Origin of the sequence: Shewanella indica (assembly GCF_033842865.1) — a bacterium.
In the GTDB taxonomy this organism is placed as follows: domain Bacteria; phylum Pseudomonadota; class Gammaproteobacteria; order Enterobacterales; family Shewanellaceae; genus Shewanella; species Shewanella indica.
Map to the genome: position 1 here is coordinate 3,815,642 of NZ_JAWXXR010000001.1, position 115,343 is coordinate 3,930,984.

Sequence of the window (115,343 nt, forward strand, 5' to 3'; positions counted from 1 at the left end):
ACGCAACCTATCTCAATGATCCTGTGGCCCTGATAGACGGGGCCTGCGCCCTGGTTCATACCTGTGGTTTCGGTATCAAGAATGATCTGCCGACTGGCATTCGATATGATATTCATCTATTTTTTGCAGCTTCCTGAGTGAATTTACGGGTATACTCGCCCGCATTTGCCGGATATGGTAACAACTTGATGAGCGAACTGAAACAGATCCAGATATACACCGATGGCTCTTGCCTGGGCAACCCCGGCCCCGGCGGCTATGGTGTCGTCATGCGCTATAAACAACATACCAAAGAACTCTCCGGTGGCTTTGCCCTGACAACCAACAACCGCATGGAGTTGCTGGCCCCCATTATCGCGCTGGAAAGCCTGAAAGAGCCTTGTAAAATCGTGCTGACCAGCGACAGCCAATATATGCGCCAGGGGATCACCCAATGGATCCACGGCTGGAAGAAAAAAGGCTGGGTCACTTCCAACAAGACGCCGGTGAAAAATGTCGATCTCTGGCAGCGGCTGGATAAGGCCACGCAACAACACCAGATAGACTGGCGCTGGGTCAAGGGCCACGCCGGACACCCGGAGAACGAGCGTTGCGATGCCCTGGCCCGCGAAGCCGCCGAGGCCAACCCTGCCACAATCGATAAGGGTTATCAGGCCAGCCTCTAAATCCCTTTGTCCGCGACTGCCTTGAGTTTCAAAAATTTGCCGCAAAAGTCGATAAAGGCCTGCGCCAATGGCGTCAGGCTGTGGCTCTTGTGGCGAATAAGGTAAAACGGCCGCTCAAGCGCCAGCCCCTCCACCTCAACCAACGCCAGTTCTCTACGGGCCAGCTCTTTATCCAGTGTCAGCTCGGACAAAACTCCGAGCCCGGCGCCCTGCTTCACCGCCTGTTTGATGGCATCGGGAGTTGGAAAACAGAAACGGGCCTCTGGCTGCAGGTCAAGGCGGTTGGCAGCATCGACAAAGTACTCCCGGGTGCCTGAGCCCTCTTCTCTCAATACCCAGGAGAGCCCCTTGAGCTCGCTTGGCGAGACCTTGCTTCCCGCCAGCGGGTGCGCCGGATGGCAGAATACCTTGAGACAGTCCTGATGCCAGGGTAGCACGACGATTCGACTATCGAGGCAGTAACCTTCAATGAAGCCCAACTCGGCGCGAAACTCGGCCACATCGCGAATAACCTTGCGGGTATTGTCTATCGCCAAGTCGACCTGAGTCTGAAGATGTTGCTGGCTGAATGCCACCGCCGCCTTGGCCAGCAGAAAATTACCTATGGTAGAGCTGGCGCTGACATTCAACATACCGGCCAATTCGTGATTATTCGGGGTAAACGCCTGCTCTATGCGCTCGATGCGCTGCAGTACATCGCTGGCCAGAGGCAGCAGTAGGCTGCCTTGAGAGTTAAGTTGCAAGCGGTTGCCTATACGCTCGAATAAGCGGGTATCGAGCTGCTTTTCAAGTTCCGACAACGCCATAGATGTGGCCGGCGCGGAGAGGTTAACCCGCTCGGCCGCTTTAACTACCTGACCACTGCGAGCCACGGCTTCAAAAATCATCAACTGTTTCAGGGTAATACGCATTAAAATTATTGCTCTTCTTTAGTGTCGCGCTCCAATTGTCTGCCGGAGAATCCCGGCGTCGGCGTGGGTTGCCAACCTGGGATCCGCTGGCGGCGTTTATCCCCCAAGGGGGTTAACGGCGAATCCAGCTTGCGGGCCACCAACAGATACAGAGAGCCGGTACCCGGCAGCCATTTTTGCTGCCAATGATGCCATATTTTCAACGGCGCGGATTCGCTGAGCAGCGAATGGTATAAGAGCCGCTCGTCATGCACCACCTGATACCCCAGGAGCCCGAGCCAATCTTTAATCCTGGCCGGCATAAAGAAATGGCCGCTCCAGGGTAAGGCCTGCTGAAATCTGGGCAGCAACTTGCCAAAAAAGGCACAGCTGAAGGGGTTAATTCCTACTATAAAAAGATAGCCGCCGCTGACCAGCACCCTGTCGGCTTCACGCAAAATCCGGTAAGGGTTTGCCTCAAACTCCAGCACCAGGTTCATCACTACTGCATCTATGCTGGCCGGCGCCAACGGTAGCGAGGCAAAATCGGCAACTATCGAAGCACCTTTATCAGGGAAGAGGGAGAACTGATGCCAGACCGGACAGTTTTTGATCTCGAGTTCGCGGCTTAAGGCACCCAGGCGCAACAGATGATAACCAAACACCCTGGGCCACCAATAGGCCAGTTTGCTTTCCAGTTCACGTTTGATAGTCTCACCGGCGGGCAAACTATCCCAGGAACTGGGTCTGGACTCAGACGAGAGAGGCATAGATACTCCGGTTAAGCCATTCTAGCCTCAGCTTAATAACGAATCCCCTATACAAGCAAGTATGAGGCTCAGTAAAATTGAAACTGATCCCGCCGACTTAAAGGAGCCTTGAGCTTATGTCCAACGTCCATATCACCCATCCCCAGCCTCAGATAACGCCCATAGCCGCCTTCGATGACAACTATATCTGGGCCATAGTGGCGCCCCAAGGTGATAGTTGTTGGGTGGTCGACCCGGGTGATGCCGTGCCGGTATTGGCTTTTTTGGCGCGAAATAACCTGACTTTAGCCGGAGTACTGATAACTCACCACCACAGCGACCATACCGGTGGCATTCCGGCATTGACGGAAACTTTTGACTCGCTCCCGGTTTACGGACCAGCCAATCCGGCCATCAAAGGCATTACCCAGCCACTAACAGAGGAAGGTGAATATCGGCTTGAGCCAGGGCAAGGTAGATTTGCTCTTGAATGCCGGGTATTTAAGGTTCCCGGGCACACGCTGGATCATATCGCTTATTTGATTGACGATGCGCTGTTTTGCGGCGATACCCTATTCTGCGCCGGCTGCGGTCGCCTGTTTGAAGGCAGCGCCGAGCAGATGTACCATTCTTTGAGTCAGTTTGCTGCCCTCGATGACAGCACCAAGGTGTATTGCACCCATGAGTATACTCTGGCCAATCTGCGTTTTGCCAAAGCCGTTGAGCCGGACAACCAGGCACTGGCTGACTACCAACTTGCCGCCGAAGCGCTGCGCGAGCAGCAAGAGCCTACACTCCCCTCCACTATTGGTCGTGAAAAGGCCATCAACCCCTTTATGCGCTGCCAAAAGAACACACTGCAGAGCAGGCTCGAATCCCACAGCGGTCAGCCCTGCCATGATCCCGTGAGCCGCTTTGCAGTTCTCAGGCAATGGAAAGACAATTTCTGAAAACCGGGTTACAATAAGCCGCCTTTTTGTGTCGTTATTATGACAACGCTCAGCCAAGATATATTTATCTAATTGTTTTAAATAATAATACTTGGCTTTCAGTAACGGCGCTTCTTTTTCACCACGGAAACCAAACCAGGGTAAAAGTATCACCCAAGGTACAATCCCGGGCCAAGGGACCAGGCCTATCCCGGGTTTCCGTTTGATGTGCGTTTGCCTGTCTGTTCAGGCCATCATTCGAGGATTGCTGTTTTTGAAGCAAATCAGATTTTTTATATTGGCGGGGAGCCTCTCCCTGCTTGGCGGCTGTCAGCTGCTGTCTCAAGCGCCGGAGTCTACTGCCGAAACGCCGGTTAAGGCCACCCCGGCTCCGATCATTACTCAGGCTCCACAAGTCATCAGCGAGCCGGAAGTTGTTGTCACTGACGTGTGGCAGCGGATCCGCAACCAACTCAATATGTCGGTTCCCGATGAGAAGCTGGTGCGCCAATACCGTCAATGGTACATAGATAATCCAAGACACCTGGAGCAGATCTCCGAACGGGCTGCTCCCTTTATGTATCTGATTGTCGAGCAGATAGAAGAGCGCAAACTGCCGATGGAGCTGGCACTGCTGCCGATAGTGGAAAGTGCCTTCGATCCTTTCGCCTACTCCCATGGTGCCGCCTCAGGATTATGGCAGTTTACCTCGCCCATGGCGCTGCATTTTGGTCTGGAGATCAACTGGTGGTATGACGGACGCCGCGACGTTCCGGCAGCCACAACCGCAGCGCTGAATATGATGGAATACCTCTACGACAAGACCGGCGAGAACTGGCTCTATGCCATAGCTGCATATAACACAGGCGAAGGTCGGGTGTTGAATGCGGTCAAGCGCAACCGCCAAAAGGGACAGCCTACCGACTTCTGGTCGCTGTCGCTGCCCAAGGAAACCGAGCGTTATGTTCCGCAATTGCTGGCACTGGCAGATGTCGTCAAAAATGCCGATAAATATGGTATCCAACTGACACCGATCGCCAACGAACAGAAGTTGGAAGTGGTCGATGTCGGCAGCCAGATAGACTTGGCCCTGGCAGCGCGCCTTGCCGGTATGGAAGTCAATGAACTGCAACAGTTCAACCCAGGCTTCAATCGCTGGGCCACAGCGCCGGAAGGGCCACACAAGCTGGTACTGCCGCTGGACAAAGCCAAAGAGTTTGAAATCGCCCTGGCCAGTACAGCGCCAAGCGAGCGCCTCAACTGGCTCAGATACAAGATCCGCAAGGGTGACTCTCTTGGAGTAATAGCCAAGAAGCATCATACCAGTATCGATGTTATTCGTTCGGTCAACGGCATTAGTGGCAACAATATTGTCGCTGGCAAGCACCTGTTGATCCCGGTCGCCCTCAAGGACGCATCGGCCTACCCGCTCTCCAAGGAGCAACGCCTGGGTCAGAATAAGTCCGGCAAGAGCAAACGCAGCTACCTGGTCAAGTCCGGTGATTCCCTGTGGCAGATAGCCAAGGATAATGGCGTCAGTGTCAACGAGCTGGTGAAATGGAACGGGATCTCGACCAAAACGCCGCTGCGTCCCGGCAAACAACTGACCATCTGGACTAAAGCTTCCGGCAAATCCCAGAGTGCCAACGCCGTAATGCGCACCGTGAAGTATAAGGTTCGCTCCGGTGATTCGTTGGCAAGAATCGCCAGCAAGTTCAATGTCAGTGTGAATGATCTGCTGGAATGGAACCAGCTCAAAGCCAGTAAGTACCTGCAACCCGGACAGATGTTGACCCTATTCGTGGACGTGACCCGGGTCAAGACCTGATAAAAACTCCTACTCAAGCGGCACCCAAGGTGCCGCTTATGATCCTGTTCAAACTTTTGCAAGTTATTATATTACAATCATAATCCATTCGTGCCCTGTCACAAATTTGACACTTCTCTTTGTTGATAATCGTCCGCTGTATTAATCCAGCTTAAACAAACACGATGAACAGAGATTTGCCCATTACCGACATTGAAACACCTGTGACGGAAGATGCCCGCATTCTATCCACCACAGATCTCAAAGGGCGCATCACCCATATCAATCAAGAATTTATTGATCTTTGCGGCTTTTCTCGTGAGGAACTCTTGGGGCATGGTCACAACATAGTGCGCCATCCTCATATGCCCAAGGCGGCGTTTGCCGATCTCTGGCATCAAGTCAAAAATGGCAACAGCTGGATGGGCTTGGTTAAAAATCGCCGCAAAGACGGCGGTCACTACTGGGTCAACGCCTACGTCACCCCGATTCGCCGCAAGGGTAAAATAGTTGAGTATCAATCAGTACGTACCAAGGCGAGCCCTGAGCTTATCGCCAGAGCCGAAAACTGCTACCAGGCCATCAATCAAGGAAAATCGATACTGCCACGCTTTCGAATAGGGCTAACGGCAAAGCTAGCGCTCTGTTGGGGCGCATCACTGCTATCCCTGGTGACCCTGCCCTGGCTAAGCGGTCTCTGGCTACTTGTGCCGGTCAGCGCAGCGGCAACTTTGATGGGCTGGAGTCTTTTCAGGCTCAAACAAAGGTTAAATAATGTCAGTCAACTCAGCCGCGGAGTACAGAATAATCCACTGATGCAGGCTATTTACTGCAACAGCACAGATGAACTCGCCGAGCTGGAATTGAGTTTGAGAATGCAGCAGGCCGAGATATTCGCCATCACAGGACGGATAAAAGACAGCGGTGAGATCCTCGATAACAGTTTAAGTGCCCATCAGGCCGCCGTCGATGCCAACTACCGCGAACTGTCACAGCAAACCGGTGCTCTGAAACAGCAAGGTGATGCCATCAACGAGCTCAGAGGTGCCGTGACCGAGATTGCTGATACATCAGCCGAAACGGCCAACGAGGTGACTGAACTTGAACAAAGCAACCGCCACACTCTAGAAGCTCTGGTCGCCAGCCGCGCCGCCAACAGCGAAGTCACCGCTCTGCTTGCGAAGGTTGAAGCACAGTTGCTGGCATTGGACAAACGCTGCAGTAGTATAAACACTGTGCTGGAAGTGATTGAACAACTTTCTGATCAAACCAATCTGCTGGCGCTCAATGCGGCTATCGAAGCGGCCCGAGCCGGTGAAGCCGGGCGCGGATTTGCCGTAGTGGCCGATGAGGTACGTAACCTTGCAATGCGCTCCTCTGAATCCGCCGGTGAAATACATCAAATTATTGCCGAGCTCAGTCTGCAAAGTCGCCAGACAGTGACCGAGATGGAGCGCAGCCAGCAACTGACCAAAGAAAGTCTGCAACTGGAGCAAAAGTTGGCGCAACGGTTGGACGAAGCCACCAGTGCACTGGGCCGAATTGCCGCCCATAGCCAGCAAATAGCCGTTGCCACCGAGCAGCAAGCCTGTGTGGTAGAACAGTTACACCGCCATTCAGAACAGTTACAACAGGGCGTTGGCTGTTTAACCGATAACAGTGAAGCCGCAAGCCATCACGGAAAGGAACTCACCAGGCAAAGCGAACGTCAAAAAGAGCTCATCGCCCAGTTTTGACAACAAAGCAACGGCGTTATTTTTCCAGGTAGGCGCCATTTGCCAAAGCGTGTAAAAACACCTGTGTTTATCTATGGCATTCCCCTCATGGAAACCGCGCTAAAACATACAACGCGGCTCCCTGAAGGGAATGCCAAAAATTTACCAGTCAAGTGTATCTAAGTACCAAAGTAATATAAGTCAAACCTGGATCAGAGAGCCAATTTCGCCAATTTATCAGCTACAAGTTGGCCGCGCCATCCCAGCAACACCAAGGGAGTGGGTCCCTGTTTACCGTCCCATATCCACTCAAGATATTCATGAATATGGCGCTTGGAGCCAAGCAACTCCATAGGCACACTTTCGGATTCTGCAACCTCGCTCAAGCACTGCTTAATGCTCTTGAAAGCGCTCTTGTACCCTGGTTTGAGCGCCAGCACATCCAAGGGCTCAGGTAGATTACTCATATCCGCCTTGGCCATAACCTTGAGCACGTCTTTGGCGTAGAGACGCTTTTCATGATCCGTCAGCTCTTTCATGGCAAGCACGTCATTGATCCCTCTGGGCTGGCGTTTGGCCAAACCGATAAGGGCATGATCTTTCATGACAAAACCCAGCGCCATATCCTTTGCCAACGCCTTACGCAAACGCCAGGCCGCCAGTACCTTGAGCACAGCCAATTGGGGTGTACTCAACTGAAAGGCGTTCTTGACCCTAAGATAGGCCGTGTCTTCATCCGGCGGATCCAGACGCCCTTCGGTCATGCGTTGACTCTCTTCCAATGCCCACTCAATCCTGCCCTGCTGCTGCAGTTTCTGCTGCAACTGAGGATAGAGTTGGTAAAGATAATAGACATCATTGGCGGCATAGCTGAGCTGCGCCTCTGATAACGGCCTTTTTAGCCAGTCAGTACGGGACTCGCCCTTGTCAAGCTCCACTCCCAGACATTCATGCACCAGCTTGGCATAACCCAGGCCATGACCCAGGCCGGCAATGGCCGCCGCCAATTGGCTGTCAAACAAAGGCTTGGGCTGGCACAAGCCCTGGCGGGCAAACACTTCCAAGTCTTCACTGCAGGAGTGCAACAACTTGGTGATTTTCTCATCGGTCAACAAGGCCCAGAAGCCCGACAGATCCGAGATGGCCAAAGGGTCTATCAGCGCCAGAGTCTTGCCGTCATAGGCCTGAATAAGCCCTAAACAAGCATAATAAGTGCGGGTGCGTACAAATTCGGTATCCAGCACCAGCAGTTCAGCCTCACGGTATTGAGCTACCAACTGTGCCAGGGTGGCGTCATCTTTTACATACAGGTAATCTTGCAACTTCAACTCCCATCCTGCGCGAGTTTCCAGGTCTCGGAAACACAAGAGCCGGCTGGCGCCGGCTCTCTATATTATGCAGATTTGGCCTCATCTCTGAGTTCTCTGCGCAGGATCTTTCCTACATTGGTTTTCGGCAATTCGTCCCTGAATTCTATCAGCTTCGGCACCTTATATCCTGTTAAATGATGGCGACAGTGTTTGATAAGCTCTTTCTCGGTCAAAGATTTGTCTTTTGCAACCACAAAAATCTTCACCAGTTCACCACTGACCTCATGTGGCACACCCACGGCGGCTACTTCAACCACCTTGGGATGCAAGGCCACCACCTCTTCCACTTCATTGGGGAAAACGTTGAAGCCGGAAACCAGGATCATGTCCTTCTTGCGATCGACAATATAGAAAAAGCCTTTTTCATCCATATAGCCGATATCGCCTGTGGCCAGCCAACCATCCTTGTCGATCACCTTGGCCGTTTCTTCCGGACGTTGCCAGTAGCCAAGCATCACCTGAGGCCCTTTGGCAAAAAGTTCGCCCGTCTCCCCCTGAGGCAACACCTGACCATCATCGCTACGCACTTGAATTTGTGTCGAGGGCGCAGGCAAGCCGATAGAGCCGTTGTAACCGGCCAAATCATAAGGGCAGCAAGCAACCAGAGGTGAAGCTTCGGTCAGGCCATAGCCTTCGAGCAAGCGGGTCTTGGTGATGTTCTGCCATTTGTCGGCCACGGCGCGCTGCACCGCCATACCGCCACCAATCGAGAGTTTGAGGCGGGAGAAGTCCAAAGCAGCAAACTCTTCACTGTTGACCAGGGCGTTAAACAAGGTGTTCACCCCAGTGAGAGCAGTGAAAGGTGTTTTCTTGAGTTCGGCCACAAATCCCGGGATATCCCTGGGATTGGTGATCAGTAAGTTGTTGGCGCCTTTATGCAGGAACAGCAAACAGTTCACAGTTAAGGCGAAAATATGATAAAGCGGCAAGGCGGTTACCACAAACTCCTTGCCGTCGTTGAGCAAAGGGGCATAGGCACCGTTGGCCTGCAATACGTTGGCAACTATGTTGCCATGGCTGAGCATGGCCCCCTTGGAAACGCCTGTAGTACCACCGGTATACTGCAAAAAGGCGATATCGTCACTCTTGACCACAGGCTTGACGTATTGCGCCTTTTTACCCGCCCGAAGCGCACGACGCATGGATATGGCGTGTGGCAATGAGTATTTGGGCACCAGGCGCTTAATATACTTCACCACAAAATTAACCAGGGTACCCTTTGGGGTACTCAAAAGATCGCCAAGCCCAGTGATAATCACGTTTTTGACCGGAGTTTGATCGACCACTTGCTCCAGCGTGCTGGCAAAATTGGACACTACCACTATCGCCTTGGCGCCAGAATCGACCAACTGATGCTTGAGTTCTCTCGGGGTATAGAGCGGATTGACATTGACCACAACCATGCCTGCTCGCAACACACCAAACAGAGCGATGGGGTATTGCAGCAGGTTTGGCATCATGATCGCCACCCGATCGCCCTTCTGCAATTTGAGATCATTTTGCAAATAGGCGGCAAAGGCACGACTGCGCTCTTCCAGTTTTCGGTACGTCAGGGTTGCGCCCATATTAACGAAGGCGGGTTGATCGGCGTAAGTATTGACCGCTGATTCCAACATCTCCAGCAAGGAAGCATAGCGGCTGGTATCAATTTCGGCAGGCACGTCGGCAGGCAAACTGTTAATCCAGGGCTGGTCCACAAATCTCTCCTAAAATTCCGTCTTCAGCGGAAACGACTCTCTCTGTCGTTAAAGCCCGCAGCGTCTGCGGGCAAAGCACTGAGTATTTTTATAAAGTTCTTATTAAGGCCTTGGGCCTCGACTCTTGGTAGTTAACTTTCGCGCCGCAAAAATCATACGGGCGTTTAAAATTTTGATCATCATCACATAAAAGCTTTTATTTGCCTAGTCCCCCGGATTGGATTTTCTACCTTGGAGAAATCCGGCCAGAGTTTGCGCTACCTCATCGGCATTCTCCATATGCAGATGGTGATCCCCTTGGAGTTGCACTACTTGCAACTCGCTGTACCAGGCGCGGGCCTGGGGTAAACTCTGCACCAATCCGGGAAATCCTTGCTCACCCGTGATAAGCAAGCTGGGGATGGCTATTCCCTGCATCAGGGATGCTACCTGCTCAAAACAAAGTCGCATCGGCGAGTCGAGCCTTAGCCTTGGGTCGCTGCGCCATCTGGCGCCGTATGCATCAATTTGCATATTGCGCGTCACCAATAATCTGGACCAAGGCTCGGCCAGTCCGGTCAACTGCACTCTGGCTTTGATGGCCGGTTCAATACTGTCATAAACCACTTGGCTACGTTTGCTGCCGAGCATACGCTTATGGGCAGCAAAGCTCTTTCTCAGCCTGGGTTTAGCCTGCTCCACCGCCTCATAGAGAGGAGCAAAGGCTTCAATCAACAGTAACTTATCGACACGCTCAGGAAACGCTGCGGCATAAGCACTGGCGACAATCCCTCCCAGCGAGTGCCCCAACAAAGTGACTGGCGCATCACCGGCCAAGCTGCCCAGCAGCAGCTCAAGATCATACAGATAATCAATCCAGTGCAGCGGATAACGCCCTGGCCTGTGATCCGATAAACCATGTCCCGGCCAGTCGATGGCAAGAATACGATAATCATTCATCAGCTTCTCGGCCAAAGGGGCAAAGCTGTTACTGTTATCCAGCCATCCATGCAATGCCAGTAACAGCGGCTTATCCTCCGCTCCCCAGCATTGTGCCGCCAGCGTGAGGTGCGGCAGCGGGAGCTTCAGTGCTTTTACGGGGGCGGAAGGTTGCCACATAATGCCTCTGTTGTCAGTGTATCAGTTCGCTTTTTTGATAAATTTTAGTGTCATACGGTCACTTTCTCCTATCTTGAGATAAGTGTCCCTGTCCTGCTCACCCAATCGCAATGTCGGCGGTAAGGTCCAAACGCCTTTAGGGTAATCCTTACTGTCCTTGGCATTGGCATTGATCTCACTGCTGGCTTCCAAGGTGAAGCCGACCTTTTCTGCCAGTGCTATCATCTCATCCTGCATCATGTAACCGCTGTCAGGGCCATTACCGGCTTTGCCCCTGTGCTCAACCACTCCAAAGACGCCGCCATCTTTAAGCACATTAAAGGCAGCCTGAAACACGGTTTGCAGTTGCCCCTGACTGGCCCAGTTATGCAGGTTTCTGAACGTCAGTACCGTATCGGCGCTGGCATCTTCTCCCAGTTTTACCTGTGCTGGAGGATCCAAAACCACCTGTTTGATTTTGCCGAGCTCTTTGGGGTGAGCTTGCAGCCATTCAAGATAACGCTTGCCCGCTTTGGCCCGATAACGGCTGCCCGGGGTGTCCTCTTGCGGCTCTGTGTTAAAACCGGCGGCAATATACTGCCCCTTATCCGCCAACATGGGCGCCAGGATTTCTGTGTACCAACCGCCGCCGGGCCAGAGTTCAATCACGGTTTGCTCCGCCGTGATCCCGAAAAAAGCCAGCGTCTGTTCTGGATGACGATATTGGTCGCGCTCGACATTGGCTTCCCGGCGAAAGTCACTGTTAACCGCCTCCAGCAACGCCTGTTCGCCGGCCTGCGCCGCACCGCTGCCAAGCAGCATGCCAGCCACCAGCAAAGCCTTGCCAAGCGGCGTTGCCAGCTTACGATTGAATTGCTTGTATTCCATTTCCCTTCTCCTTTGAATCTGGACTTATGCTGCGGCAACAGACCCGCCGACACGACTTTTTGGCACGCACTGGTGCCAAATAAAATTGGAGTTCAAGCTAACAGTGAGCGGCAGACTTGCCAAGGATCAGTTTGATTTTCCATCTATGCGGCGCCAGCAAAGCAGCAGCGCCAATAAGCCGGAAGCGAACCACAGCAATACCCAGACGAACGCAGGCACCCAGCTGTGCTCGGCCAACAATACCGCATCCCCCCTGTCGTCCAGCCCCAGCAACACGGCAGGGCTGGCGAGCGCATTGAGCATCACCATCAAGGCCACCAGACGCAGGCTACCGCTGAGCAGTCGGTTGCCGCCAAATTTCAACGGCAGCAGAAACAATACACTCAGACTAATGAGAATACTCAGGGTAAGTAAGTCCCGTCCCCACAGCAGTATGGTGAGCAGCACCAAGGCGCCGATAAAGGCAAAACTTACACGGATCCCCCGCGGCCAAGTGGCCAGGTGGTAAAGCAGGCAGCCCCAAAAGGCCGCGCCCAAATAACCACTGAAGCCGATAAGGAGCGGCCAACCGCCCTGACTGAAACAGAAACCGGCGCCATTCGGAAAGAGTTGGATATGGCTGACAATCCCGCCGCTCAACAGCGTTGCCAGCGCATGGGACAACTCATGAAAATAGCTTTCCAGCCATTTGAAAGGCACTGAGACATAGGGCAAATGAGTCAACATCAAAGCCAGCAAGAGTTCCAGCAGAAACTGGCCTCTTCCCGGTAATTGCGCAGAATGGCAAGGTTTTACAAACGCGTTATCGGCGGGGCTATCAGGCGTAGACATCTATGCCCACCATGGCTGAAATAGCGTCACGCTGCGCGGCGTGTTGAGTATGGAGATAGAGGGCGATTGCGTCTGAATGACCGGCAGTTTCCCGCTTCAGTTGCTCTCTTTGCTGGTATTTGTCATTAAGGGCTTGGCTGTCAAACTCGAGCAACTGTCTGGATGGGCTGACAAGGATTTCATTTTGAGTCTCAACGGTTTGCTGGGCACGCTCCGGAGGTCTATTGCCGGCTACCGCCTGCGACAGACTTTGAACTGCACCCGGATGTCCCGTCTGCTTGATCATCATGATACTGCTTTGCTCTCCGTTTGCCCCAAGCCCATGAGGCAGTTAACCCGCCTGAAGCCCTATTCCCTTCCCGGCAGTTTTTTCCAGGCAACTGTATCTCGCAAGTACACAGGCGCCAGCTCATCGACCGAGGTGGCCAGTCCTTGTTGCCAGCCAAGGCTTGCCAAAGCAAGCATAGCACTGGCTTGAGGATATTTCACCGCATCAAGCAAGGTCAAGTTCTCGGCATGTTGTAACAGTGCCGGGTAGGCGTCAAACCCTGTGCCACAGCAATACACCTTATCCGCATTGGCAAAGGGCGAGGTCATTGTCTCAGGGGCGCTCACTTGCTCTATGCCCACCAGTTTGGCCAGGCCGGATTCCTGTTCAAACGCCGCCCAATAGATTTCGCCCATGCGGGCATCTATGGCACAAATCACCTGCTGCGCACCATGTTCGGTTATCGCTTGCTGCGCCATGGCGGCCAAGGTAGAGATACCGATTACAGGTACATCCAGCCCCAGCGCCAGCCCTTGAGTCATAGAGGTGCAGATGCGGATACCGGTGAAACTGCCTGGCCCTCGGCCATAGGCGATAAGGCCGATATCCCGCATCTTGAGCCCGGATTGGCTCAGCAAGTTCTCTATCATAGGCAGCAATCTTTGGCTATGTTCACGGGGAGCATCGACAGATTCGGCAATACTGCCACCTTGCCATGCCAGCGCCGCTGAGCAGAGTTCGGTACAGGTATCCAGAGCCAGAATAACAGGAGAATTGGCAAGTGTAGTCGATGTCATGGTTTAAACCTTGATAAGCGAAGGTATAGCCTTCGGCGAGTTAATAGCGGCGGGATCATACCATCAAATACGCCGAAACCAAGCCCGGATCTGCCCTTGTGATCCTTATCATGGACAATGAGAACAGTTCTCAACTAATATAGAGTCCCCTTTTCGGTTAGCGTCTGTTATGTCCAGCCTCTCTCAGTCTTCCAATGAAACCGCAGTTTCGCGGTTGAAACGTGCCTTTGTCGCCGGTATTTGGGCCACGCTCATCAGCATAGCAATCGGGTTTTCCTTTAAAGTCTGGCTCGCAAGCTGGGTTCCCAAGGCGGATCTGGCTATCTACCACACGGTTATCGATATCATCTCGTTGTCACTGATCCTGATGACAGGCTTTCGCTCGTCTATGGTGGTGTCTTACAGCCAGACCCGCAACGACAGGGATATCATCAATATTTTCCGCTATGTGCTGATCCTTGTAGTGCTGCTGACCTGGGGCATCATACTGCCCTATATCAAGCACAAACTCGCCATAGATGTGGAGTACCTGCAACTGGTGGGCATTATAGTCAGCATGGGGCTCAAGGTGTACTTTACCAACCTGGTTGCCATGTATCGTCTCTATGAAATCAGCAACAAGGTAACCTGGATGGAGCCGCTGTCTTTGGTGCTGGCCTTTGCCATCTGTTACTACGGGCTGAGTATGGCGCCGCTGGGGGCACTCTTTTACGCCACGACGCTATCGTCTCTGATTATCGCGGCCTTTATGTATCTGAGAAGGCGGCGTCAAATCGCCACCGCGCCGCTCGCCAAGGTCAATCTGGAGCCGGCGCTGAAAAGTTTTATGAAGCGCAGTGTCACCGCCTCGCTCGAGGCAGGCTCCAGCATTCTGATGATCTATATTACCGTACTGCTGACCATACGTTATTTCAGCGTCGAAGAGCTGGGGGATTTCCAAGTGGTGGTCAGGCCGGTATTTACCTATATGACCTTGCTGTTTGTATTCCCCATCTACCGCTTCGTATTGCCGGAATTGGCGGTATGTGTTCGCGCCCGGGACAATGAACAGATCCGCGCCATCAAACACTGGCTCTACAAGCTGGCGCTGATTGTCAGCATCAGTTTCTTTGTTGTCATGCTGCTGGGCGGCGAGAGCCTGTTCAGAATGCTGTTTCCGCCCCAGTATCACGGCGCCGTCCCGGTACTGTTGCACTATGCCATTTTCTTCATCTTTCTGATGCTCAACGGTTATCAACTGGCCTATATCAAGGCCGAAGGCTACTTCAATGCCAGTTTGCTGATCCGCCTGGCCGGCATCATTACTCTAATAGGCGCTTTCTTCCTGCTCAGGCAATTGACGGCCAATGTGGTGGCGGTGATCCTCGCTCTCGGCTGCGGTTACTTGATGATGTACCTGATAGGTGCTCTGGTGGAGCGCCATATCCGCCGCAGTAAAGCACAGGCTTCAGCGGCCGTTTCCTAAGGAAGGTTTGCGTGTATCAACCAAGGAAAGCGGCCAGTCTGATTTACTCGTGAGTAAATTGTGCTTGATAGTAGCTTCGGGCTATGGCCGTTGTCACCTTAAGCGGCTAAGGTTAACCCCAAGGAACAGCACGCAATAGCAAAGGATTGGAGGCCAGGGAATGCCAGGCGCCTATGCACACCTCACAATGGTCAACAGCCTCAGACAGCCACTTGAACTCGAGGCTGTTCCCCATATGCCCAAGGCCGCTATTCGCGCTTTACTGAAACACTTCAAGTACTGCGAGCTTGGGGCGGTCAGCCCGGATTATCCCTATCTTGCTCTCAATGATCGCCAACAGGCCAAAAGCTGGGCCGACAAGATGCATTACCATCATAGCGGCGAAATGCTCAAGGCCTGCGTTCGTCATCTGGCATGCAGTGAAGGGGAAGAACGCGACAAGGGCCTGGCCTGGTTGCTGGGCTATTGTGCCCATGTGATCACAGATGTCACTGTCCATCCGGTTATTGAGATGAAGGTAGGCCCCTACGAAGACAACGCCGATGCCCACAGGCATTGTGAAATGCATCAGGATGCATATATTTATCCCAAGCTCAATCTCGGGGCAATAGGTCTGTCCGAACACCTGGACTCCGGCATTGCCGCCTGCTGCGATGCCACAGGCCAGAAGCTGGATCCTGTCATAGAGAAATTGTGGGACAACTGCTTCAGAGATGTTTATATCGAGGAATGGGCCAGTAACCCGCCAGCCATCAATGACTGGCATAAAGGCTTTATCACTGTGGTGGACAAAATTGCCGAGGAAGGCAACAGACTGCTGCCGTTTGCCCGCCACCTGGGCGTCAAGTTCGCCGTCCTCTACCCGGAGCAGGAGCAGATCGAAAAAGCGTATTTAATCCTAGCTACCCCAGAGGGCGAGATGCATTATGACGAGATTTTTCTGCGCGCCAGAGAAAAGGTCAAACACTTTTGGCAACTTATCGCCACTGGTGTGCTTGAGCAAGACAGCGCCTATCTGGAAAGTATCAAAAACTGGAATTTGGACACGGGGCGGAATGCCGCCGGTGAGCTGGCGTTTTGGCAGGAACAGACCTAACAGGAACTAGCACCGACCTACTATTTATAGATAAGGATTCAAGGATGAAATCAATTTTCCATCAAGGCCCAATCGTCTGCCTGCTGCTGGCGCTGCTACCGACACTTGGTGGCTGCGGACTCGGTGACAGGCATGATCAGGAATACCAACAACTGGCACCGGCACTGACCAAGGTAACCAGCGCCGCCGAAGCCACCATACGTTATGAAAATCATCCGGCCAATCTCGACGGCCAAACTTTATTGGCGTTGGCCACAGCCCATGACGCCTCCCTGCTCGAACCATTCAATCAATACCAATTGCACCTGTTTCGTATCGAAGATCATGCCCTCTTGTTGCTGTGCAGCGCAGATGGTGAACAGGCATTGATGGAAGACAGTGGCTGCACCGCCAAGCTCGACAAGCAGCAATGGCAACAAGGCACAAGTCCCTGTGAGACCAGTATTGCACCTGCCAACATCTGCCTGGGTGAACTGTGACCCCCGTCATAGTATCGCGTTTCCTGCAAAGGGTATCCTAGGCGCACTTGGGCGCTTGTGCCCCTTTAACCTCAATAGCTTAGTGCTGGTTACCGAGTCTTGAGACAGTATTTGGCAACCACGCATCCGCCATAGCAGTAAAGGAACTCTCATGTCAGACAGTCATTGCCGTCACGGCAGCTTCACCAAACCTCTTCGTCGTCTTCGCCGTCTTCGCAGCTCAGAAGCCATGCGGGATCTGGTTCGCGAGCAGCAAGTTTCCCTGACAGATCTGGTGCACCCACTGTTCATCGAAGAAGGCATTACAGAGCCTGTGGCCATCAGCACCCTTCCCGGGATCAGCAGATTGCCCGAAAGCATGCTCGCAGCAGAGATCCGTGAACTGAAGGCCCTCGGGGTTCGCTATGTGATGCCCTTTGGTATTTCACACCATAAAGATGCCATCGGCAGCGATACCTGGAACGATGACGGCCTGTTGGCTCGGATGATCCGCACCATCAAGCAGGAAGCACCCGAGATGCTGGTGATCCCGGATATCTGTTTCTGCGAGTACACAGATCACGGCCACTGCGGTGTGGTCGAGCACAATGAAGTCTGTAATGACGCGACTGTGGAAAACCTGGTCAAGCAGTCTGTCTGCGCTGCCCGCGCCGGTGCCGACATGCTGGCTCCTTCGGCCATGATGGACGGCCAAATTCGGGCCATACGTGAGGGCCTGGATGCGGCCGGTTTTGAAAATGTCGCCATTTTGGCCCACTCGGCCAAGTTTGCTTCCTCTTTCTATGGCCCATTCCGGGCGGCGGTAGATTGTGAACTCAGCGGCAATCGTAAAGGTTATCAACTGGATAGCGCCAATGGCCGGCAAGCGCTGTTGGAGGCCCTGCTCGATGAAGAGGAAGGCGCCGATATTCTGATGGTTAAGCCAGGTACGCCTTATCTGGATGTGTTGTCACAATTGAGAGAGCGTACCGAGTTACCTTTGGCGGCTTATCATGTGGGCGGTGAATATGCCGGGATCAAGTTCGCTGCTCTGGCCGGCGCTCTGGACGAAAGGGCCGTGGTTACCGAAAGCTTTGTCGGCTTCAAACGCGCCGGTGCCAGCTTGATTGTCAGCTACTACACCAAGCAATTTGCTTCCTGGCTGGCCGCAGATCGCGGCTAATCGCTAGTACAGAGAGCAAAAAGGCGCCTGAAAGTAGGCGCCTTTTTGCTATCAATTTATTTGTCCCAAAAATTGGATAAACACTATCAATAACAGTATCCAACTGTTTTTAATCAATTTATACATTCAAGAAAAGACAAGGCAGATTGCAAATTGCGGGTTCTGTACATGGGCGGCAAAGAGTTGAGAAATGCCTGACCATAGCTGCGATTGACGATGCGATTATCACAGAGAATTAGCACACCGCGGTCGCTCTCGTCACGAATGAGCCGTCCAACACCCTGCTTGAGTGCTATCACCGCCTGGGGCAAGGCCAACTCCACAAAGGGGTCACCCTGTCGCTTGTTGATCTCTGCGGCTCTGGCGCGATAGAGATTATCGTCCGGAGACACAAAGGGCAGTTTGTCGATTATCACGCAAGAGAGTAACTTGCCGCGCACATCCACACCTTCCCAAAAACTGCCGGTGCCCAGCAGCACGGCATTACCCAGCTGACGAAACTTTTTCAGCAAGGTCTGCTTACCGGCGCTGCCTTGCACCAGGAGTGGATAACGACTGCGACCATGAAGCGCCTGCGCCACCCGTTGGAGCATCCTGTGACTGGTAAACAAAATAAAGGTTCGGCCCTTGGCCGCATTAATCGCCTGCTCACACACCTCAAGCAGGCGCCGAAACTGATAATCCCCTTCAGAGCGCACATCCCCAAGCTCCCTGGGGACACACAAAATTGCCTGGCGCCGATAGTCAAAGGGGCTGTCCAGAATAAGCTCCCTGGCCCCCTTAAGTCCCAATGTCCGGCAAAAATGGCTCAGGCTGCGATTCACCTGTAGCGTTGCCGAGGTAAATAGCCAACGGGTTTGCACCTCAAACAGCGCCTGACACGCCTTGGCAACATCAATAGGCGCCATTCTCAGCGTCGGCAGACGACTGCCCTGCTCTATGCTGTAAGCCGCACTTTGATCTTCACAGTTGAAAAACTGCTGCAGCTGCCCGCAGTAATCGAGCCATTTTTCCAGGCAATCATCCAGTTCATCACTGCGGCCGATATTGGCCAGCATCACCCGCTCCAGCGCCCGAAACTCTTCGAGCAGCTGCCAGCATTGCCTTGCAAGTTCTTTATCGGCCAACAAGGGACGCCAGTCGCTTTGCCCGGAAGCCTGGGTCATCTGCGCCCAATCCGCCAGGCGGGAGCCGCAGCGCCTGGCGAGATCGCTCAGTTGTGAAGTATCCCTGAGTTCCTGTTGATATACCGCTTCCACCCGCTCCAGCACTCGCTGCATGGCCGCGAGCGACAGCTGGCGCCCAAAGTAGGTTACGGCGATATCGGCAAGCAGATGAGCCTCATCGAAAATCACCGCATCGGCATCGGGCAATAACTCGGCAAAGCCGGTATCCTTGAGGATCCTGTCGGCAAAAAACAGATGATGGTTAACCACGATAATCCTGGCTTCCAGGCTTTTCTGTCTGGCCTTGCGGGTAAAGCAGCTGTCATAGAAGGCGCAGCGCTTGCCGGTGCAGCGCTCTTTCGAAGAAGCCACCAGCGCCAGTGCCGGCGACTGCTCGGAAACCGTGGCCAGCGTGCCAAGATCGCCATCTGTGCTGGCCGCGGCCCATTGATTTATCCTGAGCAGATCATCAAGCACTTCCGGGCTGCGGCTCTGGGCACCATCCAACTGCTGCTCCAGCAATAACTGACACAGATAATTGTTGCGCCCTTTGAGCAGCGCCACCCGAACTTGCAGATCCAGCATCTGCAGCAAGGCCGGCAGATCTTTATAAAACAGCTGTTCTTGCAGGTTCTTTGAGCCGGTGGAGACAATCACCTGCTTACCGGAGAGCAGCGCCGGGATCAGATAACCGAAGGTTTTGCCAACCCCGGTGCCGGCTTCGAGCACCAAAGGCACTGCAGCACCGCTTGGGCCATGGAGTAACTGGGCCACTTCGCGGGCCATCTCCAGTTGCGGTTCTCTGGGCTTGAAGCCCCTGATATTGGAGGCCAAAGGGCCGCCCGGGGCGAAGGCCAGTGCCGTTTCGCTGACGAGTCGATTACGCATTGTGCTCCATTTTGCCCTGGGGTATGGCGTGCATTATCGCTATTTGAGTGACGGATACAAGGGACAAACCTTATCGCCAAGCCGCTCTAGTCAACAGAATTGGCATTGATATAGTTAACATAACCACTTAAACCAAACTCTTCAGGCTAAGGATTCGCAAACTTATGCCCAAGCGGGACCGTAAGCCGACGCAGAGCACACATGGGACTTGTTCGCCCCTTCCCTTGATGAATCCTTTTCAAGCAGCAGATATTTTTTGATTTTGGGTGTTGCAAATTCCTGCCAAAGGGATTAGCTTAAAAACACACCAGCCGAATCGGCTCAGAATTGAATGTTTATGCGCTGCTAAATTACAGCGTGAAATCACAGGATTTATTACATGACACAGCTTCGCAACGCTATCCATCATCACCACCACGAGCGGTAGCCTTCGGAGCTGACTGCCGAAGGTTCATTCCTTCTGGCGGTTGATTCATAAGATCTGAAAACCCCTGGAAGGAATTCCGGGGGTTTTTCGTTTCCGGATTTGAGTTTTTTAACCAAGATTGAATTGACCAACAGGAATGACCACTATGACTTCAAATCGACTGCGCATCGCCATCCAGAAATCGGGCCGGCTTTCGAAAGAATCACAACAACTGCTGAAAAACTGCGGCGTAAAATTCACCGTCAACGAACAGCGTCTGATAGCCCACGCCGACAATATGCCACTGGATCTGCTGCGGGTGCGTGATGACGACATTCCCGGCCTGGTCATGGATGGCGTGGTCGATTTGGGGATCATTGGCGAGAATGTGCTGGAAGAGGAGCAGATAGAACGGCAGACACTGGGCAAACCTTCGGCCTGCAACAAACTCAGACAACTGGACTTCGGCGCCTGCCGTTTATCGCTGGCGGTACCCAGTGAGTTCCCTTATCAGGACGCCGCCTCACTGGAAGGCTTGCGAATTGCCACCTCCTACCCCAACCTGCTTCGCCGTTTTATGCAAAATAAAGGCATAAGTTATCGCGACTGTATGCTCAAGGGCTCAGTAGAAGTCGCTCCCCGCGCCGGACTCGCCGACGGGATCTGCGATCTGGTTTCCACCGGCGCTACTCTGGAAGCCAATGGCTTGTACGAGACCGAAGTGATCTTTCGCTCTATGGCCTGTGTCATCCAATCACAGCAAACCCAAACCCCGGCCAAACAGGCCTTGATCGACAAGCTGATGAGCCGGGTCAACGGCGTCATCCGCGCCCGTGAAAGCAAATATATCCTGCTGCACGCTCCCACTGAAACCCTGGAGCAGATTGTTGCCCTGCTGCCCGGCGCGGAGAACCCCACAGTGTTGCCGCTCAACGATGACAGCAACCGGGTCGCCATCCACGCGGTCAGCACCGAAGATCTGTTCTGGGACACAATGGAAGAGCTGACCAAGCTCGGTGCCAGCTCGATTCTGGTAATGCCAATTGAAAAGATGATGGGGTGAAGCATGCAGTATCTGGTATGGGACAAACTGAGCGAAAGCGAGCAGGCCGCCGCGCTCCAGCGCTCCTCCCTGGTGAGCAGCAAAGCGCTTGAGCAGAGCGTCAGCGAGATCATTGAGGCCGTCGCCGCCAAGGGTGACCAAGCCCTCAGGGAGTACAGCGAGCGTTTTGATGATATCCCCCTTGAGAACATCGCCCTCAGTCAGGCGCAGATAAAGGCCGCGGCCCAGGACGTTAGCCCTGAGCTCAAAGACGCCATCAAGACCGCCATGGCCAACATAGATGTGTTCCACAGCGCGCAGCAACCTCAGGCTTTGGATATCAATACCCAGGCCGGAGTGCGCTGTGAGCTCAGAAGTGAGGCCATAGACAGCGTTGGCCTCTACATACCGGGCGGCAGCGCGCCGCTGATCTCCACTGTGTTGATGCTGGCGCTGCCGGCCCGAATCGCAGGTTGTCGCCGCCGAGTCTTGATAAGCCCGGCTCCGATAGACAGCGCCATCATCTACGCCGCCAGCGAATGCGGCATCGAAGAGATTTACCAATCCGGTGGCGCCCAGGCCATTGCCGCGCTGGCATTGGGCACGGAAACCATAGCGCCGGTGGACAAGATATTTGGCCCCGGCAACCGTTATGTCACCGAAGCCAAGCGCCAGTTGTCCCAGGATCACAGGGCGCGAGTCAGTATCGACATGCCGGCGGGGCCATCCGAAGTGCTGGTCATCGCCGATGAGACTGCGAGTCCAGCCTTTGTGGCGGCCGATCTCCTGTCACAGGCCGAGCACGGTCCCGACTCTCAGGTGATACTGCTCTCTAGCTGTGAATCGCTGGCAAAAGCCGTCATCCAAGAGCTGGACAAGCAGCTTGCGGCCCTGCCCCGCGCCGACATTGCCCGCCAGGCATTGGCCGAAAGCCGTATTTTACTGCTGGATTCACTGGATAAGGCTGCAGCCGTTTCCAACCGCTATGGCCCCGAGCACCTTATCATCCAGACCCGTAGCCCAAGAGCGCTGCTGGCACAAATCCGCGCCGCCGGCTCTGTGTTTCTCGGCCCCTACACCCCGGAATCTGTGGGTGATTACGCCAGTGGCACCAACCATGTGCTGCCCACTTACGGCTACAGCCGCTCGGTATCCAGCCTGTCACTGGCGGATTTCTGCCGCCGCTTTACCGTGCAGGAGCTGAGCGCCGAAGGTCTGTGCGCCTTGGGCCCCTCGGTAATGACCCTGGCCCAGGCAGAGCAGCTTGATGCTCACAGCAATGCCGTTGCCCTGCGTCTGGCCTCTCTTGGGGTATCCGGCCCCGAAGGTTCAACAGAGAGTGTTTCATCCCCAAGTGCTTTGTCCGAGAGTACTTCACCATTGCGCGCGCCGTCCGCGAGTATGGAGGAATAAAAACCATGCCTGCAGCCATCAATAGCCCCACAGCGGCTCTCAAGAAGGTTACAGCTGCCGTTACCCGGCAAAGCCGCGAGCTTGCCGCCACTCTGGCTCGCCCCGAGCTTTTGGCACTCGAACCCTATCAAAGCGCCAGGCGCCTTGGCGGCCAAGGGGAAGTTTGGATCAACGCCAACGAGTCTCCCTTCAACCATACGGATATCGACCGGGTTAACCGCTACCCCGAGTGCCAGCCGCCAGAGGTGATAGCCGCCTATGCCGCCTATGCCGGAGTATCAGATTTGCAGCTCATCTGCAGCCGCGGCGCCGATGAAGCGATAGAGTTGCTGATCCGCACCTTTTGCACCCCGGGGGCAGACAGTATCGCTCTGTTTGGCCCCACCTACGGCATGTACGCCATCAGCGCCGCGACCTTCAATGTCGAGGTCAAGGCGCTGTCGTTGGATGACAACTTTCAGTTGCCCAAAGCGTTAACCCAGGCTCAAGGCGCCAAACTGCTGTTTATCTGCAACCCCAACAACCCCACTGGCACCTGGGTAAGCCGGGATGAAATCCTGCGGGTGCTCGAGGCCATGCCAGACACGCTGGTGGTAGTGGATGAAGCCTATATTGAATTCAGCCCCGAGCTGAGCGCCGCCGCTTTGCTCAAGGAGTATCCCAACCTGGTCGTACTGCGCACTCTCTCCAAGGCGTTTGCCCTGGCCGGAGCCCGCTGCGGCTTTATGCTGGCCAATGAAGGCATTATCGAGATGGTAAAACAGGTGCTGGCCCCCTACCCGGTACCTGTCCCTGTGGCACGCTTGGCGGCTTTGGCGTTAAGCCCTGAGGGCATAGCCAGAATGCAGGCCGATGTGGCGCAGCTCAAGACCCAGGGACAAAGAGTGGCTGCGGCGCTGGAAAGACTCGGAGCCCGGGTACTGCCAAGTGGCGGCAACTATCTGCTGGCGTATTTCGCCGATGCCCCCAAGGTGCGTGAGCAGTTGCAGCGCTTTGGCATAGTCGCCCGCAGCTACCGGGATCCGCGTCTTGTTGACGCCATACGTTTCAGTTTCAGCGATGACTCAGATACCGAGCGGTTGCTCGCCGCCCTGAGCCAGGTGCAATAACGATAATAATCAGCCCGGCAGCGGCCGGCACAAGGAAACATCAATGAGCCAGAAAATACTCTTTATCGATCGCGACGGCACCCTTATTGAAGAGCCGCAAACCGACAAACAGGTGGACAGATTGGATAAGCTGGTGTTTGAACCCGGCGTTATTCCGGCGCTGCTCAAACTGCAAAGCGCCGGTTACCGCTTGGTGATGGTCTCCAATCAGGATGGCCTGGGCACCCCCTCCTTCCCGAAAGAGGACTTCGATGCGCCCCACAATCTGATGATGCAGATTTTTTCAAGCCAGGGGGTCAACTTCAGCGAGGTGTTGATTTGCCCTCACTTCAACGATGAAAACTGCAGTTGCCGCAAACCCAAACTCGGGTTGGTAAAAGCGTTTCTGACCCAGGGCCTGGTGGATTTCACCCGCTCGGCAGTTATTGGTGATCGGCAAACCGATATTGCCCTGGCCGAGGCCATGGGCTTGACCGGCTATCGCTATGACAGGGAAAAGCTCAACTGGGACGATATCTGTGATGCCCTCTTGAGCCGGGGTCGCCAGGCAACTGTGGTGCGCACCACCAAAGAGACCGATATTCGGGTTGAGGTAGATCTCGACCGCGCCGGCAACAGCGACATCAATACCGGCATAGGCTTTTTCGATCACATGCTGGATCAGATTGCCACCCACGGCAATTTCAAACTGGCAGTCAAGGTTGACGGCGATCTGGAGATAGATGATCACCACAGTGTGGAAGATACTGCACTGGCGCTGGGCGATGCTTTACGTCAGGCGCTGGGCGATAAACGCGGTATTGCCCGTTTCGGCTTTTCCTTGCCCATGGATGAAGCCCGTGGCGATTGCCTGCTGGATCTCTCCGGCCGTCCCTTCCTCAAGTTCAACGCCGAATTTGAGCGGGAAAAGGTCGGGGAGCTGGCCACAGAGATGGTAGCGCACTTCTTTCGCTCCTTTGCCGACGGCCTGCGCTGCACCCTGCACCTTGGCTGCGAGGGCGACAACGACCACCACAAGGTAGAAGCGCTGTTCAAGGTGCTGGGGCGCACTCTGCGCCAGGCCATCAAGGTTGAAGGTGATGCCTTGCCTTCCAGTAAGGGAGTGTTGTAATGACCCAAGCCGTTGCCAAGACAGTGATAATAGATACCGGCTGCGCCAACTTGAGCTCGGTGAAATATGCCTTCGAGCGTCTCGGCGCCGACGTTTGTATCAGTGATGATGCCGAGGTTATCCGCAGCGCCGAAAGAGTGGTGCTTCCCGGAGTGGGCACAGCCAGAGCCGCCATGGCGGCGCTCACTGAAAAACAGCTAATTCCTGTTATCAAGGCGCTAAAACAGCCGGTGCTGGGAGTGTGTCTCGGTATGCAGCTCATGTGTGACAGCTCGCAGGAAAGTGGCGAGGATGCCGATGAATGTCAGTGTCTTGGGCTGATCCCGGGCACTATACGCCAGATCGACTGTAAGGGGTTGCCCAGTCCGCATATGGGCTGGGATCAACTGAGCCCCGTACTTGATGCAAACGGCCAAGCGCACCCGCTGTTTACCGGTATCGATGAAGGCAGCTACTGCTATTTTGTTCATTCCTTTTGCGCCGCGCCTTCGGCGGCCACCATAGCCGAATGCTGTTACGGCGAGCGTTTCAGCGCCGCCATTGCCAAAGACAACTTTATGGGAGTGCAGTTTCACCCGGAAAAGAGCGCCGCTATCGGCAGCCTTATCCTGGCTAACTTTCTCACTTTGACCCAGGATGATTTTAACGGAGCCGCAGCATGATTATACCGGCAATCGATCTTATAGAAGGTCAGGTAGTGCGCCTGTTTCAGGGCGATTACCAACAGGAAACCCGCTTCAATCTGCAACCTGAGGCTCAACTGCTCGCTTATCAGGCCCAGGGCGCTTCACTCTTGCATCTGGTGGACTTGACCGGCGCCAAAGACCCTGAGCGCTGCCAGAGCAGCCTGATAGCTTCGCTCGCAGCCGCCCTGGATACACCACTGCAAGTGGGCGGCGGCGTACGCAGTCAGCGTCAGCTCGATGAACTATTCAAGGCCGGGGTTTCCCGGGTAGTGATAGGTTCATTGGCGGTGCGTGAGCCCAAACTGGTTGGCGCCTGGCTCGAGCAATACGGCCCGGAGGCCATCTGTCTGGCGCTGGATGTCAATATCAATGCCACGGGCGAGAAAATAGTGGCGGTTCACGGCTGGCAGAGTGGCGGTGGTAAAACCCTGGAATCTCTGGTGGCCCAGTTTGCCCCTTTGGGCCTTAAACATGCCCTGGTCACCGACATCAGCCGTGATGGCACCATGACGGGGGCCAATACGGCCCTGTACCGCGAGTTGGCGCAGACCTTTCCCGATATCGCCTGGCAGGCTTCCGGCGGTATCGCCAGCCTGGATGATGTCGCCGCAGTCAGGGATTCCGGCGCCAGCGGCCTGATTATCGGCAAGGCCTTGCTAACCGGCGAATTCAGCGTAGAGGAGGCGATCGCATGCTGGCAAAACGTATAGTCCCTTGTCTCGATGTACGGGACGGTAAGGTGGTCAAAGGCGTGCAGTTTCGTAACCATGAAACCATAGGCGATATCGTGCCGCTGGCGGCCAGATATGCTGCCGAAGGCGCCGATGAACTGGTGTTCTATGATATCACCGCCAGCGCCCACTCGCGGGTGGTGGATAAGTCCTGGGTCAGCCGGGTGGCGCAGCAGATAGACATCCCCTTCTGCGTGGCCGGCGGCATCAAGACCCTGGCCCAGGCACGCGAGCTGCTGGCATTCGGTGCCGACAAGATCTCCATCAATTCACCGGCACTGTCGGATCCCAGCCTTATTCGCAGGCTGCAGGATGAATTCGGCCGCCAGTGCATAGTGGTGGGTATCGACTCTTTCTTCGATGCCAATGGCAACAGCTATAAGGTGAAACAGTTTACCGGCGATGAAGCGGCGACCCGCGACACCCAATGGCACACCTTGGATTGGGTCGAAGAGGTGCAGCGCCAGGGCTGCGGCGAAATCGTCCTCAATGTGATGAACCAGGATGGGGTGCGCCAGGGTTATGATATCGAGCAGCTCGCCAAAGTGAGAGCCGTCTGCGATGTGCCGCTTATCGCCTCCGGCGGTGCCGGCACCATGGCGCACTTTCTCGAGGTCTTCGCCAAGGCCAAGGTCGATGCCGCACTGGCCGCCAGCGTATTTCACAAGGGGATCATAGAGATCCAGGCGCTGAAAGCCTTTCTCAAGCAAAGCGGCGTCGCCATTCGCAGCTAAGGAAGGCTTCTTGCAAAGGACTAGGGCCATTGGCTGCGAACCACACCTTGCATCCAGGCCCGTAAGCCGGCGCAGAGCACACATGGGACTTGTTCGCACCTTCCTTAATGCCCCACAACCCAATACAGGTATTTGATATGACAACCGAGACAAACAATGCCGACTGGCTCAAACAGTTGGACTGGGATAAACAACAGGGATTACTGCCGGCCGTAGTGCAGGACTTTCACAGCGGCAAGGTGTTGATGCTGGGTTATATGAACCGCGAAGCCCTGGATGTCACCCTGAGCAAAGGCCTGGTGACCTTTTACAGCCGCAGCAAACAGCGGCTGTGGACCAAAGGCGAAAGCTCGGGCAATCTGCTGCAATTGGTCAGCATAGGAGTGGACTGTGACAACGACAGCCTGCTGCTGCAGGCCAACCCCTTAGGCCCCACCTGCCACAAGGGGACTGACAGCTGCTGGGATAATCCGGCCTGCGGCGAAGTGCACCCCTTTATCAATCGCCTGCAAAGCCTTATCGCCTCCCGTAAGGAAGAAGACCCCAACGAGAGCTATACCGCTTCGCTGTTTCAGCGCGGTACCAAGCGCATTGCCCAGAAGGTGGGCGAAGAGGGTTTGGAAACCGCGCTGGCGGCGGCCACTCATGATCGCGAAGAGTTGGTGAATGAAGCCTCGGATCTCCTCTATCACCTCTTGGTACTGCTGGAGGATCAGCAGCTGTCCCTCGATGATATCCATGCCAACCTGGCCAAACGCCACGCCCAGGCCAAAGCGGCACAGGAGTAGAACAAAGCCAACATAAGGAAGTGGTAAAGCAGCAACCAATAAAGGCAAAAGCGAAGGGAATGAATGCAACTAACAGGTGTTCATCCCCTTCTGCTGTCAGCTTTTATCGCAATCTTACAGTGCTCATTTTACTCAAGCCAAGACTAAGATTGCAGCCCCTTTGAACGCCCTTAAGCCCTCTCTAATCCATGCGGAAAGCTTAATCGCAGTCGCCTCCCCGGATACAAGCCGCCGGGGCACTTGGCACGGCTTTCGGATTATCTCTCTTGGCGTCAATCCCAGAGAGCTGTTTGGCAAAACTTGAGTCAAACCAACCCAGCATTGCCTCTGTCTGGCCGTAGAAGCGGTTCAAAGGTACAGGGTGCCACTCACCGATTTCGCTTTCCAGAACCAGTGACGGAAAGCCTGCCAATCCGAGCTTTGCCATCATGGCCCGGCTCTGAGTGATATGGCTCGCCAGCGGCGAAATCTGCCCGGCTGAGTTTGCTTTCATAACCGCCGTCAGATCGCTAGCCAATTTCTCGTGCCCCAGTGCCTGGAGACTTCTCAGCGCCATCAGCAGTTGCAGTAACACTTCAGGCTCGGCAAGCCTTAAACCTTGAACATAATGGCCACCCTGCAATATCTCCAGCAGCGCCAATCCCTGCCCTGCCACCTTTTCGGCGAGCAGGATAGCGGCAATGGCCGGTCCCGAGTCCAACACAGCGTCAGGGCATTGCAGCAAACCCTGAGTGTAACCGTCACCAAAGGGCTGCCCGGTCAGCTTGGCAATTTTGCTGTCGTGGCTGAGGATATGTTGCCTGAGCCCGGGCGTTATTCTTGTTGCCGCCATCAGGCCGCCGGCGTGCAAAACTATCGGGAGTCTGGCACTCAGGGCATGAATGAGGGGCGCCGCACCATGGCACCAGCCGCACAAGGGGTCAAAAAAGTAGTGCAGCCTCACCATTTCATCTCACCCTTACTGACCTTGGCAGCTATCTCCAATGCCATAGCAAGCCCGGCATTCGGGTACAGACGCTGCATGGTGTCAATAAGCTCAGCGCTGGTTTGGGTGACGGCTTCGGCTTGTTCGAAATCCTGCAGGTACTTGAGTGTCGCGGCAATATTGTCCTGCTCGAGAAAAGATTCAGACAACATGTGCCCGGGGATCACCTTGGCAGGGTTAAGCGCCGCCATTTCCGCCAGCTGTGCCTTCCAGGCCGCTCGCTCACTCTGGCTCTGACTATCAGCCATCCACAGGTGCAAGCCTCCGGAGACGGCCACATTGCCGAGAATGGTTTTGCTGGAAGGTACCCAGAGGTATGGCCTGTCAGCCAGCATTCCCTGGTCACCTTTTATCTCAATCGCCTTGCCTTCAAGCATTAATTGACTGCCTTTAAATATCTCTGGCAGCTGCGCCTTGAGGGGGGCATTGCTACCCATTCTGGGGATCCAAAAGCTCAGCTTGTCTTCCAGCTTGGCCGAAATTTGTGCATGCACTGCCGGGGTCGTCAGATATTTTGCTTTAGGGAAAAACTGCTTGAGTGTGGCAACCCCGAAGTAATAGTCAGGATCCGCCTGGCTGACGAATACAGTGGTCAACTGCTTGCCACTGTCCAGAACCTCGGCGGCCAGTCGCAGGGCATCGGCGCGGGTGAAGCCTGTGTCGACCAAAATAGCTTCCTTGTCACCGCTTATCAGGGTGGCGTTGACATGAAAGCTGTTACCGTCGGCGTTATAGACTTTGAAGTCGAGGGCGTCCGATTCGGCGTGTAAAGAAAATGGCAACACTAAACTGGCAGCCAATACGAGTGATTTAAGCATGGTTTTACTCCGGTGAATTTCAACGTTGGCCAGTTTATGATTTCAATTAATGCAGATATACGGCTAAAGTTGCGCAATATTGTTGCATAATCCGGACAAGTAATCGCAGATGGACAGATTAACCGCCGCCGAAGTTTTTGTGGATCTGGCCGCCAGTGGCAGCTTTACCGCTACCGCCGAGCGGCTTGAGATGTCGCGCGCCATGGTAACCCGCCATATCAAGGCGCTTGAGGATTGGTTGGGCGCCAGATTACTCAATCGCACCACCCGCAGTGTAACCCTTACAGATGCCGGGAATCAGTGCCTGACATATTGTCGCCAGTTACTCTCGACCCGTGAGGCATTGGAAATCAGCCTAAGCGAGAGACGCAGACAATTGACCGGCAAACTGAGAATAAGCAGTAGCATGTCGTTCGCACACGCACGGCTGGCAGCGAGCCTCGCGCAATTCATCAGGCTTAATCCCGGAGTGGAAATCGAGTTGGATGTGAGCGATCGCACTGTGGAGCTGGTGGCGGAAAGGGTCGATCTGGTGATCCGTATAGCGTCAAGCCCGGATCCCCTGTTGATTGGCAAGCCGCTTATCAAGGTGAATTCGCAGCTGGTGGCTTCTCCTGAATACCTCAAACAGTATCCAGCACCGCAGCATCCCAGAGATCTTCGCCGCCACCAGTGCCTTGGATACCGCCATTTCAATCGTAATCTTTGGCATCTTTCCAAGGGAGAACAGAACGAATCTGTGGCGGTCAACTGCCAACTGGTGGCCAATGAAGCGACAGTATTACTCAGGGCGGCTCAGGCAGGCAGCGGTATCGCCCAACTGCCCGATTATCTGCTGGATGAGGCACTCAAAAATGGCAGCTTACAACGCTTGCTGCCGGATTGGACACCGAGAGTCATGACGGCCTACGCTCTCTATAGCTCCAGAGAGCATATGCCGGTGGCGCTGAGGGCCTTGATTAACCACTTGAGTCAGGCATTCTCAGGTTGAAGACAAATGATAACCACCTACTGAAGTAGGTGGTTTAGGGGCTGAAAACCAAAAACGGGGCCATAAGCCCCGTTGATACTCGCTGACAAAGTTGTCATGCAGCAACTATCTGTTGCTGTGCCCTTAGCGGATGCAGACGATCGTGCATCACCTTGATGGTTTCAAAGCGGGTCAGGGTTTTGACATCGCTGAGTCGACATTCGTTGGCCAACATCATCACCAAAGAAGCCTGCAACCCGGTCTCAACCACCATCACCAGCACGCGTTCTCCACGACATTTGAGGTCAAATACCTTTCCCGGCTCACTGTAAACACAGACAGCACTGGTGTCAAAAAACCATGACTTGGGCATCTGCGGTTTTTGCATAAAGTGAGCGGCGGTGGCGTTCAACGCCAACTGAACCACTTGTGCATCCGTCAATGATAGTGACTTGGTTAGACGATCAAGCAGGTCAATATAGAACTTGGCGTGCTCGACGCTAAATTCTGCTTCTTTCATTGCATCCGGTATCAAAGTTTTGGCTTTATAAGGAGTCAGAAATTCCATTTCCGAACCTAACGATACGCTAAGGACACCGTACGAATCGTTATATCTCCATTGCCAATCTCTGTTTGGCATTAATAACATAACGCAATCCAATAAGACCTGTGATTTATTACCAACCGAATAATAGATGATATTTTACCCAATATCAAAAAAAGTTTTAAATATTAGACTGAGATAACAATATCTTAGGCAGATCTTTCAGATCAAAAAACGATCGATTCAAATAAAAAAGGATCGCCAAGGCGATCCCTTTGAGTGTTTTTTAACTTATTTAGATCTATAAGCGTCGACAATATCTTTAATTAATTTTGGCCCTTGATAGATAAAACCGGAATAGATCTGCACCATGCTTGCTCCTGCATCCAATTTATCCAGAGCATCCTCGGCGCTATTAATACCACCTACCCCCAGGATCGGGATCTCGCCTTTCAAGCATTGCGCGAGATACTTGATCACCTTGGTCGACAACTGGTTCAGCGGCTTACCGCTAAGGCCACCTGTTTCATTGGAGTTAGCCAAGCCACTGACCCCATCACGGGTCAAAGTGGTATTAGTGGCTATGGCGCCATCAAACTTATGTTTCAATAATGACTCGGCTATCTTTTCGATCTCTTCTTCAGTCAGATCCGGCGCTATTTTTAATGCAATAGGGACATACTTGCCATGCTTTTCTGCCAGTTCTGTTTGTTTGTTTTTTAAGCTAGATAACAAGTCGTCCAGTAATTCGCCATATTGCATGGTACGCAGGCCGGGAGTATTGGGTGAGGAAATATTAACCGCGATGTAATCAGCATAGGCATAAACCTTATCCATACAGATCAGATAATCATCTTTCCCTTGCTCTACCGGTGTATCTTTATTTTTACCTATATTGACACCGACCATGGCATTGGATTTTTTAGCCTTGAGATTGGCCACCAGATTATCCACGCCGAGATTATTAAAGCCCATACGATTAATAATCGCCTTGGCCGGTTTAATCCGGAAAAGCCGAGGTTTATCGTTACCGGGTTGCGGCCTTGGAGTCACGGTTCCCACTTCAACATGACCAAATCCCATGGCATGAAAGGCATCGATACATTCACCGTCTTTATCCATACCGGCGGCCAAACCGACGGGATTAGGGAATGTCAGCCCCATGAATTCGACCGGGGCCGGGGCAAGATGCTGCGCATAAAAGCAGTTCAGCGGTGAGTTACCCGTGGTTCTGAGACTACTGATGGCAAAGTTGTGGGCGCGCTCAGGATCCATCTGAAACATGACTTTTTGTGCGAGTTTGTAAAACATGGTTTCTCCTAGACCTAAAAAAAGCCCCGGCGTTTGCCAGGGCTCTTATTGTTATAATAGCTTACTTCTGCCCTTCGCAGTGCAGGATCAGCAGATTCAGTTCACGTAGCGCTACTGAGAACTTCGCAAATTCATGGGTTTGCGAGGTCTTGAAGTCAGCCAGCATGTGGAACCAGCGCTCCAGCAAGCCCTGATTGAGTTCGACCCATTGTTCGATAATAGCATCGGACTCACAGCTGTCGGTACAGCTGCGCAGTACCGCTGATGTCAGCGCTCTTTGCTGCCAATCCAGCTCCTCACGGAAGGCTGCTCTGGCCAATGCCTGCCAGTGGTTGGCCACCGGCTGACCACCGATCTGCTCCAGGAACCAATGCAGATCGATTCTTGCGCCCAACTTGAAGTAAGTTTCTGCCACCAGTGAAACCGGCTTGGACTCCAGCTGAGCTATCTGAGCAATATCCAGCGCCGAGAACAGCGTACTCATGTTGGCAACCAGATTGGCGACCTCATGAGGCACGGCTTCTTTTTCCAGTGCGGCGATATCCTCTTCAATACCCGCCAACTCATCAGCTACCAGATAAGAGCGGATATTGGCTTTCAGCTCGTCGAACACCGGCTTATAGAAGGCAACAACCTGCTCTATGCTCATGGCGCGGCTACGGTTACGCAGGAACCAGCGACAGGCACGGCGCATGTTACGGCGCAACTGGTGCAGCATCTCGCCCTGAACAACCGCGGGTACTATGCCGTTCAAATCAGTAATGGCTTTGGTTAAATCTGCCAAACCAAACACTTCGCGGGCCATAGTGTAACAAATGGCGGCATCGGCAACTGAGGCGCCTGTCTCATCCTGCATACGCTGGACGAAATTGAGCCCCATATCGTTAACCAGTTCGTTCGCCAACGAAGTAGCAATGATCTCACCGCGCAGCGGATGTTGAGTCATCTTGTCGGCATACTTCTGCTGCAACTTGCCAGGGAAGTAAGCAACCAGCAGTTGGCTCAACCAAGCGTCATCTGTGATAACAGGTGTCAGCAGTTGTTCCTTGAGCACCATTTTGGCGTAGGCCACCAATACCGACAGCTCAGGACGGGTCAAACCTCGGCCGTTGGCCAAACGCTCGGACAGCTCCTCTTCTGTAGGCAGGAATTCCAGAGCGCGATCCAACTTACCCTCTTTTTCCAGGTAGTTGATAAAGCGGATCTGCTCTTTGAGCTGTTCGGCGCCGCGCACCTGAGTCACAGAGATGGTGCGAGTCTGATCTTTACAGTCCTGTAGCACTATCTGCGCGACTTCGTCAGTCATCTCTTCCAGCAGGCGGTTACGCTGCTTAAGGGTCATCTCACCTTCGGCCACCAGAGCGTTGAGTAAAATCTTGATGTTAACTTCGTTGTCCGAACAGTCCACACCACCCACGTTATCGACAAAATCAGTGTTGATACGGCCACCATTGGCGGCGTATTCAATACGGCCAAGCTGAGTACAACCCAGGTTACCGCCTTCACCTATGATCTTGGCCTTAAGCTCGCCACCGTTGACCCGCAAACCGTCGTTGGCGCGGTCGCCGACTTCGGCATGGGTTTCACTGCTCGCTTTGACATAAGTACCGATACCGCCGTTCCAGATCAGGTCAACCGGCATTTTCAGCAGGCATTTGATCAGCTCAGTCGGCGTCATAGCATCCTTGTCGGTCGCCAGCATCTTCTTGATTTCAGGCGTCAAACTGATGGATTTTGCGCTACGGGCAAACACACCACCGCCTTTGGAGATAAGCTCCTTGTTATAGTCTTCCCAGCTGGAGCGAGGCAGATTAAACAGACGCTTACGCTCGACAAAGCTGGTCGCCGAGTCAGGCGTTGGGTCGATAAAGATATGCATGTGGTTGAAAGCAGCCACCAGCTGGGTATGCTCAGACAAGAGCATGCCGTTACCGAATACGTCACCGGCCATGTCGCCTATCCCCACACAGGTGAAATCTGTGGTCTGGCAATCGATACCCACTTCGCGGAAGTGACGTTTTACTGACTCCCAAGCGCCACGGGCGGTGATGCCCATCTTCTTGTGGTCATAACCGTTGGAACCACCGGAAGCGAAAGCATCCCCCAGCCAGAAGCCATATTCGGTGGCAATGGCGTTGGCGGTATCAGAGAAGGTCGCCGTGCCTTTATCGGCGGCGACCACCAGGTAAGGGTCGTCTTCATCGTGACGCACCACATCCACAGGGGGAACCAGGTCGCCGTTGACGATATTGTCTGTGATATCCAGCAAACCACGGATAAAGATCCGGTAGCATTCCTGACCTTCGGTGAAGAAAGCTTCACGTCCGCCTTCGGTCGGCAGCTGTTTACAAACAAAGCCACCCTTGGCACCTACGGGCACAATCACAGTGTTCTTAACCTGCTGTGCCTTCACCAGACCTAGCACTTCGGTACGGAAATCTTCGCGGCGATCAGACCAGCGCAAACCACCACGGGCCACTTTACCACCGCGCAGATGCACACCTTCAACCCTTGGGCTGTAGACGAAGATTTCAAACTTCGGCAGTGGCTTGGGCATTTCAGGGATCTGGTTGGGGGCAAACTTGAAGGAGATATAATCCTTCGGCTGGCCGGCGGCATCTTGCTGATAGAAGTTGGTTCTCAGCGTGGCGTTGATAAGATCCAGATAGCGGCGAATGATACGGTCATCATCCAGGCTGGATACGTCATCGAGACGCAGATTGATCTGCTCGATAAACTTATCCAGCGTGCGGGTCTTCAGCTTGGGATTGAACTTACGAATAAACATCTTCACCAGCGAATCGGCTATCTGCGGATAGCGGCTGAAGGTTTCTTCGATGTAAGCCTGGCTGAAGGTCGCATCTATTTGACGCATATACTTGGCATAGGCGCGCAGCACTGACACTTCACGGCCGGAAAGCCCGGTAGCCAGTACCATGCGGTTGAAGCCGTCGTCTTCCAGCTTTTTCTGCCAAACCTGAGCCAGCGCGGTCTGGAATCTATCCTGGCTGTCTGCCAGGTTTTCAGTGGCGCCGCCCTGTACTGTCATCAGGAAGTCGAGGATCCAGAAGGTCGCGCCATCTGTGCTCTTCACTTCATAAGGGCGCTCATTGATCACCCTGAGACCGAAGTTTTCCAGCATAGGCAGCACATCCGACAGATGGATAGGCTCATCCTTGTGGAACAGCTTCAAACGTACCTTGTTGCTGCCAGGCGCCGCTTCCTGTGGCTGATAGAACAACATGCCCAGCTTATGGTCATCATCTAACGCTTCCAGTTGTTGCAGATCCACCACGGCCGACGTCGGCAACACATCGTCTTTGTAACTCTGTGGGAATGCAGTCAGATAACGCTTGAACAGGCGAGTACCCTGCTCTTCACCCAGTGAATTGTTGAGCGCGCTCTGAAGTTTATCTTCCCATGAGCGAGCGGCTTCAATCAGATTGTTTTCTATGGCAGCCACATCGAGTTCCAAATTATTGTTGTTGTCGACTTTAACTATGTAGTGGGTACGGGCCAAGCTCGACTCGGAGAAGTAAGTGGTAAACTCCACCTCTTCATTGCTGTTAAAGGTTTGGGCAAAGATCCTTTGGGTATCTTCACGCAAACGGGTGTTGTATCTGTCTTTAGAGACATACACCAAACAGGACAGGAAACGGCCGAAACCGTCTTTACGGACAAACAGCTTGAGTTTATCTCTGTCCTGCATCTCCAACACGCCGTGAGCCATGTGCGACAACTCGTCGACGCTTGCCTGAATAATCTCGTCCCTTGGCAGGTTTTCCAGAATATTCATCAACGCTTTATAGTCGTGGGAGCGCGGTGCCAGACCTGACTTGTCCATCACCCGCTGGACTTTCTCGGCCAACAGTGGGATCTCTTTCGGACTACGGTTATACAGATTGGAAGCATACAGGCCGATGAATCTGTCTTCACCGACGACATTACCGGCCTCATCGAAACGTTTGACGCCGATATAGTCGACATAGGCGGGTCTGTGAACCCGGCTCTTGGCACTGCTCTTGGTCAGGATCAGCAGGCTGTTGTCCAGCGCTTCACGGCGAGCCGATTCAGAGAAAGAAGACAGCATCAAACCATGCTCTGGCTGCGCTTTGCCGGGTTTGTTCATCAAGCCCAGGCTACTGGCCATATCCGGTACCAGCTCAACGTCACCCTCGACTTTACGCAGGTCGTAGCGACGATAGCCCATCAGAGTAAAATGATGGTTGTTCAAATAACTAAGGAAGCGAGTCGCTTCTTCGAGTTCGGCTTTCTCACCGGGGAACGGGCGCTTCGGCAACTCTTCAACCACTTCAGCCAGCTTATCGGACATGGCGCGCCAGTCATTGACGGCGGCGGCGACATCACCGAGCACGGACTCTATCTCTTTTTCGAGTTGTTTTATGTCCTGGTCGCTGCTTTGGCGGTCGATTTCAATCAGGAATACCGCCACCTTGTCGCTGTCTTCCTTGCTGTCGTTAACAAAGCTGACCCGCTTGATGTCTTTGCCCTGGCGCTCAATGGCCAGAGGCGTATGTAACATCATATGGGCGGTGATCCCCAAACGGTTGAGAGCCATCCCCACAGAATCCACCAGGAAGGGCATATCGGGCTGCACAACTTCGATGATGGAGTGGGTTGATTGCCAGCCGTGCTTGGCTTGGCTTGGGTTGAATACCCTTAAGTGAGTTTCCCCACACGGCGTGCTGTTCAGAGCATTCCAAAGACTCAGGACGGCACCGTAGAGATCGCTATCGTTACGGGCCTGGAGATCGTCCTTGGACATGTGAGCGTAGAGGCAGGTGGCGAACTGTTCCACCTGATTTGCTTGTGTTTTAGGGACTTTGGAGTGGATTAAACTAACTACCTTTTCAAGCAGTACTGAAGGCATTGCATCTTTCAAGGCCATTTTGCTGTTTCCTTAAGCGTCTATGGCAGCGCTTTTTTCATTATATGGATGCTTCGTCGAATGACCCGGGCCTGAATTTTTGTGACCGAGGTCATGCCGCGCAGTTTATTACTAAACAAACCATAATTCGAGCAAAATTTTAGTGGTACATCCTGTACAAATCCAGCAATGACGGGATATTGAAGGGAGTGGTGAAGAAGTAATCGGAATAACAGACTAACTATTCAGCAGGGGCAGGAGAAACTTCTTCCCCTGCCCCTATCACTAGCTGTGTTTGCGCCAGAAAAGTGCCACCAGTGCTGGCAGGATAATTATGGCCCCCAGCATGTTGACCACAAACATGAAGGTAAGCAAAATTCCCATATCCATCTGGAACTTAAGAGCAGAGAAGAACCAAGTACTCACCCCAATGGCCAAGGTCAGACCGGTGAAGATGACCGCACTGCCTCGCTCCATCAAGGCTTCGAAATAGGCCTGCTGCACTGCCATGCCATCGCGCAGTTTCACCGCCATGGTCGACAGGATATAGATGCCATAGTCCACCCCGATACCCACCCCGAGGGCAATAACCGGCAAAGTGCTTACCGTCAGGCCGATATCCAGCCAGGTCATCAGTGCCTGCGCCAATGTCGATACCACATACAGAGGCAGGATCACCGCAACCGTGGCTTTCAGCGAACGGAAGCTTATCAGACAGAGGATAAACACCGCGCCATAGACATACAGCATCATAGGCAATTGCGCTTCGGCGACCGCCTCGTTGGTCGCTGCCATCACCCCCACCGGGCCGGAGGCGAGTTTAAAGCTCAGCTTGTCGTCGTCCATTTCGGCGGCCAGCAGCTTCACCTTGCTCACCACTTGCTCTATGGTTTCCGCCTTGTGATCTTTAAGGAACAGATACACGGGCATCACAGAGCAATCGCCATTCAGCAAACCTGTGCTGGTAGGAATTTGTGACACCAGCTGCGCCAGGCTCGCCGGGCTTCTTGGTAATACCTGCCACTTGGGGCTGCCCTCATTGAAACCGGCATTCACCTGGCGTGCCACCGAGGCGATACTGGCGGTAAACTCAACCCCCGGTGTGTTGCGCGCCAACCATTCAAACCTGTCAATCTTCTCCAACGCCGAGTGATAGGTACAGGCCTCTGGATAGGCTTCCACTATCACGCTCATCACGTCTGTGGTGATAGAAAAATGATCGGTAATAAAGAAGGTGTCCTGGTTATAACGGGAGTCCTGATGCAGCGCCGGTGCTCCGCCCTGAAGATCGCCGATTTGCATCTTGCCCGCTTGCTGCAATCCGCCCAGATAAAGCAGCGCGGTGGCCGCCACTACCACCACAGCATATTTGGGCGTAGCAAAACAGGTGAGCTTTTGCCAAAAGGCCGCTGTCTTGGCCTCGGTGACCGCATTCGCTTTCGCGGCCTTTATCTGGAAGAAAGAGATCACCAAAGGCAAGAGTATCAGGTTGGTCAGGATGATCACTGCTACCCCAAGCGATGCGGAAATCGCCAACTCACGTATAATGCCGATATCGATTGCCAACAAGGTCATAAAACCTATGGTATCCGACAGCAAGGCGACCCCGCCCGGTACCAAGAGGCTACGAAACGCCGAAGCCGCGGCCACCTTGGTACTCTGACCATCGGCGACCCGCTTGCGGATGGCATTGATCATCTGTACCCCGTGGCTGACACCTATGGCAAATACCAAAAACGGCACCAGAATCGACATGGGATCCAAGCCAAAGCCCACCACGGTCAAGAGCCCAAGCTGCCAAACCACGGCTATCAAGCTGCACACCAAAGGCAGCAGGGTCAACACCATGGAGCGGGAGAAGAGATATACCATCAGGGCAGTGACCAAAATGGCTATCAGGAAAAACAGCAGCACTCCTTTGGCCCCGTCTGCCACATCACCGGCCATCTTGGCGAAGCCTATGATGTGAATCTTTATGCCATCTTTTTCAAACTGGCCTCTGAGTTGCTCTTCCAGTTGCGCGGCAAACGCCAAAGTATCCAATGGCTCGCCGGTTTGCGGATCAAAATCCATCAGTTGCGCTGTCACCATGGCGGCGCTGTAATCCTCTGCCACCAGACGGCCGACTATGCCGGCTTTTTCTATATTGCCTCTAACCCGTTCAAGCCCAGCTTCTGTGGTGCTGAAATCCGCCGGGATCACCGGCCCTCCGGCAAAGCCGTCTTCCACCACTTCGGTAAAACGTGTCGACGGCGAAAACAGGGATTTCACCTGAGAGCGCTCTACCCCGGGAATAAAGAACAGTTGATCATGCACATTCTTGAAGGTGTCGAAAAACGCCGGATTGAAAATATTACCGCTGCTGTCTTCTACCGCCACCATGATGGAGTTGGCGCCGCCAAACTGCTTCTGGTGTTTGAGGTAGGTCTGCATATAGGGATGATGCAGCGGAATGTTTTTGACAAATGCCGCATCCATTTTCAGCTGACTGGCCTGAAAGCCCAAAAATACCGTGGTCAGCGCAAACAGCAGTATCACTCCGATACGATTGCGAAAGAGAAAACTCTCAATCCCATTGACCAATCTGTCTAACATAATAATGGCCCTTTATTGTTGTTTTAGTTCGAAAAGCCCTTTGGTCCCGGCTATCCATAACCGGCCCTTGGGGTCAACAGCAACTGCCGTTAAGTTTTCCCCTCTGCGCTGGGTTACCAGCTCAGCGTGTAAGTTGTTATCCAGACGAATAACGGCGCCGCCATTGCCGACCAGCAACAGACCCCCTTTGACCGCCACCGCCGCATTGAGGGTCGATTCAAGCGGCATCTTTATTTCCTGCCACTGACTCATATCTTTCGGGGCGCTGAAGGCATGCCCTCGCAGACCGAAGACGTAGAGCTGGTTATCCCCTTCTATGGCATTGAACAAAGAGCCGTCATAAATAAAATCCTGGCGCTGCCACAAACGGCCGCCATCTTCAGAAATGGCTACCATCCCCAACTCCCCGACCATGAGTAAACGCTGATCTTCAAGGACGATGACCCGATTGAAATGGGGCAAAATTGAGTCGGATTCGGCCCGATAGGCCTCTTCATCCTGCTGTTTAAGATCCGCCAGATAATCGGCGTCATCTTGACTCAAGAGCTCGGGATGAAACTCTTTCAGCCAGCTTTGGCCGCCATCAGTGGTGCGCAGAAATAAACCATAGGCGCCAACGGCTATGCCGTTTTGCGAGTCGGCAAACCAAACATCCAGCAAGGGCCGGGCAAGCTCAGGCGAACTGAACTGTTGCTGCCAGGAGAGCCCGCCATCTTGGGTGACAAGAATGGTGGCATCATGGCCCACTGCCCAGCCATGGTTGGCATCGAGAAAAAATACCTTGGTTAACTGCGCCTGACTCGGTGTCGCCACCTGTTGCCACTGATTGGCATCGGCGCTGAGCCTTAAGATATGACCACGCTCACCGACCGCCACCATAGTGCTGCCGGCCTGAGCAATATCCAACATCAAAGAGTGAACCGCCAAAGGCTGCAGCTGACCGGTAAGAGCCCGGGTTGCAGATTGCGTTTCGGCGTGAAGGGGCGAAATCGCGCCCTGAAATGTGAGTATGCCAAGGCCCAGAGCCGCTGCTTGAAGCATGCGATACGACATTACAGACTTCCTTAGGGTTAAAAGGGGCGCACGCGCCCCTGGAATTTCCTACTGGGTGACCTAAGCCTCCCATTAGATAACGAAGGTTTAACGTATTCCCTCGCGGCGCAGCGCGGCCGGGGTGAAGTTGGCCTCGGATAACTTGGCATCGAAGTCATACATACGGCCTTCGTTATCCAAACCTATGGCGATATAACGACGAGACTGCAGATCGTAATACACCTCGAGAGTACTCCAATGAGTCGGCACCTCGTAATAGTTCAGACCATGGGCCATGGCAACCCGATACAGTTCGTCACGGTTGTCGTACAGATCGGCGATTGAGACCTGCCAGGAGTCCTCATCCAGATAGAAGACCCGAGTCTTGTAGATATGACGCATGCCCTCTTTCAAGCTGGCCTTGACCACCCAGACTCTGTGCTTTTCATAGCGAATATAATCGGGGTTTAGGTGACCGGGTTTGAGTAGCTCACTGTACTTGACCTTATCCGAATGCAGACGGTAGTCGTTGTAAGGAATGAAGATCTCTTTCTTGCCCAGCAACTCCCAGTTATAACGGGAAGGCGAGCCGTTGAACATATCGAAATCATCCGTGGTACGCAGACCATCAGAAACCGTGCCGGGCGTGTCAAAGGCCACGTTGGGCGCCTTTCTCACCCGGCGCTGCCCAGTGTTGTAGGTCCAGGCCTGGCGGGGTTCCTTCTCCTGATCCATGGTTTCTTTCACCAACAGCGCAGTACCGGCCAAACGCGCGGGCTGCGTCACCACCTGTTTGAATTCAAACAGAATGTTGTTCTTTTTCAGCTCTTCCAAGTTTGCTTCAGGGCGAGAGTATTCGAAACGTATCTCTTCGGCCATTTCCACCAAAGTGTAATCGCCGCTGGCGGTAGGCGCCGCCTGATTACGTTCGGTTTCGATATCAACACCGCGGAATCTGAGAATATGGTTCCAGATGGCTTCCAGTCCATTGGCAGGAATGGGGAAAGGAATACCTATAGACGCGCCATCGACACCATTGCCCTCTGAGACCAGAGTCGCTCTCGGCGCATTGGCCTTGGTGGCATCATAAATAAACTGCGGCACAGAAGCGGTACGCCGGGTCTGATAGATGTTCATTTTGAAACTATCAGGATAGGTTTCAAACATCTTCAGTTGTCCCGGCGTCAGGAACTCCTTGTATTGATCCTTATTGGCTGCGGTAACAGTCACCAGCGGCTTGTCATCCGGAAAGGGATCGGGGTGATGCATGCCTTTTTTATAACTGGCAGGAGGTGTGGTAATGCCGCCGTCCCAAGCCGGAATACTACCATCGGCATTGGGGCCCTTTTCAGCCCCGAGTGGTGTCAGGCTGGTACCCAGTTTGGCCACATCGGCCTCGGAAACCTTGGCTTCTACAGCTGTGGTGGCCCCCAAAGCCAGGATTACAGCAGCAGACAATATAGCTATCGTTCTCATTTTATTGTCCTTATCAGATCGAAAACTTAACGTTGAAAGACACATAATCGCGATCGGCCATCGCATTGGTTGTGCCTACCCCACCAAAGAAACTGTTATAGGAAAGATCGGCGCCCCAGCGGCTCTGGTAGTCAAAGCTGAGTCCCAGTGCCACAGACTTGCGACCTTCGGTAAACAGAAACATAGGATCCGGGGTGATACCATCAACGTCATGGGAGAAAATCACTCGAGGTGACATATTGATGCCGGAGAACACGTTGTTGAAATCGGCCTTGGCGACAATCCGGTAACCCCAGGCGAAATCTGTCGGGAACGGATTGGTTTCAGGACCATTATGCAACGCTTCAATGATGCCTGGCATATTCGGATTGCCGCCGCTGCGCCCTGTACCTGGACCATTGAGTCTGAGTTCATCGAAACCCGGCATATCATGGATCCATACCCCGCCGACTTCGGCGAGCATCACCAGGTTATCGGTACCCAGCGTCGGGCCAAACAAGTGGGTAAAGGTCATCTGCGCCTGAGTAGTATCGAGACGGATATAACCCTCGGCGTATTCACCCGGACCGACATCCTTGACATGGGAAGTGTACTGAGACAATCCATCAAGATCCGGCCTCAGTCCTGCGTTGGCCAGCTGTTGTGGCATAGCGGCAAACAAGAGTTCCACATCATCAATCTGCAGTGGCTCATCCTGGCGGTGCGCAATTTCACCGGCCACAGAGGTATCGCCTATCAAGGTATTAAAACTAAAGCCGTAAAGTTTGATATCTTCCGGATAAACCACCTGGGCCTTGGAGAAGCTATCCAGACTAAGCAGTAATTCGCGGTTGATATTGCCGGCGTTTTGCCCAAGCACCGCCATATCAGACAGCAGTGCGCCTGTGCTGAAGTCTGCCGTGGTACCACTGATCAGTGGACGGCGGCTATGGTAATTCATGTAATAAAAACCAAACTCGGTTTCCCCCAGCTCCGGGGCGTAGTAACCCAGCTTGATGCCGTACTGACCGGAATCGCTGGGAGCAGCTTCATCTTCCACCAATGTCACCTTGGTGGGATAAGCCAGCGCCATCTGCACCAACTGCTCCGTTGGAATGCTCTGCCCTGAGGCTATCATGTTGGACAGGCGGTTATATTCCTGGGTCAGGAAATCGAGATTGATATCCGGGTTGGCGTTGAAGCCGAGCTGGGCGTTTTGGTTGTAGCCACCGTAACCGACAAAGTCGTTGGTGCCGAAAATCGACCCGGGAGTCGGAACCCAGATAGGCTCCCAGTCATATTGATAGAAAGCTTCCAGCGACAGGTTTTCTGTCACCCCAAAAGAAGCCCACACCATACCTTGCGGCCTGAAGGCTTCTTTCAATTCGGCGCCCGGTGCGTTGAGTATGTTCAAATCAACCGGGTTAATTACCGCAATACCATGGGAAATAAGCGTACTTTCCCCCCATGAGACCACCTGATTACCCACACGGATAGTCAAGGGATTGGCGCCATCGTTAAAATCAAAGTTGGCATAGGCAAAAGCATCCAGCAGACGGATATCCTTACACTGCACTTCTTTGGCGCGCTTGTCGGCGCAAGGGTCGTAGCGGTTGCCGGTCAGAGGGTCATTAAAGTCGTAAATTCTGTCGTTCAATTTACGATCGTAAAAATACATTCCACGGGCGAAAATACCGAAATTCTCATACTTGAGCGACAGCTCGTGCAATCCCTTGAAAATTTCCGAGGTAGTATCACCCTTAGAATACAGCAGGTTACTCAAGTCATTGTTACTGGAATAGGAACCGGGTTGCGCCCAGATCTCGGCGGCCGTGTACTTGGTGTCGGTGAAAGCCGAATAGCCGCTCCAATCGAATCTTGGATGGTTGACTTTACCTATCTGACCATCCCAGTCGCGTCCTTCCACGCGCCAACTGGCGCCCAAGGTCCAGGTCGAATCAAAGGAGCCATCCACTTCGCCCCATTTGAACGATACCGCTTCGACACTGGGGATCATCCCTAAACTCAGTGCCGACGCCACCCCCAAAGCGAGCGCCGACTTGTTAAAACGGTTTATCACTGTTTTCATTTATCGCTTCTCCGTAACCTGCTGGATTAATTGTTATAGGAGTCTCAACCAACATCTTGTTAGCTCACAGGCAACACCATTGTTACAGCAATTAATGCTGATGAGCAAGGCAGAGACGGAGAAATTTATTGTGCAGATTTGGGGACTTAAGACGGATCCGTCATTCAGGAAAGGCGTGGAAATTTAAATTTTTATCGAGTGTGGAAAGGATATAGGAGGTTAACAAATATAACCCAATTGATTTCAATGGATTAACCTTTGTTACCTGGATACAAAACAGCCGACTGATTAAGTCGGCCGTTTTAAGTAATTACTCTAAATTTGTTTCAAGGAAATGAACTTTCCATCCCGGTCTAATCTGAGATGGAATTCACCATAAATACCATCGGCAGTCAGAAAAGGACGTAAGCGGCGGCCATTGATCCAGAGGATCTTGCCACCCTTTTCCCTGACCTCAACATTTTCAGCAATACCTTGATAGTAAGGTAAAAAGTCCTGATAACTCAGATTGAGGCGAAAGTAAAATTCCATCTTTGTACTCAGTCTTCCAGTGCGCGGCTGACCTTCTCATAAAGATCCCGTGACAACTCAGGCATAGCCAACAACTCCTGCAGGCAAGCCTTCATTTTGGCCTGGCGTCCGGCATCAAACTTGGCAAACTGGATCAGCGGAGTGATGATCCGTGCTGCCACTTGCGGGTTGAGGCTATTGAGCTGTTTGAGCATGGCGGTAAGGAAAGCATATCCCTTGCCGTCCCGGCGGTGGAATTGGCGCACATTGGCCGCGGCAAAACTCCCCACCAGAGAACGAACCCGGTTGGGATTATTCAGACTGAAGGCCGGATGTTGCAACAGGGTCTCGAGTCTGGCGATCACCTCATCATCTGTCGCCATCGCCTGCAGACTGAACCACTTGTCCATCACCAGAGGAGTCTTATTCCAGCGCTGCTCGAATTGCTGCATCAGGGCATTGCGGCAATCACAATCGGCATCGTTGGCGACAAGCAGCGCGCCCAGCGCATCTGTCATACCAGAGGCCGAGGCAAACTGCTGTTCAATCAAGGACTCATATTCATCAGAGACTTTGGCCAGCAGCCAAAGCAGAGTGTTTTTCAAACTGCGGGCGGCGGCGTCATCCAGCGACAGTAATTGACGATAACGGGCCAACAGCTCATCTTCACAGCCACTGGCGATGGCTTCAATCACAAAGTCGCGGGCCAGCAACAGGGCATCCAATTCCACCTTATCGGCCTGTTCAATCAAGGACGACACTGAAAGCAGCTTGAGAATTTCGGCCGCAAGGCCCTTATCCAAGGATTCGTCCAGCATCACACCTCTGAAGCCGTCGACAACCCGAGGATCCAGATGCATCCCCTGCCCCTGTTCAAGTAAGGTCACATTGGCCCACACGGCGCGGCTGAAGAGACTCATAGCCGCTTCCCAACGGGCCACTTCACTGCCGGCATGGCGCAGTAAGCAGAGCAGCTGCATTGTGCTGTAGTCATACTTGAGCTTCACCGGCGCCGAAAAGTCCTGCAACAGCGAAGGAATTGGACCGGCACTGATACCCTTGAACTCCAATGTCTGCTCGGCCTGAGTAAAATCAAACACTTGGTTGACCAAGGAGCTGCCATCATTGCCCAGCAGTTCCAGACTGAACGGAATATGCAATGGTGCCTTGGCCGCTTCTCCGGCGCGCACTGGAGTGAACTGTTTGAGGTGCAGGCGGTAAGTCTCTGTGCTTGCATCATACTCATCAGTCACTGCCACCTGAGGGGTGCCCGCCTGGCTATACCAGAGGCGGAACTGAGTCAGATCTTTACCTGAGGCATCTTCCATAGCAGCGACAAAGTCATCACAGGTAACCGCCTGGCCGTCGTGACGCTCGAAATAAAGCTTCATCCCCGCCTGGAAGGCCTGCTCACCCAGCAGGGTGTGCATCATGCGGATCACTTCGGCGCCCTTGTTGTAAACAGTGACTGTGTAGAAGTTATTCATCTCTATCACGCTTTCGGGGCGAATAGGATGCGACATCGGCCCCGAGTCCTCGGCGAACTGCTGATTCTTGATAACCTTAATGGCATGAATACGGTTGACGGCCCGGGAGCCGAGATCTGAGCTGAATTCCTGATCGCGAAATACGGTCAGCCCCTCTTTCAGGCTCAGCTGGAACCAGTCACGGCAAGTTACCCGGTTGCCGGTCCAGTTGTGAAAATATTCGTGACCAATAACGGACTCTATGCCGTGGAAGTCATCATCGGTCGCAGTGTCATTATCTGCCAACACATACTTGGTGTTGAAAACATTCAGGCCCTTGTTTTCCATGGCGCCCATGTTAAAGAAGTCTACTGCCACCACCATGTAGATATCGAGATCATACTCGAGGTCAAAGCGTGACTCGTCCCAGGCCATCGCCTTTTTCAATGAAGCCATGGCGTGTCCGGCCTTATGCTGGTTACCCTTGTCGACAAACACCTGCAGTTTAACCTCTCTGCCGGAGCGGGTGGTAAAACTGTCTTCCAACAGGTCAAAGTCACCGGCAACCAGCGCAAACAAGTACGCGGGTTTAGGGAAAGGGTCTTGCCAGACGGCGAAATGACGACCATCGGCCATCTCCCCTTTCTCCAGCAAGTTGCCGTTGGAAAGCAAGAAAGGAAACGCCTTGTCGGCTTCGATACGTACCTGGTATTTGGCCAGCACATCGGGACGGTCGAGAAAATAGGTGATGCGTCTGAAACCTTCCGCCTCACATTGAGTGCAATAGGCGCCATCAGACATGTACAGACCTTCCAATGCCGAGTTATCGGCCGGGCTGATACGAGTCACCAGAGTCAATTCAAATCCGTTGAGTTCAGTTTCAAGCAGCAGTTTACCCGGCTCGAGGCGATAGTCGGCCGGTTCACCGTTAACCAACAGCTGTTCCAATTCCAGCTCGTCACCGTCAAGCTGCAGAGGTTCATTGTGATTGCCGTTGCGCTTAACCTGGCTGACCGCAGTCACCCGGGTTTGCTTGGGTTCGAGCTGAAATGAGAGGGACAGTTCTGGGATCAAAAACGCCGGTGGACGATAATCAGCCAGGCGCTTGGCTTGCAGTTGGTCCGGGGAAAGGTTTTGTGCTTCAGACATAGGTCATCCTTAATTCGTTGGGCACTGGCAGTCGCTGAGTTCGTTGACTGATCTTGCCTCTGTGAGCGCTGGAAGCAAACAAAAAACGCGCAATCAGCGCGTTTTTATGTTTCCTGGATCCAGCATCAATTTGCGCTGTTTTTTGCCAATTTCTGATAGTCCACCATATCCAAAGTGATATAGACGGCTTCATCGAGGAAGGCATCCGGAGTCTCGATTTTTTTCTCATCTTCGGAGACATTTTCATCGTCATCCAGAGACTTCAAGGGCTCGAGACCATGGTCAACCCGACGTTCGTTGAGGCGGGCCAACTGTTTTTGATCGTCCTTATCCCGTTCGGCCAGACGCTCGCTTTCCACCAGAGAAACACTCTTCTCTTTATGGTGTTTCTTGAACTCGCCTATATCCTGCAGTATATAACCGAACTCAACGTCCTGCTGTATCCTACTCTGGTGGCGTTTCGCAAGATTGCTGACCATCTCTGCGCCAATTTCACCCAAAGGCTGGTACTTGGCGACAGGGACCTTATCCCATGGCAGAGCATTGTCTTCTTCCGCTTCACCGTATTCACCCGGCTCCAACGCACTGGGGAACGGGATATCCGGAGTCACCCCTTTCAACTGGGTGCTGCCACCATTGATACGGTAGAATTTGGCTATGGTGTACTGCACATGACCAACCGGCTTTTCATACAGGTCGTAGATACGGCCAAGGCTCTTGTGCTGCTGCACTGTGCCCTTACCGAATGTCGATTCACCAATAATCAAGGCGCGGCCATAATCCTGCAATGCAGCGGCAAAAATTTCCGAGGCCGAGGCCGAGTAACGGTCAACCATCACTGTGAGTGGGCCGTCGTAATAGCTCTTGCCGTCGTTGTCACGGTTTTCACTGATGCGACCATTGGCGTCACGAATTTGCACCACAGGTCCCTGGTCGATAAACAGCCCAGTGAGCAAGGTTGCTTCAGTCAAGGCGCCACCACCGTTACCGCGCAGGTCAACAATCACACCTTCAACCTTAGCTTCATTAAGGGTTTGTAACTCTTTGGCCACATCGCGGGATAAGTCCATATAGAAGCCAGGGATCTGAATAACACCGATTTTACGCTGGGCGTAAGGACCGGTATCCGGCTCAACTATCTTGGAAGTCGCCGCCCTGTCTTCGAGACGGATTTTGTCCCGCACCACAGTCACATTGATGGGTTTAGCATTGGAGCCGCCTTTTTTGGGCAGCACCTGCAGGGTTACTTTGCTACCTTTGGGGCCCTTGATGAGCTCAACCACATCATCCAGACGCCAGCCGATAACATCGACCATCTCCTTGCCTTCCTGACCCACACCGACAATTTTATCTTCCGGCGCCAACTTCTCACTCAGCGCTGCCGGGCCACCAGCCACCAGACTCTTGATAACCGTGTAGTCATCTTCCATCTGCAACACGGCACCTATCCCTTCCAGGCTCAGGTTCATCTCCATCTGGAAACGTTCGGCATTACGGGGAGACAGATAACTGGTGTGCGGCTCGACACTGCGGGCAAAGGCATTCATCAGCCCCTGGAACACGTCTTCGCTGTTGGTTTGCTTCAGGCGTTTGATGGCGTTGTTGTAGCGCTTACCCAGCATTTCAACAATCTCCGGCCACTCTTTACCGGTAAGCTTAAGGTTAAGGGCATCGTACTTGACCCGCTGACGCCACAGCTCATTGAGCTCTGCCTCGTCCTTGGGCCAGGCGGCATCTTTACGATCAAAGACATAAGCATCGCCTGCCTGATCAAAGTCCATCTCTTTATCGAGCAAACTCAAGGCATAGACAAAACGCTCATAACGGCGCTGCTGCACCAGATCGTACATCTTGTACGCAGGTTCCAGATCGCCGCTACGCACCATATCGTCAAACTGGTTGGCATAGACTTTAAAGCTGTCGATATCGCTCTGCAATAATACATTGCGGCGATAGTCAAGCTGTTCGAGGTAGCGCTTGAAGATCTGCTGAGAAAAAGCATCATCCAGATCGAATCTGTGATAATGGGAGCGACTGAACAGGCCGGTTATCCTTTTACTGGCAACCTTGTGTTGCGGCTCCTGTTGCAGATGGGGTAACTCGCTGACCGGGACTGCCGGTGAGATAGCCAGCGCCTGGGAACCCATAAAGACACTGGCGATCGATGCAGCAAGAATAAATTTTCGCATCAGCAAGTTACTCCTTTCTATTTGATGATTTTACAGCAGAATATGTTCCACACGGACCTTGACTGACAGGCCGGAATCCAGTTGAACGTGAACATCTTCTTTATTGATGTCGAGGATCACACCGGCTACCGGCGTCATACCCAATTTGACATTCACTCGCTGTGAAGGTTTCAGCTCTTCCAACACGGCTGGAACCAGTTCCACGGCTGGAGCAGCGGGCTTCGGCTTACGGGCCACTTTCTTGTCACTACGAGGACGCTCGTTGCGGGGCTTATCCCCCTGAGGACGTGGCTTGCGCGCAGGCCTGTTTTTCTTGGCTTCGCCTTCTTTGGCAGGCTCAGCCGCACGGCGGGCCTTGGCCTTTTCCTGGCTCTCTTTCAGCGTGGCCTTGGCATGTTCAATATGCTCCGGATCCAGCTCGCCGCAAGGGTTACCATCGAGATCCACTCGCTGTGCGCCTTCCTTGATGCACTTAAGATAACGCCAACTGTTGGTGTAGCGTCTCAGGGCGACCCTAAGTTGGGTCTTACTGACTTTGGAATCATCAGCCAACCTTTCAGCCAAATCCTGAAACAGTCCTATCTTCAGTGGTTTGGTTTCTCCTTCAGCGATAAAGCACAAAGGAAATGTTTCATACAAATACGCCAGAATAGCGTTGGTGTCGGTCAACTTTTCTGTTGATTCCATCATTACTTCCACAGTTAACAGGGGACGTCAGTGGTCAGTTAGGTCTGCTGTACTCACGGCGTCGTTCATCTTCGTTAACCCCTTGGGGGATAACGTACAAATTAGCATGCATTCAGCCATAGCCAAAGGCATGACACAAAACTTAACATTTCAGCCTGATACGACCAAGCACCACAAACGGTCATTTGGCCCTCAGAGCAGCCGCCTATTATAAGCTGCGTGCGCCTTATTGCGACCATCAATTGTGGCAGATTGTACGGGAATTAACCAAATAAGCACTTTTCCAGACTCTGCACCAGGCTCTCCAGTCCGGTTTGATCCTCTTTATCGAAACGCGACAGGCTGGGGCTGTCGATATCCAGTACGGCAATCAGCTCACCCTTTTGGTAAACAGGGATCACAATTTCCGAGTTACTGGCGGCATCACAAGCGATATGTCCGGCAAACTGATGTACATCCTCAACCAACTGAGTCTCGGCCTTGGCAGCCGCGGTGCCACAGACACCTTTACCCATTGGAATTCGGGTGCATGCCAGTTTGCCTTGAAACGGCCCAAGCACCAATTGCTCGCCTTTGAGCAGATAAAAGCCCACCCAATTGATGTCCTCAAGGTGTTCATTCAACAAAGCAGAGAAGTTGGCCATGGCACAAATCATATCGTCTTCACCGGCAAACAGTGCCTGTACCTGACGGTTGAGCGTATCGTAAAACTGAGCTTTCATCTGGGGTTCCGGGTTATGCTTTTTCTGATTCCGTCTTTTTCTTGCTGCTCTTGGCGGGAGCCGGCGCTTTTACCGGGGCGCCCTTGAGCAGATTCGCCAATGTATCTTTATGAGAAGCTAAATAAAAAGCAAGTTTTTCCGTTGTATTATCATCCAATTCCAATTCACTACCTTGGATAAAGGGGATTAAGTTATCCGCGATGTCGAGCATCTTATCGTAGGCGTCAGCCTCCTTCTTAGATGTAAATGTCATCTTCTCAACCCCTTCTCTGACCACAACGTACTGAGTTATAACGGCCATGACCTTCCTCACACTGTTTAAATATACAGTAAATAGATTGACATAAAATGCGCTATAGATGCAAGAGACGCGCTCTTTCTGATAGTATTTGCGAGTTTGTTTTGTCGACTCACTCCAATGGACCACAAGCAGCGCTGTTAGCGTGTTGACGATTAAGCTTGGGTCACCATGGCCAGAACAGGACATATCCAGCATTTGAAAGCGTATAATCCAAGCGACAACAAACCGGACTGCAGCATAGTGCTCTGCCGCGCCTGTGATCTGGCGGTGAGCAAACGTGCCCTGCCCTCCGGCGTCAGAGCGCTTTGTCCAAGATGCCATACGGCGCTTTATGATGCCCCCTACTGCTCCATCAATGGCATGCTGGCGCTATGTATCAGCGCCCTGCTGTTTTATCTGCCCGCCATGCTGCTACCCGTGCTGGAAATGCACTTTCTCGGCAGTGTCAGAACCACGACCGCATACCAGGGCGCCTTGGCGGTGATGGACCAAGGTTATTGGATAGTGGGGATTGCTGTGTTGGTGGCGGCCGTCATCGCCCCCGGAGTACTCAACCTATCGATTTTTATCCAAGTGCTGATCATCAAGGCAGGTCTGGTGCAGCATCACTTCTGGCGAGGGGTTCTCACCTGGCTGCTCAAGAAGCAAGGCCTGCTGTCGCAAATGACCATGCTGGAAATTTATGTGATCAGTTTCCTGGTTTCCGCCTTTCAGTTGTCCGACTTCTCTGATGTTTACTTTGGCATGGGAACCTTTTGTTTTACCATGCTGTTCTTGGTGACTCTCTTCCTGCAGCGCGAATATAACCTGGAGCATATGTGGAGTTTTCTCGATGAAAGCTAAAAAGCAGCTCCAGGGCAAAGACATGGGCATGTGCACCTGCCCCGCCTGTAAAAAACTCAATCAGATAGAGGATGAGTATTGCAGCCGCTGCCAAAACCCGCTCAGGCTAAGGGATGAAACCAGTCTGCAAAAAAGCTGGGCTTTGTTGATCACTGCGGCCATCTTGTTGATCCCGGCCAACATCTATCCCATTACCATGCTCACCAAACAGGGCAAGGTCACCTACGACACCATTTTTTCCGGCATCACCCATCTGGTACAGTCGGATATGTTACCCATTGCCATCATAGTCTTTACCGCCAGTATTCTGGTGCCCTGGCTGAAGATTATCGGCCTGGCTTTCTATCTGACGGCGATCAGTTTCAACCTGCCTATCCCCAAACGGCCAATGATGGCCGGGTTTCATATCATAGAATGGATTGGACGCTGGTCTATGCTGGATCTGTTTGTCATATCCATTACCGTTGCCCTGGTTAATATGGGGCAATTGCTGGACGCCAAACCGGCGCCGGCGGCAACCGCGTTTGCCTTGGTCATCCTCTTTACCCAACTTGCGGCCAAGGTGTTGGATACACGTTTACTTTGGGATCAACTGGACACTGAAGATGACGCAAATCGAAAAGCCTAAAATAGTCAAAAAGAAGCTTTTTTCCCCCATCTGGCTGTTACCTATAGTGGCGTTGGCTTTAGGCGCTTGGCTGGGGCTGAAGAGCATCAAGGAGTCCGGCATTGAAGTGCGGATCCACTTCCCCAGTGCCAGCGGTATGGATGTGGGCAAGACACTGGTGCGCTATCAGGGCCTGACCGTCGGCAAGGTGGTGGATATCTCCATCGATGAAGAGCTGCAGGGCGTTAACGTCGATGTCTTGATGGACTACCGCGCCGAGCCTTTCCTCAAGGATGAAACCAAGTTCTGGCTGGTGACACCCAAGGCATCCATCACAGGTGTCGAGGGTTTGGATGCCTTGTTCTCGGGGAACTATATAGGTATTCAACCCGGGGATGGCGATTCGCGTTACCGCTACGAGGCCGAGCGCTCTGCCCCGCCGGTGCTGCCCAGTAATGATGGTTTAGTGATTGAACTGAGCGCCGAGCGCCTTGGCTCACTGGATGTGGGCTCTCCGGTATTCTATCGCCAGGTACCGGTCGGCAGTGTGGTCAGCTATCGACTCGACAACAGCGACAAATTGCTGCTAAGCGCCTTTATTCAGGAGCAATATGCCTATCTGGTCAAGAAAGATTCCCGCTTTTGGAATGTCTCCGGCATAGAGATCAACGCCTCGCTTTCCGGCGTTAAGGTCAGCGCAGAGAGCCTGGCGGCGATACTCGCCGGCGGCATCAACTTTGATTCCCCCGAAAGCTCAAAGAACGCAGTAAACGGCGATAGTTTCACCCTATATGACAATGAAACAGAAGCCAGTGGCGGCGCCAGCTTTATTCTGTCGGCAAAAAACGCCGATGGCCTCAACAAGGGCAGCCCCATTCTCTACCGCGGTTTGCCCATAGGGGAAATCGAAGAGATAGTGCTGGCCGATGACGGCGTGGCGCTGCATGCCCGCCTGGACGCCCCCTACTCGAGTCTTTTGACCGGCACGGCGCAGTTTTGGCGTGAAGGCGCTGAGCTGTCACTGTCCGGCATAAAACACCCGGGCCGATTGCTGAGCGGCGATGCCATCGCCTTTCTCCCGGGTACGGGCGAGGCCCAAACCCGTTACGCCTTGGCCGAGCAGGCGCCGGATCTCAGCAAGGCCAAGGCGCTAAAGATAACGCTTAGAGCCGATGAAAACCCCGGCATCAGCCCAGATGCCGAGCTGAGGTACAAGAAGATCGCCATAGGCAAGGTCACTTCGGTTGCCCTGAGTCAGGACTTTAACTCGGTAGAGTACCAGGCCGAGGTGTTGCCCGAATTTGCCCCGTTGCTGACTCAAGGCAGTGACTTCATCGCCGAAGCCGCGCTGGACTTCAACGCCTCACTGGACGGCGTCAGCCTCAAGAGCGGCGATTTTACGACTCTCACCAAGGGCAGTGTCAGCTTAAGACGCGGCCAAAGCCGCAAGGGCGCCGATCTTTCCAAGCCGTTGCCGCTGTTTGCCTCGAGTGCCGAGGCCGGCCACTATTACCAAGGCATGGAGCAGCTAAAATGGCAGCTCTACAGCGATGATGGCGCCGACTTGAGCCCGGGCGCACCTGTCTACTACAAGAAGATGCAGATAGGACAGGTGAAACAGGTCAGCTGGCAGAGCCAGGATGACAGATTTGCCATTGCGCTCGCCATAGACCATACCTTTGCGCCCCTGCTCAAACCCAATGCCGTGTTTTGGCGCAACCAGGCGGTGTCAATCGATGCCGGACTTTCGGGAGTCAAGCTGGATGTCGCGCCGCTGGCCGGTGCCATCAAGGGCAGTATCAGTTTGGGCTTTTTGGAGCAAGGCGAGCCCAACAATAAGCAGCTTTATGCCTCCGAGTCACTGGCGCGCAATCAGGCCGTTGCCATTGGGCTGAGTTTCCCGGCCAGTGCCACTATCAAACCAGGTGCCGCTATCCGCTATCAGGGGCATCAGATTGGTGAAGTCACCCGGGTAACCTTGAGTGACGATCTCAACAGCCAGCAACTCAGTGCCTTTCTCTATGGCCGCTATGCCGAGCCGTTTCTCAAAAGCGACAGTCGCTACAGCTTGGTCAACGCCGAAATATCCCTTAAGGGCATAAAGGCACCGGAAACCCTGCTGACCGGCGCCTATATCAGTGCCCTGCCGGGCCAAGCCGCCGAAGTAAGCCAACAGTTCAATGGCCAAGTACACACGGCGGTTGCCCCAGAGGCCGATGCGCTGCAACTGGTGCTGAGCAAGCCCAGCCTGGGCTCGGTCAACGTAGGCACAGGGATCTTCTTTCGCGGCATTCAAATTGGCGATGTAACCAGTTACCGGCTGGCGCCCAAGGGCGATGAAGTCTGGATCCAGACCCAGATTGCTGCGCCTTATCGGCATCTTATCAACCAGAGCAGCAGGTTCTACGACTTGTCCGGTATTCGGGTCGATTTGGGGCTGTTTTCCGGAGCCCAAATCGAAACCGGCTCATTGGAAACCATACTCGCCGGCGGCATAGGAGTGGTCACTGAGCTCGACAATCAAAGCAGCAAACCGCTTGAAAACCAGAGTCTGATGCCACTTCATGACAAACCCGAGCGCGACTGGCTCAACTGGCGCCCAAGACTCAGCCAGCCATAAAACCCAAACGGGGCTCGTCTGAGCCCCGTTTTTTTAAGTCTGTAATCCTACCTATGTTTCACCTCAGCCATAAAACCAATAGCACACGGCGATAGCAGTGCAGATACCCGCCAGATCGGCAAACAAGCCACAAGCCAGTGCGTGGCGGCCATTGCGGATACCGACGGCACCAAAATACACTGCCAGCACGTAAAAAGTGGTTTCAGTACTACCCTGGAAAATGGCTGCCAGCCTACCGGCAAAAGAATCGACGCCGTAATGGGCCATGGTTTCCAGCATCATGGCTCTGGCGCCTGAGCCGCTCAAAGGCTTCATCAGGGCGGTTGGCAAGGCATCGATAAAGCGGCCATCCATCCCCATATGGCTCACCAAAGCGGCAATAACCCCGAGTAGATAATCCAGCGCGCCGGAGGCGCGCAGTAAGGCTATCGCCAGCAGCATGGCCAGCAGATAAGGAATGAGCCGCACCGACTGTTCAAACCCCGACTTGGCGCCTTCGATAAATTCATCGTAAACCGCCACCCGCCTAAGCAGCGCCACCAACACAAAGGCAAAGATGATCCCCAGCAGCAAACCGTTCCCCAGCATGGCGGAGACTTCGCCGATCCGCTCGGCTCCCAGGGTCAACAGGTACATCACTCCGGCGCTGAGACCGCCGAGCAGTATTGCGCCATAACTCAGCACCACCCAATCCAGCAAGCGTATCCTTTGCACCAGCGCCACCACACTCAAACCCGCCAGGGTCGAGCCCAGGGTCGAAAGCAAAATAGGCAGGAAAATGTCGGCAGGATCAGCCGCCCCTTGCTGCGCCCGGTACAGAAAAACCGTCACGGGTACCAAAGTCACAGAAGAGGTATTGAGCACCAAAAACAGGATCTGGGCATTGGTGGCGGTCTTCTTGTCGGGGTTCAGGCTTTGCAGATCCGCCATCGCCTTAAGTCCCAATGGTGTGGCGGCATTGTCCAACCCCAGCATATTGGCGGTCAGGTTCATGGTGACGCTGCCATAGGCGGGATGGCCTCTTGGCACTTCCGGCATCAACTTGCTGAGCAGCGGCTCAAATACCCAGGCGATGGCTGCAATCACTCCGGCTTTTTCCCCGAGACGCATCAGCCCCATCCACAGGGTCAACACCCCAATCAATCCCAGGGCTATTTCCGCGGCCAATTTGGCGCTGTCAAACATCGCCGTGACAGACTCATTGAGAACGGTCGCATCGCCGCTCATCAAACGCAGCAAAATCGCTCCGAGCGCGATAATAAAGAACAGACTCCAAACCCGGTTCAACACCTAAAACACCCCACAGTCGCCGCGCCCGAGTGTGCTATACTGCCGCCATCCCGGGGTCACCCTTTTTGTTTATGGTTCAATTAAATCAGAATTTTATCAACAGTATCGCCAAGGATCTGCCAGAACATCTCAAGCTCGAGGATTTTATTCACTTTTGCAGCTTACCATTGAGAGCCGCCTTGCGGGTCAACACCCTCAAAATCAGCGTCGATGAATTCCTCTCGAGAATGCAAGCCAAAGGCTGGCAGTTTGAAACCATTCCCTGGTGCCCAGAAGGCTTTTGGTACCAGGCGGGTGATAGCCAACCCGGAAACTGTATCGAACATCAGCAAGGGCTGTTTTACATTCAGGAGGCGAGCTCCATGCTGCCACCCGCGGCGCTGCTTGAACCGGGAATGGAGCGGGTGCTGGATATGGCCTCGGCGCCGGGATCCAAGACCACACAAATGGCGGCCATGATGGCCAATGGAGGCGTGCTGATCGCCAACGAATACTCCTCCAGCCGCGTCAAAGTGCTTCATGCCAATCTGCAGAGAATGGGGGTCAGCAATACGGCACTGACCCACTTCGATGCCAGGGTGTTCGGCCAATACCAGTATGAATCCATGGATGCCGTGTTGCTCGATGCCCCCTGTAGCGGTGAAGGCACGGTACGTAAGGATCCGGATGCCCTCAAACACTGGGATCCACAGGAGATAGCCGACATTGCCGCCACCCAGAAGGACCTGATAGATTCCGCCTTTCTGGCACTTAAGCCAGGCGGGGTAATGGTGTACTCCACCTGTACCCTCAACAGCCAGGAAAACCAGGCCGTACTGCAACACCTCAAGCAAAAATATGGCGCTGCCGTGGTCTTTGAGTCACTTGATTCACTGTTTACCGGGGCAGAAAAAGCCTGCACTGCCGAGGGATTCTTGCATATTTGGCCGCAAATCTATGACAGCGAAGGTTTCTTTGTTGCCAAGGTGCGTAAACTGAGTTCAGTGGCGCGCGAAAGTGATGAACCCAAACAGCAAAAGCAGTTTCCTTTCACTCCCGCCAGTACCAAACAGCAACAGGCCATCGCCGCCGAGCTGCAGCGGTTGCTTGGCAAAACGCTTCCCGAAGGCAGCCTCTGGATAAGGGATCAGGAGTACTGGCTGTTTCCCAGCGACTTTGAGCCCTTTATCGGCAAGATGCGTTATCAACGTATCGGCCTTAAACTTGCCGATGACAGTAAGCATGGGTTGAAACTGCGCCATGAAGCCTTAATGGCCTTGGGAGTAACCGCCGACAAGGGTTATGAAGTTACAGAGCCTGAGGCTCAGGCTTATCTGATGGGACGGGATATCGCGCTGGATGGCAGTGAAAAGGCCCGTGGTGAGCTGGTATTGACCTGGGGCGGGCAAGTGCTTGGGCTGGGTAAACATCTGGGCAACCGGCTGAAAAACAATCTACCGCGGGAACTGGTCAAAGACAAAATTTGTCTGTCCTGAACCCAAACACTAAGCTGCTATAGTTAGTATTCCATTAAAAAGAGTGGATTACCCAGTCAATCTGTTTCAGCGCTCGCATTTTGGTTATACCTTATAACAATTAGTGCTAACAAATCCACTGTCTAAATGCATCTTTCAGCGGTTATCGGCTAATATTTATTCAGAGATAGCCAACCCTGTCGGATCTCAACATTAGCGCACGGCTCAACCATGAGCCATTCCCCTAGGCCCAAAACAATTGGAATAGTTTTGGGCCTTTTTTTGCCCACTTTCCAGCTGAATAACAGCTCATAACTTTTATTTACTGCCACTAAGGTTACAACAAACCAGGTAAACACCTTATCACCCGGGCATTTAATATCCTGCTCTGCGGTTAGGGCAGGCACCTCTTCTTCTTGGAGTGACAACATTGAAAGAGATACAATGCATTGTCTAAAGGCTGTTTCTTTTGATGTTAACCGTTTTAAGGAGTGCCAATGTGGCGTCAGCAACAATTGACCTTAAGCCCCAAGCAACGTGGTTTTCATTTAATAAGCGAGGATATTGCCAAGGCTCTTGATGATATGCCTTACGTCAGTTGCGGCCTGTTGCACCTGCAACTGCTGCATACCTCTGCCTCGCTGACGCTCAACGAAAACGCCGATCCCACGGTGCGGCAGGATTTTGAGGCTTGGTTCAATCACGCCGTGGCCGAAAATACCTCTTACTTTCGCCACACCTATGAGGGCGCCGATGATATGCCGGCCCATATTAAATCCAGCCTGCTGGGTACCAGTCTGCTGCTGCCTGTCAGCGCCGGAGAACTGGCACTGGGTACTTGGCAAGGGATCTATCTTGGCGAGCACAGAGACAATGGCGGTCGGCGCCGCCTGCTGTTGACCCTGCAGGGGGAATAAAGCGGCAAGACTAGGCAAACCGGTAAGTGTGAGCGGCGCGGTTTTTGTTGAGATGCTTTTGTTGAGATGCTTTTTGAGGCGGATGTAAAACCGCCTGTTTAAGTCAATATGACTCAAACAGGCTTGATTGTTACTCGGCTATCCGCTCAATTCTTGCCAGATAGAAGCCATCGAAACCGGTTTTGGCCGGGCTGATGGTTTCCTCATCGAGTAAGCGGAAATGGCTTTGCTGCTTCAGAAAACGCGCTACCTGCTGCTCGTTTTCCTGCGGCATAATCGAGCAAGTGGCATAAACCAGGATCCCGCCCACCTTCACCATGCGGCTGTAACTGCCGAGAATATGCTCCTGCAGCTCCATCAGCACCGGCAAGCGCTCAGGGGTATCACGCCATTTGGTGTCCGGGTTGCGTTTCAGCACCCCAAGTCCTGAGCAAGGCACATCTAAAAGTACCCTGTCGGCGCTGAGTTTCAAACGTTTGATGGTCTTGCTTGATGCAATAAGCCGGGTTTCCACATTGTGGGCGCCGGCGCGGCGGGCCCGCTGCTTAAGGTTATCCAGCTTCCACTGCTCGACATCCATCGCCAGTAATCGTCCCTTGCCCTGCATTTTTGCGGCCAGGTGCAGCGTCTTGCCGCCGGCACCGGCGCAGGCATCAATGACCCGCATCCCGGGTTCGACCCCAAGGGCTTCGGCAACATGTTGCGAGCCGGCATCCTGCTGCTCAAACCAGCCCGACTTAAAGCATTCGGTGCGAAACAGCGCTGAATCGGAAATCACTTCAAGAGCACTGGCAACCTCGGGGACTTCACAAGTCTCCACCCCTTCCTTGGCAAGACGAGCCTTGAGTTCTTCCCGGCTGCACTTAAGTAAATTGGTGCGCAGATAACGTTTGGGGGCCTGAGTCAAGGCGTGGCGCTCCGCCGGCCAGTTGTCCCCCAGTTGTTCACTCCCTAGCGCTTCGAGCCATTGCGGGCAACCATCGAGCAGCGCAGGCTGTGCTTGGGCCGCCGCCATCCGCTGCTCAAGCAGTTCACTGTCCATCTGCAGCGCGTAGCGCATTTTCGGCAGCTCAAGGCCATTGGCCATATGCCAGGCGTTGATGAGCCGGGTGCCTTCACGCTCAATTTGCTCCGCTGCAACATCAGCCAAAAAACTGTAATAACTTAAACGGCGCAAAATATCCCCGGTGACCAGAGCAATTCTGGCTTGCTCCCAAGGCTTGAGCCGCTCAGGTGCAAACTGCTTTGAGTAGGCGCGGTCCAGCGGCGCACCTTGAGTCAGTACCTGATTGAGAATCGCAATGACCAGCTCACTGGCATGTTCGCTAAGCGGGGAGTTAAGCATATTTGGGCCTCGGGATGGAAAACCGCTGGATCATAGGAGTTCGCCCCCGGCTCTGCAAGGGGCTTGAGCGGCTTTGGCCGGATTAATCCCGTTTTAAGACACTATTTACCCGATTTGAGCTTTGGCATGCTTTGGCTCAGGGGCGATATGTCATCCCAAAAGAAACCCGGCAATCGCCGGGTTGGTTGAGTTAGCTCAAGTAACCTTGAATGCCGTCTTGTTAACGAGCCACGTACTCGCGGGCAATCTCAGCCGCCAGCTTGGCATTGTTGTATACCAGCTCTATGTTGGCAGTCAGGCTGTGACCTTCGGTAATTTCGGCAACTTTGGCCAACAGGAACGGCGTTGAAGCCTTGCCGCCTATGCCTTTCTCATCCATTTCAGTCACTGCGCGGGCGATGGCACCATCGATCAGTGCTTTATCCAACGCATGCTCATGGGGAATTGGGTTGGCAATCACCATACCGCCCTTAAGCCCCATGTCCCACTTGGCTTTCATGGCAGCAGCGACCTCTACCGGCTGCTCCAAGCGATAGTCGACGCCGAAGTCACTCTCGCGAGTGTAGAAAGCCGGCAGTTTATCGGTTTGGAAACCAACGACAGGCACGCCTTGCGTTTCCAGATATTCACGGGTCAGGCCCAGATCCAGAATAGACTTGGCACCGGCACAAACCACGGCCACATCTGTGTTGGCCAGCTCCTGCAAATCGGCAGAGATATCGAAAGTTTGCTGAGCGCCGCGGTGTACACCACCGATACCACCGGTAGCAAACACCTTAATACCGGCCATTGCGGCCAGGATCATGGTAGAAGCAACCGTGGTGGCACCGTCTGCACCTTTGGCGACAATAAAGGGAATGTCGCGGCGACTGGTTTTAATAACGGCTTCACCGGCCTTGCCCAGGTAATTGATCTCTTCCTGGCTCATGCCCACTTTAAGGCGGCCCTTGAGAATGGCGATAGTTGCAGGCACAGCGCCATTATCACGGATGATCTGCTCCACCTTGAGCGCTGTCTCAACGTTCTGCGGATACGGCATACCATGAGAAATAATGGTCGACTCCAGTGCGACCACCGGCTTGCCTTGTTCCAGGGCTGCTTGAACTTCAGGATGAATATCCAGATACTGCTTCAGCATAACGACTCCTTGATAATACGGTTTACAGAGATTTCAGACATATTGGGGTTGATAGTCGCGATATGAGACAGCGCCAAACGGGCCGCTGCCATCGCAAATTCTGTGGTTTCCAGCAATGGCCACTGCTTGAGCCAACCGTGAGCCAATCCGGCCAGGAAGGCATCTCCGGCGCCATTGGCATTGACCATTTCCACCTGCTTGGTGGGCACCATCTGCGACTCGCCGCCATCACTGACAAATACCCCTTCACTGCCCATACTGAGGAAGATCCGCTTGACGCCCTGTTCATGGAACCAGTTAGCGATGGCGCTTAAGTCTTCTTTGCTGCGCATTTCGATGCCGGAGAGGTGTTCGGCTTCCTTGAGGTTGGGTTTGAGGGTGTGGATGGCGTTGAGATAAGGCTTGATTTTCATCGCCTTGACACAGGAAACCGTGTCAATAAATACCGGAACTTGAGGAAAGTTGCTCAAAAGATAGGATAAGGCGGCTTCAGAAAGGTTGGTATCCAACACCAGAAGTTCGGCGCGGCGCAGCATATCTTCAAGCCCCTTGAGCACTTCAGGGCCCAATCTTTCAAGAATGGCCATGTCATTGATGGCTACATGCATATCGGCGTCGCCATCCAATACCGAAAGATAGGTGGAGGTCACCGCGTCTTCAAACTGCAAGCTGTTGCCCATATCGACGCCGGCCTGACGACACTGGGCGGTAATCATCTCACCATAAGCGTCTTTGCCTATCGCCGTCACCAATCGAGTATCTGAACCCAGGCGCGCCAGGTTTTCGGCAATGTTGCGCCCAACACCGCCGGGTGAGCAACTGACGCTGCCAGGATTGGAATCCCCTACCCTTAGCTTGGAAGTCGGCCGACCAAGAATATCCATATTGGCACCGCCTATCACGACAGCATAGGGGTTCTCCACCAGGATATAACCCTTACCACGGATCACACCTTTATGAGTCAGGTTCATGATATGACCTGCGACTGCCGAGCGGGTTATGCCCAATTGATCAGCTAGTTTTTGTTGTGGGATCAATGGGTCAGCTTTAATCAGGGCCAGAATTTCGAGTTCACGTTCTGTCATTGGCGCGCTCCTGCACAAACATTTGTTTCCGTGACAAACTTTTGTTTGCACAGTAAACACTATATGAAGTGTAGGCAAGTAAAATTTAACCCTGAATGATAACTTCGTGATCCACCCAACAAATCCCAACAAGTAGGAAACAAGGTTTAACAGCTATATATCAGTGGGTTGGGTTATAAATTACACCTAAGATTAACAGGTGCTTTGGGGGGCAAAGTTAACCGCAACAAATTAGAGGCTGAGCTATGCTGTTGATTAAAGAAACTCAACAAAATGGGAGACTTCGGCGAGTAAAATAAATTGCCGGACAGCCTCTTCCGCCAAAGAGTTGGTAGTTCCATTGCTGCAGAACTCAACTCGCTTTCATTCAGATACCTTGACAGCCATTTGGAGACAACCAAAGCCGGTGACCCTTTTTCGCATCAAAGTAACAGAGCTCTGATGAGACATAGAAAAATGGCGGGTTTTCTCAATAGGTTATACTATACCTTTCCATATCAGGGTTTATTCAGTCACGAAAATGATGAACATATATACACCTTTTACAGATCGCGTCGGCTACACGTCAGTCGTCTGATTACACGCCCATAGTCTTGTTATAACCCTCAGACACTAAACGATATAATTTAACTGGGGGCAAGTTTCCGGGAAGGCTAAGCTCCCATCAGGAATTATATTAAGCAACTGATTTAAAGGCTTATTACTGAGGATATATGCAAGGGAACCAGGCGAAGCAACAATCCAACCCATTACCTTGGCTTCCCGGCTGGTTGAAACGCCTGCCGGTTAAATTTGCCCTCAGCCAGTTAATTATCAGCGCTCTTATCGTTATCAGTACTGTACTTGTACTGCTCAGCATCCAACGTAACCAGTTGCTTAGCCAACAAAGAGCATTGAATCAAAGTTATGGTCAAGTCGTTACCGCAAGACTGCAGGAAGTCACCTCCCAAATAGAAAGCCTGGTCAGTACCATGGCGAACCTCGGAGCTCTGTATCGTGGCAACGAATTTGAACTTCAGGCCAGTATCAAATCTGTGTTGGAATTAGATACCCAAAAGGAAATGATTACCGGCGGCGGTATTTGGCCCGAACCAAGAGCTTTTGAACCGGGAAAAATTCTTGACAGCCTCTTCTGGTATCGAGACGGTTATGGCGAATTGCAGCAACTCAACAGTTATAATGAACAACCCCAACAAGGTTACCATAACGAAGATTGGTATAAACCGACACGCTTTTTCCCGGCAGACAGAACCTTCTGGTCAAGTGCCTATCGTGATCCTTACACTGCAGAAGCCATGGTCACAGCGTCTGTTCCTATTTGGCAAGATCATGAATTTATTGGTGCCGCCACTGTAGACATTAGCCTGGGAGGCCTGAACCGTTTCTTTAGAGGCGCCCTGAAAGATCTTAGTGGTTATGTGTTTGCCCTTGATTATCGCAACCACTTACTCGCATCCCCCTGGGAAGATGAGTTTCAAGACAATACTCGAGAAAAGCCGCTGAGTTTAGATGATTTTCAACGTTTGGAACGCCTTTTCCCAGAATTCCAATTCGTTGGTGAAGCGCTTCGCAGTGCGGATCAAGTACTTATCCAACAGGCAAACCAACACAAAGCCTTTAGCAATCAACAATTGGCATCCTTGTTGGGGGACCGTGATGAAACAGACGCTGCGTTACTCAATACTATAATCAATAACTCTGCCAGAGAATGGCCAGCAAATGCCAAACTTTTGTTAACTCAAGAGCTTAATCAAGACCCCTTGCTCAAGGAACCTGCACTGGTTTCGGTATTTTTGATGCCAAAGACCTATTGGAAAATAGTAATAGTTACGCCACTGTCCTCGCTCAAGAAAGATGCAACCTTAATAGCCGGTAAAGTGGGTATCTATCTTGTTGCAATTCAACTGCTGGCGCTGTTACTGCTGTTTCTGGTTCAACACAGGTTATTTATTAAACCTATTAGCCGTATGGCCGAGGCGCTCAGAGAAAACAACCCTGCCCGTTTGGAGTTGGATGCCAGAGATAGAGAAGATGAACTGGGGATATTAGCCGGCAGCTTTATCTCCCGTACCCGGCAGTTGGAAACAACTATGGCTAGCCTGGACGCCAGTAACCTGGCGCTGGAGCAACAGCTGGAAGTACAGTATAAGGCCCAACAAGTCCTAAAAATACGTACCGAGCAGCTGAATGCCTTAATGAATCACTCGCAAAATATAATATATATCAAAGACTTGACTGGTAAATACACACTAGTTAATGATAAATACTGCGAAATAACCGCCCATGAACGCAATCAATTTATCGGCGCCAATGATACTCAGGTATTTCCGCTTGGCTTGGCGCAAATATACCAGGCCAATGATAAAAGAGTGATAAACAATCACAGTCCGTTCTGCTCTGAAGAACCCATAGCAACCCCTCTGGGAGATGTGACATTTCAAGTAACCCGCTTCCCAATTCGGGATGAATTTGCCGAGATCTGCGGCATAGGCGCCATAGCATTTGACCTTTCCAGTCACAAACGACAAGAGCGACAACTGGAACAGGCCCTGGAATTGCAGGTTGATCTCAATAAGCGTAACAAACGTACCATCCAACAACAGCAGCAACAGCTTGAGCAGTTGGAAACCATGTTGCAACAAGCACAAAGCAAGTCCCAGTTACTCAGCCTCAGCACAACATTGATGCAGGAACAGGAGTTACAACTCCCCAATTTATTTGGTCAGCTCATCTGTGAGCTATCTAGCGCTTTTGATCACTTGGGATCCCGACTGTTCGAGCCTGACATAGGCGAAATACAACAAGAGTCCAAAGAGCTTATCTTGGCTGAGTCCGCCAGATTACGCCATCTTTTGGCCTTGGTTAACCATCCTCAAACAGAAATCAAAGCGCTCTACTTCGACGAGTTTGTCTTCCATATGCAGGCTCTGTTGGCATCTGCATTTACTGAAGCCGATGTTGAAATAAGAATAATTATTGAAGAAAAGCTCCTACCTGGCGCCAAACCATGGCAATTATTATTGCTCTTCTACCCTTTGTTGAGACAAATATTACATGATACTCCCCAAGGTTCATGCATCACGCTCAACGCCACCAAAATAGATGAACATCATTTCGAGACTAGGCTAACCAACAGAAGGGAAACAAATCCTGAGCATGTAGCGAAAGAACCCAGCGCAACAGATTCCCTTGTCAACTTGCAAGATTACGTTAGATTAAAGTTGCTTGGGGAGATGACCATAAGCGTCGATGATGACAAATACAGCCATATAAGGCTGGTTATTCCTTTAGAATCAATGAGCTAAAACATAAGCTGTATATTGAGAAGTTGATATTAACTCAAAGTATTTAACCAAGCACCCTGAGTTAACAAAGGTCACTTATCATATCAGACAAGTAACATAGCAAGTGTTTACAGGAACCCAAACTTAGGGAAAAGGATAGGCCATTTGCTGCTTGCACTGCTTGCATCCAGCCCTGCAAGCAGTGCATACATGGGGCTTATTCGCACTTTCTTTAAATATTTATTGGTTATCCTGAGCCATTTCCAACGGCATAGCATCACGTAATTTTTGCCACATGATGCCGCTATCAATACCATAAGATCGCATCAAGGCCGGTACTTGAGTATAATTTTTGTCCTTGGCCAGGGTTTCAAGTTTTTGATAGAAAGCCAATGCCAAGGCCCGAGCCTCGGAGCTACTGAAATAGTAGCGTCCGACTCTGGCATACAACCCTTTGAACCCGTTTAGGATAAGCACATACAGAGGGTTCCCCGATGAAAACGCTAGGGTGTGATGCAACTGGTAGTCAAACTCGGCATAAGCCTCTGCTTCATCTTCCAGATCATGGATTTTAGACAGTGCCTCGACCGCAGTATCCGGGTTATGCCGTAGCGCTCCACGAAAATAGATGGCACTGACATTGGTTCTGGCGGACAAGAGCTGATCAACCAGTACAGGAAAACCTTCCGGGTTGAGATCGGCAATCGTCTCCAAAATGTTAAGTCCTGAGGTTTCCCAGAAATTATTCACTCGGGTGGGTTTGCCATGCTGAATAGTCAACCAACCGTCGCGGGCCAAACGCTGTAACACTTCTCTTAAAGTCGTACGGGTAACGCCAATAAGCTCTGATAATTCCCGTTCCGCAGGAAGTATGGAGCCGGGGGGAAACTTATTTTCCCAGATTGAACGCACTATATATTTCTCTGCAAAACTTGCAGGTCCTTTGGCATTGATTATCATCAGCCCGGTTTTCCGATTGTTAGCATTATTCTGGCCACAGATCATACCAGAGCGACGAAAAATGAAAACCATCAGATCACAAATGGGAAATCCAGCCCTGTAGAGTTCTCAATAATTGCTATAAAAGTGACCAAGTTCAAATCAGCAGTCACTGAATTTTGCGCTCGAGATCCGCTTTTTGAAATCCCTGTATACCCTAATCATTACATTGAGTTTATCTTTAGGCTAGACTGAACTACGCAAATTTTACCGTTCGTCAAACAATGACGTTACAACCACTTATAACAGATTAGAGAGGAAGACATGCCTGCTACACCGATTCAGGCTTTTATGAGTAACTTCTTGGGTAACTCACCCAAGTGGTACAAGCTTGCAATACTGATTTTTCTTGTCATCAACCCGATACTCTTCAGTATCAATCCCTTTGTTGCGGGCTGGTTTTTGGTCGTGCAGTTTATCTTCACTCTGGCCATGGCACTTAAGTGCTATCCTCTGCAACCAGGCGGTTTATTGGCGATTGAGGCCGTATTCATCGGAATGACCAGCCCCAGCCAAGTGTTACACGAGATTGAGGCCAACCTCGAAGTATTACTATTGTTGGTATTTATGGTGGCCGGTATCTACTTCATGAAGCAGTTACTGCTTTATGTATTTACCAAGATGATCACCAAGGTACGTTCCAAAATAGTTGTATCCTTGATGTTCTGTGTCGCCTCTGCCTTCCTGTCGGCGTTCCTCGATGCCTTGACGGTTATCGCAGTGATCATTGCCGTGGCAATAGGCTTCTACTCCATTTACCATAAAGTGGCGTCCGGTAAAGACTTCAGCGCCGATCATGACCACACCTCGGATGGTAGTGAACAACTCAATGCCCAAGAATTGGAGGCCTTTCGTGGTTTCCTGCGTAACCTCTTGATGCATGCCGGGGTTGGTACTGCCCTCGGTGGCGTGTGCACCATGGTGGGTGAGCCACAAAACCTGATCATAGCCGCTCAGGCCAATTGGCAATTCTCCGAATTCGCCCTGCGGATGTCGCCTGTGACTGTGCCAGTATTCTTTGCCGGTATCATTACCTGTATGCTGGTAGAAAAATTCCGCATCTGTGGTTATGGCGCCCAACTGCCTGAGGCTGTGCACAAAATTCTGGTGGAATTTGCGGCCCACGAAGATGCCCACAGAACCAGTAAAGATAAGATGAAGCTGGTTATCCAAGCTCTGGTTGGTATTTGGCTGATTGTCGGTCTGGCGTTCCACCTGGCATCAGTTGGTCTCATCGGTCTGTCAGTGATAATTCTGACCACGGCGTTCAACGGTATTACCGATGAACACGCCCTGGGTAAAGCCTTTGAAGAAGCCCTGCCATTTACCGCACTGTTGGCGGTATTCTTTGCCATTGTAGGTGTGATTATCGATCAAGGCCTGTTTGCCCCTGTCATCCAATGGGCTCTCGGCTTTGAAGGCAATATGCAGTTGGTTATCTTCTATGTGGCCAACGGCTTGTTGTCCATGGTCAGCGATAACGTGTTTGTGGGTACTGTCTATATCAACGAGGTGAAAGCCGCGCTGATTGATGGCCAGATCACCCGCGATCAGTTTGACCTGCTTGCCGTTGCCATCAACACTGGGACCAACCTGCCCTCTGTAGCGACTCCTAACGGTCAGGCGGCCTTCCTGTTCCTGCTGACCTCAGCTCTGGCTCCGCTCATCCGTCTCTCATATGGCCGTATGGTTTGGATGGCCCTGCCATACACTATCGTACTGTCCATTGTTGGTGTACTGACCATTGAGTTAGGCTTCCTGGAGCAGATGACCCAATACTTCTACGACTCAGGTATGATCCTGCACCACAGCGCTCAAGAAGTGCTGGGTAAAGGTGCTGCTGTAGGTCATTAGTCGATTATTGACTGAACCTTTGGGTTTCAGTAGAGTCCAAAAAACGCCCCTTGGTGGGCGTTTTTTTATGGGGTTGGCACCCATCTTAGGAATTATCCCACCTCACCCCGGACTGATGGTCATCAATGGAGAATAGATTTGACTGCAATGATACGTTTCGCCCACTCCCGCATAGCTTGGGGAGTTCTGGCGCTCAGCGCCCTGTCTCTGGAGCTTGCTGCACTGTACTTTCAGCACGTAATGCAACTCGAGCCTTGCGTTATGTGTATCTACCAGCGCCTGGCGGTGTTGGGTTTACTGCTGGCCGGCATCATAGGTTTTCTGGCGCCGGGAATACGTACCGTACGACTGCTTGCCGCCTTGCTATGGGGGTTTAGCGCCAGTTGGGGACTGAGGTTAGCCATTGAACTCAATGATATGCAGCAAAACCCTTCACCCTTTTCCACTTGCTCATTTCTGCCGGACTTCCCTTCCTGGATGCCACTGCATGAATGGCTCCCTTCGGTATTTATGCCAACAGGCATGTGCACCGATATTCCCTGGAGCTTTATCGGCATCACTATGTCGCAGTGGATGATTGTTGCTTTTGCCACCTACCTGTTGGCACTACTGCTCTACGCTATGCCAATTCTGAGCAAAAGACGCAACTGATTGCTTCCACAATCAAGCTTTCAGGTTTTCTAAATATAAAAAAGCCAAACATGATTTGTTTGGCTTTTTTATATAAATAGTATTAATCCAAATCTTTCAGCGGCCAAAGCACAATATGATCTTCCAGATCCCTGACTTTAGTTTCACTCAATGTCTTATCTTTCACCGACATCCCCACTTCATGCATAGCATTCTTGGAACCGGTCAAAAGCGGATGCCAGGCGGGTAATGGTCGTCCCTGATACAAACGCCGGTAAGCACAACTATCCGGTAGCCAGTCCAGCTCCCCGATATTATTCGCCGTCACCGCAGTACATTGGGGAACAAATTCAAAGCGCTTTTCATAATGAATACAGCTGCAATCTTTATCAGACAATAACTTACAAGCCGCATTGGTATAGTAGAGTTCATCGGTTTCATCATCAATGAGCTTGTTGAGACAGCATTTGCCACAGCCATCACAGAGAGACTCCCATTCATCGGGAGTCATTTCGGCCAGGGTCTTGGTTAACCAGAAGGACATAAACTTGTTGATTCGTTCTTGAAAACTTGCGTAACCGCTATTTTACACTATTTTGAGGATGGATACTTGATCCGTTCGGAAAGATAGGCCGCTGCCAAAGCGAAATAATCTGAATCCTGCCAGCTTCGCAAGGCGCGATAATTCTGATACACGAGATAGTGACGACCACGTTTGCCATCAGGCATGATCAGTGACACCTGCATATCAGTTCGGCCTGGTAGATCACCACCATCGTAACGACGAACGCCCAACTTCTGCCAGTGACTGAAACTCGCCTGATAACCTACACCCAATTGGTCATTCTTTATCGACTCGGGTGCTTTAACCTGACGTCCCCAGGTTTGCGTGTCATCCCAGCCTGCTTGCCGCAAATAGTTAGCCACAGATGCCAAACCATCAGCAAAACTATTCCAGATATCGACCTTGCCGTCGCCATCGCCGTCGCTGCCATATTGAAGGTAGGTACTTGGCATCAGCCCCAAAGGCCCCATTGCGCCGGTACTCGAGCCCTTAAGCTCGTTAAAGTCGACCGATTGTGACGCGAGAATTTTCAGTGCCGAGATGAACTCTTTGCGATAAGCCTCTTGCCCCTCATAGGCCAGTGACGCTGTCACAGACAGCACAGGATAACTACCCTGCTGATTGCCAAAATCCGACTCGAGTCCCCAAAGGGCCAGAATAAACCTGGGTTGCACCCGGTATTGTTTTCCCAGCCCAAGCAACAGCGGCCGATACTCTTCAGCCAATACCCGTCCCTTGACCACCATCTCTTCATTGATAATCCGAGGGATATAATGTTCCAAATCCTGTGGAGGCTTTGGAATGGCCTTGTCATCATTTGAGGCCTTTTTAAACAGCTTTATTTGACTGAAGGCCTTATTCAAGGTGAATTGATCTATCCCTTTCGCTGCCGCGTCCTGTTTTAATATATCAAGATACTGCTCGAAACTGCCCTCGGTGGCCACGCAGACCTTGGTCAGCGACGCGCCCAGCAGCGAAATAAACACCAGGGAAAGTCTATCCATAAAATGCGTTATTCCTTAAGCAGAGTGATCATCCAGGCCCTTGCTAAGTCTCAGCTCCTTCAGCATATCCACCGGAGGCGGCGGTAATTGCAAATAATAGCCCTTTTCCGCCAGTTCTGCTTTTACCTTGTTAATATCAGCGATGCCCAGTTGCCGCCTCTTTTGCAACGGTAACAACATGACCAATTGTGGTGGTCCAAATACCTGCATCAAGGGTGCAGGTACATCATCAAACTGATCTTTCTTGTTGACGAATAAATAGGTGTCGGCTTTTTTCAGGCTTTTATAGACAGCACAGATCATAATTGTATCAATTTCCATGGGTTCAAACTTGCCACTTATCGGGGCACACTATAACATGGACGCCTTGGAATATAACGCTGTCACGCAATCTGACTGCTCATTTTCTGGAGAATGATGCCGGGATGCCAAAACCTAGTCTAGAGCTAAAAGGCTCTTCTTTTACGCTCTCTGTACTTCACATCAACACCCCTGATCTGGACGCCCTTTTCAAAGAGCTCGATGGCAAGCTCGCCCAGGCTCCGCAGTTTTTTATTAATGCTCCATTGGTGCTAAACCTGAGTCAAGTTAATGGCACAGATATAGATCTCCAAGGACTGCGCCAGGGACTGACCGACAGACAGTTGGTGATAGTTGGGGTAACTGCAGCCGATAAGGATCTCAATGAAACCGCCAAAGCCCAGGGGTTAGCCAGTATCAAGGCGGGAAAGCAATCCGAACTGCCACCGCCTCCCCCGAGGGTCACCAAGATCGTCAAACAAAACGTGCGTTCAGGGCAACAAATCTACGCCAAAGACGGTGATTTAATCGTTTTTGGTGCAGTAGGGAATGGCGCTGAAGTCATTGCTGATGGTAGCATTCATGTATACGGGGCACTGCGTGGTAAAGCCATGGCGGGAGCCAACGGCGATAAGCATGCCGTGATCCTGGCCCAGTCCATGGAAGCTGAACTGGTTTCGATTGCGGGACAGTACTGGTTGACTGAAAACCTGCAGCAACACTGTACCGCCAAGAGTGGTTGTATCAGGCTCAGCGGTGAGTCATTAATCGTTGAATCGCTGCCCGGATAAGGCAGATGGAAAGGATAAAATAGAACATGGCACAAATTATTGTTGTCACCTCAGGTAAAGGCGGTGTGGGCAAGACCACATCGAGCGCGGCTATCGCCACCGGCTTGGCGCTCAAAGGACATAAGACTGTCGTTATCGATTTTGATATTGGCCTTCGAAATCTGGATTTGGTCATGGGCTGTGAACGCAGGGTTGTTTACGACTTTGTCAATGTCATCAATGGTGAATCCAATCTAAATCAAACACTTATCAAAGATAAGCGCTGCAATAAACTGTTCGTTTTACCTGCATCCCAAACCCGGGACAAGGATGCCCTGACCCGGGAAGGTGTCGGCAAGGTACTCGATGATTTGAGCAAAGACTTTGATTACATCATCTGTGACTCCCCTGCAGGTATCGAAACCGGCGCTATGATGGCACTCTATTTTGCCGATATAGCCATAGTAACAACCAACCCTGAGGTCAGTTCGGTCAGGGATTCAGACAGAATTCTAGGCATGCTGCAAAGCCGTAGCCGCCGTGCCGAACAAGGGCTTGAGCCTATCAAGGAGTATCTGCTGCTGACCCGCTACTCCCCTGCCAGGGTGAAAACCGGCGAAATGCTCAGTGTGGAAGATGTGCAGGAGATCCTGGCAATAGATCTGCTTGGAGTTATTCCTGAGTCCCAGGCAGTGCTCAAGGCTTCCAACTCTGGTGTGCCGGTGATCATAGATCATGACAGCGATGCAGGGCAGGCCTATGAGGATACTGTGGCTCGTCTGCTGGGTGAAGAGCTTCCGCTACGCTTTGTCGCGGAAGAAAAGAAAGGATTCCTTAAACGAATATTTGGTAGCTAAATTATGTCATTACTCGATTATTTCAGAAGCAGCAAGAAAAGCAGCACCGCGGCAACTGCCAAGGAACGTTTGCAGATCATCGTTGCCCATCAACGCGGTGAGCGCGGGGCACCGGATTACTTTCCGCAGATGAAGCAGGAGATAATTGAAGTGATCCGCAAGTATGTGCACATCTCTGAAGAGCAAGTATCTGTGCAGTTGGATCAGAACGATGACAACCTGTCGGTACTCGAACTCAATGTGACACTGCCGGAACGCCCCTGATTAAAGGGCAAACCAATGTAAATAATGCCGTTTCTGTAAAGAGACGGCATTTTATTATCTGGTCATTGCCAATACAATTCCCTCTGCCAAGCGCTGTTTGCAGGCCACTCAAAAAGCTATTTAATGATGGTTTCAGTAAAAAGCAACTTTGGAGAACGGCCGACAACACCCATAAAAAATCCGATGAGTCTGTATCATCGGATTTTGGATTTCAGTTTCAGCTTTGCCAGAGCTGCATTTGATTTATCCTAGGGGATCAGCGCCTGGCCACCGGCACTTCCAACATAGCCATAGCGGCCATACTGGATTCCAGAGGTTTACCTTCAAAACGTGCCTGGAAACTGTACCCCTCAGGACCAATACGCTCAAGCGCCTTGGCTGGCACCTTGAACATCACCTTCAGTGTCTGCCCCGGCTTGACGCTGGTATCTCTGATTGCTTGAGTGAACATCATTTCGTCTGACCAAGCCCAGACTCGCTGTTCCTTATCATCCACCAACCAAAGATCAGCTGTCATCCCAGAATTGAAGCGGATCCCAATCGCGTATTCTTTGGGATTGTGGATCTCCAACATCACCTGCAAAGGTTGCTTATCAACCACATCGCTAAACGTCAGCTTACCTTCAAACAGTGCCGGTGTAGGCGCTTTCTTGATGGTACCAAAGTGCAGTGTCGGCATTCTGAGTTCCTCCATCCCTGTCGGGCTCTTTTGAGGCACAGGCTGAGTAGTTGCGGCATTGGAGCCGCTGCAACCAGCGAGTGCCAAGACCGCTAGCAAAGGCAAAACGGCGCGCATCAATTACCTCCTCCAAGTTTTTTGAAGATGCTGTCTTTAAGCTTGTCTTTCACCTTCTCGGTCTCTTCCTTGAGCTTGGAATCAAACAGCGCCTGAGTATCGAGTGCAAATTTGGGTTCCTGGAATGAACCGGAAATCATCAGCGGAATTTCGACACCGGCCAGATCATTCTTGCCTTCACCGCCCTGGCCCTTGAGGCTGCCGACTACTGAGGTTTTCAGCTTATAGTCCAGCTGCTCACTGATAAGGTTGGCACTACCTGCACCCGCCAAACGAATGAGTGGTGATGCCATAGCGAGATCCGGGTTATTGGCCAGACCATTTTTCAGACTGAAACTGCCGGTCAGGCTGGAGAAATCTGTCTTGCGTTCGCCCTCTTCCTGAGCCGACAAATCACCTTTAAGCTTGGCTTGGGCACTGCGGATCATATAAGGGATATTCACCCCATAGAGCGCACCATCGCTGATTTCAAACTTGCCGTTGGCGTCCAGGTTCTGCTTGATGTTATCCGGAATTAGGCTCTTGCCTTTACCTTTGACATTAAAAGCGGTGGCCCCGGCCAGAATTTTCAAGTCGGCCGCATCCTTGAGTAAAGGTTGAATTTTGACGCCATTGAGCTGAGTATCAAAATTGTAGCTGGCAACCTTATTGCGACCGTCAAGCTGTGCCTTGGTCATCAGTTTGCCCTGATACAAGTCAGCACTGAGCTGCTTCATATTCAGCACGCCATTGTTCAGTACCAGATCCATCTGCCAGTTTTCAGTGGTCAAACCGGCAACTTTAATGGCCTTAACCGTTAAATCCATGGCGAAGTTGACCTGCTTCATTGCACTCAAGTCAGGTTCACTGCTGGCCTTGGCGGCCGTTGCCGATTCAGTGGTTTTGGCTGCGGCTTTGCCTTCCTCACTGGCCGGCAGCAACTTGTCGAGATCAATTTCTCCCAAAGCCAAGTTGGCTTTCACATCCGGTATCTTGCCGCCGAAAGCCACTTTGAGATCCCCTTTGCCTTCAATATCAGCCACCTTGAGGCTACTCAATACCAACTCGGCATTTTGACGATTGAGATCCAATTTCACATCAGCATTCAGAGCGGCGCTCAACTTACCGCCGGGCATACTCTTGCCTTCGACACGATTGTCAATGGCAAAGCCGGTGATCTCCAACTGCTTCATGTCCGCTGAGATTTTCAATTGCCCTTTACCCTCGCTGACAATTTTCATCTCCGGCATGCTGCCGCTGAACTTATAGGCCAGAGGGGCAAATTTACCCAGCGAAAACTCGCCCAGGGTCAGGGACTCAAGTACAAAGGTTTGGTCACTGCCACTGCGCTTGTCGAGCAGATGAATTTGGGTATTGGTGATATTGATGCCGCCTATATTGAGACTGGCCAGCCCCTGAGCACTGCCTTCGGTATCCTTGGGTTGCTCTTTGGCCGTACCTGTGTCACCACTGAGCCCATCCAGACTGGTACGGCCGTCCTTCTGGGTAATGAGATCCAGTTTCAAACCATCGAGGTTTAATTGGGCAATTTCCACTTCTTTACGAAACAGTGGCATCAAGGCCACTTCAGCGACAACCTGGTTGACCGCCAACATCTGTTTTTCATCAAATCCATCAGGGTTACTCAGGCTGATACCGCCCAATTCAATTCCCAGAGTCGGGAAAAAAGTCCAGTTGAGATCTTGACTGATGACCAATTCACGCCCTGTCTGTTTTTTTACCGCATCGACAATCTGAGGTTTAAAGTCGTTGGGATCAAACAACAAGGTCAAATACAGAACCAGACCGAGAAACAATACCGCGAAAATACCCAGTATCCACTTAACCACTTTCATAATAGTTTCCTTGTTCAACAATAAGGACTAAGGCGCTTGTTCAACTGATAAAGGCCATATTCAGGGGATTTTGACTAATTGCGATGCCATTATCGTCAGCATAAAGCATCATTCCGGGGGTTATATGCACATCTCCGATGTAAAGTGCACAGTTTATTTCTCCTGCTCCCTTGCGCTCGGTTTTAATGGGGACTGGCGCCAGAGCCTTTACCCCTAGCGGCATAGTTGCCAAGGTGGCAACATCACGCACAGCGCCGTAGATCACCACTCCCTGCCAACCATGGTCAACAGCACTCTGGGCAATGAGATCCCCCATAAGGGCCTTGGCGGTAGAAGCGCCACCGTCCACCAACAGTACTTTACCCGTACCATCGGTTGCCAACAGCTGTTTCACCTTGGAATTATCCTCGAAACACCTGACGGTAACGATTTCGCCCCAAAAAATCGATTTGCCACCAAACTGACGAAAGACAGATGGCAGCAACGTGAGATCATTTTCATAATGATCAAAGAGATCCGGTAACAAATCCAGCATAGAGGCCTCCGTGCAAATACTGCTTTCTAGGTTAACGCCCTTATCCTGTCACCACAAGTTCCATGATAGCAGAACAGCTGTCTCCAGATTTATCTCATCCAATAAACGGTGAAATGCTTGAGTAATTTCAGAAATATACTATAGACTATTATAGGTGACAGCTTTGCGATCCCTTTATCCTGTCCCCCCTTTCGGGCAAAACTTCGTTTTAAGTGAACATACATGACAAAAGATCTCGATTTGCAGAGTGCTATTGCGGCACTCGATGCATATGGATATGAAAAAAAACACTCAACGGATCTTGAGCAAGCCAGAAACAAACAGCAGATGACCCGCTATTTGAAGTCTTTGGACTTTAGCCTTAGGCGTCTGAAGCTTCTTCAGGAAGCGGTCAATGAATTGGTTGAAGATACGCAAAACAACTTGCATAAACAGGAGCAAGTACAAACCTTTAAGACCAAGGTCATCAATTTATCCCGCGAACTCAACATGTCCTATGATGAAGTATTGGTCTATATGGCCAATCAGGGTAGTAAGTAAGTAAGGATGTGAGTTTAATATCGATTACAATATTGTTCGATATACCAGAGTTGTTCGATATCAGAGAGGCGCAGACAATATCTGTGCCTCTCTTTTTATGGGACAAGGATGTGCGTTATCAACCCAAATAATATTTCACAACTTATTTCACTTTTTGAATTCCATCGCGTTATTGTTCGCTTACTACACTTAACCAAAGAAATAACTGTCTTCCGCGATCGGTTTCACTTTCCAACCGAATACCACAAATAATCCCATGAAAAATATGAGCCTTTTTATAGCACGCCCTTCTGTTTGCACTACACTTAAGAAACTTGAAATCACCTGATTGAACAAAACCAGGGCTTCAGACTATGACGAATGGAGGACAGCAATAACCATGGGAAAAATGCTAGTGCCTTTGGCTCTATTGCTATTCTTGTTTATCTGGCTCAGCATACCCAGACAGCCAAACTCCCCAATTTTGCTCAACCAGACTCCGGTTCGCATCGCCGTATCCACCTCACTGCTTTCAGCTCCTGTCATTATTGCCGACAAGCTCGAACTCTTTGCCCGCGAAGGCGTCTATGTAGTGCTGCAACCACTTCAAGGAGGCGATCTTTGCTTCGAAGCTCTGCTCAATAACAGGGCTGATCTGGCCACCAGCTCTGAATCCGTAGTGATGTTTAATAGCTTCAAGCGAACCGACTTCACCGTGCTGGCAAGCTTTGCCGAATCGGATAACGATATCAAACTGTTAACCCTACATAAGAGCGGTATCACCACTCCGACCCAGCTGGATGGTAAGCGCATTGGCATCGTCGCCGGCAGCGCCAGCGAGTATTTTCTTGATACCATACTCAACATAGCCGGACACCCGTCCTTGGCGCCGGTTCGGGTGGATATCCGCCCGTCAGCTTTGGCGTCGGCGCTGCTTGCAGGCGATGTGGATGCAATTTCGGTTTGGGAGCCATACGGATTTCAGCTATTGCAACATCAACCAGGCAAGATAAACGAATTTCCCAGTCGCGGTTTGTATAGCCTGTCTTTTAATCTCATCAGTCGTAAGGGCGACAATCAGACGCACTACGAACACCATGTTCGGATCCTTAAGGCGCTGAAACTCGCCAGTGAATTTATCGTCCTGCATCCACAGGAAGCCCGTCAGTTGGTTGCCGAATATCTGCACCTACCCACTGAAGAAGTCGTCGCTCTATGGCCGGACTATCTGTTTCGTCTGTCATTGGGTAATAGCCTGCTCAGTAATCTGCAATCACAGGCTCGCTGGGCCATGACCAGCGGCACCATAGAAGCCCAGCAGTTGCCCGACTTCAGAAATGTTATCGCTCCCAAAGCACTGGATCAGATACAACATATGTCATTGGTGGAACAGAGATGAAATTATCCAGCCGCCTCAGCATTCTGGTCATTCTCTGCATCACCCTGACACTGGTACTGGCGCTGTCACTGTTGCAACAACGTCATTTCTCCCAGCAGACGTTTCAACAGATGCACAAACTGGTTGAACTGCAACTACACCTGGATCTGCTCAGGTCCAACTTATGGCTGCTGCAACAATACCGGGACACCCAAGCTGTGGAAAACACCCAAAGGGATCTGCTGCGCCTAAACGCCCTCTTGACTACCACTCAGGTCGATGATGAACAGCAACAACAGCTATTGGCTAACCTCAAACGCCAAAGCAACAACATCAGCACCCTATTGGAGCATTCTCTGCCCAAGCTGTCTCTGATAGCAGATGATCAGTTGGTCAGTAGTATGTTGCTGTCAAGATACAATATGAGCATTCAATCCATGAGCGAAGATCTGTTTCGCTTTCAACATCACACTATGGACAGAGCCCGTGTGCTGCAGCTCAGCCATCTCTATCTCAACGGTGCCCTGCTGCTGGCCATTGCCCTGTTGGTGACAGGCTTTACCCTGCATACTCTGAGACGTTTTCGGCGCCATTTGGGCAGTTTAAAACGCGGCATACGCGATCTGGCAAAGGGCGATCTTCATAGCCGTATCAGGCTGGAACAACAAGATGAACTCTCTGAACTGGCCCATGAATTCAACAATATGAAACAGGCATTGATGGAAGCAACCGAACGAAAAGAGCAATTGCAATTAGAGGTAGAAGTGCAAACCCAGCAGTTGCAACTACAGCAAGACAGGTTGCGATATCTGGCAGATCATGACGATCTCACCGGCGCGCTCAATCGCGGCGCCGCCACCACTGAACTGGAACACGCCATAGTACGTTGCCAACGTCAACAGCTTAAGGCTGCGTTGCTATTCATTGATCTGGATAAATTCAAACCCATCAACGACAATTTTGGCCACAGCGCCGGTGACGCAGTGCTGGTGGAAATTGCCAAAAGGCTGAAGGAGACATTAAGACGCTCGGATTTGGTGGCCCGTATCGGCGGCGATGAATTTATCATCTGGCTGGAGCCGATAAATAGCCGCGAAGAAGTCTGTGCCGTGTTGGAAAAGATTCATGCCTTGGGTGCCGATATCCCCTGGCAAGGGCAACAACTTCAGGTTGGCCTGAGTACCGGCATCAGTCTCTATCCCGAACATGGCGACACCCTGGCCGAACTCATCGGCGCTGCCGACAGTGCCATGTATCAGGCCAAGCAGGCACAACCTCAGGCTTCCATGGAACTGGCACTAAAGAAGCGCTACAGCTTTGCCTCACCCAGTGCCGATGCCTGACTTGCCCGGCCACACACGCCTGAACTTCAAACTGTCGGCCAGAGGCGCCTAAACCAGCTAAACCTCGGCAGTCTTATCGCCAACAACAGCAACATGGCAGCAAGGTAAAGGCTGGGCTCAATAATTTCAGACTTCACCGACCAGTAATAATGCACAGGTACCAACAGGGCAATGGCATAAATACTGTAGTGCAATTGCTGCCAACGCCGCCCCATCCGGCGCTGCAATGCCTTGAACGAGGTCAGCGCCAGCGCAGCTAGCAACAACCAGGCGCTGGCCCCCACTAAAATATAGGGGCGCTTGATAATTTCACTGAATAGCAGCTCCCAGGCAAACAGCAGATCCAGGCTGAAATAGCTGAGAATATGCAAGCAGGCCCAGGCAAATATCCAGAGTCCGAGCAAACGCCGAGTCTGCATCAACAACCCCAATTTGAATTTTCTGGCAACTGGCGATACCAACAAAGTGGCCACCAAAGCATTGAGCGCCCCCTTGCCGGTGAAATGGATAATATATTGCACAGGATCGCCACCGGCCCTGTCTGTCACCACTTGCAGGACCAAATAAAGCAGGGGCAAACCGGCGGCCAGATGCAGCAACGCCTTTAACCAAGGCAGTTGCTTGGGAGCTAGACGCATCAATAGTATTTCCTTAAATCCAGATCCCGGTACAGATGCGCGACCTGCTCACCATAGCCGTTGAACATCTGGGTCGGGATCCGTTTGGCAGAGAAGATCCCGCCTTCGGCAATCCGCCGCTCTGTCGCCTGTGACCAACGAGGGTGATCCACTCCTGGGTTCACGTTGGCATAAAAACCGTATTCATGGGGTGCCAGTTGATGCCAACTGGTCGGCGGCTGTTTGTCCAAAAGCCTAATTTTCACGATAGATTTAATGCTCTTGAAACCATATTTCCAGGGCACCACCAAACGCACAGGAGCCCCATTTTGCGGCGGCAGCGTCTTGCCATAGAGGCCGACCGACAGGAAGCTCAACTCGTTCATCGCCTCATCGAGTCTTAATCCCTCCACATAGGGATAATGAATGCCGCCGCCCATCAAGCGATTGCGTTGCCCCGGCATCTGCTCGGGATCAAACAGGGTTTCAAAGGCCACATGAGTCGCAGAGGATTTGACTCCGGCCCTGGCCAGCAAAGCCGCCAGCGGAAAGCCAACCCAGGGGATCACCATGGACCAGGCCTCGACACAGCGCAAACGATAGTGGCGCTCCTCCAGGGGAAGCAACTTGAGCAGGTCGTCATAATCCAGCGTTAAGGGGCGCTCGACCTCGCCTTCGATTTTAAGCACCCAGGGATTGACCTTGAGGCTCTGACTATTTTCGAAGGGATCTTGTTTGCCGGTGCCAAACTCGTAAAAGTTGTTATGGCGGATCACCTTGTCAAGGGGTGTCAGGCTCCCAGGTAATTGAAAGTCCGGGTTGCTGTGATAATTGAGATTTGAGGTGACAAATGCCTCGCTCTCACGCTTGTCACCGAAAAGGTCAAACAAGCCGGCCTGAACATGGCCGGGAATACTGGCACCTATAACGCCGAGCCCCAGTGCCTTGACTATGTTGCGCCGATCGCGAAATACGGCTTCCGGCGTGACTTCAGTTGCCGGCAACTCCCAGAGCATTTGCCTGCCAATCCCTAGTTTAAATTTTTTATTGCTCACAGTGACCTCTCAATAGCTGCAGTCAATTCAGTTTATAAGACCCAGGCAGGCAAAGAAAAATTTCCTGCTGGAATAATTCCTGCAACTCCATTGGCTGAACCTTGACTGACAAGAGGTACAAAATGGGCAACTCTTAGCCATTTATCCTGAGTCTACACGCCCTAGCCCTTGAAGGCCCTGACTCATTCTGCGACTCTATTCGGGTTTTCCGCTCCTCTTTTTTGCACTCAAGGGACATGATATGGACTTGGCCACTACAATTTCCGCGCCTCAACTCGTTGCCGCCGCGGCCCTATTACTGCTGGGTATCTTGCTTGGCGCCCTCTTTAATCAGCGCATGACCCGCGGCCGTTGGCAACAGATTAAAGACCAGTTAGTGCTGCAACATGAACAAAGATGCAGCGAACTCAACGAACAACTTGGCAGCAGCCAGGAAAAAGCCGAATGGCTGGTGTCCCAGCTCGGTAAAGCAGAAGCCATTGCCGAGCGGGTGCCCGACCTTGAACAGCAACTCAAGGATGCTCAGCGCAAGCAGTTGGAAACTCAGTTAAACCTGTCAAAGTCCAATGCCATGCAGCAGACAATCAGCGCTCGCTTCGACGCCGAGCAACAGGCGCTCAACGATAAAATCGAACTGCTTGAGCGCAGTGAAGCCCGCTTAAAAGAGCAGTTTGAAAATCTCGCCAACAAGATTTTTGAAGACAGAAGTGAAAGACTAAAATCCCAAAACCTATCGCAGCTCGATGGTGTTCTCGGACCACTGAAACAACAACTTGAAGGTTTCAGAAGGCAAATTCATGAATCCTACTCACAGGAGCAGAGTGAACGTTCATCATTGAAACACCAACTGGAAGATCTCAAGCAACTCAACCTGCGCATGAGTCAGGATGCGGTCAATCTCACCAAAGCGCTCAAGGGCGACAACAAACAGCAAGGCAACTGGGGCGAAGTGATCCTGGAGCGGGTACTGCAGGAAAGTGGTCTCAGACAAGGACATGAGTATGACGTGCAGCAGGATCTGAAAAATGATGCCGGCAAGCGCTTTAAACCCGATGTCATAGTCCACCTGCCGGCCAATAAGGATGTGGTAATAGATGCCAAAATGTCACTGCTAGCCTATGAGCGCTACTACAATGCCGAAACCGATGAAGAGCGCTCCCTGGCGCTGCGTGAACATATCAACTCTATTCGCGGCCATATCAAAGGCCTGAGCCAAAAGGACTACCAGCAACTGCACGGCATCAAGAGCCTGGATTATGTATTGATGTTTATTCCGGTGGAACCCGCCTTCCTGCTGGCACTGGAACAAGAGCCGCAGCTGGTGAATTTCGCGCTCGAAAACAACATCATGCTCGTCAGCCCAACCAATCTTTTGGTAGCACTGCGCACCATCAATAACATCTGGCGCTACGAATACCAAAACCAACACGCCCAAAGGATCGCCAAGCAAGCCGGTAAAATTTACGATAAACTCTGTGGCTATCTGGAAGATATGGACAAACTCGGGCGCGCGCTGGACAATGCAGAGAAGTGTTTCAACGGCGCCATGAATAAACTGGCTACCGGCAGGGGTAACCTTATCCGCCAGGCTCACCAGATGCAACAGTTGGGCGTTGAAACCAGTAAACAACTGGATAAACAATTACTTGAAAAGGCGATGACAGAAACGCCCTTGCCAATAGGCAAGGAGGTTAATGCCATAGAAAATACAGAGAAGGACGGCGAACTAACCTCCTGAATTCAGCCTCTCAAGTGAAACAGGCCATCAACAAGGAGTTTTAGATGCGCAAAGCCTTGACCCGAATAGCCCTCGCCGGCAGCGTTGCCTTGAGTGCAGTGACAATATCCACCCCTTGGATACTGTTTCCCGGGATAAGCCATGCGGCCAAGGCGCCTACCTCTTTGGAACAACAACGCCAAAATTACCTAAAGGCCAGAGAGGCGCTGGATAAAGGCCAACTTGACGAGTATCGCAAGCTCAGGGCCCAACTCAAGGATTACCCGCTCAATATCTATCTGGATTTTCACGCCGAACTGGATGACATAATGGCGCTTGCAGGCCCAGAGGCACAAAAGGCAATAGACAAATTTGAGCATTCGCCCCTGCATGGCAGCGCTCGTCACAGGTATCTGCTGCGAGCCGGCGGCGACAAACGCTGGCAGGATTTTCTGGCCATTTCCCCGGAACTGCCCAGAGCCACTGAGCTGCAATGTTACTTTTACCGGGCCCAGCTTGGCCAAGGGAATAAACAGCTAGCCTGGGACGGTGCCCGTCAACTCTGGCTCTATGGTCGCTCCCGTCCCAAGGAGTGCGATCCCCTGTTCAATGCCTGGAGCAAGGCCGGGCACCGCACTCAGGAGTTGATCTGGTCGCGGATGATGCTGGCCTTTGACGCCGGACAAAGCGGTCTGCTGCAGTATCTGGGACGCAAAGTTACCCAACATCAGAATCAGGCCAAAATGCTGCAGGCGGTCTATAAAGATCCCAACCGCCTCAGGCACATGAATCAGTTTGATGGCGATGCCCCCATCTACAGTGATATCGTTTCTGCCGGACTAAAGCGCCTGGCCCGTAGAGATCTGCGTCAGGCGGTGCGTTTGTACGTCAAGTATGAAAAGGCCGGCAGATTCAGCGACTTCCAGGGGCGGCAACTAAACCGTTATCTGGTCAGGCGAGCGCTTATCGTCGAGGACGAGGGGCTGAGAGATCATATCGACACCATGCTGCCGCTGCTCAAGGCTGACGATCTGACCGAGCGCCGTTTGCGCTGGGCGATTGCCGAGCAAAATGATGCCGATATCCGCCGTTTTCTCCCCTTACTTAGCGATCAAGGCCGCAACGATGCGCGCTGGCGCTACTGGCACCTGAGGGTCAATGGCCGGGACGATGCTATGCTCGAAGCACTCAGCCAAGAGCGCAATTTTTATGGTTTCTGGGCCGCAGCCGAGTTAGGCCTAGCCCCCAACCTGGCACATGTGCCGACTCAACCCCAGGCGCAAATGCAGGCAAGACTCGCTGATGACAAGGCGCTTGCCCGGGTATCTGAGCTGCTGGCACTGGATAAACTGGTCGATGCCAGAATCGAATGGAGCCAAATGCTCGCCCGCCACAACAAACAGATGCGCGCCCAGTATGGGGTCTATGCTCAGCAGCAAGGATGGGACGCGTTGGCGGTTGAAGCCAGTATTCAGGCCAAGCTCTGGAATGATATGGAGATGCGTTTTCCCTATGCTGCCGATAATTTCTTTACCCAAGCCGGTAAAGAGTTCAAGGTCAATGTCAACGAAATTCGCGCTATATCTCGCCGCGAAAGCGCCTTCTACCCCTATGCAACTTCTTCAGTGGGTGCCAGAGGTCTGATGCAATTGATGCCGGCCACCGCCAAGCAAACCGCAAAAGAGTTTAAATTGACATTCAATGGCAATCGCAGTCTGTACAACCCGGCCATCAATGTGCCGCTGGGCAGCGCCTACTACACCAAGCTGCTGGCACAGTTCGACAACAACCGGGTACTGGCCGTTGCCGCTTACAATGCCGGACCTCACAGGGTAAAGCGTTGGCTAAAGCAGAGCGACGGCAAACTGGATGTGATGAGTTTTATCGAAACCATCCCCTTCAGCGAAACCCGCGCCTATGTGCAGGCGGTGTTCACCTATCGGCAGATTTATGAGCTGCGTCAACAGCAAGCTCTGCCACAGTTCAGTGAAACAGAACTGGGCCGCCGCTATTGACGCGGCGGTGAATTGGCACTGAGTCAAATTCCCAACGCTTTGATATTAAAGAGCTTGTTCCTAGACGTATTTTTCAGCGCTCGATGCTTTAATGGGGTAAATTGACTTGTTATCTTGACACCATAATGGGAATAATTAGCATTCATTTAGCTAACTCCGTTGATAACTGCATGGATCTTTCCCCTCCGCGGCACATTGCCTGTGAATATCAGCCGCTTGTCTGTCCCCGAACTTTGGCCATTCAGGGTTATGAAGCCCTGGCCCGCTTTTACGATCACCAAGGCGCCTCCTTGGCACCTAATCTTGTATTCGACTGGCTGCATAAAGACAGCCGTGCTCTGGCAGCGGTAGAGTTGCAGGCCAAATTATTGCAACTCAGTCAAGCGCCCAAGACCCCCAGACTCAACGTCAACCTGGATCCTCACGCGCTGGACAGCGCCAATTGTCAATGCATGATGCAAGCGCTGGATAAGTATCAGCAGCAAACCGGAGGCTTAACGGTGGAGCTGATAGAAAACACCTGTGTCAACGATGCCGACAAGGCACAAACATTACTCAAAGAGCTGCACCGGCGCGGAATTACCGTAGCCCTTGATGATGTCGGCGCACCCCATGCCATGGTATCACTGCAACTGCTGACCGCCGTAGACTGCATCAAGCTCGACCGTCACTGGCTCAGTGCCATCCAGGTACCACTCATGGCTAAGCTTCTGGAAAACTTGCTTAATTTTGCCAAGTCCTGCCAAAAAATAACTATACTCGAAGGAATCGAAACCGAGCAGCAGCTGTCTCAGGCACTGGCGTTGGATGTGGATTTGGTGCAAGGTTTCTACTTCAGACCTCAGTTCATCCAAACCGAGCCGGAACTGATTTCAGTGACCATCTAACAAGGAAGCCAATGTGTCCAGGAGCCAGATAATCCAGGTACTGCAGCAACTCGAGCAAGTTTTGATAGGCAAGCCCAGGGTAATACGGCTGGCGCTGGCCTGCATTCTGGCTCGCGGCCACCTGCTGATTGAAGATCTACCGGGTATGGGCAAAACCAGTTTGTCCCATGCACTGGCGCAAACCTTAGGCCTGAGTTATCAGCGGGTACAGTTTACCAGCGACATGCTGCCGGCGGATATTCTCGGGGTTTCCATCTTTGATAAGCAGCAATCTGAGTTTGTATTCCACCCTGGCCCTATCTTCAAACAGATGGTGCTGGCCGACGAAATCAACCGTGCCAGCCCCAAAACCCAGAGTGCCTTACTCGAGGCGATGGCAGAGCGACAGATCACAATCGATGGTATAACCCACAGACTGCCGCATCCTTTTTTCGTGGTCGCCACCCAGAACCCCACCGATCAATCAGGCACCTTTCCACTACCGGAATCCCAGCTGGACCGCTTTATGATGCGCCTCTCCATTGGTTATCCCAGCCAGGATGCCGAGTTGGCCATGCTCAAAGGACAGGAACGCAACCAACCCCTGCCCCAGTGTTTGAGCGCGCTCGAGCTGGATCAACTGCAGCAGGAGTGCGAACAGGTGGCGGCTTCCGATGCCCTGCTTAACTATATTCTGGCACTGGTGGAAGCTTCCCGTAGCCAAAACGAAGGCTATGGCCTTTCCCCCAGAGCCACCAAGGCGCTGCTGGCGGCAGCCAAAGCCTGGGCCTGTATCCAGGGGCGTCAATATCTGGTGCCCGAAGATGTGCAAGCTGTGTTTGGCGCCGTTGCCGAGCACCGCCTGCGACATTCGAGCCAACTTCAGGGCGAGCAGTTATCGACCAGGTTACTCGGCACCATCAATCCCATTCGGTGACGGCGAGATGGCCTCTGTGACCGCCCTGTTCTCTGCCCGGCTCAACCGCTGGTTGTCACGGCGTATTCCCGCCGCCAAAGAGCAACGTTTGAGTCACAGAAGCATCTTTATTCTTCCCAGCGGCTTCGGCGTTATCTGGCTGGCGCTGGTACTACTGCTGTTTCTGTTCGGCACCAACTATCAAAACAACCTGGTGATAGGCCTGGCCATAGTATTGGCCAGCGTGTTTCACACCTGCATCATTCACAGTTACCGCAACTTAGCGGGACTGAGACTCAGTGCCCGTAAGCCTCCCCAAGCCTACGCCGGCGACAGTCTCTCCTTCCCTGTGACCGTCAGCGCCGACAGAAGCCTGTTTCGGCTCGGTTTCAGCTACCCGGGAGAGCGGCAAGTCTTTGTCTCCTGTGTCGATAACCAGGAGCAGACGGCTCTGGTGCCCATGCAGCCAAGGCCCAGGGGCCTATGGCATCCAGGTAGGCTCAAGGTGGAGTCATGCTACCCTCTGGGGCTCTGCCGTGCCTGGTCTCATCTGGATCTCGACACCCGTCAATGGGTGTTTCCAACGCCCGTGGTCAGCACGCCTAAACTGGGGCGCAGTGAACACGCCCCCGGATCCCAAGACAGTGGCGAGTGGCTCAGCGGCGTCGATGAATACGCCGGGCTTAAGAGCTATGTCCCAGGCGAATCGCTCAAACAGGTGGCCTGGAAACAGTGGGCTCAGGGCCGAGGCATGCTCAGCAAGGAGTTTGCCGAGCCTCAGGGGGCGCCTTTGTGGCTGGAGCTTGATAGCAAATTAACCGACGATGAGTTGGAACAGCGCCTGGGTGAGCTGAGCTATCAGGTCAATCAATTGGCCCATTCCGGCCAAACCTGGGGGCTTAAGTTAGCGGGCAGAACCATAGCGCCTTCTCAAGGCGAAGCTCAGCGTCAGGAGTGCCTCAAAGCCCTGGCACTCTATCCGGCCAAGGCTGAAGGTACCGGCCGATGAAAGCCGCTCGCTTGCAAACCGCGCTCAAGGAGTCCTCGGAGGAGATCATCGCCCGCCGCACCTTGCTTTGGCTGCTGTTCACCAATCTGGCAGTGCTGGCGCCGCTTGCAGGCAAAATTACCCTGGGAACCCTGGGGATCTGCGCCATCTGTTTTGTCTGGCGCTTGGGGATCTATCTTGGCAAGGTCGCCAGGCCCCCCAGAGTGCTGGTGACTGTGCTGGCCATTGCTGCGGCGCTGACGCTGGCGCTGGTGAGTCGCGAACTTGGCCTGCTCAATGCCTTGGTCAACTTGTTGATCCTCGGCTATTCCCTTAAATATATCGAAATGCGCAGTCGCCGCGATGTCAAAGCCGTGGTACTGGTGGGCTACTTTCTTATCGCCCTCACCTTTATCGACCATCAGGAGATGCTCGACGCCCTGCAACTCTCGCTGGTGGCGGCGCTCAACACTTGTGTGTTGGCAAGCCTCTACCACGAACAGGCTTCGTTCAATCGCCAGATCAAGCTAACCCTGGTGCTGCTGGCACAGAGTCTGCCACTGGCGCTGCTGCTTTTTGTGGTGCTGCCGCGTTTCAGCCCGCTTTGGATGGTACCGCAGATGAAAAGCAGTACCACAGGGCTGTCCGATGAACTTAGCTTTGGAGATATCTCGCGCCTGACCAAGTCCAACGAGCTGGCATTTCGCGCCAGTTTCAAGGGCCAGATACCGGCTCCCGAAGACAGGTATTGGCGCGCACTGGTGTTGGAAGAATATGACGGCAAACGCTGGCAGCAGTCGCGGGGAATAAAGGCGCTGCAGCAAGACAGCTTTATCATGAATCGCCGCCCCGAACCCGGCGCCCCCAAAGGGCCTTTTATCGATTACAGCATCATAGCCGAACCGAGCGGCCAGCATTGGCTGTTCGGCTTGGATCTCGCCTACAGCATGGATCCGCGCCTGGTGAATCTGCCGGACTTTCGCCTCTATGCCATAAGGCCGGTAGAACAAAGGTTGCAATACCGGGTGATGAGCTATCCGAATGCCCCCCTGGATAACCGCTTGAGAGCGCCGCTGCAACAGCTCAACCTGAATCTCCCCGATGAAATCAACCCCCGCAGCCGCAAACTTGCCGCCGATTTTGCCCGCCGTTACCCGCAAGCCGAGCAGCGCTTGACGGCCATGATGCAGTATTTCAACAGTCAGCCCTTTTTCTACACCTTGACGCCCCCGCCGGTGGGACCGCAGCAACTGGACGACTTTTTGTTTGAAAATCGCGCCGGTTTCTGCGTTCACTACGCCTCGGCATTCACCTTCATGGCCAGAGCCACCGGCTTGCCCGCCCGCATTGTCACCGGTTATCAGGGCGGCGAATACAACCCGCAGGCCGGTTACCTCAGCGTGTATCAATATATGGCCCACGCCTGGAGTGAGGTCTATCTCGAAGGCAAAGGCTGGGTACGTTACGACCCCACCGCCATGATAGCGCCCGAACGAATTGAACAAGGATTTAACTCACTTTTTACCCCGGAAGAAAGCTACCTTTCCGACCGTTCTTTTGCCGGGGTGCGGGCCAGCAACTGGTACAACAGCCTGAGACTCAGGCTCGCCAGCCTGGATTACTACTGGAGCGTCTGGGTGCTGGGTTTTGACAACGAGCGCCAGCAAGAAGTGCTCTCCAAACTGCTGGGGGAAGTGAGTATCGGCCGTCTGGCAACCTTGGTACTCGGGGTGATGGCTCTCACCTTTATCGTCATTTTGTTCACTACTGGCCTGCTGCGGCTTAAAAGAGGCCCGGACAGCATCAACCGTCACTATCTCAAGGTATGCCGCCAGGCTGCCAGGCTCGGGCTGCCAAGGCCAGCCTCCCTGGGGCCTGTGGATTACGCTGCGGCGCTGGCCGCACGCTGGCCGGCGCTGACAGAGGAGATCGAAAACTGGACCTCACTCTATATTCAGCTTAAGTATCAAGGCGCTTCCAAGGAGTCGGCGAGACTTAAACGCCGCTTTATCCGCCAGTCCCGCGCTTTGTGGTTCAAACTGCTGAAACAAGATTTGCAACCCGATAAATCAAGCACCTAGAATAGAGCACCAAAGCAATAAACGGCTCAAAGCCAGGTAACCCTGCTGCCTATGTTTACTCTTATCCAGTCCAACAAGATGGAATTGCTGTCGGCCACCCTGGCAGACAGGCTTCGCGAAGGCGTGCCCGGCATGTCGCCGCTGAGCTGCGAGCAAATTCTGGTGCAAAGCCCCGGCATGTCCACCTGGCTCCGCCTGGAGCTGGCGCGCCACAATGGCGTGGCGGCGGCGCAGGAGTTTCCGCTGCCGTCCAGCTTTATCTGGCAGCTCTGTTATCTGTTGCTCGATGACGTGCCCAAGGAAAACCCCTTTACCAAGGCGGCGATGACCTGGAAACTGATGGCGCTGTTGCCCTCCCTTCTGGATAGAGACAATTTTGCACCGCTCAGACATTATCTGGGCGACGATGTTGAGCTCAAACTATTTCAACTCAGCGGCCGTATCGCCGATATTTTCGATCAATATCTGGTATACCGTCCGGAATGGATCCTCGGCTGGGAACAAAATGAATCCCCGCTGGAGATAGCGCCTCAGCACGCCTGGCAACCCGAGCTTTGGCGCGAGTTGGTGCGTTACAACAATCAGGAGTTGCAGCAGAGCCATTATCACAGGGCCAATCTGCACCAGGCGCTGATCGAAACGCTGACAGGCGGCAGCGATCATGCCTTGGAAGGCCTGCCGCCCAGGTTGTTCGTGTTCGGGATCTCCTCGATGGCGCCGCAAACCCTGGATGTACTCTATGCGCTCGCCAGTCGCATCGAGGTAGTGATGCTGAGCCTCAGCCCCTGTCGTCACTATTGGGGCGATATCATAGAGCCCAGGGCGCGGGCGCGAATGGCGCTGGCTTTTGAGGGCAAGAAACAGTTGCCCGAACTCTGGGAAGACAAGCTGGAAGTGGGTAATCCCATTTTGGCCAATAATGGCCGCCTCGGCCGCGAGTTGCTGGATATGGTGCTGGAGCTGCCACCCGAGCGGCTGGAACTGGAAGAGCTGTTTCACCCAGGCAACACAAATACCCTGCTCGGCGGCATTCAAAATGACATTCTGGAGATGGAAACCTTAGGCGAGCCCCTTGGACCGGATGTCAGCAAATACCTGAATATCGCCCGGCGCAGGCCCTTGGCCGCCACCGACGACTCCATCACCCTGCGAAGCTGTCACAGCCCGCTGCGGGAAGTGGAAACCTTGCACGATCATCTGCTGCATCGCCTGCGCAGCGACCCTTCGCTTGCCGCCAAGGACATCATGGTGATGCTGCCCGATGTGGCCGCCTACGCCCCCTATATCGATGCGGTGTTTTCCGCCAAGAGCGGCGATCATTTCATCCCCTATGCCATAGCCGATCGCGGCGCGGCCCAGGAATCCCCCTTAATTGCCGGTTTTCTCAACCTGCTGGCGCTGGACAAGAGCCGCTTTGGCCTGACAGACATCATCAGTATTCTCGAAGTGCCCGCTGTGCTGGCCCGCTTTGGCATAGCCCAGGAGGAACTGGAGCAGCTCAAGGGCTGGCTCAAGGCCGCCGGTATTCGCTGGGGCCGCGACAGTCACAACCGTGAAGAGCTGGGCTTGCCCGGGTTTGACAAACACTCCTGGGCCTTTGGGATCCGTCGCATGCTGCTGGGCTATGCCCTGGGCGATGATGCCGAGCTGTATCAGGGCGATCTGCCGCTGGCCGGTATTGAAGGCCAGTCGGCGCAGGCGCTCGGCAAGTTGTTGAATTTTATCGAAGCACTCGATGACTTCAGGGAAGAGCTCAAGCAGCAAACCCCGCCTGATGAGCGGGTGGCGCAGCTTAACGCCCTGCTCGATGCCTTTTATCTGGCCCAGGAGGACGATGCCAGAGAAGAGATCAACGACATTCGCCAGGCCATAGACAGATTCGCCGAGGAGCTGCGACTGTCGGGCTTTAGCGGGGTATTGCCGCTGACAGTGGTTTGGCAATGGTTCAACTCAACCTTGAGTGAGTCCAGGGTCGGTCAGCGTTATCTCGCCGGCAGCGTCAACTTCTGTACCCTGATGCCGATGCGCTCCATCCCCTTCCGCCAGGTGTGTTTGCTGGGGATGAACGATGGCGTCTACCCCAGAGTGCAACATCCTGTGGGATTCGATCTCACCGCCCATGAAAAACCAAGACGCGGCGACCGCTCAAGACGCCTGGATGACAGATACCTGTTTCTCGAAGCCTTGCTGTCGGCCCGGGATCAGCTCTATATCAGTTACATAGGCCACAGCGAGCGCGATAACAGTGAGCGTATTCCCTCCATGCTGGTATCGGAATTGCTGGAATACATTCAGCTGTGTTACCGCCCGGACCAGGTGCAATTTACGCCGCCCGCAGTGCCCACAGATGCCGATGAGATTGCCGCCCTTGGCGATTTGGCGGCCGATGCGCTGATGCAGCACCTCATCATTCAGCAGCCGTTGCAACCCTTTGATGCCCGGCTCTACAGTAACAGCGAGCTGCCCGGCAGTTTTGCAACCCAGTGGTGCCCGCGGGAGATGTTTGCCGCCCAAAGCCCGGCGCCTTTTATTGAGCATCAGCTGGGCGAGGAAACCGGCCTCAAGGAGCCGGAGCTTGAACTCTCGGCGCTGATCCGCTTTTTCCGCAACCCGGCGCAGTATTTCTGCCAGCGGGTGCTGCAGCTGGACTTGAGGCTGGATATCGACAGTCAGGACAATGATGAGCCGTTTGAGCTCAGCGCCCTGCAACGCTATCAGCTGCAGCTGCTGATGATGCAGGATGCGCTGGAAGACGAGCGCGGAGAGCTGGATGAAACCCTGCTCGACAAGCTCAAGGCCGAAGGTCTGCTGCCGATGGCGCCGTTTGACGATCTGCTGCTGGATCAATACCGCCGCGATATCGCCCCGGCGGTGGAGCGCACCCGTTTTCTTCGCGCCGAATTGCCCAAGCCCGATGCCGTTGAAATAGCGCTCAAGCTTGAGGTCAATGGCCGCGAGCTGTTGCTCTGTGGCCGCATCGATGACTGCTATCCCAAGGGCCTGGTCAACTTAAGGCCGGGTACCACCAAGCCCAAGGATCTGTTGAGCCTCTATATTCGCCATCTGTGCCTCAATGCCAGCGGCATTCACAGGTACAGCTATCTGCTGGATGCCGGTCACTTCCACGCCATGGCGCCGCTCAAGGCCGAGTCCGCCAAGGCCTTGCTGGGTCAGTTGGCCGCCTTGTTTGAGCTCGGGCAACATAGGCCGCTGCCCTTTATGGCGCAAACCTCCCTGGCGTACTTCAGCGCCGAGGTAGAAGATGGCTTAAGCGTTGACACTGAACATCAGCTGCGGCTTGCTGAGGCCGAAAGCGCCTGGTTGGATGATGCCGGGTTCGGTGACGGCCAGGATCCCCATAACGCCCGCCTGTTCCGCTTTCCGGAAGACTTTGGTTTAACCCTTGATGACAGCGCCTATACTGGCACGGCGACGGATTTTGGGCGCAAAGCCTGCGAACCTAAGTTAAGTGAAGATGAGTTGAGTGAAGATGAGTTTACCCTGAGCAACATGAGTGCGGGGTTGCCAGGCGGTTGGCAACTCAGACTCCAGCAGAGCCTGAGTTTCCCGGCGTTGGCCGAGGGGATTTTGGCGCCGCTCATCAGCCTTTACCACAAAGACAAACTGGCCGCCCTGGCCGATTTTACCCAGATGGGACAGGAATAATATGCAAGCACTGGAGCCATTGAGTTTACCGTTGAGCGGCCGGCGCCTGATTGAGGCCAGTGCAGGAACCGGCAAGACCTACACCATTTCCGGCCTCTATCTGCGCTTATTGCTGGGTGATTTTGAGCGCCCGGGCCTTAGCTGTGAGCAGATCCTGGTGGTCACCTTTACCAACGCCGCCACCGAAGAGCTACGCGACAGAATACGCAAAAGGATCCGCAGCTGTTATCAGCGCTTTATCGGCCTAAGCGTCAAAGACGATTTTATCGAGCAGCTTTATCAGCTCTGCCCGCCAACGCAGCGCGCAACCGCCCTCAAGCAGCTGGATCTGGCGCTCAAGAGTCTGGATGAAGCCGCCATTTTTACCATTCACGGCTTTTGCCAGCGGATCCTCTCGGATATGGCCTTTGAGTCGGCGCTGCTGTTCGAGTCGGAATTTACCCTGGATGACAGCGAATATCTGCGCCAGAGTGTGCGCGATTTTTGGCGCCATGTCTGTTATCGGCTGCCGACAGCCCTGGCGACCGCGATAGCCGCCCATTACGCCACTCCGGATGCGCTGGGGCGCGAATTGAGACCGCTGCTCGGCGCCAGCCAAGCGAGCGCCAACCGCGACCCGGGTGAGTTCGATCAATATGCCGAGCAGTTGCAGACTCAGCTCGCAAGGCTGCGACTGAGCTGGCCAAGAGAAAGGGACGCCATCGAGGCCCTGCTCCACAGCCTGCCGCTCAACGGCACCAGCTATGGCAAGCAAGCCGATGGCTACCCCAAACTCACGGCCATGCTGGAGCAGATGGACAACTGGGCCAAGTATCATCAGGGACTGCCGACACCCAAGCTGCTGGACAGCCTGGCTCTCGGGTCACTGAAACTGAGAAAAGGCGGCGAAATCCCCACAGCGCAACAGGCGCCGCTGCTGGCGCAGATAGAAGCGCTCAGAGACAGTGTAGACTCGCTTATTCCGGCATTCCTCTATCAGGCAAGAGCCCAGATAGCCGAGCGTTTTGCCGAGCTCAAGGCCGAGCGCAACCTGCTGAGCCCGGACGATCTGCTGCTGACCCTGGCCAAGGCCATAGGCGGCCTGACCCAGACGGCGCCGGATAGCGGCCTTGCCATCGGCGAGCAGCTCAAGCAGGAGATAGGCAAACGCTTCCCGGTGGCGCTTATCGACGAATTTCAGGATACGGATCCGCTGCAGTTTGCAATTTTCTCCGGCATCTACCCGGCGCAATTGCCACAGCAGGATGCGGATGCCGGCGCCGAGCCTGAACCCAAGCCTGAGCCTGAGGCAAGTCGCACTCTGTTGATGATAGGCGATCCCAAGCAGGCGATTTACGCCTTTCGCGGCGCCGATATTTATACCTATATTGAGGCCAGGCGCAATACCGCCGATCACTATAATCTGGACACCAACTACCGCTCGGCCAGCAACATGATTGCAGCGGTCAACCGCCTGTTTGCCAACCACAGCGACCCTTTTATCAGTGACGCCATCCCGTTCGAGCCGGTCAAGGCCAAGGACGCCGGCAGCAAACAGCTGCTCGCGCCCGGCACAGACTCGGCGGCGCTGCAGCTCAGGCTGCTCAAGGAAGATCCGGACAAGGGCCTCAACAAGACCCAGGCCCGTAAACTGCTGGCCGAAGATGCCGCCGCCGAAATCGTGCGCCTGCTCAATGCCGCCAACCGCGGCGAGTGTCGCCTCAGTGGCAATGAGCAGCCGCTGCGCGCCCGGGATATCGCCATTTTGGTGCGCGACAGAAACGAAGCCGCCGTCATGCAACAAGCGCTCAATAGTCGCCAGATCGGCGCCGTGTTCCTCAGCCGCGACTCGGTAATGGTCACGGAGGAAGCGCGGGAAATCGCCCTCATCCTCAAGGCGCTCGCCAGCCCCAGGGATGAACGGGCGATTCGCTCGGCACTGGCCTGCCGCTTGCTGGGCTTCAGCGCCAATAAGATCCATGAGTTCAACCAATCTGAGACACTGCGCGCCGAAGTGCTCGATACCTTCATGTCGCTGCATGAGCTCTGGAGCCGCCGCGGCATCATGCCGGCGCTGCTCAATCTCGCGGATCACTGGCAGCTGCTGGAACGGCTCGGCCAAGAGGCCAACGCCGAGCGGCGTCTCACCGATTTTCGCCATCTGGCGGAACTGCTACAGCAAAAATCCACCGAGCTCGAAGGCATGAGCGCCCTGGTCAACTGGTTTGAGCAGGAACTGCTCTCCGGCCAGAGCCGTGAAGAGCAGCAACTGAGGCTCGCCAGCGAGCAAAACCTGGTGCAGATAGTCACCATCCATAAGAGTAAGGGGCTGGAATATCCTGTGTGCTTCATCCCCTTTGTCAGCCTGGCCCGCGACGGCAGTCGCCGCCCCTCGCCCATGCTGTACCACAAGGACAATCAATTAGTCTGGGATCTGGACGCCAGTGACGAAGGCTGGGAAGCCTGTAAACGCGAGACGCTGGCCGAAGATCTGCGCCTCTTGTATGTGGCGCTGACCCGGCCCGTATATCGCTGTTATCTGGGGCTGGCCAATCACTGCCGCATGAACAAGACGGGCATCAACAGCTTTTTGAAAGATACCGCCATAGGCTATCTGCTCGGCATTGAAGACAAGGACTGTGACGGCGATAGGTTGCAAAGCGCCGCCGCATCCCTTGCTTGCGAGGCCATCTCCTTGACCGAGATAGGCGATGCAGATCCAAGTCACCTTCAAGGCACTGAAAACCACTCCCAAAGCCCACTTTGTGCCCAGGTGCCGGCGGCGCGTCAAGGCGCGCCCTGGCGGGTCGGCAGCTATTCCGGCCTGGTCAAACATCTGCCCCACGAGCGGGTGTTGCCGGGCGCCGGTGATGAGGAGTTTGAAATCGAGCTGGCCTCTGTCTATGAGCCGCAGGATGTCTTGCAGGCCAACCGCTTCAGCTTCGAGCGCGGCGCCAATGCCGGTTCTTTTATGCACCTGGTACTGGAGAAAATCGACTTTACCCAGGCCGAGGAGGAACTCTTGCTGCATCTGCCCCAGGCGATGCAGCAGTACGGCATCGACAGCGATTGGCAAGATGTGCTTTATGACTGGTATCGGGATCTGCTTAACGCCGAAATCGCTCTGCCTCAGGGGCAGAGTCTGCGCCTGGGCGACCTCAGCAAGCGCCAAAAGCTGGTGGAGATGGAGTTTTATCTGCCCCTTGGCGGCGATACCCAGCTTATCGATACCGAGCTCAGCCGCTTGCTGGCCAAGCACGGTTATGGCGGTGAACTGCGCTTCGATGCCTTCAAGGGCATGCTCAAGGGGTTTATCGATCTTACCTTTGAATATCAGGGCCGTTTCTACATTGCCGATTATAAATCCAACCATTTGGGGGATGATTTCAGCGATTACCGCCAGGACAAGATGGCCGCCGCCATCAGCGAGCACAGATACGATCTCCAGTACCTGCTCTACAGCCTGGCGCTGCACAGATACCTAAGCCTCAAACTGTCGGACTATTGTTATCAAAGCCATTTCGGCGGCTGCTGTTATCTGTTTTTACGGGGCATGTCCGCGGCCCATCCCGGCGCCGGAGTGTTTGTGGACAGACCGGATGAAGCGGTGATCCTGGCCCTGGATGCCTTACTCAAGGGCGATTCGCCCTCGAGCGCCCCTCAGTTGGAGTTGAGTCTATGACAGATAGCCCATCAATACTTCAAAGCAGCCAAGCTGTTACTGCGCTGCTCAAGCAATGGGAAGAGCAGCGGCTGCTGACGGCGCTCGACCGCCACTTTGCGCTGCAGATGGCCGCCATTCACCAGGAGCCATCGCCGCTATTTCTGCTGCTGTGCGCCCTGCTGAGCCGCCAGTTATCATCGCAGCACGCCTGCCTGCCACTGGGGAGCATAGCGTTTGATAATCCGCTGGCAGAGCCCCACCCCAGTGTGCGCCTCAATACCGACCCGGCAAGCCTTGAGCTGGCGGTGGCCAATTTTGCCGCCGTCGGCGCCCCCGGTGAAGACAAACCCTTGATCCTCGACGCTGGCCGCCTCTACCTCAAACGCTATTATGATTTTGAGTGCCGGGTCGCCCGGCGCCTCACCGCCATGGCCGCCATTGAATACCCCGCCACCGACGAGGTGCGACGCGCGCTGGATTGCCTGTTTTTGCCGCCCGCCAGCCATACAGGCCAAGCGACTATTGATGCAGCTGAAGCCGATAGTGAAGCTCAAACTGATGGTGAACCTCAAACTGATAATGAAAATTCCGGCAAACGCGATTGGCAAAAAGTCGCCACCGCCACCGCCTATTGTCGCCAGTTGGCGGTGATCACCGGCGGCCCGGGCACAGGCAAGACCACCACAGTCACCAAGCTACTGATGCTCCTGTGTCTCGGCAGTGAAATGAACATACGTCTGGTGGCCCCCACGGGTAAGGCGGCGGCGCGCCTGACCGAATCGATAAAGGCCTCCAAACAGCGCCTCGCCAAAGAGCTTATGCCCTTTGCCGCCGAGCTTGACCTTGGCGCCATAGACAAGATCCCCGAAGAAGCCGCCACTGTGCATCGCCTGCTGGGGGTGATCCCCGGCTCGCACAAATTCCGTCATCACCAAGACAACCCGCTGCATCTGGATCTGCTGATTGTCGATGAAGCCTCCATGGTGGACTTGCCTATGATGGACCGGCTGCTCGATGCCCTGCCCGCCAATGCCAGATTGATACTGCTCGGGGATCAGGATCAACTGGCCTCGGTGGAAGCCGGCGCCGTGCTCGCCGATATCTGCGCCGGTTTGCGCCACCAGCAGGACTGGCGCATGCGTTACAGCGCCGAGTTTGCCGCAACCCTGACAAGGCTCACCGGCTTTGACCTCAGCGATTGCATCAATCTCGCCCCCGGCATAGGCAACAATCTTTGTATGCTGCGTCACAGCCACAGATTCCGCGGCGATGCCGGCATAGGCGTGCTGGCCAAGGCGGTCAACCTCAGTGATGGCGCCGCGATAACTGAGGCCTGGAATGGCGGTTATCAGGAGCTTGAGTGGCTGGAAATCGGTAAACAGCAGCAGGGGCTGGCTCGGCTTCTCAGCCAGGCCTGTGAGCACTACCGCGACTATTTGGAAGTGGTGCACAGGCCGGACATCAGCGCCGAGGAGATCATCGCCCGTTACAACCGCTTTCGACTGCTGTGCGCCACCCGTGGCGGCGATTTCGGTGTCGAGGGGATCAATCGGCAACTGACGCAAGTGCTGAAACAGGCCGGACTGATCGCCCCGCAGCAGGAGTTTTATCCGGGCCGACCGCTGATCATCCAAAGCAACGATTACAACCTGGGGCTGTTTAACGGCGATATCGGCGTTATTCTGCCCGACCGAGACAGCAACAGGCTGCTGGCGCACTTTATTCAGGCCGACGGCAGTGTGCTCAAGGTGTTGCCGGCGCGTCTTCCCGGCCACGAGACCTGTTTTGCCATGACAGTGCACAAGTCCCAGGGCAGTGAATTTGATTCTGTGGCCTTGGTGTTGCCGCCGAGCCCGAGCCCGGCGCAGCTGCAACTGCTCACCAAGGAGCTGATCTACACCGCCATTACCCGCGCCAAGCAGCATTTTTGCTGCCTGGGCAACAGCTCAGTGTTTGATGGCGCCTGTCGTCGCCTCACTCGCCGGGCTTCAGGGCTGGCCGATAGGCTATGGCAGTGATTGTGGCAGAGATTATGGCTATGGCGGCTTTGGCCGCGACTGGCTGGGACGATAGCGAGAACAGCAACCGGGCCAGATGCCATACGGCCCGCTTCGCTCTGGCGGCAAAATAACCAGATGAGAGCCTGCGTCAGCTGCCGTTATACTCAAGGCCTGTCTAAGCAGGCATAATATCGGCCAAGGTTATTTATCAGGCCGCTCAGTCAGGAGAATTCATGAGCAAAACCCATATCTTGTTACTCTGTGGCGGCGGGGCCGCCGAGCACAGTATCTCTTTGATGTCGGCTGACTATATCGAAAGCTGCCTGGCAAATATTCCCGACATGGAAGTGCTAAGGTTGGAGCTTGACGCCGCCGGCCACTACCACACCAAGCAGGGCCAGGTTTGCGAGCTGACCAATCGCCGTGAAGTGCGCTTCGATGAGGCCGAGCCCAGCTGGCCGGTGGACTATGTGATCCCCTGTATTCACGGCTATCCGGGTGAGACCGGCGATATTCAGTCCTATTTCAATCTGATCAACCTGCCCTATTTCGGCTGCGGCTCTGAACCCAGCAGCAACTGCTTCAACAAGGTCACGGCCAAGATGTGGTTCAGTGCGCTCGGGATCCCCAATACCCCTTATCTGTTTCTCAGTGAAGCCGGTGAAGCGGCCAACTGCCGCTGCCGTGAGGCCTTGAATGAATGGGGCTCACTGTTTATCAAGGCGGCATCCCAGGGGTCATCCGTCGGCTGTTACCGGGTGGACAACGGCGATGATATCCCTTCGGTGCTGGAGCAGGCCTTCAGTTACTCCCCCTACGTGGTGGTGGAAAAGACCATCAAAGCCAGGGAGCTGGAAGTGGCCGTATATGAATACCAGGGTGAAGTGATAGCCACAGTGCCGGGTGAAATCATCTGTGCCAACAACACCTTCTACAGCTTCGATGAGAAGTATGATGCCAAGAGCAAGGCGGTGACCAAGGTCGAGGCCGAATTGAGCCAAGCGCAAATCGATACCATACGCGATTATGCCATTCGCGCCTTTAAGGGCATGAAGCTGTCCCACCTGTCGCGTATCGACTTCTTCCTTACCGATGAAGGCGAGATACTGCTCAATGAGATCAATACCTTCCCGGGCATGACACCCATCTCCATGTTCCCCAAGATGCTCAGCAACAATGGCCATGATGTCAGCGAGTGGCTGGTGAGTAACATAAGACGCCAGCTGAGCGGACCGCTCAAGTAAAGCACCCGTCCTGAGCCAAGCTCCAACCGGACCGAAGCACCAACCGGACCGAAGCAAACGTACACCCGCCACTCGCGCGGGTGTTTTTTATCCTGCTAAGCTGAAAATAGGTGTGACGGCATGCAGGAGAACTTATGTTCAGTGCGATAGATATAGATCATCTGGTGTTGATCTGCAGCAGTCTGGAAACCAGCGAAGCATTCTACACCCAAGTGCTGGGGGCTCGTTTCGAGCGGCGGCTCGACTCCCCTAGCCTGCTGCAACTGAGATTCGGCGGTGCCCTTATCGATCTGGTGCCAAGAAGCGATCAACCTTTAGGCCTCAATATGGCGCACTTCTGCCTTAATATTGCCGCCAAGGATGAAGCCTCAGTACTGCAACACCTGGAGCAACACGGCGTGCACCATGAAGGCTTTTCGGAAAAATACGGCGCCCGGGGTTATAGCCGCTCTATCTATATTTACGATCCGGACGGCAATCAAGTGGAGCTTAAACTCCTGAGTCGGCAACAGGAAAACTGCCAATAAGGCGTTGCTTAATCGTGGATTTTTACTGGTGATTTAACAGATAAAAAGCGCGCCGGGAAAGTTCGGCGCGCTTTTTTCATGAAGCAATAGGCTATACCCAGAGCTTTGGGCTCAGAAGCCTTCCACTCCCTGCATATCCGGCAGGTGGTGGGCTATCCCCTTGTGGCAGTCGATACAGGTCTTCTCACCGCTTGCCAGCGAGGTGGAGTGCATATTGGCCGCCCGCTGTGACTGACGGGTGAAGTCCATATACTGGAAGTTATGGCAGTTTCGACACTCCAGCGAGTCGTTGGCCTTGAGTCTGGCCCACTCATGCTCGGCCAGTTCACGCCGCTTGGACTCGAACTTCTCCCGGGTATTGATGGTGCCGAACACCTTGCCCCACACCTCCTTGGAAGCCTGCATCTTACGGGCTATTTTGTCGGTCCAATTATGGGGAACATGACAGTCCGGACAGGTCGCCCGCACCCCGCTGCGGTTCGTGAAATGTATGGTGGTCTTCAGCTCCTGATAGACGTTGTTTTCCATCTCGTGGCAACCGATACAAAAAGCCTCCTGGTTGGTGGCTTCCAGGGCAGTGTTGAAACCACCCCAGAAGATGATCCCGGCGACAAAGCCTCCCAGGGTCAGAAAACCCAGACTGAAGTGAACACTGGGCCGGTTCAGCACCCGCCATATCTGTTTCAGTTTCTCAAACATAGCGACTCCTAATGGCTGGATGGGTTCTCAGCCCCGGACTTGAGCAAGTGATCCATATCGACAAAGTCATTCTCCACCATCAATCTGGCGTCCAGTTGCGGCACATGGCACTGGGTACAGAAATATCGTCTGGGTGACAGCTCGGCCAGGAAGTTATTGTCTCTGTCCATATAGTGAGTCACGCTCACCATAGGCGCCTGCGATTCGCCGGTGCGACTGCGGGCATGACAGGACATGCACTTGTTGACCTTAAGATCAAGCTGGTAGCCGTCTATCTTGTGAGGTATGACCGGCGGCTGCATCGGGTAGTTACGGGTCTGTTTGATGTCCGTATTTCTCACCTTCTGCATCACAGGCGGTGTCGGCTGGCTATTGAGCGGCGCCTGGCGCAAAGTCGCCACCTTATCCTCGGGAATGCCGGCAGCATTGACGGATAGCGCAGTCAGCAGTGCGGCAAAGGCCAACAGGGTATGATTCGATTTCATCTTCTTATCCTCCTCAGGCCTTCATCACTTTCACGGCACACTTCTTGAAATCGGTCTGCTTGGACAGCGGATCCGTGGCATCCAGAGTCACCTTGTTGATCAACTGACTGGCATCGAACCAGGGGACAAACACCAAACCCACCGGCGGCTTGTTGCGGCCGCGGGTTTCCACCCGGGTCAGTATCTCGCCGCGGCGGGACACCACCTTGACCTCATCACCTCGGCGCAGGCCGCGTTTCTTGGCATCATCCGGATGCATAAAGCACACGGCATCCGGGAAGGCGCGATAGAGCTCGGGTACCCTCTGGGTCATGGAGCCTGAGTGCCAATGCTCCAGCACCCGCCCGGTGGAGAGCCAAAGATCATATTCGGCATCCGGGGATTCTGCCGCCGGCTCGTATGGCAGCGCGAAGATAACCGCCTTGCCGTCTTTTTTGCCGTAAAACTCAAAGCCTTTGCCGGGTTTAACGTAAGGATCCGAGCCCTCACGGTAGCGCCAGAGGGTTTCTTTGCCGTCAACCACAGGCCAGCGCAAACCATGAGCCTGGTGGTACATTTCAAAGGGAGCCAAGTCATGACCGTGACCACGGCCAAAGGTGGCATATTCTTCAAAAAGCCCTTTTTGCACATAGAAACCAAAGTGCTTGGCTTCGTCGTTCAGATACTTGTTATCGCTTTCACTGAGAGGGAACTTGTCAACATTGCCGTTCTGATACAGCACTTCATACAGGGTCTTGCCCTTGTATTCGGGATTGGCCGCCAATACAGCCTCGGACCAGACTTCGTCTGTGGTAAAGCGCTTGGAGAACTCCAGCAACTGCCAGAGATCCGAGCGCGACTGTCCGGGCGCTGTCACCAACTGGTGCCAGAACTGGGTGCGGCGCTCGGCGTTACCATAAGCGCCCTCTTTCTCCACCCACATGGCGGTGGGAAGAATGAGATCCGCGGCCTGGGTGGTAACCGTTGGGTAAGCATCGGACACCACAATAAAGTTTTCCGGGTTACGGTATCCGGGCAAGCCCTCTTCGTTGATATTGGGGCCGGCCTGCATATTGTTGTTTACCTGCACCCAGTAGCAGTTGAGATCGCCATCTTTCAATCGCCGGTTCTGCTCTACCGCATGGTAGCCTGGCTTGGGCGGAATGATCCCGGAAGGGATTTTCCAGATGGTCTCGGCAATCTTGCGGTGCTCTGGATTATTCACCACCAGATCCGCCGGCAAGCGATGGGAGAAGGTGCCCACTTCCCGCGCAGTACCGCAGGCTGAAGGTTGACCTGTGAGTGAAAACGGACTGTTGCCCGGGGTAGCTATTTTGCCGGTCAGCAAATGGATATTGTAGATAAGGTTGTTACACCAAACCCCGCGAGTATGCTGGTTAAAGCCCATGGTCCAGAAGGAGGTCACCTTCACCTCGGGATCGGCGTAGAGTTTCGCCAGCTCCAGCAATTTATGCTCGGGTACGCCCGAGAGCTTGCTGACCTTCTCCAGGCTGTAATCGGCGACAAAGGCCTTGAACTGCTCAAAGTCCATCGGGGTCGATTCACCGGCGGTGGCCACGTTTTTGGCTTTTTGCTGCAGCGGATGTGAGGGCCGCAGGCCATAGCCAATATCGGTTGTGCCTCTGCGGAAGTTCACATGCTTGTTGACGAAGTCCCAATTAACCTTGTCATTGCTGATGATATAGTTGGCGACATAGTTGAGAATGGCCAGATCGGTTTGCGGCGTGAAGACAATCGGCAAGTCGGCCAAATCAAAGCTTCTGTGCTCGAAGGTAGACATCACAGAGACTTTTACATGGGGCGCGCTGAGGCGTCTGTCTGTGACCCGGCTCCAGAGGATTGGGTGCATCTCGGCCATGTTGGAGCCCCAAAGAACAAAAGCATCGGCAGCTTCAATATCGTTGTAGCAACCCATAGGCTCGTCCATGCCAAAGGTACGCATAAAGCCGCCCACGGCTGAAGCCATACAATGACGGGCGTTGGGATCGATATTGTTGGAGCCGAAACCCGCCTTCATCAGCTTGGAAGCGGCATAACCTTCCCAAACCGTCCACTGACCTGAACCAAACATGCCCACCGCCGTCGGCCCTTTGGTCTTGATGGTGTGCTTCCACTTCTCGGCCATGATGTCAAAGGCCTGCTCCCAACTGATAGGGGTAAATTCACCGTGCTTGTCGTATTTGCCGTCTGTCATCCGCAGCATGGGAGTCTGCAGCCTGTCATGGCCATACATGATCTTCGACAGGAAGTAGCCTTTAATGCAGTTGAGGCCGCGGTTGACCTCACTGTTGGCATCGCCATGGGTCGCCACAACCCGGCCTTCGCGGGTGGCTACCATCACAGAGCAGCCAGTACCGCAAAAGCGGCACGGCGCCTTGTTCCAATTTAACTGGGTGTGCTCTGAACTGGTGATCAGGTTGCTGGCTGTGGCAGGTAAAGCCAATCCGGCGACCCCGGCTGCCGCCATGGCGGCATTGGCCTTCATGAATTCGCGTCTGTTCATTTTCATTGCTCTTCCTCTTCGAGCTGTTCACACTGGTGATACACCATAGCGGTGGAGATCACGCCCTTGAGGGCATTGATTCTGTCCATGGTGGCGAGGATCGCCTGTTCGGTCGGGCCTTCCAGCACCACAACCAGCTTGCTTTCATCGTTAACCGATAGCTCGGCATTGCCGAACGACAGAATTTGCTGACGAACGCCGGCCATCTTGGATGGCATCACCTGAAGGATCAGGCTGCTGACATGCAATTCCCTACTCATCTCGTTCCCCTGTTTTAAGGACTCTCGTTATGCTGGCGTTAACCGGCTCCCGGTGGGCCGGTTAAGATTTGGCTGAACCAGATGGCAAAGCCCAGACCGCTGACCAGCAAAACCGACAATAGCGGCGCCAAAAAAACCGTCAGGAAGATAAATATCTTCAGCTCCAGACGTTTTTCATCAGTATTCGGTGTCTCACTCATGGCTCCTCCCTAGGCGCTATGAAGATGGCTTGCTGCTGTGCTGTTTCAGGGCAACGGCCGCCAAGCCCGGCAGATTAAAGCCGCCTTTTAAATGCAACTTGTTTTCGGTTTTGATCATAAAGCCAAAGTGTTAACAAACTGTATACCCCCAAGTTGGTAAACACCTGATGCCGTTGATCTGGATCATAAAAATAGCCGCCAAAAGACGGATATCACCCATTTCAACCGCCTCAATCGATTGTAATTTCGACATTTTCCGCTTTTAGCTATTCAGGCTTACATGAAATACAGCAAAGAAGTGGCCATTTCGCCAATAAAGAACGGTCAAAAAACCAACGAAATAAGTAAAATATCCCTTAGGGAGTAGTGCCCAGGCTGGGCGGGCTTTAAAGCGATAAAACGGCTATAAAAGGAGAAACTGAATCCTGTTTCAGGTCACAGAATTCAGTAAAAACAATATCTTGCGGTTGCAACGACTAACAGAGCTCCTTAGCATTATCATGCATTTTATTTGTGTCTTTTTTTGTTTTCAGGGACCAAACTTCAAACGCCTGTTTGTGCGTCGTCCCAATCTAGGAGAGCCTTTAGTGAACCCCTTTACCCACCCTACTACACTACCCATTGTGCTAGGTCTGAGTCTGTCATTTTCCGTTGTCGCAGCAGACAAAACATCAAGCCTGCAATATCAGACCTGGGCCCAAACCTCAGAGGAGCAACAGCGGGAAGATATGCTTGAGAAAAACCCCGCCAGCATCATCCTCTGGGCAGGCTCGGCTTATGCCAAGGAGTACCATAGCCCCAGAGGGCATCACTTTGCCGTCGCCGATGTCAGCCACAGCCTACGCAGTGGTGTTAGCCCCAAGGCTGGTGAAAGAGGACTGTCGGCCAGCTGTTGGACCTGCAAGACACCGGATGCACCCAGGCTGATGAAAGAGCTGGGCGTCGAAGGCTTCTCGGCCAAGAACTTTGCCGAGCTGGGTCCGGAAATCCAGAACCCTGTGTACTGCTCTGATTGCCATACCCAGGGCTCAGCTGAACTGGCACTGCCAAGACCTCATGCCCAGGACGCCATGGCAAAAGTGCACAAACCCTTTGGTGAACAAAATCAATCGATGCAGCAATCACAGGTTTGCGGCCAGTGCCATGTCACTTACTACTTCCAGCCTGAGCGTCAGGACAAGGTCAATATCCCCTGGATCTTCGGCAACAGCGCCGATGAAATAGAAAAGTATTATGATGCCCGGCAGTTTTTCGAGTGGGTGCACCCGGTATCGAGAACGCCGCTGGTGAAGGCGCGCCATCCCGAGTTTGAGCACTGGAATCGCAGCGTCCACGCCAAGGCAGGTATCAGTTGTGTCACCTGTCATATGACCCAGGAAACCAGCGCCGACGGCAAATCTTTCACCAACCACAAGATAACCAACCATCTGCCGGACTTTGAAGCGGCCAATTGCAGCAGTTGTCACCAGAGCCAACAGCAAATTACCCAGCTGATTGCCGACAATAAAGCGCTACTGGAGACCAAGGCGCAACAGTTACAGGAATTACTTATCAAGGCCCACTATGAAGCCGGCGCCGCCTGGAAGGCCGGTACCCAGTGGCAACAGATAGGGTATGCCATCATGGGGATACGACATGCACAGTGGCGCTGGGACTTTGCCATGTCATCCCACGGTATTCACGCCCACAACGCCAAAGAGGGTGAAGCCCTGCTGGACAAGGGCTTAGAGCAGATCCGCGCTGCCAGAGAGATATTGCGCAAGCTGAATGCCGACCTTGGCGTCACCCGAGTCGATTATCCGGACTACAGCACCAAGGCCAAGGCGCAGGCAGCCATAGGCGTGGAGCTGGAGAAACTGACCGAGGAGAAGCAAGCCTTTATCGAGACTGAAGTGAAAAAACATTGGTCCAAGGCTGCAAACTTCGGCTATTGAAGGCAAGGAGAACAATAGCCGGAATAAGAGCCAAGCCTTAATCAAAACATGTAATTTTGATTGGGGAATAAGCGGCGTTCGACAATAGCCACCGTGGGAAATATGACCGCGTACCAGGAGGGCACCAGCAGGCACTGTGTGTTCTGGCTGTGCTCTGGGCCTGCCTGGTTTTTATCACGTCCACTTTAGGAGCCAAACGCGGCTGTCAGTTGGATTTTAAGTTAAAACTGCTGCAACTGGTTAAGGATGCGCTTTTCCGATATCGGATAAGCAGTGCCCAGACTCTGGGCAAAACAGCTGACCCTGTACTCTTCCAGCATCCAGCGCACCTCGGCCAGCGCCTCCGGTACCGCCTGGCTGCGTGGCACCTTGGCAAGCGCGGCCTTGAACTCTTTTTCGGCGTTGTGAATGCTGTGCAGGTGCAAACGGTCACGGTTGGGATCCACCGGCAGCTTGTCCAGGCGCAGCTCAATCGCCTTGAGATAACGGATCAGATCCCCAAGACGGCGCCAACCGGAAGCTTCAACAAATCCCTTGAACACCAGGGCGTCCAATTGGCTTTGAATATCACTCATGGCAAAAGCGATATCCAGGCTGATTTTACCCTTGAGACGCTTACGGATCTTCTGGTGCAAGGTCAAAATCTGCTCCACCTTGAGGGCGATGGCCGCTGCGGTTTCATTGAGCTCGGCCCTGACAATCTCCTTGGCTTTGGCAAAGTCATCGGCGCTTCGGACATCCAACTGCTGCTCATCCAAAAGCTGCTGAATTGCCGCGGCAATAATGTCATCTATCAGTATTTGCACCTGGCCGAACGGATTGAAATACATCGCCAGTTTGGCCTTGTTGGGCAAGGCCTGCTGTAGATGTTTCACCGGCGATGGAATATTGATAAGCAGCAGCTTTCTCAGCCCTTGTCTGTGGTGGGAAAGCGCCTGTTGTTCATCATCAAATAATTTGATGGAAACTGTATCGCCGGCATCCACCAAGGCGGGGAACGCCTTCACCTCATAGCTGCCTTTGCGGCTTTGATATTCTTTCGGCAGGTCGCCAAAGCTCCATTCGGTCAGGGCGTTTTGCTCTATGCCCTTGTCGGCAACCTTGCGTATCGCTTGGTTCACCTGCCCCTGCAATGATGCTTTGAGGCTGTCGAGATCCCGGCTCTGGGCCAGGAGTTTGCCCTTATCGTCTTCCACCTTGAAGTTCATCTTCAGATGGTCGGCAATGGCGTTGAGATCGAAATCCTCCGGATTGACACGGGTGCCACTCATTCTCAGCAGCTGTTTGCACAGGGAGGGCAACAAAGGCTGGGCAAAAGGTTCCATCGCCTGCACACAGGCGCGGGCATAATCCGGCGCCGGCACAAAATTGCGCCGCAGCGGTTTGGGCAAGGACTTGATCAGGGCAACACACTTCTCTTCCCTGAGCCCCGGCACCTGCCAGTCAAAATCGGTTTCATCCAACTGATTGAGCAGCGCCACCGGAATAAGCACAGAGACGCCGTCATCCTCGGCCGCCGGTTCAAAATGGTAACTCAGCTTAAGGCTGAGATTGCCCTGCTGCCAACTGTCGGGGAAGTCCAATGCCGATACATGGGTGTCATCCCTTTGCATCAAGAGTTCGCGGCTGAAATTGAGCAGCTCAGGGGTCTCTCTTCTGGCCTGTTTCCACCAGGTGTTGAATTTGGGCTGGTTGTATATCCCTTGTGGAATGCGCTCATCGTAGAAGGCGAACAAGGCATCGGTATCCACCAGAATGTCGCGCCGCCGCGATTTGTGTTCGAGATCTTCCACCTCTTCAAGCAACGCCTGGTTGGCCTTGAAGAAGGCTTCATTGCAGCGCAGCTCACCCTCGGCCAGAGCCGAGCGAATAAAGATTTCCCGAGCCTTAACCGGCTCCAGCGGGCCAAACTGTACCCGGCGGCGGTTGACTATGGTGAGGCCATAGAGCACCTGATTTTCCAGGGCGATCACACTGCCCTGTTTGGCTTCGAAATGGGGCTCGTTGTGCTGCTTCTTGACCAGATGCGCCGCCAGAGACTCGAGCCATACAGGATCTATGCGGGCGCAGGTACGGGCGAACAGGCGTGATGTTTCGGTAAGCTCGGCCGCCATAATCCACTTGGGGCCCTTCTTGGCCAGCGGTGAGCCGGGAAACACAAAGAAGCGCCGGTTGCGGGCCCCCAGATACTCGTTGTCTTTATCCTTGAAGCCGATATGGCTCAGCAGCCCCGAGAGCAACGCCTGGTGCAGCGGCTCATAGTCGGCGGCCTGACTGTTGAGGCGCCACTTGAGGTCGTGCACACTTTGACGCAGCTGGGCATAGAGATCCTGCCATTCGCGAATACGCAAATAGGCCAGATACTCGGCCTTCACCTGCTTGCGGAACTGACTGGATGACAGGCTCTTCTGTTGCTCTTTGAGGTACTGCCACAGATTGAGCCAGGCGACAAAGTCGGAATCTTTATCGGCAAAACGGCGGTGGGCCTCATCAGCGGCCTGTTTCTTCTCATGGGGCCGCTCACGGGGATCCTGAATCGATAATCCGGCGACAATCACCATCACTTCATGCAGACAGCCCAGCTTATTGGCCTCAAGCACCATGCGGGCCAGGCGGGGATCGACCGGGATCTTCGCCAGATCGCGCCCGAGCGGGGTCAGTTTCAGCGCCCCTTTGTGCTTGCTCACCGCCTGTAACTCTTCGAGCAGCAGGAAGCCGTCGCGGATATGGCGCGGATCCGGTGGCTGAATGAAGGGGAAGCCCTCAATGTCACCCAGGCCTATGGCCAGCATCTGCAGGATCACGGATGCCAGGTTGGTGCGCAGAATTTCAGGATCGGTAAACTCCGGCCGATTGATAAAGTCCTGCTCGTCATAGAGGCGAATACAGATCCCCGGCCCAACCCTGCCGCAACGTCCCTGGCGTTGATTGGCACTGGCCTGGGAGATGGGCTCAATCGGCAAACGCTGCACCTTGGTGCGATAGCTGTAGCGACTTATCCTGGCAGTACCTGGGTCGATAACATAGCGGATCCCGGGCACAGTCAGCGAGGTTTCGGCCACGTTGGTGGCCAGTACAATACGCCGCCCTGGATGCGGCTTGAATACCTTGGACTGCTCGCCGTATGACAAACGGGCATAAAGCGGCAAGATCTCGGTATCGCGCAGGTTACGCTTTTTCAACTGCTCGGCGGTATCGCGGATTTCGCGCTCGCCGTTCATGAAAATCAGAATGTCCCCCGGGCCTTCGCGACAGAGCTCATCGACGGCGGCAAAGATGCCGTCCATCAGATCCAAGTCGGCGTCGTCATCCTGCAACAGGGGGCGATAGCGGGTTTCCACCGGATAAGTGCGGCCGGACACTTCCACCACGGGCGCATTGTCAAAATGCTTGGAAAAGCGCTCCACATCTATGGTGGCCGAGGTGATGATCAACTTGAGATCCGGGCGCTTTTGCAAAATTTGCTTCAGATAACCCAGAATAAAGTCGATGTTGAGACTGCGCTCATGGGCCTCGTCTATGATGAGGCAATCATACTGACTGAGCCATTTATCCGATGCCAGTTCTGCCAGCAGGATACCGTCTGTCATCAGCTTGATATAGGAGTCCTGGGAAACCGCATCGGCAAAACGAACCTTAAAACCCACCGCCTGACCCAGCTCTGTCTTGAGTTCATCGGCAACCCGGCTGGCCACGCTGCGGGCCGCCAGGCGCCTGGGCTGAGTGTGGCCAATCAGACCACGGCTGCCAAGCCCCAAGTCGAGACAGATTTTGGGCAGCTGAGTGGTCTTGCCCGAGCCGGTTTCACCGGCCACTATCACCACCTGATGATTGATGATGGCCGAGGCGATTTCATCGCGCTTTTGTGACACCGGCAGCTCATCCGGATACTCGATGACAGGTCTGTCTGCCAGCCTTTGCTGCGCCCTTTCATAAGCCTGCACCGCAGCTTCACTGAGCTCGGCGAGTTTTTGCTGTTTGGCTTCTGAGTCGGGGCTTTTTTTCAAGCGGAACAGGCTGCGGCGAATGCGCGCCGCATCGGCCTGAAAGCAGAGATCCAGATATTCGCGGGAGAGAGGGTGCAGCTTAGCGTTCAAAACCTGTGTCCATTGGGGATCAAAAACGGCGATCCTAACAAGGATACGCCGTCTTGGGTATGCTTACTGACTGATAACGCCCAAATTTCAGTCAAATCAAGCGCAGTTGTCAGGCCGGGGTCAAATAACACTGCTGCATATAGCTGTTCATGGCCTTGAGCACATTGGTACGGTTGATGGTGCCCACCACCTTACCATCTTCCAGCACAGGGTATATTTTCGGTTTCTGCCCCAGCATCTGCTCGGCCAACTGCAACATGCTGTCATCCGGCCTGACCCAAAGGACATCGGCGCGCATGCAGTCGCGCACCACGGCGGTCAGATCGCAGTGATAACTGCTCTTGAGCATGGCGGCCATGCAGTCTTGCTGTGACAAAAAACCCACCAGGCTTCCTGCTGCATCCACCACGGGCGCCCCGCCCTTATTGGCCTCAAGCAGTTTTTCCACCGCAGTGGCTATCGACATATCCGCCTTCAACAGCACTGGCTGACGGTCCATATGATCACGTATTTTTATTGAATCCATAGCTTTCCCCAAGTTCAAAACGGCTTCATTGTTCAGTGTAGCCAATATTTTGCCCTTGGGGTTAAAGCCAACAGCGATTGCCTCAATCCAAAATTTTATGCTTCTTGCACAGGACTTGGGCCATTTACTGCGAACCACGCCTTGCTTCCAGGCCTGTAAGCCGATGCTGAGCACAGATGGGACTTGCTCACACCTTCCTTAGTTATCTCGCCAGATCATCACTTCCGCCGCTTGATTGCTCTTGCGCCAGGCACGGTACATGCCTTCGGTATTGAACGGCGTTGCCACATTGCCTCTTTGGTCTATGGCTATCACCCCGCCACTGCCGCCGGCAGAGATCAGCCGCTGATTGATCACTTCATCGGCGGCCTGCAGAATCGATTTTTGCTGGTACTTGGCCCTGGCACAGATATCACCGGCCACATGGAAACGGATAAAGTACTCACCGTGACCGGTCGCCGAAACGGCGCAGACCCCATTCTCGGCATAAGTGCCGGCACCTATCACAGGTGAATCACCGATACGGCCATAACGTTTGGCTGTCATGCCACCAGTCGAGGTCCCTGCCGCCAGATTGCCCTGCTTGTCCAATGCCACTGCGCCGACGGTGCCGAACTTATAATCGAGATCCAGAGGACTCAGGCGCGCCTGAAAGTCTTTATTGGCTTCGGCGGCGTTGATTTTGGCCTTGGCATCGAGAAGCTGTTGATAGCGCGCCTTGCTGTCAAAACGGTTGCCGGGCACCAGCTCCATTCCCATCGTCAAGGCGAACTCCTCGGCGCCCGCTCCCGAGAGCATCACATGTTCTGACTTGTCCATCACGGCTCTGGCGAGATCGATTGGATGAAGTATATGTTTAACCCCGGCAACGGCACCGGCATTCATACTCTTGCCATCCATGATGGAGGCATCCAGTTCATGACTGCCATCAAAGGTATACACGGCGCCAATACCGGCATTGAATAAAGGGCTGTCTTCCAGCACTCTGATGGCGGCCTGCACCGCTTCCATGCTGGCGCCGCCCTTATCCAACACCTTATAACCGGCATTGACGGCTTCGGTAAGTTTGTCACGGTAGGCTTTTTGCTGCTCTTCAGTCAAAGCCGCCTTGGATATGGTGCCGGCGCCGCCGTGAATGGCAATTGCAAACGGCACCTCTGCAGCCTGAACCGACATCATACCTCCCAGCAGGAGTCCCAGGCTCAGACTTAGATTTTTTATTTTTGTTTTCATTGTATTGCTTCCATATTAACGACTGCTGTCTTTGTAACCATTTTAGGTCGGGATGGCAATCTGTTACTTGCCTGAGCCGAGATCTGAGGCGACAATAGCAATAATGTAACGCTAAACAAAAGTTCTGATTTCCTTGACCAAAAACAGTCGCTTTCCCGCATATATCCTGAGTTTTGCGTCGATCATACTGGCCAGCCCCCGGGCAAATGGCGCCGATGATCCTCTGCTTAATCTCCGCATCGAAGGGGTATCGGGCGAGCTTGAGAAAAATATCCGCGCACACTTGGGTAACTTTCCTGAATCCAAGGTGCAACGCCGTGCCTATCTGTTTAATGTCAGCGACAGTGTCGAGGCCGCGCTGGAATCCATGGGCTATTACCATGGCAGGCTGGAACAGGAAATCAAGGAAAACGAACAAGGGCCGTGGGAGCTCAAGCTTACAATTACCCCAGGAGAAGTCACCCGTTTGCAATGGGTCGATATCCGCCTCGAAGGTGAAGTGCTCAACGACCCCTGGATCAATCGCTGGCTCAGCCAGATCAAGATCAAACCAGGCGATCCCCTCAACCACGGCGATTATGAACAGATAAAATCGCAGCTAATATCGCTGGCACTGGCTCGCGGCTATTTTGACGGCCATTATCAGAAATCGGAGATCCGGGTGAATCGCGATCTCAATCTGGCACAACTCAACCTGTATTTTGACTCGGGCAAGCGTTACCAGTTTGGCGAGGTGAGCTTTGAGGGCCACAGCCTGCAGCCGCAATTGCTCGAAGATTTGGTGCCATTCCAACCCGGCGCCCCCTACAGTACCCGCAAAGTCACACAGCTTAATCAAGAATTGTTGGATACCGGCTATTTTTCCAATATCAAAGTGTTACCTCAAATTGACAAGTTGACTGAAGACAGCATACCTGTGCGGGTCGAACTGAGCCCAAGACCGGATCATTCTATAGAACTGGGTCTGGGTGCTGATATCGGCTCCAGTACAGACAGTAATCTGGATCCCAGAGTCAGAGTGACCTGGCGTACTCCGCAGCTCAACAGTTACGGCCACTCTCAGGAAACCAGTATAGAATGGTCGAGAGACAGACCCAAATTCCTCTCGACTTATACCATCCCCCTGACTCACCCTTTGGATGACCAGCTCAAGATCCGTGTCGGCCTGCTGAGGGACAAATACGGTGTGACCCAAGACTATGTGCCAGAGGATAGGGACTTTAGCAACACAGGTCAGTTGGAATCGACCAAGAAGCTTTTCGGAGTTGGCCGCAGCAAGCGGCTCAATAACGGTTGGCTTCTCAATTACTCGCTGGAGGCAATCCAGGAAAGCTATACCCAGTCGGGCGTTGATTATGACCCACAATTCCTGTTGTTTGGCACCACGCTATCGAAGACCAGCCGCGGCGACAATAGCCTGGACCCCAAGTCGGGTTTCAGGCAACTTTATAGCATTGAATATGCCGATCCTTCGCTGGGTTCAGATGTTCGCCTGACCCGGATGCAGGCCAAGTTCAAATGGATTGAGACTTTCTTTGACAAGCACAGATTTGTCTCCCGGCTCGATCTCGGGGTCAACCTGGCAGCCGAAGGCGATCTGGCAATCATTCCTCCCTCATTGCGTTATTTTGCCGGTGGCGATCAGAGTATTCGTGGTTACAGCTACCAAGAGCTCGGCCCCCACCTGGATTACACCAATGACAAAGGCGGCCTGTCTCGGGAAGTTGTCGGTGGCCGCTACCTGGCAGTCGGCAGCCTGGAGTATCAATATTACCTGACCCCAAGCTGGCGCGTGGGCACCTTTGTCGACGCAGGTAACGCCTTTGATGTCAATCAATTTGATCCTGTGGTTTCTGTAGGTGGTGGTATTCACTGGATATCCCCCATAGGTCCCATCAAACTGGATGTGGGCTTTGGCTTGCACGAATCCGATGCCGAAGACAGACCCTGGCGTATTCACCTTACCATGGGGACAGAATTATGAGCCAACCCCCGATGCAACAGGAACCCAACTCAAGCAACAAACAAATGGCAAAGAAACCGTCTCCCCGTTGGCTCAAGTGGCTGAAGTGGTCTACCCGTACCCTCTTGTACATTCCGCTCGGCTTGCTGGTGCTATTGGCACTCTTGCTGGGCACGGCGCCCGGTAGCCATCTGGCGATATTTATT

At 53.2% G+C, this 115,343-nt stretch carries 92 protein-coding genes (2 of these 92 running past the window's edge); 45 read left to right on the forward strand and 47 right to left on the reverse strand.

What is annotated here, in order from left to right; genetic code table 11:
- On the reverse strand, positions 1-116 hold the 5' portion of the coding sequence (gene dnaQ / locus SIL79_RS17130; RefSeq protein WP_039033209.1) for a DNA polymerase III subunit epsilon. 631 nt of this gene lie to the left of the window's left edge; 116 of the gene's 747 nt are visible here — the first part of the coding sequence; the start codon lies at positions 114-116; its stop codon lies off the left edge, out of view.
- A gap of 72 nt (positions 117-188) precedes the next feature.
- Here dnaQ and rnhA point away from each other — a divergent pair, with 72 nt between their 5' ends.
- Positions 189-665 (forward strand): ribonuclease HI, encoded by a 477-nt coding sequence (rnhA, locus tag SIL79_RS17135; protein WP_071476599.1) that lies wholly within the window; start codon positions 189-191, stop codon positions 663-665.
- Here the strand turns inward: rnhA and SIL79_RS17140 are convergent.
- Positions 662-1,576, reverse strand: a complete 915-nt coding sequence (locus SIL79_RS17140; protein WP_162206572.1) for a LysR substrate-binding domain-containing protein — start codon at positions 1,574-1,576, stop codon at positions 662-664. The genes rnhA and SIL79_RS17140 overlap by 4 nt on opposite strands.
- Positions 1,577-1,581: 5 nt before the next feature.
- Positions 1,582-2,325 (reverse strand): class I SAM-dependent methyltransferase, encoded by a 744-nt coding sequence (locus SIL79_RS17145; protein WP_039033212.1) that lies wholly within the window; start codon positions 2,323-2,325, stop codon positions 1,582-1,584.
- Positions 2,326-2,441: 116 nt separating this feature from the next.
- Between SIL79_RS17145 and gloB the strand changes: the two genes are divergently transcribed.
- The 3 genes from gloB (at position 2,442) to SIL79_RS17160 (ending at position 6,776) form a co-directional block, all read left to right on the forward strand.
- Positions 2,442-3,254, forward strand: coding sequence for a hydroxyacylglutathione hydrolase (gene gloB, locus SIL79_RS17150; RefSeq protein ID WP_039033213.1), 813 nt, complete (start codon positions 2,442-2,444; stop codon positions 3,252-3,254).
- A 253-nt stretch (positions 3,255-3,507) separates the two neighbouring features.
- Complete coding sequence (locus tag SIL79_RS17155; protein ID WP_229799924.1) at positions 3,508-5,061, forward strand: LysM peptidoglycan-binding domain-containing protein; 1,554 nt, start codon at positions 3,508-3,510, stop codon at positions 5,059-5,061.
- A gap of 164 nt (positions 5,062-5,225) precedes the next feature.
- Positions 5,226-6,776, forward strand: a complete 1,551-nt coding sequence (locus SIL79_RS17160) for a methyl-accepting chemotaxis protein (protein ID WP_052247948.1) — start codon at positions 5,226-5,228, stop codon at positions 6,774-6,776.
- A 191-nt stretch (positions 6,777-6,967) separates the two neighbouring features.
- Here the strand turns inward: SIL79_RS17160 and rnd are convergent, their stop codons facing one another.
- The 7 genes from rnd to tsaB form a co-directional block, all read right to left on the reverse strand.
- Complete coding sequence (rnd, locus tag SIL79_RS17165; RefSeq protein WP_071476600.1) at positions 6,968-8,077, reverse strand: ribonuclease D; 1,110 nt, start codon at positions 8,075-8,077, stop codon at positions 6,968-6,970.
- Positions 8,078-8,148: 71 nt separating this feature from the next.
- Positions 8,149-9,822, reverse strand: coding sequence for a long-chain-fatty-acid--CoA ligase FadD (gene fadD, locus SIL79_RS17170; RefSeq protein WP_039033214.1), 1,674 nt, complete (start codon positions 9,820-9,822; stop codon positions 8,149-8,151).
- Between the two features lie 204 nt (positions 9,823-10,026).
- On the reverse strand, positions 10,027-10,920 hold the full coding sequence (locus SIL79_RS17175) for an alpha/beta fold hydrolase (RefSeq protein ID WP_039033215.1): 894 nt from the start codon (positions 10,918-10,920) through the stop codon (positions 10,027-10,029).
- 21 nt (positions 10,921-10,941) lie between these two features.
- The gene (locus SIL79_RS17180; RefSeq protein ID WP_052247949.1) at positions 10,942-11,787 is read right to left on the reverse strand and encodes a class I SAM-dependent methyltransferase; all 846 of its coding nucleotides are present in this window, start codon (positions 11,785-11,787) and stop codon (positions 10,942-10,944) included.
- 126 nt (positions 11,788-11,913) lie between these two features.
- Positions 11,914-12,618 carry a M50 family metallopeptidase gene (locus tag SIL79_RS17185; RefSeq protein WP_039033216.1) on the reverse strand — a complete coding sequence of 235 codons (705 nt, stop codon included), beginning with the start codon at positions 12,616-12,618 and terminating at the stop codon, positions 11,914-11,916.
- Positions 12,605-12,907 (reverse strand): hypothetical protein, encoded by a 303-nt coding sequence (locus SIL79_RS17190; protein ID WP_143078407.1) that lies wholly within the window; start codon positions 12,905-12,907, stop codon positions 12,605-12,607. Before SIL79_RS17190 ends, SIL79_RS17185 begins: the two co-directional genes overlap by 14 nt.
- Positions 12,908-12,966: 59 nt before the next feature.
- Positions 12,967-13,683 carry a tRNA (adenosine(37)-N6)-threonylcarbamoyltransferase complex dimerization subunit type 1 TsaB gene (gene tsaB / locus SIL79_RS17195; RefSeq protein WP_162206571.1) on the reverse strand — a complete coding sequence of 239 codons (717 nt, stop codon included), beginning with the start codon at positions 13,681-13,683 and terminating at the stop codon, positions 12,967-12,969.
- A 169-nt stretch (positions 13,684-13,852) separates the two neighbouring features.
- Here tsaB and SIL79_RS17200 point away from each other — a divergent pair, with 169 nt between their 5' ends.
- From SIL79_RS17200 to hemB, 4 genes are all read left to right on the forward strand, one after another.
- Positions 13,853-15,148: an MATE family efflux transporter gene (locus tag SIL79_RS17200; RefSeq protein ID WP_144361350.1), complete on the forward strand. Its 1,296-nt coding sequence runs from the start codon at positions 13,853-13,855 to the stop codon at positions 15,146-15,148.
- Positions 15,149-15,308: 160 nt separating this feature from the next.
- Positions 15,309-16,244, forward strand: a complete 936-nt coding sequence (locus SIL79_RS17205; RefSeq protein ID WP_319619673.1) for a zinc dependent phospholipase C family protein — start codon at positions 15,309-15,311, stop codon at positions 16,242-16,244.
- A 44-nt stretch (positions 16,245-16,288) separates the two neighbouring features.
- The gene (locus SIL79_RS17210; RefSeq protein WP_071476591.1) at positions 16,289-16,723 is read left to right on the forward strand and encodes a hypothetical protein; all 435 of its coding nucleotides are present in this window, start codon (positions 16,289-16,291) and stop codon (positions 16,721-16,723) included.
- A gap of 151 nt (positions 16,724-16,874) precedes the next feature.
- On the forward strand, positions 16,875-17,885 hold the full coding sequence (gene hemB, locus SIL79_RS17215) for a porphobilinogen synthase (protein WP_101056902.1): 1,011 nt from the start codon (positions 16,875-16,877) through the stop codon (positions 17,883-17,885).
- A gap of 113 nt (positions 17,886-17,998) precedes the next feature.
- On the opposite strand, the gene SIL79_RS17220 is transcribed toward hemB, so the two are convergent.
- Positions 17,999-19,939: an ATP-dependent DNA helicase gene (locus SIL79_RS17220; protein WP_319619678.1), complete on the reverse strand. Its 1,941-nt coding sequence runs from the start codon at positions 19,937-19,939 to the stop codon at positions 17,999-18,001.
- Positions 19,940-20,511: 572 nt separating this feature from the next.
- Here SIL79_RS17220 and hisG point away from each other — a divergent pair.
- The 8 genes from hisG to hisIE all read left to right on the forward strand — a co-directional run bounded on the left by hisG (position 20,512) and on the right by hisIE (position 27,959).
- On the forward strand, positions 20,512-21,408 hold the full coding sequence (gene hisG, locus SIL79_RS17225) for an ATP phosphoribosyltransferase (RefSeq protein ID WP_025011635.1): 897 nt from the start codon (positions 20,512-20,514) through the stop codon (positions 21,406-21,408).
- A gap of 3 nt (positions 21,409-21,411) precedes the next feature.
- A complete protein-coding gene (hisD, locus tag SIL79_RS17230) occupies positions 21,412-22,800 on the forward strand; it encodes a histidinol dehydrogenase (RefSeq protein WP_319619682.1) in 1,389 nt (462 codons plus the stop codon).
- Between the two features lie 5 nt (positions 22,801-22,805).
- Positions 22,806-23,909, forward strand: coding sequence for a histidinol-phosphate transaminase (gene hisC / locus SIL79_RS17235; protein WP_162206567.1), 1,104 nt, complete (start codon positions 22,806-22,808; stop codon positions 23,907-23,909).
- A 43-nt stretch (positions 23,910-23,952) separates the two neighbouring features.
- The gene (gene hisB, locus SIL79_RS17240; protein ID WP_039033224.1) at positions 23,953-25,020 is read left to right on the forward strand and encodes a bifunctional histidinol-phosphatase/imidazoleglycerol-phosphate dehydratase HisB; all 1,068 of its coding nucleotides are present in this window, start codon (positions 23,953-23,955) and stop codon (positions 25,018-25,020) included.
- A complete protein-coding gene (gene hisH, locus SIL79_RS17245; RefSeq protein WP_162206566.1) occupies positions 25,020-25,682 on the forward strand; it encodes an imidazole glycerol phosphate synthase subunit HisH in 663 nt (220 codons plus the stop codon). Before hisB ends, hisH begins: the two co-directional genes overlap by 1 nt.
- Positions 25,679-26,416, forward strand: a complete 738-nt coding sequence (hisA, locus tag SIL79_RS17250) for a 1-(5-phosphoribosyl)-5-[(5-phosphoribosylamino)methylideneamino]imidazole-4-carboxamide isomerase (protein WP_039033226.1) — start codon at positions 25,679-25,681, stop codon at positions 26,414-26,416. The genes hisH and hisA overlap by 4 nt, the downstream gene beginning before the upstream one ends.
- Positions 26,398-27,171 (forward strand): imidazole glycerol phosphate synthase subunit HisF, encoded by a 774-nt coding sequence (gene hisF, locus SIL79_RS17255; RefSeq protein WP_144361345.1) that lies wholly within the window; start codon positions 26,398-26,400, stop codon positions 27,169-27,171. The genes hisA and hisF overlap by 19 nt, the downstream gene beginning before the upstream one ends.
- Positions 27,172-27,308: 137 nt before the next feature.
- Entirely contained in the window at positions 27,309-27,959 is a 651-nt protein-coding gene (hisIE, locus tag SIL79_RS17260) for a bifunctional phosphoribosyl-AMP cyclohydrolase/phosphoribosyl-ATP diphosphatase HisIE (protein ID WP_144361344.1), read from the forward strand.
- Between the two features lie 199 nt (positions 27,960-28,158).
- Here the strand turns inward: hisIE and SIL79_RS17265 are convergent, their stop codons facing one another.
- A complete protein-coding gene (locus SIL79_RS17265) occupies positions 28,159-28,905 on the reverse strand; it encodes a DsbA family protein (RefSeq protein ID WP_144361343.1) in 747 nt (248 codons plus the stop codon).
- Complete coding sequence (locus SIL79_RS17270; protein WP_101096411.1) at positions 28,899-29,762, reverse strand: MBL fold metallo-hydrolase; 864 nt, start codon at positions 29,760-29,762, stop codon at positions 28,899-28,901. The genes SIL79_RS17265 and SIL79_RS17270 overlap by 7 nt, the downstream gene beginning before the upstream one ends.
- Before the next feature lie 109 nt (positions 29,763-29,871).
- On the opposite strand from SIL79_RS17270, the gene SIL79_RS17275 reads away from it, so the two are divergent.
- A complete protein-coding gene (locus tag SIL79_RS17275; protein WP_144361342.1) occupies positions 29,872-30,753 on the forward strand; it encodes a LysR family transcriptional regulator in 882 nt (293 codons plus the stop codon).
- A 94-nt stretch (positions 30,754-30,847) separates the two neighbouring features.
- Here SIL79_RS17275 and SIL79_RS17280 read toward each other — a convergent pair whose 3' ends face one another.
- From SIL79_RS17280 to SIL79_RS17340, 13 genes are all read right to left on the reverse strand, one after another.
- Entirely contained in the window at positions 30,848-31,381 is a 534-nt protein-coding gene (locus SIL79_RS17280; protein WP_039033231.1) for a cell division protein ZapC, read from the reverse strand.
- A 186-nt stretch (positions 31,382-31,567) separates the two neighbouring features.
- A complete protein-coding gene (gene pyrD / locus SIL79_RS17285; protein ID WP_039033232.1) occupies positions 31,568-32,587 on the reverse strand; it encodes a quinone-dependent dihydroorotate dehydrogenase in 1,020 nt (339 codons plus the stop codon).
- A gap of 61 nt (positions 32,588-32,648) precedes the next feature.
- Positions 32,649-37,496: an NAD-glutamate dehydrogenase gene (locus SIL79_RS17290; protein WP_039033233.1), complete on the reverse strand. Its 4,848-nt coding sequence runs from the start codon at positions 37,494-37,496 to the stop codon at positions 32,649-32,651.
- Positions 37,497-37,760: 264 nt separating this feature from the next.
- The gene (locus SIL79_RS17295) at positions 37,761-40,070 is read right to left on the reverse strand and encodes an efflux RND transporter permease subunit (protein ID WP_215774289.1); all 2,310 of its coding nucleotides are present in this window, start codon (positions 40,068-40,070) and stop codon (positions 37,761-37,763) included.
- A 12-nt stretch (positions 40,071-40,082) separates the two neighbouring features.
- Complete coding sequence (locus tag SIL79_RS17300) at positions 40,083-41,123, reverse strand: WD40/YVTN/BNR-like repeat-containing protein (protein WP_215774288.1); 1,041 nt, start codon at positions 41,121-41,123, stop codon at positions 40,083-40,085.
- An 87-nt stretch (positions 41,124-41,210) separates the two neighbouring features.
- On the reverse strand, positions 41,211-42,578 hold the full coding sequence (locus SIL79_RS17305) for a DUF1329 domain-containing protein (protein ID WP_101096406.1): 1,368 nt from the start codon (positions 42,576-42,578) through the stop codon (positions 41,211-41,213).
- 13 nt (positions 42,579-42,591) lie between these two features.
- On the reverse strand, positions 42,592-44,646 hold the full coding sequence (locus tag SIL79_RS17310; protein WP_071476581.1) for a DUF1302 domain-containing protein: 2,055 nt from the start codon (positions 44,644-44,646) through the stop codon (positions 42,592-42,594).
- Between the two features lie 315 nt (positions 44,647-44,961).
- Positions 44,962-45,177 carry a DUF2835 domain-containing protein gene (locus tag SIL79_RS17315; protein WP_039033238.1) on the reverse strand — a complete coding sequence of 72 codons (216 nt, stop codon included), beginning with the start codon at positions 45,175-45,177 and terminating at the stop codon, positions 44,962-44,964.
- A gap of 8 nt (positions 45,178-45,185) precedes the next feature.
- The gene (gene pepN, locus SIL79_RS17320; RefSeq protein WP_162206563.1) at positions 45,186-47,771 is read right to left on the reverse strand and encodes an aminopeptidase N; all 2,586 of its coding nucleotides are present in this window, start codon (positions 47,769-47,771) and stop codon (positions 45,186-45,188) included.
- Positions 47,772-47,896: 125 nt separating this feature from the next.
- Positions 47,897-49,960 carry a carboxy terminal-processing peptidase gene (prc, locus tag SIL79_RS17325; protein WP_039033240.1) on the reverse strand — a complete coding sequence of 688 codons (2,064 nt, stop codon included), beginning with the start codon at positions 49,958-49,960 and terminating at the stop codon, positions 47,897-47,899.
- Positions 49,961-49,990: 30 nt separating this feature from the next.
- Positions 49,991-50,647: an RNA chaperone ProQ gene (gene proQ, locus SIL79_RS17330; RefSeq protein ID WP_039033241.1), complete on the reverse strand. Its 657-nt coding sequence runs from the start codon at positions 50,645-50,647 to the stop codon at positions 49,991-49,993.
- Positions 50,648-50,910: 263 nt separating this feature from the next.
- A complete protein-coding gene (locus tag SIL79_RS17335) occupies positions 50,911-51,369 on the reverse strand; it encodes a GAF domain-containing protein (protein ID WP_039033242.1) in 459 nt (152 codons plus the stop codon).
- A 13-nt stretch (positions 51,370-51,382) separates the two neighbouring features.
- Entirely contained in the window at positions 51,383-51,670 is a 288-nt protein-coding gene (locus tag SIL79_RS17340; protein ID WP_039033243.1) for a YebG family protein, read from the reverse strand.
- 195 nt (positions 51,671-51,865) lie between these two features.
- On the opposite strand from SIL79_RS17340, the gene SIL79_RS17345 reads away from it, so the two are divergent.
- Genes SIL79_RS17345 through SIL79_RS17355 form a run of 3 tightly spaced genes read left to right on the forward strand, consistent with a single transcriptional unit; the run spans position 51,866 to position 55,740 of the window.
- Entirely contained in the window at positions 51,866-52,513 is a 648-nt protein-coding gene (locus tag SIL79_RS17345; RefSeq protein WP_039033313.1) for a paraquat-inducible protein A, read from the forward strand.
- Positions 52,503-53,141 (forward strand): paraquat-inducible protein A, encoded by a 639-nt coding sequence (locus tag SIL79_RS17350; RefSeq protein WP_071476579.1) that lies wholly within the window; start codon positions 52,503-52,505, stop codon positions 53,139-53,141. The genes SIL79_RS17345 and SIL79_RS17350 overlap by 11 nt, the downstream gene beginning before the upstream one ends.
- Entirely contained in the window at positions 53,119-55,740 is a 2,622-nt protein-coding gene (locus tag SIL79_RS17355) for a PqiB family protein (protein ID WP_162206562.1), read from the forward strand. Before SIL79_RS17350 ends, SIL79_RS17355 begins: the two co-directional genes overlap by 23 nt.
- Positions 55,741-55,803: 63 nt before the next feature.
- On the opposite strand, the gene SIL79_RS17360 is transcribed toward SIL79_RS17355, so the two are convergent.
- Positions 55,804-57,030, reverse strand: coding sequence for a nucleoside recognition domain-containing protein (locus tag SIL79_RS17360; RefSeq protein WP_071237467.1), 1,227 nt, complete (start codon positions 57,028-57,030; stop codon positions 55,804-55,806).
- A 71-nt stretch (positions 57,031-57,101) separates the two neighbouring features.
- Between SIL79_RS17360 and rsmF the strand changes: the two genes are divergently transcribed.
- Positions 57,102-58,505, forward strand: a complete 1,404-nt coding sequence (gene rsmF / locus SIL79_RS17365) for a 16S rRNA (cytosine(1407)-C(5))-methyltransferase RsmF (protein WP_071476576.1) — start codon at positions 57,102-57,104, stop codon at positions 58,503-58,505.
- A 476-nt stretch (positions 58,506-58,981) separates the two neighbouring features.
- Entirely contained in the window at positions 58,982-59,401 is a 420-nt protein-coding gene (locus tag SIL79_RS17370) for a secondary thiamine-phosphate synthase enzyme YjbQ (RefSeq protein WP_162206561.1), read from the forward strand.
- Positions 59,402-59,531: 130 nt separating this feature from the next.
- Here the strand turns inward: SIL79_RS17370 and SIL79_RS17375 are convergent, their stop codons facing one another.
- From SIL79_RS17375 to SIL79_RS17385, 3 genes are all read right to left on the reverse strand, one after another.
- The gene (locus tag SIL79_RS17375; RefSeq protein ID WP_039033249.1) at positions 59,532-60,746 is read right to left on the reverse strand and encodes an RsmB/NOP family class I SAM-dependent RNA methyltransferase; all 1,215 of its coding nucleotides are present in this window, start codon (positions 60,744-60,746) and stop codon (positions 59,532-59,534) included.
- A gap of 220 nt (positions 60,747-60,966) precedes the next feature.
- Positions 60,967-61,884 (reverse strand): pseudouridine-5'-phosphate glycosidase, encoded by a 918-nt coding sequence (locus SIL79_RS17380; protein ID WP_039033250.1) that lies wholly within the window; start codon positions 61,882-61,884, stop codon positions 60,967-60,969.
- Entirely contained in the window at positions 61,878-62,969 is a 1,092-nt protein-coding gene (locus SIL79_RS17385; RefSeq protein ID WP_039033251.1) for a PfkB family carbohydrate kinase, read from the reverse strand. Before SIL79_RS17385 ends, SIL79_RS17380 begins: the two co-directional genes overlap by 7 nt.
- Positions 62,970-63,682: 713 nt before the next feature.
- Here SIL79_RS17385 and SIL79_RS17390 point away from each other — a divergent pair.
- Entirely contained in the window at positions 63,683-66,274 is a 2,592-nt protein-coding gene (locus tag SIL79_RS17390; RefSeq protein ID WP_162206560.1) for a PDC sensor domain-containing protein, read from the forward strand.
- A gap of 219 nt (positions 66,275-66,493) precedes the next feature.
- Here the strand turns inward: SIL79_RS17390 and fadR are convergent, their stop codons facing one another.
- Positions 66,494-67,213, reverse strand: a complete 720-nt coding sequence (gene fadR / locus SIL79_RS17395) for a fatty acid metabolism transcriptional regulator FadR (RefSeq protein ID WP_039033316.1) — start codon at positions 67,211-67,213, stop codon at positions 66,494-66,496.
- Between the two features lie 303 nt (positions 67,214-67,516).
- Between fadR and nhaB the strand changes: the two genes are divergently transcribed.
- Positions 67,517-69,106: a sodium/proton antiporter NhaB gene (nhaB, locus tag SIL79_RS17400; protein WP_039033252.1), complete on the forward strand. Its 1,590-nt coding sequence runs from the start codon at positions 67,517-67,519 to the stop codon at positions 69,104-69,106.
- Between the two features lie 138 nt (positions 69,107-69,244).
- Positions 69,245-69,757, forward strand: a complete 513-nt coding sequence (dsbB, locus tag SIL79_RS17405; protein WP_039033253.1) for a disulfide bond formation protein DsbB — start codon at positions 69,245-69,247, stop codon at positions 69,755-69,757.
- Between the two features lie 82 nt (positions 69,758-69,839).
- On the opposite strand, the gene SIL79_RS17410 is transcribed toward dsbB, so the two are convergent.
- The 3 genes from SIL79_RS17410 to SIL79_RS17420 are packed head-to-tail and all read right to left on the reverse strand — an operon-like array spanning position 69,840 to position 71,608.
- The gene (locus SIL79_RS17410) at positions 69,840-70,280 is read right to left on the reverse strand and encodes a YcgN family cysteine cluster protein (protein WP_039033254.1); all 441 of its coding nucleotides are present in this window, start codon (positions 70,278-70,280) and stop codon (positions 69,840-69,842) included.
- Positions 70,281-70,327: 47 nt separating this feature from the next.
- Positions 70,328-71,305, reverse strand: coding sequence for a lytic murein transglycosylase (locus tag SIL79_RS17415; RefSeq protein WP_039033255.1), 978 nt, complete (start codon positions 71,303-71,305; stop codon positions 70,328-70,330).
- A gap of 15 nt (positions 71,306-71,320) precedes the next feature.
- Positions 71,321-71,608 carry a YcgL domain-containing protein gene (locus SIL79_RS17420; protein ID WP_039033317.1) on the reverse strand — a complete coding sequence of 96 codons (288 nt, stop codon included), beginning with the start codon at positions 71,606-71,608 and terminating at the stop codon, positions 71,321-71,323.
- 122 nt (positions 71,609-71,730) lie between these two features.
- Here SIL79_RS17420 and minC point away from each other — a divergent pair, with 122 nt between their 5' ends.
- Genes minC through minE form a run of 3 tightly spaced genes read left to right on the forward strand, consistent with a single transcriptional unit; the run spans position 71,731 to position 73,496 of the window.
- Positions 71,731-72,396 (forward strand): septum site-determining protein MinC, encoded by a 666-nt coding sequence (gene minC, locus SIL79_RS17425; RefSeq protein WP_039033256.1) that lies wholly within the window; start codon positions 71,731-71,733, stop codon positions 72,394-72,396.
- A gap of 26 nt (positions 72,397-72,422) precedes the next feature.
- Entirely contained in the window at positions 72,423-73,232 is an 810-nt protein-coding gene (gene minD, locus SIL79_RS17430) for a septum site-determining protein MinD (protein ID WP_039033257.1), read from the forward strand.
- A gap of 3 nt (positions 73,233-73,235) precedes the next feature.
- Complete coding sequence (minE, locus tag SIL79_RS17435; RefSeq protein ID WP_039033258.1) at positions 73,236-73,496, forward strand: cell division topological specificity factor MinE; 261 nt, start codon at positions 73,236-73,238, stop codon at positions 73,494-73,496.
- 256 nt (positions 73,497-73,752) lie between these two features.
- Here the strand turns inward: minE and SIL79_RS17440 are convergent, their stop codons facing one another.
- From SIL79_RS17440 to SIL79_RS17450, 3 genes are read right to left on the reverse strand one after another with little or no spacing between them, the layout of a single operon-like run.
- A complete protein-coding gene (locus SIL79_RS17440) occupies positions 73,753-74,292 on the reverse strand; it encodes a BsuPI-related putative proteinase inhibitor (RefSeq protein WP_052247957.1) in 540 nt (179 codons plus the stop codon).
- Positions 74,292-76,127 carry an AsmA family protein gene (locus SIL79_RS17445; RefSeq protein WP_039033259.1) on the reverse strand — a complete coding sequence of 612 codons (1,836 nt, stop codon included), beginning with the start codon at positions 76,125-76,127 and terminating at the stop codon, positions 74,292-74,294. The genes SIL79_RS17440 and SIL79_RS17445 overlap by 1 nt, the downstream gene beginning before the upstream one ends.
- Positions 76,128-76,167: 40 nt before the next feature.
- Positions 76,168-76,662, reverse strand: a complete 495-nt coding sequence (locus SIL79_RS17450) for a putative 4-hydroxy-4-methyl-2-oxoglutarate aldolase (RefSeq protein ID WP_039033260.1) — start codon at positions 76,660-76,662, stop codon at positions 76,168-76,170.
- Positions 76,663-76,884: 222 nt separating this feature from the next.
- Between SIL79_RS17450 and SIL79_RS17455 the strand changes: the two genes are divergently transcribed.
- The 3 genes from SIL79_RS17455 to SIL79_RS17465 all read left to right on the forward strand — a co-directional run bounded on the left by SIL79_RS17455 (position 76,885) and on the right by SIL79_RS17465 (position 79,902).
- Positions 76,885-77,202 carry a hypothetical protein gene (locus SIL79_RS17455; protein WP_039033261.1) on the forward strand — a complete coding sequence of 106 codons (318 nt, stop codon included), beginning with the start codon at positions 76,885-76,887 and terminating at the stop codon, positions 77,200-77,202.
- A 379-nt stretch (positions 77,203-77,581) separates the two neighbouring features.
- A complete protein-coding gene (locus SIL79_RS17460) occupies positions 77,582-78,580 on the forward strand; it encodes an ABC transporter substrate-binding protein (RefSeq protein WP_162206558.1) in 999 nt (332 codons plus the stop codon).
- Positions 78,577-79,902, forward strand: a complete 1,326-nt coding sequence (locus tag SIL79_RS17465) for a GGDEF domain-containing protein (RefSeq protein WP_071476060.1) — start codon at positions 78,577-78,579, stop codon at positions 79,900-79,902. The genes SIL79_RS17460 and SIL79_RS17465 overlap by 4 nt, the downstream gene beginning before the upstream one ends.
- 26 nt (positions 79,903-79,928) lie before the next feature.
- Here SIL79_RS17465 and msrQ read toward each other — a convergent pair whose 3' ends face one another.
- Entirely contained in the window at positions 79,929-80,543 is a 615-nt protein-coding gene (gene msrQ, locus SIL79_RS17470; RefSeq protein WP_162206557.1) for a protein-methionine-sulfoxide reductase heme-binding subunit MsrQ, read from the reverse strand.
- The gene (gene msrP, locus SIL79_RS17475; RefSeq protein ID WP_162206556.1) at positions 80,540-81,535 is read right to left on the reverse strand and encodes a protein-methionine-sulfoxide reductase catalytic subunit MsrP; all 996 of its coding nucleotides are present in this window, start codon (positions 81,533-81,535) and stop codon (positions 80,540-80,542) included. The genes msrQ and msrP overlap by 4 nt, the downstream gene beginning before the upstream one ends.
- 280 nt (positions 81,536-81,815) lie before the next feature.
- Here msrP and rmuC point away from each other — a divergent pair, with 280 nt between their 5' ends.
- The 11 genes from rmuC to SIL79_RS17530 all read left to right on the forward strand — a co-directional run bounded on the left by rmuC (position 81,816) and on the right by SIL79_RS17530 (position 101,237).
- Positions 81,816-83,312, forward strand: a complete 1,497-nt coding sequence (gene rmuC, locus SIL79_RS17480; RefSeq protein WP_162206555.1) for a DNA recombination protein RmuC — start codon at positions 81,816-81,818, stop codon at positions 83,310-83,312.
- A gap of 44 nt (positions 83,313-83,356) precedes the next feature.
- Complete coding sequence (locus SIL79_RS17485) at positions 83,357-85,306, forward strand: transglycosylase SLT domain-containing protein (protein ID WP_039033266.1); 1,950 nt, start codon at positions 83,357-83,359, stop codon at positions 85,304-85,306.
- A gap of 170 nt (positions 85,307-85,476) precedes the next feature.
- Entirely contained in the window at positions 85,477-86,193 is a 717-nt protein-coding gene (locus SIL79_RS17490) for an EAL domain-containing protein (protein ID WP_039033267.1), read from the forward strand.
- Between the two features lie 13 nt (positions 86,194-86,206).
- Positions 86,207-87,109, forward strand: a complete 903-nt coding sequence (locus SIL79_RS17495) for an AAA family ATPase (protein ID WP_039033268.1) — start codon at positions 86,207-86,209, stop codon at positions 87,107-87,109.
- Positions 86,997-88,097 carry a DUF58 domain-containing protein gene (locus SIL79_RS17500; protein ID WP_233962344.1) on the forward strand — a complete coding sequence of 367 codons (1,101 nt, stop codon included), beginning with the start codon at positions 86,997-86,999 and terminating at the stop codon, positions 88,095-88,097. The genes SIL79_RS17495 and SIL79_RS17500 overlap by 113 nt, the downstream gene beginning before the upstream one ends.
- The gene (locus tag SIL79_RS17505; protein WP_162206554.1) at positions 88,094-90,157 is read left to right on the forward strand and encodes a transglutaminase TgpA family protein; all 2,064 of its coding nucleotides are present in this window, start codon (positions 88,094-88,096) and stop codon (positions 90,155-90,157) included. Before SIL79_RS17500 ends, SIL79_RS17505 begins: the two co-directional genes overlap by 4 nt.
- A 51-nt stretch (positions 90,158-90,208) precedes the next feature.
- Entirely contained in the window at positions 90,209-93,823 is a 3,615-nt protein-coding gene (gene recC / locus SIL79_RS17510) for an exodeoxyribonuclease V subunit gamma (protein ID WP_162206553.1), read from the forward strand.
- Between the two features lies 1 nt (position 93,824).
- Positions 93,825-97,484, forward strand: coding sequence for an exodeoxyribonuclease V subunit beta (gene recB, locus SIL79_RS17515; RefSeq protein ID WP_162206552.1), 3,660 nt, complete (start codon positions 93,825-93,827; stop codon positions 97,482-97,484).
- Positions 97,481-99,484: an exodeoxyribonuclease V subunit alpha gene (recD, locus tag SIL79_RS17520; protein WP_233962342.1), complete on the forward strand. Its 2,004-nt coding sequence runs from the start codon at positions 97,481-97,483 to the stop codon at positions 99,482-99,484. Before recB ends, recD begins: the two co-directional genes overlap by 4 nt.
- Positions 99,485-99,699: 215 nt before the next feature.
- The gene (locus tag SIL79_RS17525) at positions 99,700-100,710 is read left to right on the forward strand and encodes a D-alanine--D-alanine ligase (protein WP_162206550.1); all 1,011 of its coding nucleotides are present in this window, start codon (positions 99,700-99,702) and stop codon (positions 100,708-100,710) included.
- Positions 100,711-100,844: 134 nt separating this feature from the next.
- A complete protein-coding gene (locus tag SIL79_RS17530; protein ID WP_162206549.1) occupies positions 100,845-101,237 on the forward strand; it encodes a VOC family protein in 393 nt (130 codons plus the stop codon).
- Between the two features lie 111 nt (positions 101,238-101,348).
- Here SIL79_RS17530 and SIL79_RS17535 read toward each other — a convergent pair whose 3' ends face one another.
- From SIL79_RS17535 to SIL79_RS17555, 5 genes are read right to left on the reverse strand one after another with little or no spacing between them, the layout of a single operon-like run.
- Positions 101,349-101,936, reverse strand: a complete 588-nt coding sequence (locus SIL79_RS17535) for a cytochrome c3 family protein (protein WP_025009645.1) — start codon at positions 101,934-101,936, stop codon at positions 101,349-101,351.
- Between the two features lie 8 nt (positions 101,937-101,944).
- Positions 101,945-102,421 (reverse strand): nitrate reductase cytochrome c-type subunit, encoded by a 477-nt coding sequence (locus SIL79_RS17540; protein ID WP_062793459.1) that lies wholly within the window; start codon positions 102,419-102,421, stop codon positions 101,945-101,947.
- Between the two features lie 13 nt (positions 102,422-102,434).
- Positions 102,435-104,924, reverse strand: a complete 2,490-nt coding sequence (gene napA / locus SIL79_RS17545) for a nitrate reductase catalytic subunit NapA (RefSeq protein WP_162206579.1) — start codon at positions 104,922-104,924, stop codon at positions 102,435-102,437.
- 2 nt (positions 104,925-104,926) lie between these two features.
- Entirely contained in the window at positions 104,927-105,184 is a 258-nt protein-coding gene (locus SIL79_RS17550; RefSeq protein WP_039033271.1) for a chaperone NapD, read from the reverse strand.
- Positions 105,185-105,222: 38 nt separating this feature from the next.
- Entirely contained in the window at positions 105,223-105,384 is a 162-nt protein-coding gene (locus SIL79_RS17555) for a nitrate reductase (protein WP_039033272.1), read from the reverse strand.
- Positions 105,385-106,004: 620 nt separating this feature from the next.
- Here SIL79_RS17555 and SIL79_RS17560 point away from each other — a divergent pair.
- Entirely contained in the window at positions 106,005-107,318 is a 1,314-nt protein-coding gene (locus SIL79_RS17560) for an ammonia-forming cytochrome c nitrite reductase subunit c552 (protein ID WP_233962567.1), read from the forward strand.
- A gap of 221 nt (positions 107,319-107,539) precedes the next feature.
- Here SIL79_RS17560 and hrpA read toward each other — a convergent pair whose 3' ends face one another.
- The 3 genes from hrpA to SIL79_RS17575 all read right to left on the reverse strand — a co-directional run bounded on the left by hrpA (position 107,540) and on the right by SIL79_RS17575 (position 113,174).
- Entirely contained in the window at positions 107,540-111,415 is a 3,876-nt protein-coding gene (gene hrpA, locus SIL79_RS17565; RefSeq protein ID WP_162206547.1) for an ATP-dependent RNA helicase HrpA, read from the reverse strand.
- A 109-nt stretch (positions 111,416-111,524) separates the two neighbouring features.
- Positions 111,525-111,941 (reverse strand): CBS domain-containing protein, encoded by a 417-nt coding sequence (locus tag SIL79_RS17570; protein ID WP_039033326.1) that lies wholly within the window; start codon positions 111,939-111,941, stop codon positions 111,525-111,527.
- A 198-nt stretch (positions 111,942-112,139) separates the two neighbouring features.
- Positions 112,140-113,174: an isoaspartyl peptidase/L-asparaginase family protein gene (locus SIL79_RS17575; protein ID WP_144361319.1), complete on the reverse strand. Its 1,035-nt coding sequence runs from the start codon at positions 113,172-113,174 to the stop codon at positions 112,140-112,142.
- A gap of 127 nt (positions 113,175-113,301) precedes the next feature.
- On the opposite strand from SIL79_RS17575, the gene SIL79_RS17580 reads away from it, so the two are divergent.
- Entirely contained in the window at positions 113,302-115,158 is a 1,857-nt protein-coding gene (locus tag SIL79_RS17580; protein ID WP_405130445.1) for an autotransporter assembly complex protein TamA, read from the forward strand.
- Between the two features lie 44 nt (positions 115,159-115,202).
- A protein-coding gene (locus SIL79_RS17585) for a translocation/assembly module TamB domain-containing protein (RefSeq protein ID WP_162206546.1) crosses the window boundary here: on the forward strand, positions 115,203-115,343 show its beginning. Its footprint extends 3,810 nt past the window's final position; only the first 141 of its 3,951 coding nucleotides appear in the window; it begins with the start codon at positions 115,203-115,205; the stop codon falls past the right edge of the window.

Bases quoted from the DNA above. Each gene is read 5' to 3' on its own strand.
- SIL79_RS17555 (WP_039033272.1), bottom strand. From the start codon at position 105,384: ATGAGTGAGACACCGAATACTGATGAAAAACGTCTGGAGCTGAAGATA.
- SIL79_RS17575 (WP_144361319.1), bottom strand. From the start codon at position 113,174: ATGAAAACAAAAATAAAAAATCTAAGTCTGAGCCTGGGACTCCTGCTG.
- hisH (WP_162206566.1), top strand. From the start codon at position 25,020: ATGACCCAAGCCGTTGCCAAGACAGTGATAATAGATACCGGCTGCGCC.
- SIL79_RS17540 (WP_062793459.1), bottom strand. From the start codon at position 102,421: ATGAAATCGAATCATACCCTGTTGGCCTTTGCCGCACTGCTGACTGCG.
- hisF (WP_144361345.1), top strand. From the start codon at position 26,398: ATGCTGGCAAAACGTATAGTCCCTTGTCTCGATGTACGGGACGGTAAG.
- SIL79_RS17180 (WP_052247949.1), bottom strand. From the start codon at position 11,787: ATGGAATACAAGCAATTCAATCGTAAGCTGGCAACGCCGCTTGGCAAG.
- recC (WP_162206553.1), top strand. From the start codon at position 90,209: ATGTTTACTCTTATCCAGTCCAACAAGATGGAATTGCTGTCGGCCACC.
- SIL79_RS17275 (WP_144361342.1), top strand. From the start codon at position 29,872: ATGGACAGATTAACCGCCGCCGAAGTTTTTGTGGATCTGGCCGCCAGT.
- SIL79_RS17410 (WP_039033254.1), bottom strand. From the start codon at position 70,280: ATGTCCTTCTGGTTAACCAAGACCCTGGCCGAAATGACTCCCGATGAA.
- SIL79_RS17375 (WP_039033249.1), bottom strand. From the start codon at position 60,746: ATGCTTAACTCCCCGCTTAGCGAACATGCCAGTGAGCTGGTCATTGCG.
- rmuC (WP_162206555.1), top strand. From the start codon at position 81,816: ATGGACTTGGCCACTACAATTTCCGCGCCTCAACTCGTTGCCGCCGCG.
- SIL79_RS17315 (WP_039033238.1), bottom strand. From the start codon at position 45,177: ATGGAATTTTACTTTCGCCTCAATCTGAGTTATCAGGACTTTTTACCT.
- SIL79_RS17505 (WP_162206554.1), top strand. From the start codon at position 88,094: ATGAAAGCCGCTCGCTTGCAAACCGCGCTCAAGGAGTCCTCGGAGGAG.
- SIL79_RS17185 (WP_039033216.1), bottom strand. From the start codon at position 12,618: ATGTCTACGCCTGATAGCCCCGCCGATAACGCGTTTGTAAAACCTTGC.
- SIL79_RS17350 (WP_071476579.1), top strand. From the start codon at position 52,503: ATGAAAGCTAAAAAGCAGCTCCAGGGCAAAGACATGGGCATGTGCACC.
- SIL79_RS17420 (WP_039033317.1), bottom strand. From the start codon at position 71,608: ATGATCTGTGCTGTCTATAAAAGCCTGAAAAAAGCCGACACCTATTTA.
- SIL79_RS17530 (WP_162206549.1), top strand. From the start codon at position 100,845: ATGTTCAGTGCGATAGATATAGATCATCTGGTGTTGATCTGCAGCAGT.
- hisA (WP_039033226.1), top strand. From the start codon at position 25,679: ATGATTATACCGGCAATCGATCTTATAGAAGGTCAGGTAGTGCGCCTG.
- gloB (WP_039033213.1), top strand. From the start codon at position 2,442: ATGTCCAACGTCCATATCACCCATCCCCAGCCTCAGATAACGCCCATA.
- SIL79_RS17205 (WP_319619673.1), top strand. From the start codon at position 15,309: ATGCCAGGCGCCTATGCACACCTCACAATGGTCAACAGCCTCAGACAG.
- SIL79_RS17280 (WP_039033231.1), bottom strand. From the start codon at position 31,381: ATGTTATTAATGCCAAACAGAGATTGGCAATGGAGATATAACGATTCG.
- SIL79_RS17455 (WP_039033261.1), top strand. From the start codon at position 76,885: ATGACAAAAGATCTCGATTTGCAGAGTGCTATTGCGGCACTCGATGCA.
- hisC (WP_162206567.1), top strand. From the start codon at position 22,806: ATGCCTGCAGCCATCAATAGCCCCACAGCGGCTCTCAAGAAGGTTACA.
- recB (WP_162206552.1), top strand. From the start codon at position 93,825: ATGCAAGCACTGGAGCCATTGAGTTTACCGTTGAGCGGCCGGCGCCTG.
- rsmF (WP_071476576.1), top strand. From the start codon at position 57,102: ATGGTTCAATTAAATCAGAATTTTATCAACAGTATCGCCAAGGATCTG.
- hisIE (WP_144361344.1), top strand. From the start codon at position 27,309: ATGACAACCGAGACAAACAATGCCGACTGGCTCAAACAGTTGGACTGG.
- tsaB (WP_162206571.1), bottom strand. From the start codon at position 13,683: ATGACATCGACTACACTTGCCAATTCTCCTGTTATTCTGGCTCTGGAT.
- SIL79_RS17445 (WP_039033259.1), bottom strand. From the start codon at position 76,127: ATGAAAGTGGTTAAGTGGATACTGGGTATTTTCGCGGTATTGTTTCTC.
- SIL79_RS17465 (WP_071476060.1), top strand. From the start codon at position 78,577: ATGAAATTATCCAGCCGCCTCAGCATTCTGGTCATTCTCTGCATCACC.
- SIL79_RS17485 (WP_039033266.1), top strand. From the start codon at position 83,357: ATGCGCAAAGCCTTGACCCGAATAGCCCTCGCCGGCAGCGTTGCCTTG.
- nhaB (WP_039033252.1), top strand. From the start codon at position 67,517: ATGCCTGCTACACCGATTCAGGCTTTTATGAGTAACTTCTTGGGTAAC.
- SIL79_RS17295 (WP_215774289.1), bottom strand. From the start codon at position 40,070: ATGTTAGACAGATTGGTCAATGGGATTGAGAGTTTTCTCTTTCGCAAT.
- SIL79_RS17390 (WP_162206560.1), top strand. From the start codon at position 63,683: ATGCAAGGGAACCAGGCGAAGCAACAATCCAACCCATTACCTTGGCTT.
- msrP (WP_162206556.1), bottom strand. From the start codon at position 81,535: ATGCTCTGGGAGTTGCCGGCAACTGAAGTCACGCCGGAAGCCGTATTT.
- SIL79_RS17300 (WP_215774288.1), bottom strand. From the start codon at position 41,123: ATGTCGTATCGCATGCTTCAAGCAGCGGCTCTGGGCCTTGGCATACTC.
- hisG (WP_025011635.1), top strand. From the start codon at position 20,512: ATGACTTCAAATCGACTGCGCATCGCCATCCAGAAATCGGGCCGGCTT.
- SIL79_RS17340 (WP_039033243.1), bottom strand. From the start codon at position 51,670: ATGGCCGTTATAACTCAGTACGTTGTGGTCAGAGAAGGGGTTGAGAAG.
- SIL79_RS17305 (WP_101096406.1), bottom strand. From the start codon at position 42,578: ATGAGAACGATAGCTATATTGTCTGCTGCTGTAATCCTGGCTTTGGGG.
- SIL79_RS17190 (WP_143078407.1), bottom strand. From the start codon at position 12,907: ATGATGATCAAGCAGACGGGACATCCGGGTGCAGTTCAAAGTCTGTCG.
- SIL79_RS17440 (WP_052247957.1), bottom strand. From the start codon at position 74,292: ATGCGCGCCGTTTTGCCTTTGCTAGCGGTCTTGGCACTCGCTGGTTGC.
- SIL79_RS17310 (WP_071476581.1), bottom strand. From the start codon at position 44,646: ATGAAAACAGTGATAAACCGTTTTAACAAGTCGGCGCTCGCTTTGGGG.
- SIL79_RS17490 (WP_039033267.1), top strand. From the start codon at position 85,477: ATGGATCTTTCCCCTCCGCGGCACATTGCCTGTGAATATCAGCCGCTT.
- pepN (WP_162206563.1), bottom strand. From the start codon at position 47,771: ATGTCTGAAGCACAAAACCTTTCCCCGGACCAACTGCAAGCCAAGCGC.
- SIL79_RS17290 (WP_039033233.1), bottom strand. From the start codon at position 37,496: ATGGCCTTGAAAGATGCAATGCCTTCAGTACTGCTTGAAAAGGTAGTT.
- minC (WP_039033256.1), top strand. From the start codon at position 71,731: ATGCCAAAACCTAGTCTAGAGCTAAAAGGCTCTTCTTTTACGCTCTCT.
- SIL79_RS17175 (WP_039033215.1), bottom strand. From the start codon at position 10,920: ATGTGGCAACCTTCCGCCCCCGTAAAAGCACTGAAGCTCCCGCTGCCG.
- SIL79_RS17450 (WP_039033260.1), bottom strand. From the start codon at position 76,662: ATGCTGGATTTGTTACCGGATCTCTTTGATCATTATGAAAATGATCTC.
- SIL79_RS17415 (WP_039033255.1), bottom strand. From the start codon at position 71,305: ATGGATAGACTTTCCCTGGTGTTTATTTCGCTGCTGGGCGCGTCGCTG.
- hisD (WP_319619682.1), top strand. From the start codon at position 21,412: ATGCAGTATCTGGTATGGGACAAACTGAGCGAAAGCGAGCAGGCCGCC.
- SIL79_RS17500 (WP_233962344.1), top strand. From the start codon at position 86,997: ATGTGCAAGCTGTGTTTGGCGCCGTTGCCGAGCACCGCCTGCGACATT.
- SIL79_RS17385 (WP_039033251.1), bottom strand. From the start codon at position 62,969: ATGACAGAACGTGAACTCGAAATTCTGGCCCTGATTAAAGCTGACCCA.
- minE (WP_039033258.1), top strand. From the start codon at position 73,236: ATGTCATTACTCGATTATTTCAGAAGCAGCAAGAAAAGCAGCACCGCG.
- rnhA (WP_071476599.1), top strand. From the start codon at position 189: ATGAGCGAACTGAAACAGATCCAGATATACACCGATGGCTCTTGCCTG.
- SIL79_RS17210 (WP_071476591.1), top strand. From the start codon at position 16,289: ATGAAATCAATTTTCCATCAAGGCCCAATCGTCTGCCTGCTGCTGGCG.
- recD (WP_233962342.1), top strand. From the start codon at position 97,481: ATGACAGATAGCCCATCAATACTTCAAAGCAGCCAAGCTGTTACTGCG.
- SIL79_RS17535 (WP_025009645.1), bottom strand. From the start codon at position 101,936: ATGTTTGAGAAACTGAAACAGATATGGCGGGTGCTGAACCGGCCCAGT.
- SIL79_RS17145 (WP_039033212.1), bottom strand. From the start codon at position 2,325: ATGCCTCTCTCGTCTGAGTCCAGACCCAGTTCCTGGGATAGTTTGCCC.
- SIL79_RS17570 (WP_039033326.1), bottom strand. From the start codon at position 111,941: ATGGATTCAATAAAAATACGTGATCATATGGACCGTCAGCCAGTGCTG.
- SIL79_RS17380 (WP_039033250.1), bottom strand. From the start codon at position 61,884: ATGCTGAAGCAGTATCTGGATATTCATCCTGAAGTTCAAGCAGCCCTG.
- SIL79_RS17270 (WP_101096411.1), bottom strand. From the start codon at position 29,762: ATGCTTAAATCACTCGTATTGGCTGCCAGTTTAGTGTTGCCATTTTCT.
- SIL79_RS17160 (WP_052247948.1), top strand. From the start codon at position 5,226: ATGAACAGAGATTTGCCCATTACCGACATTGAAACACCTGTGACGGAA.
- SIL79_RS17355 (WP_162206562.1), top strand. From the start codon at position 53,119: ATGACGCAAATCGAAAAGCCTAAAATAGTCAAAAAGAAGCTTTTTTCC.
- SIL79_RS17220 (WP_319619678.1), bottom strand. From the start codon at position 19,939: ATGCGTAATCGACTCGTCAGCGAAACGGCACTGGCCTTCGCCCCGGGC.
- napA (WP_162206579.1), bottom strand. From the start codon at position 104,924: ATGAACAGACGCGAATTCATGAAGGCCAATGCCGCCATGGCGGCAGCC.
- SIL79_RS17335 (WP_039033242.1), bottom strand. From the start codon at position 51,369: ATGAAAGCTCAGTTTTACGATACGCTCAACCGTCAGGTACAGGCACTG.
- proQ (WP_039033241.1), bottom strand. From the start codon at position 50,647: ATGGAATCAACAGAAAAGTTGACCGACACCAACGCTATTCTGGCGTAT.
- fadR (WP_039033316.1), bottom strand. From the start codon at position 67,213: ATGATAATCAATGCCAAAGGACCTGCAAGTTTTGCAGAGAAATATATA.
- prc (WP_039033240.1), bottom strand. From the start codon at position 49,960: ATGCGAAAATTTATTCTTGCTGCATCGATCGCCAGTGTCTTTATGGGT.
- hisB (WP_039033224.1), top strand. From the start codon at position 23,953: ATGAGCCAGAAAATACTCTTTATCGATCGCGACGGCACCCTTATTGAA.
- pyrD (WP_039033232.1), bottom strand. From the start codon at position 32,587: ATGTTTTACAAACTCGCACAAAAAGTCATGTTTCAGATGGATCCTGAG.
- SIL79_RS17460 (WP_162206558.1), top strand. From the start codon at position 77,582: ATGGGAAAAATGCTAGTGCCTTTGGCTCTATTGCTATTCTTGTTTATC.
- SIL79_RS17550 (WP_039033271.1), bottom strand. From the start codon at position 105,184: ATGAGTAGGGAATTGCATGTCAGCAGCCTGATCCTTCAGGTGATGCCA.
- SIL79_RS17140 (WP_162206572.1), bottom strand. From the start codon at position 1,576: ATGCGTATTACCCTGAAACAGTTGATGATTTTTGAAGCCGTGGCTCGC.
- SIL79_RS17370 (WP_162206561.1), top strand. From the start codon at position 58,982: ATGTGGCGTCAGCAACAATTGACCTTAAGCCCCAAGCAACGTGGTTTT.
- SIL79_RS17200 (WP_144361350.1), top strand. From the start codon at position 13,853: ATGTCCAGCCTCTCTCAGTCTTCCAATGAAACCGCAGTTTCGCGGTTG.
- minD (WP_039033257.1), top strand. From the start codon at position 72,423: ATGGCACAAATTATTGTTGTCACCTCAGGTAAAGGCGGTGTGGGCAAG.
- SIL79_RS17525 (WP_162206550.1), top strand. From the start codon at position 99,700: ATGAGCAAAACCCATATCTTGTTACTCTGTGGCGGCGGGGCCGCCGAG.
- SIL79_RS17265 (WP_144361343.1), bottom strand. From the start codon at position 28,905: ATGGTGAGGCTGCACTACTTTTTTGACCCCTTGTGCGGCTGGTGCCAT.
- hemB (WP_101056902.1), top strand. From the start codon at position 16,875: ATGTCAGACAGTCATTGCCGTCACGGCAGCTTCACCAAACCTCTTCGT.